At 68.9% G+C, this 115,343-nt stretch carries 94 protein-coding genes and 2 tRNA genes (1 of these 96 running past the window's edge); 50 read left to right on the forward strand and 46 right to left on the reverse strand.

Translation table 11 applies throughout. The features are described from left to right. The 3 genes from HOV77_RS21480 to HOV77_RS21490 all read right to left on the reverse strand — a co-directional run. The coding region (locus HOV77_RS21480) for an MFS transporter (protein ID WP_290864388.1) at window positions 1-558 on the reverse strand (558 nt) is incomplete at its 3' end. A 133-nt stretch (window positions 559-691) separates the two neighbouring features. Beyond that, on the reverse strand, window positions 692-1,081 hold the full coding sequence (locus HOV77_RS21485) for an SgcJ/EcaC family oxidoreductase (RefSeq protein WP_290864390.1): 390 nt from the start codon (window positions 1,079-1,081) through the stop codon (window positions 692-694). A gap of 22 nt (window positions 1,082-1,103) precedes the next feature. Next, the gene (locus tag HOV77_RS21490) at window positions 1,104-6,359 is read right to left on the reverse strand and encodes a type I polyketide synthase (protein ID WP_290864392.1); all 5,256 of its coding nucleotides are present in this window, start codon (window positions 6,357-6,359) and stop codon (window positions 1,104-1,106) included. Between the two features lie 263 nt (window positions 6,360-6,622). Between HOV77_RS21490 and HOV77_RS21495 the strand changes: the two genes are divergently transcribed. Further along, window positions 6,623-8,290 carry an AMP-binding protein gene (locus HOV77_RS21495; protein ID WP_290864394.1) on the forward strand — a complete coding sequence of 556 codons (1,668 nt, stop codon included), beginning with the start codon at window positions 6,623-6,625 and terminating at the stop codon, window positions 8,288-8,290. 219 nt (window positions 8,291-8,509) lie between these two features. Here HOV77_RS21495 and HOV77_RS21500 read toward each other — a convergent pair whose 3' ends face one another. Further along, window positions 8,510-9,532 (reverse strand): methyltransferase, encoded by a 1,023-nt coding sequence (locus tag HOV77_RS21500; RefSeq protein WP_290864396.1) that lies wholly within the window; start codon window positions 9,530-9,532, stop codon window positions 8,510-8,512. Window positions 9,533-9,711: 179 nt separating this feature from the next. Here HOV77_RS21500 and HOV77_RS21505 point away from each other — a divergent pair, with 179 nt between their 5' ends. Both HOV77_RS21505 and HOV77_RS21510 read left to right on the forward strand, forming a co-directional pair. Then, the gene (locus HOV77_RS21505) at window positions 9,712-10,062 is read left to right on the forward strand and encodes a YciI family protein (protein WP_290864538.1); all 351 of its coding nucleotides are present in this window, start codon (window positions 9,712-9,714) and stop codon (window positions 10,060-10,062) included. Between the two features lie 672 nt (window positions 10,063-10,734). Next, entirely contained in the window at window positions 10,735-11,538 is an 804-nt protein-coding gene (locus tag HOV77_RS21510) for an AraC family transcriptional regulator (RefSeq protein ID WP_290864398.1), read from the forward strand. Between the two features lie 65 nt (window positions 11,539-11,603). Here the strand turns inward: HOV77_RS21510 and HOV77_RS21515 are convergent, their stop codons facing one another. The 3 genes from HOV77_RS21515 to HOV77_RS21525 all read right to left on the reverse strand — a co-directional run bounded on the left by HOV77_RS21515 (window position 11,604) and on the right by HOV77_RS21525 (window position 13,479). After that, window positions 11,604-12,026 (reverse strand): ester cyclase, encoded by a 423-nt coding sequence (locus HOV77_RS21515; protein WP_290864400.1) that lies wholly within the window; start codon window positions 12,024-12,026, stop codon window positions 11,604-11,606. Window positions 12,027-12,141: 115 nt separating this feature from the next. Further along, window positions 12,142-12,975 (reverse strand): maleylpyruvate isomerase N-terminal domain-containing protein, encoded by an 834-nt coding sequence (locus HOV77_RS21520; protein WP_290864402.1) that lies wholly within the window; start codon window positions 12,973-12,975, stop codon window positions 12,142-12,144. Window positions 12,976-13,083: 108 nt separating this feature from the next. Next, the gene (locus HOV77_RS21525; protein ID WP_290864404.1) at window positions 13,084-13,479 is read right to left on the reverse strand and encodes a DUF4383 domain-containing protein; all 396 of its coding nucleotides are present in this window, start codon (window positions 13,477-13,479) and stop codon (window positions 13,084-13,086) included. 177 nt (window positions 13,480-13,656) lie between these two features. On the opposite strand from HOV77_RS21525, the gene HOV77_RS21530 reads away from it, so the two are divergent. The 9 genes from HOV77_RS21530 (at window position 13,657) to HOV77_RS21570 (ending at window position 21,199) form a co-directional block, all read left to right on the forward strand. Next, a complete protein-coding gene (locus HOV77_RS21530; RefSeq protein WP_290864406.1) occupies window positions 13,657-13,974 on the forward strand; it encodes a PadR family transcriptional regulator in 318 nt (105 codons plus the stop codon). Continuing rightward, the gene (locus HOV77_RS21535; protein ID WP_290864408.1) at window positions 13,971-14,630 is read left to right on the forward strand and encodes a hypothetical protein; all 660 of its coding nucleotides are present in this window, start codon (window positions 13,971-13,973) and stop codon (window positions 14,628-14,630) included. Before HOV77_RS21530 ends, HOV77_RS21535 begins: the two co-directional genes overlap by 4 nt. A 48-nt stretch (window positions 14,631-14,678) precedes the next feature. Next, window positions 14,679-14,753 (forward strand) — tRNA-Arg (locus tag HOV77_RS21540). Window positions 14,754-14,803: 50 nt separating this feature from the next. After that, window positions 14,804-16,312, forward strand: a complete 1,509-nt coding sequence (locus tag HOV77_RS21545) for an ankyrin repeat domain-containing protein (protein WP_290864410.1) — start codon at window positions 14,804-14,806, stop codon at window positions 16,310-16,312. A gap of 3 nt (window positions 16,313-16,315) precedes the next feature. Continuing rightward, window positions 16,316-17,557: an ankyrin repeat domain-containing protein gene (locus HOV77_RS21550; protein WP_290864412.1), complete on the forward strand. Its 1,242-nt coding sequence runs from the start codon at window positions 16,316-16,318 to the stop codon at window positions 17,555-17,557. Between the two features lie 35 nt (window positions 17,558-17,592). Then, window positions 17,593-17,664 (forward strand) — tRNA-OTHER (locus tag HOV77_RS21555). A 54-nt stretch (window positions 17,665-17,718) separates the two neighbouring features. Next, window positions 17,719-18,867 (forward strand): gala protein, encoded by a 1,149-nt coding sequence (locus HOV77_RS21560; protein ID WP_290864414.1) that lies wholly within the window; start codon window positions 17,719-17,721, stop codon window positions 18,865-18,867. After that, window positions 18,864-20,033 carry an AAA family ATPase gene (locus tag HOV77_RS21565; protein ID WP_290864416.1) on the forward strand — a complete coding sequence of 390 codons (1,170 nt, stop codon included), beginning with the start codon at window positions 18,864-18,866 and terminating at the stop codon, window positions 20,031-20,033. The genes HOV77_RS21560 and HOV77_RS21565 overlap by 4 nt, the downstream gene beginning before the upstream one ends. Then, the gene (locus tag HOV77_RS21570) at window positions 20,033-21,199 is read left to right on the forward strand and encodes a VWA-like domain-containing protein (RefSeq protein WP_290864418.1); all 1,167 of its coding nucleotides are present in this window, start codon (window positions 20,033-20,035) and stop codon (window positions 21,197-21,199) included. The genes HOV77_RS21565 and HOV77_RS21570 overlap by 1 nt, the downstream gene beginning before the upstream one ends. 475 nt (window positions 21,200-21,674) lie before the next feature. On the opposite strand, the gene HOV77_RS21575 is transcribed toward HOV77_RS21570, so the two are convergent. The 3 genes from HOV77_RS21575 to HOV77_RS21585 form a co-directional block, all read right to left on the reverse strand. Then, a complete protein-coding gene (locus HOV77_RS21575) occupies window positions 21,675-29,525 on the reverse strand; it encodes an FG-GAP-like repeat-containing protein (RefSeq protein WP_290864420.1) in 7,851 nt (2,616 codons plus the stop codon). Window positions 29,526-29,681: 156 nt separating this feature from the next. Next, a complete protein-coding gene (locus HOV77_RS21580; RefSeq protein ID WP_290864422.1) occupies window positions 29,682-30,230 on the reverse strand; it encodes a hypothetical protein in 549 nt (182 codons plus the stop codon). A 37-nt stretch (window positions 30,231-30,267) separates the two neighbouring features. Next, window positions 30,268-30,912, reverse strand: a complete 645-nt coding sequence (locus HOV77_RS21585) for a hypothetical protein (protein WP_290864424.1) — start codon at window positions 30,910-30,912, stop codon at window positions 30,268-30,270. A gap of 75 nt (window positions 30,913-30,987) precedes the next feature. Between HOV77_RS21585 and HOV77_RS21590 the strand changes: the two genes are divergently transcribed. Both HOV77_RS21590 and HOV77_RS21595 read left to right on the forward strand, forming a co-directional pair. Beyond that, window positions 30,988-31,569: a suppressor of fused domain protein gene (locus tag HOV77_RS21590; RefSeq protein ID WP_290864426.1), complete on the forward strand. Its 582-nt coding sequence runs from the start codon at window positions 30,988-30,990 to the stop codon at window positions 31,567-31,569. A gap of 31 nt (window positions 31,570-31,600) precedes the next feature. Continuing rightward, on the forward strand, window positions 31,601-32,152 hold the full coding sequence (locus HOV77_RS21595; RefSeq protein ID WP_290864428.1) for a DinB family protein: 552 nt from the start codon (window positions 31,601-31,603) through the stop codon (window positions 32,150-32,152). 42 nt (window positions 32,153-32,194) lie between these two features. Here the strand turns inward: HOV77_RS21595 and HOV77_RS21600 are convergent, their stop codons facing one another. The 7 genes from HOV77_RS21600 to HOV77_RS21630 form a co-directional block, all read right to left on the reverse strand. Beyond that, window positions 32,195-33,139 carry a hypothetical protein gene (locus HOV77_RS21600; protein ID WP_290864430.1) on the reverse strand — a complete coding sequence of 315 codons (945 nt, stop codon included), beginning with the start codon at window positions 33,137-33,139 and terminating at the stop codon, window positions 32,195-32,197. Next, complete coding sequence (locus tag HOV77_RS21605) at window positions 33,136-33,657, reverse strand: SigE family RNA polymerase sigma factor (RefSeq protein ID WP_290864432.1); 522 nt, start codon at window positions 33,655-33,657, stop codon at window positions 33,136-33,138. Before HOV77_RS21605 ends, HOV77_RS21600 begins: the two co-directional genes overlap by 4 nt. A 71-nt stretch (window positions 33,658-33,728) precedes the next feature. Then, on the reverse strand, window positions 33,729-35,246 hold the full coding sequence (locus tag HOV77_RS21610) for a molybdopterin-dependent oxidoreductase (protein WP_290864434.1): 1,518 nt from the start codon (window positions 35,244-35,246) through the stop codon (window positions 33,729-33,731). 56 nt (window positions 35,247-35,302) lie between these two features. Next, window positions 35,303-35,914, reverse strand: coding sequence for a fasciclin domain-containing protein (locus HOV77_RS21615; RefSeq protein WP_290864436.1), 612 nt, complete (start codon window positions 35,912-35,914; stop codon window positions 35,303-35,305). A gap of 113 nt (window positions 35,915-36,027) precedes the next feature. Next, window positions 36,028-36,753, reverse strand: coding sequence for an anti-sigma factor (locus HOV77_RS21620; RefSeq protein ID WP_290864437.1), 726 nt, complete (start codon window positions 36,751-36,753; stop codon window positions 36,028-36,030). Beyond that, window positions 36,750-37,355 carry an ECF RNA polymerase sigma factor SigK gene (gene sigK, locus HOV77_RS21625; protein WP_290864438.1) on the reverse strand — a complete coding sequence of 202 codons (606 nt, stop codon included), beginning with the start codon at window positions 37,353-37,355 and terminating at the stop codon, window positions 36,750-36,752. The genes HOV77_RS21620 and sigK overlap by 4 nt, the downstream gene beginning before the upstream one ends. A gap of 65 nt (window positions 37,356-37,420) precedes the next feature. Beyond that, entirely contained in the window at window positions 37,421-37,864 is a 444-nt protein-coding gene (locus HOV77_RS21630) for a DUF4383 domain-containing protein (protein ID WP_290864439.1), read from the reverse strand. A 179-nt stretch (window positions 37,865-38,043) separates the two neighbouring features. Here HOV77_RS21630 and HOV77_RS21635 point away from each other — a divergent pair, with 179 nt between their 5' ends. After that, a complete protein-coding gene (locus HOV77_RS21635) occupies window positions 38,044-38,391 on the forward strand; it encodes a YciI family protein (RefSeq protein ID WP_290864440.1) in 348 nt (115 codons plus the stop codon). Window positions 38,392-38,438: 47 nt separating this feature from the next. Beyond that, window positions 38,439-39,623: a sigma-70 family RNA polymerase sigma factor gene (locus HOV77_RS21640; protein ID WP_290864540.1), complete on the forward strand. Its 1,185-nt coding sequence runs from the start codon at window positions 38,439-38,441 to the stop codon at window positions 39,621-39,623. 206 nt (window positions 39,624-39,829) lie between these two features. Here the strand turns inward: HOV77_RS21640 and HOV77_RS21645 are convergent, their stop codons facing one another. Together HOV77_RS21645 and HOV77_RS21650 are read right to left on the reverse strand one after the other, a co-directional pair. Continuing rightward, window positions 39,830-41,047 (reverse strand): hypothetical protein, encoded by a 1,218-nt coding sequence (locus HOV77_RS21645; RefSeq protein WP_290864542.1) that lies wholly within the window; start codon window positions 41,045-41,047, stop codon window positions 39,830-39,832. Between the two features lie 144 nt (window positions 41,048-41,191). Beyond that, window positions 41,192-42,454 carry a vanadium-dependent haloperoxidase gene (locus HOV77_RS21650; protein ID WP_290864441.1) on the reverse strand — a complete coding sequence of 421 codons (1,263 nt, stop codon included), beginning with the start codon at window positions 42,452-42,454 and terminating at the stop codon, window positions 41,192-41,194. Window positions 42,455-42,547: 93 nt separating this feature from the next. Here HOV77_RS21650 and HOV77_RS21655 point away from each other — a divergent pair, with 93 nt between their 5' ends. After that, a complete protein-coding gene (locus HOV77_RS21655) occupies window positions 42,548-43,027 on the forward strand; it encodes a hypothetical protein (RefSeq protein WP_290864442.1) in 480 nt (159 codons plus the stop codon). Window positions 43,028-43,153: 126 nt separating this feature from the next. Continuing rightward, a complete protein-coding gene (locus tag HOV77_RS21660) occupies window positions 43,154-43,585 on the forward strand; it encodes a hypothetical protein (RefSeq protein ID WP_290864443.1) in 432 nt (143 codons plus the stop codon). 61 nt (window positions 43,586-43,646) lie between these two features. Here the strand turns inward: HOV77_RS21660 and HOV77_RS21665 are convergent, their stop codons facing one another. Then, complete coding sequence (locus HOV77_RS21665) at window positions 43,647-46,412, reverse strand: BTAD domain-containing putative transcriptional regulator (RefSeq protein ID WP_290864444.1); 2,766 nt, start codon at window positions 46,410-46,412, stop codon at window positions 43,647-43,649. A gap of 206 nt (window positions 46,413-46,618) precedes the next feature. On the opposite strand from HOV77_RS21665, the gene HOV77_RS21670 reads away from it, so the two are divergent. Then, window positions 46,619-49,678 carry a hypothetical protein gene (locus HOV77_RS21670; RefSeq protein WP_290864445.1) on the forward strand — a complete coding sequence of 1,020 codons (3,060 nt, stop codon included), beginning with the start codon at window positions 46,619-46,621 and terminating at the stop codon, window positions 49,676-49,678. A 239-nt stretch (window positions 49,679-49,917) separates the two neighbouring features. Here the strand turns inward: HOV77_RS21670 and HOV77_RS21675 are convergent, their stop codons facing one another. Together HOV77_RS21675 and HOV77_RS21680 are read right to left on the reverse strand one after the other, a co-directional pair. Further along, window positions 49,918-51,102, reverse strand: a complete 1,185-nt coding sequence (locus HOV77_RS21675; protein WP_290864446.1) for a HAMP domain-containing sensor histidine kinase — start codon at window positions 51,100-51,102, stop codon at window positions 49,918-49,920. After that, the gene (locus HOV77_RS21680; RefSeq protein ID WP_290864447.1) at window positions 51,099-51,743 is read right to left on the reverse strand and encodes a response regulator transcription factor; all 645 of its coding nucleotides are present in this window, start codon (window positions 51,741-51,743) and stop codon (window positions 51,099-51,101) included. Before HOV77_RS21680 ends, HOV77_RS21675 begins: the two co-directional genes overlap by 4 nt. A gap of 87 nt (window positions 51,744-51,830) precedes the next feature. Between HOV77_RS21680 and HOV77_RS21685 the strand changes: the two genes are divergently transcribed. The 9 genes from HOV77_RS21685 to HOV77_RS21725 all read left to right on the forward strand — a co-directional run bounded on the left by HOV77_RS21685 (window position 51,831) and on the right by HOV77_RS21725 (window position 59,600). Next, a complete protein-coding gene (locus HOV77_RS21685) occupies window positions 51,831-52,367 on the forward strand; it encodes a hypothetical protein (protein WP_290864448.1) in 537 nt (178 codons plus the stop codon). Then, entirely contained in the window at window positions 52,364-53,410 is a 1,047-nt protein-coding gene (locus HOV77_RS21690) for a peptidoglycan-binding domain-containing protein (RefSeq protein WP_290864449.1), read from the forward strand. Before HOV77_RS21685 ends, HOV77_RS21690 begins: the two co-directional genes overlap by 4 nt. Further along, the gene (locus tag HOV77_RS21695; protein WP_290864450.1) at window positions 53,407-54,060 is read left to right on the forward strand and encodes an ABC transporter ATP-binding protein; all 654 of its coding nucleotides are present in this window, start codon (window positions 53,407-53,409) and stop codon (window positions 54,058-54,060) included. The genes HOV77_RS21690 and HOV77_RS21695 overlap by 4 nt, the downstream gene beginning before the upstream one ends. Next, window positions 54,057-55,250 (forward strand): ABC transporter permease, encoded by a 1,194-nt coding sequence (locus tag HOV77_RS21700; protein WP_290864451.1) that lies wholly within the window; start codon window positions 54,057-54,059, stop codon window positions 55,248-55,250. The genes HOV77_RS21695 and HOV77_RS21700 overlap by 4 nt, the downstream gene beginning before the upstream one ends. 80 nt (window positions 55,251-55,330) lie before the next feature. Continuing rightward, entirely contained in the window at window positions 55,331-56,026 is a 696-nt protein-coding gene (locus tag HOV77_RS21705; RefSeq protein ID WP_290864452.1) for a phosphatase PAP2 family protein, read from the forward strand. 54 nt (window positions 56,027-56,080) lie between these two features. Continuing rightward, on the forward strand, window positions 56,081-57,643 hold the full coding sequence (locus HOV77_RS21710) for an amidohydrolase (RefSeq protein WP_290864453.1): 1,563 nt from the start codon (window positions 56,081-56,083) through the stop codon (window positions 57,641-57,643). Window positions 57,644-57,673: 30 nt separating this feature from the next. Then, a complete protein-coding gene (locus HOV77_RS21715; protein ID WP_290864454.1) occupies window positions 57,674-58,405 on the forward strand; it encodes a VOC family protein in 732 nt (243 codons plus the stop codon). A 48-nt stretch (window positions 58,406-58,453) separates the two neighbouring features. Further along, complete coding sequence (locus tag HOV77_RS21720) at window positions 58,454-59,128, forward strand: DUF6766 family protein (protein ID WP_290864455.1); 675 nt, start codon at window positions 58,454-58,456, stop codon at window positions 59,126-59,128. Between the two features lie 52 nt (window positions 59,129-59,180). Beyond that, window positions 59,181-59,600: a CBS domain-containing protein gene (locus tag HOV77_RS21725; protein ID WP_290864456.1), complete on the forward strand. Its 420-nt coding sequence runs from the start codon at window positions 59,181-59,183 to the stop codon at window positions 59,598-59,600. Between the two features lie 110 nt (window positions 59,601-59,710). Here the strand turns inward: HOV77_RS21725 and HOV77_RS21730 are convergent, their stop codons facing one another. After that, window positions 59,711-60,331 (reverse strand): pentapeptide repeat-containing protein, encoded by a 621-nt coding sequence (locus HOV77_RS21730; RefSeq protein WP_290864457.1) that lies wholly within the window; start codon window positions 60,329-60,331, stop codon window positions 59,711-59,713. Between the two features lie 23 nt (window positions 60,332-60,354). Between HOV77_RS21730 and HOV77_RS21735 the strand changes: the two genes are divergently transcribed. Next, window positions 60,355-60,795: a VOC family protein gene (locus tag HOV77_RS21735; protein WP_290864458.1), complete on the forward strand. Its 441-nt coding sequence runs from the start codon at window positions 60,355-60,357 to the stop codon at window positions 60,793-60,795. Here HOV77_RS21735 and HOV77_RS21740 read toward each other — a convergent pair. Then, on the reverse strand, window positions 60,788-61,138 hold the full coding sequence (locus HOV77_RS21740; protein WP_290864459.1) for a helix-turn-helix domain-containing protein: 351 nt from the start codon (window positions 61,136-61,138) through the stop codon (window positions 60,788-60,790). The genes HOV77_RS21735 and HOV77_RS21740 overlap by 8 nt on opposite strands. Before the next feature lie 7 nt (window positions 61,139-61,145). On the opposite strand from HOV77_RS21740, the gene HOV77_RS21745 reads away from it, so the two are divergent. The 3 genes from HOV77_RS21745 to HOV77_RS21755 all read left to right on the forward strand — a co-directional run bounded on the left by HOV77_RS21745 (window position 61,146) and on the right by HOV77_RS21755 (window position 62,871). Beyond that, entirely contained in the window at window positions 61,146-61,808 is a 663-nt protein-coding gene (locus HOV77_RS21745; RefSeq protein WP_290864544.1) for an NAD(P)-binding domain-containing protein, read from the forward strand. 90 nt (window positions 61,809-61,898) lie between these two features. Continuing rightward, the gene (locus tag HOV77_RS21750) at window positions 61,899-62,306 is read left to right on the forward strand and encodes a GNAT family N-acetyltransferase (protein WP_290864460.1); all 408 of its coding nucleotides are present in this window, start codon (window positions 61,899-61,901) and stop codon (window positions 62,304-62,306) included. Between the two features lie 49 nt (window positions 62,307-62,355). Next, entirely contained in the window at window positions 62,356-62,871 is a 516-nt protein-coding gene (locus HOV77_RS21755; RefSeq protein ID WP_290864461.1) for a GNAT family N-acetyltransferase, read from the forward strand. A 3-nt stretch (window positions 62,872-62,874) separates the two neighbouring features. On the opposite strand, the gene HOV77_RS21760 is transcribed toward HOV77_RS21755, so the two are convergent. Further along, window positions 62,875-63,543 carry a DNA alkylation repair protein gene (locus HOV77_RS21760; RefSeq protein WP_290864462.1) on the reverse strand — a complete coding sequence of 223 codons (669 nt, stop codon included), beginning with the start codon at window positions 63,541-63,543 and terminating at the stop codon, window positions 62,875-62,877. A gap of 123 nt (window positions 63,544-63,666) precedes the next feature. Between HOV77_RS21760 and HOV77_RS21765 the strand changes: the two genes are divergently transcribed. The 3 genes from HOV77_RS21765 to HOV77_RS21775 are packed head-to-tail and all read left to right on the forward strand — an operon-like array spanning window position 63,667 to window position 67,702. Then, a complete protein-coding gene (locus HOV77_RS21765) occupies window positions 63,667-65,868 on the forward strand; it encodes an MMPL family transporter (RefSeq protein ID WP_290864463.1) in 2,202 nt (733 codons plus the stop codon). Next, the gene (locus HOV77_RS21770; RefSeq protein ID WP_290864464.1) at window positions 65,865-67,037 is read left to right on the forward strand and encodes a sensor histidine kinase; all 1,173 of its coding nucleotides are present in this window, start codon (window positions 65,865-65,867) and stop codon (window positions 67,035-67,037) included. The genes HOV77_RS21765 and HOV77_RS21770 overlap by 4 nt, the downstream gene beginning before the upstream one ends. After that, window positions 67,034-67,702: a response regulator transcription factor gene (locus HOV77_RS21775; RefSeq protein ID WP_290864465.1), complete on the forward strand. Its 669-nt coding sequence runs from the start codon at window positions 67,034-67,036 to the stop codon at window positions 67,700-67,702. Before HOV77_RS21770 ends, HOV77_RS21775 begins: the two co-directional genes overlap by 4 nt. 13 nt (window positions 67,703-67,715) lie before the next feature. Here HOV77_RS21775 and HOV77_RS21780 read toward each other — a convergent pair whose 3' ends face one another. Beyond that, window positions 67,716-69,203 (reverse strand): FAD-dependent monooxygenase, encoded by a 1,488-nt coding sequence (locus HOV77_RS21780; RefSeq protein ID WP_290864466.1) that lies wholly within the window; start codon window positions 69,201-69,203, stop codon window positions 67,716-67,718. A 97-nt stretch (window positions 69,204-69,300) separates the two neighbouring features. Beyond that, entirely contained in the window at window positions 69,301-69,915 is a 615-nt protein-coding gene (locus HOV77_RS21785) for a TetR family transcriptional regulator (protein ID WP_290864467.1), read from the reverse strand. A 78-nt stretch (window positions 69,916-69,993) separates the two neighbouring features. Between HOV77_RS21785 and HOV77_RS21790 the strand changes: the two genes are divergently transcribed. Continuing rightward, window positions 69,994-70,437 carry a protein phosphatase gene (locus HOV77_RS21790; RefSeq protein ID WP_290864468.1) on the forward strand — a complete coding sequence of 148 codons (444 nt, stop codon included), beginning with the start codon at window positions 69,994-69,996 and terminating at the stop codon, window positions 70,435-70,437. A 282-nt stretch (window positions 70,438-70,719) separates the two neighbouring features. On the opposite strand, the gene HOV77_RS21795 is transcribed toward HOV77_RS21790, so the two are convergent. Beyond that, window positions 70,720-71,343 carry a TetR/AcrR family transcriptional regulator gene (locus HOV77_RS21795; protein WP_290864469.1) on the reverse strand — a complete coding sequence of 208 codons (624 nt, stop codon included), beginning with the start codon at window positions 71,341-71,343 and terminating at the stop codon, window positions 70,720-70,722. Window positions 71,344-71,427: 84 nt separating this feature from the next. On the opposite strand from HOV77_RS21795, the gene HOV77_RS21800 reads away from it, so the two are divergent. The 3 genes from HOV77_RS21800 to HOV77_RS21810 all read left to right on the forward strand — a co-directional run bounded on the left by HOV77_RS21800 (window position 71,428) and on the right by HOV77_RS21810 (window position 76,858). Then, window positions 71,428-72,555 carry a saccharopine dehydrogenase NADP-binding domain-containing protein gene (locus HOV77_RS21800; RefSeq protein ID WP_290864470.1) on the forward strand — a complete coding sequence of 376 codons (1,128 nt, stop codon included), beginning with the start codon at window positions 71,428-71,430 and terminating at the stop codon, window positions 72,553-72,555. A gap of 124 nt (window positions 72,556-72,679) precedes the next feature. Next, window positions 72,680-74,158, forward strand: a complete 1,479-nt coding sequence (locus HOV77_RS21805) for an oligosaccharide flippase family protein (RefSeq protein ID WP_290864471.1) — start codon at window positions 72,680-72,682, stop codon at window positions 74,156-74,158. A gap of 24 nt (window positions 74,159-74,182) precedes the next feature. Further along, on the forward strand, window positions 74,183-76,858 hold the full coding sequence (locus tag HOV77_RS21810; RefSeq protein ID WP_290864472.1) for a BTAD domain-containing putative transcriptional regulator: 2,676 nt from the start codon (window positions 74,183-74,185) through the stop codon (window positions 76,856-76,858). Between the two features lie 66 nt (window positions 76,859-76,924). Here HOV77_RS21810 and HOV77_RS21815 read toward each other — a convergent pair whose 3' ends face one another. Both HOV77_RS21815 and HOV77_RS21820 read right to left on the reverse strand, forming a co-directional pair. After that, window positions 76,925-77,137, reverse strand: coding sequence for a hypothetical protein (locus tag HOV77_RS21815; protein WP_290864473.1), 213 nt, complete (start codon window positions 77,135-77,137; stop codon window positions 76,925-76,927). A 9-nt stretch (window positions 77,138-77,146) separates the two neighbouring features. Continuing rightward, entirely contained in the window at window positions 77,147-84,205 is a 7,059-nt protein-coding gene (locus HOV77_RS21820) for a ricin-type beta-trefoil lectin domain protein (protein ID WP_290864474.1), read from the reverse strand. 270 nt (window positions 84,206-84,475) lie between these two features. On the opposite strand from HOV77_RS21820, the gene HOV77_RS21825 reads away from it, so the two are divergent. Beyond that, on the forward strand, window positions 84,476-87,109 hold the full coding sequence (locus HOV77_RS21825) for a BTAD domain-containing putative transcriptional regulator (protein ID WP_290864475.1): 2,634 nt from the start codon (window positions 84,476-84,478) through the stop codon (window positions 87,107-87,109). A 4-nt stretch (window positions 87,110-87,113) separates the two neighbouring features. After that, complete coding sequence (locus HOV77_RS21830) at window positions 87,114-87,635, forward strand: pyridoxamine 5'-phosphate oxidase family protein (protein WP_290864476.1); 522 nt, start codon at window positions 87,114-87,116, stop codon at window positions 87,633-87,635. Between the two features lie 52 nt (window positions 87,636-87,687). Here the strand turns inward: HOV77_RS21830 and HOV77_RS21835 are convergent, their stop codons facing one another. Beyond that, a complete protein-coding gene (locus HOV77_RS21835) occupies window positions 87,688-89,577 on the reverse strand; it encodes an MFS transporter (protein ID WP_290864478.1) in 1,890 nt (629 codons plus the stop codon). A 230-nt stretch (window positions 89,578-89,807) separates the two neighbouring features. On the opposite strand from HOV77_RS21835, the gene HOV77_RS21840 reads away from it, so the two are divergent. Both HOV77_RS21840 and HOV77_RS21845 read left to right on the forward strand, forming a co-directional pair. Continuing rightward, window positions 89,808-90,812 (forward strand): RNA polymerase subunit sigma-70, encoded by a 1,005-nt coding sequence (locus HOV77_RS21840; RefSeq protein ID WP_290864480.1) that lies wholly within the window; start codon window positions 89,808-89,810, stop codon window positions 90,810-90,812. Window positions 90,813-90,888: 76 nt separating this feature from the next. After that, on the forward strand, window positions 90,889-91,473 hold the full coding sequence (locus HOV77_RS21845) for a dihydrofolate reductase family protein (RefSeq protein WP_290864482.1): 585 nt from the start codon (window positions 90,889-90,891) through the stop codon (window positions 91,471-91,473). Between the two features lie 42 nt (window positions 91,474-91,515). On the opposite strand, the gene HOV77_RS21850 is transcribed toward HOV77_RS21845, so the two are convergent. The 3 genes from HOV77_RS21850 to HOV77_RS21860 are packed head-to-tail and all read right to left on the reverse strand — an operon-like array spanning window position 91,516 to window position 94,375. Further along, window positions 91,516-93,177, reverse strand: coding sequence for an FtsX-like permease family protein (locus tag HOV77_RS21850; protein ID WP_290864483.1), 1,662 nt, complete (start codon window positions 93,175-93,177; stop codon window positions 91,516-91,518). Continuing rightward, window positions 93,174-93,845, reverse strand: coding sequence for an ABC transporter ATP-binding protein (locus tag HOV77_RS21855; RefSeq protein WP_290864485.1), 672 nt, complete (start codon window positions 93,843-93,845; stop codon window positions 93,174-93,176). Before HOV77_RS21855 ends, HOV77_RS21850 begins: the two co-directional genes overlap by 4 nt. Further along, window positions 93,842-94,375: a PadR family transcriptional regulator gene (locus tag HOV77_RS21860; RefSeq protein ID WP_290864487.1), complete on the reverse strand. Its 534-nt coding sequence runs from the start codon at window positions 94,373-94,375 to the stop codon at window positions 93,842-93,844. Before HOV77_RS21860 ends, HOV77_RS21855 begins: the two co-directional genes overlap by 4 nt. Window positions 94,376-94,393: 18 nt before the next feature. Between HOV77_RS21860 and HOV77_RS21865 the strand changes: the two genes are divergently transcribed. Next, on the forward strand, window positions 94,394-95,203 hold the full coding sequence (locus HOV77_RS21865) for a tetratricopeptide repeat protein (protein ID WP_290864489.1): 810 nt from the start codon (window positions 94,394-94,396) through the stop codon (window positions 95,201-95,203). 11 nt (window positions 95,204-95,214) lie between these two features. Here the strand turns inward: HOV77_RS21865 and HOV77_RS21870 are convergent, their stop codons facing one another. Next, window positions 95,215-95,715 (reverse strand): GNAT family N-acetyltransferase, encoded by a 501-nt coding sequence (locus HOV77_RS21870; protein WP_290864491.1) that lies wholly within the window; start codon window positions 95,713-95,715, stop codon window positions 95,215-95,217. Between the two features lie 447 nt (window positions 95,716-96,162). Between HOV77_RS21870 and HOV77_RS21875 the strand changes: the two genes are divergently transcribed. Then, window positions 96,163-96,612: a group II truncated hemoglobin gene (locus tag HOV77_RS21875; protein WP_290864492.1), complete on the forward strand. Its 450-nt coding sequence runs from the start codon at window positions 96,163-96,165 to the stop codon at window positions 96,610-96,612. A 12-nt stretch (window positions 96,613-96,624) separates the two neighbouring features. On the opposite strand, the gene HOV77_RS21880 is transcribed toward HOV77_RS21875, so the two are convergent. From HOV77_RS21880 to HOV77_RS21895, 4 genes are read right to left on the reverse strand one after another with little or no spacing between them, the layout of a single operon-like run. Then, window positions 96,625-99,309, reverse strand: coding sequence for a LuxR family transcriptional regulator (locus tag HOV77_RS21880; RefSeq protein ID WP_290864494.1), 2,685 nt, complete (start codon window positions 99,307-99,309; stop codon window positions 96,625-96,627). Window positions 99,310-99,351: 42 nt separating this feature from the next. After that, complete coding sequence (locus HOV77_RS21885) at window positions 99,352-100,806, reverse strand: hypothetical protein (protein ID WP_290864496.1); 1,455 nt, start codon at window positions 100,804-100,806, stop codon at window positions 99,352-99,354. Continuing rightward, window positions 100,775-101,293, reverse strand: coding sequence for a hypothetical protein (locus HOV77_RS21890; protein ID WP_290864498.1), 519 nt, complete (start codon window positions 101,291-101,293; stop codon window positions 100,775-100,777). Before HOV77_RS21890 ends, HOV77_RS21885 begins: the two co-directional genes overlap by 32 nt. Then, complete coding sequence (locus tag HOV77_RS21895) at window positions 101,293-101,586, reverse strand: hypothetical protein (RefSeq protein WP_290864500.1); 294 nt, start codon at window positions 101,584-101,586, stop codon at window positions 101,293-101,295. The genes HOV77_RS21890 and HOV77_RS21895 overlap by 1 nt, the downstream gene beginning before the upstream one ends. A 295-nt stretch (window positions 101,587-101,881) precedes the next feature. Here HOV77_RS21895 and trpS point away from each other — a divergent pair, with 295 nt between their 5' ends. After that, window positions 101,882-102,865 (forward strand): tryptophan--tRNA ligase, encoded by a 984-nt coding sequence (gene trpS, locus HOV77_RS21900; protein ID WP_290864502.1) that lies wholly within the window; start codon window positions 101,882-101,884, stop codon window positions 102,863-102,865. Window positions 102,866-102,947: 82 nt separating this feature from the next. Here the strand turns inward: trpS and HOV77_RS21905 are convergent, their stop codons facing one another. Beyond that, window positions 102,948-106,619, reverse strand: a complete 3,672-nt coding sequence (locus HOV77_RS21905; RefSeq protein WP_290864504.1) for a S8 family serine peptidase — start codon at window positions 106,617-106,619, stop codon at window positions 102,948-102,950. Between the two features lie 110 nt (window positions 106,620-106,729). Here HOV77_RS21905 and HOV77_RS21910 point away from each other — a divergent pair, with 110 nt between their 5' ends. Both HOV77_RS21910 and HOV77_RS21915 read left to right on the forward strand, forming a co-directional pair. Then, window positions 106,730-107,248 (forward strand): SigE family RNA polymerase sigma factor, encoded by a 519-nt coding sequence (locus HOV77_RS21910; protein WP_290864506.1) that lies wholly within the window; start codon window positions 106,730-106,732, stop codon window positions 107,246-107,248. Next, on the forward strand, window positions 107,245-108,342 hold the full coding sequence (locus HOV77_RS21915; protein ID WP_290864508.1) for a hypothetical protein: 1,098 nt from the start codon (window positions 107,245-107,247) through the stop codon (window positions 108,340-108,342). The genes HOV77_RS21910 and HOV77_RS21915 overlap by 4 nt, the downstream gene beginning before the upstream one ends. 69 nt (window positions 108,343-108,411) lie before the next feature. On the opposite strand, the gene HOV77_RS21920 is transcribed toward HOV77_RS21915, so the two are convergent. Then, on the reverse strand, window positions 108,412-108,807 hold the full coding sequence (locus HOV77_RS21920) for a hypothetical protein (RefSeq protein WP_290864510.1): 396 nt from the start codon (window positions 108,805-108,807) through the stop codon (window positions 108,412-108,414). Continuing rightward, window positions 108,804-109,322, reverse strand: coding sequence for an SRPBCC family protein (locus HOV77_RS21925; protein ID WP_290864512.1), 519 nt, complete (start codon window positions 109,320-109,322; stop codon window positions 108,804-108,806). Before HOV77_RS21925 ends, HOV77_RS21920 begins: the two co-directional genes overlap by 4 nt. 107 nt (window positions 109,323-109,429) lie before the next feature. Between HOV77_RS21925 and HOV77_RS21930 the strand changes: the two genes are divergently transcribed. Continuing rightward, window positions 109,430-109,987 carry a TetR/AcrR family transcriptional regulator gene (locus HOV77_RS21930; protein WP_290864514.1) on the forward strand — a complete coding sequence of 186 codons (558 nt, stop codon included), beginning with the start codon at window positions 109,430-109,432 and terminating at the stop codon, window positions 109,985-109,987. A 34-nt stretch (window positions 109,988-110,021) separates the two neighbouring features. Here the strand turns inward: HOV77_RS21930 and HOV77_RS21935 are convergent, their stop codons facing one another. The 4 genes from HOV77_RS21935 to HOV77_RS21950 form a co-directional block, all read right to left on the reverse strand. Beyond that, window positions 110,022-111,236, reverse strand: coding sequence for an SGNH/GDSL hydrolase family protein (locus HOV77_RS21935; RefSeq protein ID WP_290864516.1), 1,215 nt, complete (start codon window positions 111,234-111,236; stop codon window positions 110,022-110,024). A gap of 36 nt (window positions 111,237-111,272) precedes the next feature. Next, window positions 111,273-112,724 carry a DHA2 family efflux MFS transporter permease subunit gene (locus HOV77_RS21940; protein WP_290864518.1) on the reverse strand — a complete coding sequence of 484 codons (1,452 nt, stop codon included), beginning with the start codon at window positions 112,722-112,724 and terminating at the stop codon, window positions 111,273-111,275. A 35-nt stretch (window positions 112,725-112,759) separates the two neighbouring features. Further along, window positions 112,760-113,533, reverse strand: a complete 774-nt coding sequence (locus tag HOV77_RS21945) for an NAD(P)H-binding protein (protein WP_290864519.1) — start codon at window positions 113,531-113,533, stop codon at window positions 112,760-112,762. A 148-nt stretch (window positions 113,534-113,681) separates the two neighbouring features. Then, window positions 113,682-113,972 carry a hypothetical protein gene (locus HOV77_RS21950; RefSeq protein WP_290864521.1) on the reverse strand — a complete coding sequence of 97 codons (291 nt, stop codon included), beginning with the start codon at window positions 113,970-113,972 and terminating at the stop codon, window positions 113,682-113,684. A gap of 114 nt (window positions 113,973-114,086) precedes the next feature. Between HOV77_RS21950 and HOV77_RS21955 the strand changes: the two genes are divergently transcribed. Next, window positions 114,087-115,343: the 5' portion of an AfsR/SARP family transcriptional regulator gene (locus HOV77_RS21955; protein ID WP_290864523.1), read on the forward strand. Its footprint extends 1,575 nt past the window's final position; the window shows 1,257 of its 2,832 coding nt (coding positions 1-1,257); it begins with the start codon at window positions 114,087-114,089; the stop codon falls past the right edge of the window.

A 115,343-nucleotide genomic window follows, 5' to 3' on the forward strand; every position in this document is an offset into this window, starting at 1 on the left:
GTTGATGTAGAAGATCCAGCGCCACTCCACCCAGGTGGTGAGCACGCCGGAGATGATGTAGCCGAGGATGCCGCCGATGCCGGTCAGGCCGCCCCAGATGCCGAGCGCCTTGGTGCGCTCGACCGGATCGGTGAACAGCAGGGCGATGAGGCCCAGCGCCGCGGGTGCGGCGAGCGCCTCGCCGAGGCCCTGGCCGAACCGGCCGGCGACCAGCACACCGGGCGCCATCGCGGTGCCGCAGACCGCCGAGGCCGTCGCGAACAGCACGACTCCGGCGATCAGCAGGCGACGGCGGCCGAACAGGTCGGCCAGCCGCCCGCCGAGCATGAGGAAACCGCCGGCCATCAGCACGTACGCGCTGACCACCCAGGCCAGGCCGGACTGGGTGAAGCCGAGGCGGTCCTCGATCTTCGGCAGGGCGACATTGACGATCGTAATGTCCAGCACCAGCATGAACTGCAGCAGACCGAGCAGGCTGAGGGCCTTCCAGCGCCGCGGATCAGCCTGCGGCTGGGCTGCGTCGTGCACCGAGCTCGCGCTCGAACTTGCCGTGGTCACGTCTACTCCTCGAAGTGGGCTGAGATCCTTCAGTGGGTAGTCGGAGCCGCGGCCCGGATTTCGACATGCCGGGGAGGGCTTGCCCGAGCCGCCGGGAGTGCGGTCAGTCGCGGCGCACTCCCGGCAGGCCCCGCTACGAGCGCGGACTGTTCTGGTACGCCGCCAGCCACCACTCGCCTTGATCGCGTACGGCGATCCAGCTGCCCCGGATGGCCAGGTCCCCGGTGACTTCGAGGTCGCCGGGGCGGACGATGCCGCCCTCGGTGAGCAATAGCGCCACGTCGCCGCAGAGGAACTTCAGCTGCAACGGCTGCCCGGTGACCTGGCTGCCGCGCAGCGGCCCGCCGAACGCCGCCGACATGTAGGCCCGGATCTCCTCCCGGCCCGAGCAGTAGACGCCCGGCAGGATCATCGTGCCGTCGGGGACGAACAGGTCGGCGAAGGCGTCGGCGTCGTGCCGGCACCAGGCGGCGATGGTCCGCTGGGCCAGCCCGGCGACGGCGGCCCGATCGGTGGTGGCCATGAATCTGCCTTCCTGTCCGGAATCAGGCGCTCTGCAGGCTTTCCAGGATGTGCTCCGACAACGCGGCGACGGTCGGCTTGGCCCACAGGATCGTCGGCGGCAGATCCAGCCCGTACCGGCGCTGGAGGCGTACGCGCAACGCGACGGTCATGACGGAGTCCACGCCGAGTTCGACGAGCGGTCGCTTGATCTCCACGTCGGCCGAATCCAGGTTCAGCTCGGCCGCCACCTGTTCGCGTACGTCGAGGAGGATCTTCTGCTGGGCCTCCTCGGCGCTCAGCGTGGCGAAGTCGATGCTGAAGCCCTGTCCGGCCGCCGCACCGGCGGCCTCCTCGCTGACGACCAGGTCGCGGAACATCGGCGGGCGGGCGGCGGCCGGAGTCGGCAGCACCCGCAGGATCGCCTGATAGCTCGCGGTGAACCGGTCACCGAACGACCACGCCTGGAACGCCTCAGCCGCGGTGACCGCCGCGAGCCCGCGCGAGTTGCCCTCCAGCATCGTGGTGCCGATGTCGGCCGACAACCCGATGCCCTCCCACGCGGTCCAGCCGAGGCTGCGCGTCTCGGTGTGCCCGGTGGAGTTCCGATACGCGGCCAGCGTGTCCATGAACGAGTTGGCCGCCGCGTAGCTCGTCTGGCCGGTGAGCCGGGCGAACTGGCCGCAGGAGGAGAACAGCACGAAGAAGTCGAGTACGCCGGGCGGGAAGAGATTGTGCAGGATCATCGCGCCCTTGGCCTTCGGCGCGAGGACTTCGCGCAGCCCGGCGACGTCCACCTTGTCCACTAGGGCGTCGTTGACGACTCCGGCAGCGTGGACGATGCCCCGGATCGGCGGCAGGCCCAGCTTCCCCGGAGTCAGCGTCTCCGCGACCGCCTCGGCGTCGGTAATGTCGAGGGCGGCCACGGCCACCGTGACGCCGAGCGCCTCCAGCCCGAGGACTCCGTCGATCTGACGGCGTACCGCCGGATCGGTCACGGTCCCCCACGCGGTCCGCGGCGGCAGACCCCGGCGGCTGGTGAGCAGCAGCCGCCGCGCGCCCTGGTCGACGAGCCACCGCGCGACTTCCAGTCCGAGTGCGCCGAGACCGCCCGTGATCAGCACCGTCCCCGACGGCGAACACTGAAGCGGTGTGGCGTCGGCGCTGCGCTCGATGCGGGTCAGCCGGGGCGCCTGTGCTCCGTCGCGGGTCAGCGAGACGACATCCTCCTTGCCGGCTGCCTCCCGGAGCAGGCCGAGCAGTCCGGTGATGGCCCGCGGGTCGAGATCGTCGACGTCGACGGTGCCGCCCCACAGCTCGGGATGCTCACCGGCGATGATGCGGGACACGCCCCACACCGAACCGTGCGCGACCGAACGCTCGGACGCGGCGGTGCGTACGCCTCTCGTCAGGGCCCAGAGTCGTTGTGGTGCAACGGTTCCCGCCGAGTCGTCCCGAATGGCGACCAGCCGTTGCACGGTGCGTACGAGGGTCCAGGCGGACCGTTCGGCTGCCTGCTCCAGTGGCTCGCCGGGCCGGGCGACGGGCGGCACTGCGACTATCGCTCCCCGCCGCGACAGCAGTTCGGCGGTCAGCTCGTCCGGATCGGAGCCGAGCCGCACGCACGGTACGCCCGACGCCTCGAACTGCTGGGCCAGCACCGACGCGACTTGGGCGTCGCCGAGCAGCACGGCCTGCTGCAGTTCTGCGCTCTGGAGCTCGGCGGACTCGGCACGCTCACCCGTCGGCACCGTACGCCACTCGATCTCGTGGACGAGTTCACGCGGCAGCACGGCGCTACCGAGGTGCTCGACCGCGGCGAACCGCAGCCCGACGCAGGTGGCGATGATCTCGCCGTCGAGCCCGGAGACCCAGACGTCCACGGTGTCCTGAGGTGAGCGCGGCGACCGCTTGCTGTGCACCACGATCTGCGCGGGCGGTTCGCCGCTGAAGGCGACTCGTTCGATGGACTTGGACATCCACAGCGTGGTCGCGTCGCCGGGGGCGACCACGACCGCGCTGATCGTCAGCGCGCCGTCGATGAGGTGGGCCCAGCTCGTGGCCTTCGTCGCGGGCGGCGGGACGATGTCGAGGATGGCCAGCTGCTCCTGGTCGTCGCGCTTGAGTTCGACGAGGTCCCAGGGGAAGGCGTACCCGCCGACGCCCATGCGCTCGAACATCTCGGCGACTCGCGACGGCGAACCCTCGCCGAGGCGCGCACGCAGTCCGTCGACGTCGATGAGTCCCGACGGCTGCGGTACGCCGACGTCGATGGTGGCGGTCGTGTGGGTGAGCCACTCGTCGTCGGAGTCGGCGGCCTCGGCCGCCACCCGGGTGGCCAGCGAGAGGTTGCGGCCCTCGCGCACGATCTGCACGACGCGCGGCGGTTCGACGGCCAGCGGCGTACGCAGCACGATGTCGCTGAGCGAGGCGCTGCTGGCGTCTCCGGCCGCCTCGGCGAACGTGTTGAGGATGGAGGCCGCCGGCGTCACCTCGACGCCGACCAGCCCGTGGAACAGCGGATACGGGCGGCTGGCGACGTCGAGATAGGTCTGCCAGACCTGCCGGGTCGGCGATCCGCTGACCGTCATCCGCCCGCCGAGCAGGCTGTGCCGGGCCGGATCGTGACCGCCGCCCAGCGCGCTCGCCGACGCGTCGGTGAAGATCCAGTAGGGCCGGTGCTGCCAGGCCGCGCCGGGGATGGGCAGCAGCTCACCGGCCGGGAAGTGCCGCGACCAGTCGACCTCCGCGCCCGCACAGTAAATCTTGGCGAGGTTGGCCAGCAGCGTGTCGGTCTCGTCGGCGTTGCGAGTGAGCGTGCCGACGACGAGGACGTCGTCGGAGTCCAGGTGCCGGGCCGTCTCCCCGATCGAATGAGCCACCACACGATGGGACGAGACCTCGACGAAGAGCCGATGCCCGTCGGTGATCGCGGCCTCGACCGCTTCGGCGAAGCGGACCGGGTTACGCAGGTTCGTCGCCCAGTAGTCGCTGTCGCGAGGGGCGGTCGAGCGGGGATCGGCCAACGCCGTCGAATACAGCGGCAGAGTGGCCGGGCGCGGGGTCAGGTCGGCCGCCGCCGCGGCGACATCAGCCACCACGTGGTCGACGTGCCGGCTGTGGAAGGCGATCTCGGTGTCGACCATCCACATGGCCACGCCGTCCTCGCGCCATTTGGCCACGAGCTCCTCGATGGCCGCCTTGTCACCGGAGACCACTGTGGACGACGGGCTCGCCGAGATGGCCGCCTCGACGTCCGTACGCCCGGCGAGCCGCCGGCTCGTCTCGGCGAACGGCAGACCGGCCATCGCCATGCGGCCCATGCCTTCCAGCCGTTGCAGCGCGGCGGCCCGACGGCAGGCGAACCGAGCGGCGTCGAGGAGGTCCAGCGACCCGGCGACGACGGCGGCCGCGATCTCGCCGACCGAGTGGCCGATGACGGCAGCCGGTTCGAGCCCCTTGTCCCGCCACACTTCGGCCAGCGCGACCTGCATCGCGAAGGTCAGCGCCTGGACGTGCGCCGCGGTCCACGGGCCACCGGCCTCGATCGCCTCCCGGGGCGTCCAGCCGAGCTCGGCTCCGAACACTCCGGCGAGCCGGTCGATCATCGCGGCGAACGCCGGTTCCTGCGCGAGCAGCTGCCGCCCCATGCCCGACCACTGTGCGCCGTGACCGCTGAAGACCCACACCACACCGGTGTCACCGGAGACGACTCGGCCCTTGACGGTGCCTGGCAGCGATACGCCGTCCGCCACCGCCCGCAGCCGCTCGCCGAGTTCGGCCGCGGACCGGGCCACCACGGCGACCCGCTGCGGCAGATGGGAGCGCCGAAGCGAAAGGGTATGCCCAGCCGACGCCGTCGCGGTCTGCGGATGCTCGGTGAGCCAGTCGGCCACCGAACCGGCCAGTGCCAAAGTACCGGCCTCGGACATCGCCGAAACGGGGAAGACTCCGGGTTGCCCGTTGTCGGCCGGAGGCTGCGCCGAAGCCGTCGCCGGACCCTCCTCCAGGATCAGGTGGGCGATCGTGCCGCCGACGCCATAGCTGGAGACTCCCGCGCGACGTGTACGCCCCTCGGCAGCCGGCCAGGCAGTGCCCGGCGACACCAGGCGCAACTTGGCGGCCGACCAGTCGACGGCCGGACTCGGTACGCCGTGCAGGCTCGGCGGCAGCTGCTCGTGCCGCAACGCCAGGACCGTCTTGATGACGCCGGCGATTCCGGAGCCGCCCTCGACGTGACCGATGTTCGGCTTCACCGAGCCGATCAGGCACTCCGCACCGGGGCGGCGGACCGAGCCGAAGACCTGGGCGAGCGCCTCGATCTCCTTGCCGTCACCGGTCGGCGTACCGGTGCCGTGTGCCTCCACATAGTCCACAGTGGCCGGATCGATGCCCGCCCGGTCATAGACGGTACGCAGCATGTGCGCCTGCGCCTCCGCGTTCGGCGCCATCATCCCGTCGGACCGGCCGTCCTGGAACACCCCCGTACCACGGATGACCGCCTGGATCGGGTCCTTGTCGCGTACCGCATCAGAAAGACGCTTGAGCACCACGACGCCGGCGCCTTCGCCGCGGCCGTAACCGTCGGCCTGCTCGTCGAAGGCCTTGCTCCGCCCGTCGGGCGCGAGCGCACCGGTGGCCTCGAGCGCGACGTTGAGAGCGGGCGTGGCCATGAGATTGAGGCCGCCGACGATCGCGATCGGCGTCTCGCCCTCGCGCAGGCTCTGCACCGCGAGATGAAGCGCGGTCAATGAGCCCGCGCAGGCCGTGTCGACCGCGAGGCTGGGCCCGTGCACGTCGAGGAAGTAGGAAACGCGATTGGCGATGCCGTAGTAGGTCGTGCCGTTCACCGCGTATGCGCCGGTAGTGGGCATGTCCTCCAGCAGTCGGCGGCCGTAGTCGTTGGAGTTGGCGGCGATGAAGACCCCCGCGTCGGTGCCGCGCAACGACGACGGCGCGATTCCGGCGTCGACCAGCGCCTCCCAGGACATCTCGAGCATGAACCGCTGTTGCGGGTCGAGATAGTCGGCCTCGCGCGGGGAGATCCCGAAGAAGTCGGCGTCGAATCCCTCGATGTCGTCGAGGAACGAGCCGAGCAGAGTCGTCTCCCGCATGATGGCGGTGGCCTGCGGACTGGCGGCGGCGTAAGGCTTCCACCGCTTCTCCGGCATCTCCCGGACCGAGCTGCGACCCGCCGCTAGGAATTCCCAGAACTTCTCCGGAGAATCCAAGTCCGGGGCGAACCGGCAACTCATTCCGACAATGGCTATGGCCTCGTTCGCTGCCGCATTCTCGTTCAAGTCCTCGCTCCTTCTCGCCAGATCCGCTTCAGCTCGGCGCGGGTGTGCCGCACTCCAGCAGGTTGGCGCGGACGCGCCGGTCAAGGCATCTCTCAACGTGTCGTATCGGCCCGGCGGCCGGGTGTGGGAGCGTCGCCGAATGGATAGCGGCGAGCGTGACTGACGTGCGCGGCAAAGGCATGTTCCGGGTGCCCGGCAGGAGCCGATCGGCATACCGCACATTGGAAGATGCCGCCTCATTTCCAGGGCGTCGACAATCACGTATGACCATCCCCACCAGTCACGAGATCGTGCCGTGGCCCGCCGACGCGGCCGCTCGATACGTCGCGAAGGGCCACTGGGCCGGCCGGACGCTCGGCGCTCAGCTGGCCGAGGTCGCTCGGCGTACGCCGGACGCGGTGTGCCTGATCGACGGCGAGGTCCGGCTCACCTTCCGGGAGCTGTTGTCCCGGGCCGACGGCGCTGCCGAGCGGCTCCGGGCGATCGGCGTACGCCCCGACGACCGCATCCTGATCCAGCTGCCGAACCGCTGGGAGTTCGTCGTCGTGACGGTCGCCTGTTTCCGGCTCGGCGCGATCCCGGTGTGGGCGCTGACCGAGCATCGGGAACACGAGATCTCGGGACTCCTGGCGCATACCGAGGCCAAGGGGCTGGTGGTCCCCGACTTCCACCGCGACTTCGACCACCAGGCGCTGGCGGCTTCGATCGCCGCATCCGCCCCGGCGCTCGGGCCGGCGGCTGCGCCGCACGTCATCGTGGCTGGAGACGAGGTCTGGCCGGGAAATCTGAGCCTGCGCGACCTGATCGCCGAGGCGGATGACGACGGTGTCACCGAGCGGCTCGACGCCGAGCAGCCGGCCGCCGACGCAGTCGTGACGCTGCTGCTGTCCGGTGGGACCACTGGAGTCCCGAAGCTCATTCCGCGTACGCACAACGACTTGTGCTATCTGATGAAGCAGGCCGCCGATATCTGCCGGTTCGGGCCGGACACGGTCTACCTGGCGGTGTTGCCGGTCGGCCACGGATTCGTCAACACCGGGCCGGGCATCCTGGGCGCGCTGCTCAGCGGCGGCCGCGTCGTGATCGGACGGTCACCGTCGCCGGAGACGGCGTTCGGCTTGATCGAGCGCGAACGCGTCACGGCCACCTCGGTCGTACCGACGATCGTCCACCGGTGGCTGGAGCATCGGGCCGCCCATCCAGAGGCCGACCTCAGCTCGCTGCGCCTGCTGCAGGTGGGCGCGGCGCGGCTCGCCCCCGAGGTGGCCCAGCGAATCGAACCGGAATTGGGCTGCACGCTCCAGCAGGTGTTCGGCATGGGCGAAGGGCTGTTGTGCCTGACCCGCCTCGACGATCCCGCCGAAGTCGTCCTCCATACCCAAGGACGCCCCGTCAGCCCGGACGACGAACTGCTCATCGTGGACTCCGACGGCGTACCGGTGGCCGACGGCGAACCCGGCATCCTGCTGACCCGCGGTCCCTACACGATCCGCAACTACTACCGTCTCCCCGAGGTCAACCTGCGCTCGTTCCGCGACGGCTGGTACAACACCGGCGACGTGGTGCGGCTACGCCCGGACGGCAACCTCGTCGTCGAGGGCCGGGAGAAGGACTTCATCAACCGGGGCGGCGAGAAGATCAGCGCGGAGGAGGTTGAGTCGTTCGCCCGGGAACACCCGGCGGTACGCGAAGCAGCCGCGGTGGCGCTGCCCGATCCGGAATACGGCGAGGTCGTCTGCCTTTACGCCGTCCCCGTCTCGGTGGAATCCGTGCAGCTGGCCGAGATCCACGCCGTGATGCTGGACGCCGGGGTCGCCAAGTTCAAGCTGCCACAGCACTTGGTCGTCGTGGACGCGCTGCCGTTGACCGGTGTCGGGAAGGTCGACAAGAAGGCTCTGCGGGCTGACGCCGCTCGCCGCTTCGCCCCCTGACCCCCTTTGGGGGCGTTGGGACCCGCCCGCTGCGCGGCGCGTTGTCCGACGCGCGGCGCGCGGCGGGGAGACCCGTCCGCTGCGCGGCGCGTTATCCGGGGATAACGTCGTTATTCGCTCGGCAGAGACCGCGTTATCCCGGGATACTGCGGGCGGGCGGGCTGGCGGGCTGGCTGGCGCAACGCGGCGCGGCGCGACGGACGCGACGCGAACGCGGCGTCAGCAAGCGCCAAGCTCCACAATCGACATGAACGAGCCGCGCCCGACCGGCCACACTCGGCGTACGACTAGCCCGGCGTTGCCGGCGAGCGAGCCGATCGTAGTTACGCCCCGTTCGGCCCCGCCGTAGAAGGTGAGCATCCGCAGATCCATCGCACTGTCCGGGGATTCGCCGTCCGCGCCCACCGCCTCGATGACCAGCACGACGCCGTCAGCACCGCCTGAGGTTGCGGCCTCGGCGCATCGCCGCAGGATCGCGGTGGCCGCGTCGTCGTCCCAGTCGTGGAGGATCGCCGACAGCACGTATCCGCCGGCTCCGGGCGGGAGCGGGTCGAAGAAGCTGCCGGGCCGTACCTCGGCGCGGTCGGCCAGGCCGCGGTCATGCAGCGTCTTGCGCGCGTGTTCGGCCGGCCCAGGCAGGTCGACCAGAGTGCCGCGCAAGTCGCGGTGCCGGGTCAGGACCGTGCTCAACAGCTTTCCGTTGCCGCCGCCGACATCGACCACATGACCCAGATCCATCCACGGGTACGCCTCGGCGATCCCGTCGTTGTCGAGGTCCATGTGGTGATCCATGAGTTCGTCGAAGCTCTTCGACAACGCCGGATCGGCGGCCAGATCGTCCCAGAACGAGGCGCCGTAGCGCAGCGGATACGCCGGGCGTCCCGTGCGGACGGCGTACGCGAGGTCGGCGAAGCTCAGGTCGCCGCGGCCCACCGCACCGGTGATGTCGAGCCACTTGCGCCGTCCGGCCGGGTGGTCGTCGCGCAATTGCTCACCGAGCTCGGTGGTGGCATACGCCCCTTCGCCATCATGGGTGAACACGCCGATGGTGACGAGGTGGCGCATCAGGCGGTCGAGCGCGCCGGGGTGAGCGTCGCACGCAGCCGCGATCTCGTGCGGCGTACGCCGTCCGGCGGCGACGTGGTCGGCGAGCCGGAGGGTGGCCGCGACCCGGAGTGCCATCGGGGTGGCCAGATCCGCCACCGCGCGCAGACCCCGGCGCGGTTGCGTGGGTTGAGTCATCGATGTCTCCCTCGTTCGCCGCCCAGCGTAGGCGGCGCACGCTCCAGGCGGCGTCTTCGTGATTGCGCAAGGGACCGCGAACGTTTCCGCCTGGGATGTCGAGATCGGCGGCCCGGCTCCGACTTATCTACGGAGGACCTCACGCGAGTGGGCGGACTGGAGGGAGCGCGTTGAAGTACGTGATCATGATCTACGGCAACCCGGACGCGCCCGCCCATCCCGCTCTCGGGCCGGGGACGGCGACGCCTGGGTTCGATCCGCTCTTGCGGGAGATCGCGGAGTCGGGCGAGCTGATCGACGCCCGTGCGCTCGCCGATCCGGTGACCGCGTCGACGCTGCGGCTGCACGACGGCGTACTGGCCTCGATGGCCGGTCCGTTCCCGGCCGGGCTGGAGCACCTGGTCGCCTTCGTGGTGGTCGACTGCGAGTCCCGGGACCGGGCCGCCGAGATCGCGGGGTGGTTCCCCAACGCGTACACCGCCGGCGTGGAGGTGCGCCCGGTGATGGGTTCGTCCGGTTTGGAGATGTGAACGACGGCTTATTCGACTGTCGGATAGCGCACAATTCGCGCCCGCGCGCAACCGCCGGAGCGCGCAGTCGAAGCGTGCGTACGCCACCGCCAAAGGATTCGTCCGCAGATGCAATTTGCATGCCTGAACGGCGTCACTCAGCGTGGCGAATGGAGCGCTCACTATTTGCGGAATGGCCGGATCGCCGCCGGAGTGTCGCCATTTCACCTCAGCACGGCGTGACGAAAACGGATAACTGCGATACCCGCTATCCCCTCTCCAAAATGTTGCTCACTTTCGGAAGCGGAGCGAACGACCAGGGATGAGTGAGCAGTTCAGGGCACCAGGACGAGAATTCATCCCAAGATTCAGGACACCCGTATCACTTTGTAGCACTGACTCGTTGCTTCGACGCGCCCGCGCTCCGTAACATCTGGTTCCATCACTGGACCGATGGCGAAGCGGCGATCGGGATCCGAAAGCTACTCGCGGGTTAACTGCGGTCACCTTTGCGAAATGCCGGGGGGACACACGGAACAGAGGTGGTAATAAGACCTCGCAAGAGCCTTCGAAGACGTTTTCGCGGCCGTGGTGGAAGCGGCCCGCCAAATGGTCCGTGAATGGCTCGGGACGCTCCGTATTCCGGTACACGGGTACCGCACGTCGGGATGCCGATTAGGCCAAGGAGGCGTCATGGATAAAGCGGCGGAGAAAGCCGTCGAACGGGTGATCGCGGTGATGCGCGACAATTTGGACGAACAGCTGACCATCGACGACATGGCCAAGGTCGCGATGTTCAGCAAGTTCCACTTCTCCCGCATCTTCCAGCGGGTGACCGGGCTGTCGCCGGGCCGGTTCCTGTCGGCGCTGCGGCTGCAGCGGGCCAAGCAGTTGCTGGTCTCCACCTCGTACAACATCGCCGACATAAGCCTGCGGGTGGGCTACACGAGCGTCGGGACGTTCAGCTCCCGCTTCACCCGCAGCGTCGGCCTGTCCCCCACCACTTACCGGCGTCAGCAGGGAGTCACGCCGTACATCGAGACGACCTGCCCCAACCACGCCGTCGGCGTGGCGACCGGCTCGATGCGGGGCGTCATCCGTTCGGCGTCACCGGAACGCGACGAGCTGATCTTCGCGGGCCTGTTCCGCGACCGCATCCCGGAGGGCAGGCCGGTCAGTTGCACCGTGCTGGCCGGGGCCGGGCCGTTCCTGCTGGAGAAGGTGCCACCGGGAATGTGGTACCTGCTGGTGCACTCGGTGCCGGCCGGAACCGAAACGGCCCGGCCGGGCACCGTGGGCGCGGATCAGCTCGCCGCCGCGACCATCGGCCCCGTCGCCGTACGCCAGGAGGCGTCCATCGAAGGCGTCGAGGTCCAGCTGCGCTCGATGGGCTCGATGGATCCACCCGTTCTCATGGCGTTGCTCGACGTGCGAACCGCCGCCCTCGAACGGATCGGCCAGCAGCGTACGCGGCGTCCCGACCGGCTGTTCCGGTGATCGTCAGCTGAGGGTCGCCCGGCCCTCAGCCCTGCCGGCGTCCGCGGCTCCGCCCGCGAAACGGCTCAGTGGCCGCCAGGCGCGGGCGCGAACCCGAGCTGCTGCAGCATCCCGAACTGGTCCACCACGCCCCAGTGCTCTTTGACCTGGCCGTCGTCCACCCGGACGATGTGCATCTCCTCCCAGGTGGCGTGCTTGTTGGCCGGCGGCATGCCGAAGAACTCGCCGGTCATCGTGCCGGCCAGGCGCACATGGCCGATCTGCTTGTCGCCGGAGTCGAACTTGTGCACGATGTCGCAGGTCAGGTCGGGGAACGCCTGGTGCAACTGGGTGCAGAAGAGCCGGAACCCGTCGCGTCCGGTAGGCATGCCGGGCGGCTGCGGCAGGTGCTCCTGGAAGTCGGGCGCGAACAGCTCGTCGATCAGGTCCAGCTTGCCGCCGCCGATGACGTCCGTGGCGACCGTGAGCCAGATGTCTTCGTTGGACATGGTGATCCTCCATCCGGGGTCGAAATGACAACACCGGCGGGACGCACCGCGTCCTCACTCCGGCATCCTGGTCAACGGGCCAGCCGGAGCGAGGCAACGGACAAAGCCGCTCCAATCAGGACGGCATGTGCACGTATCTCAGAAAGGGCAGCAACAACCAGGGACGGCGGCCACTGACTCGGATCTTGCCGGTGAGCGCGCCACGCACCTTGGTGACCCGGCCGAACATGATCTGGTTCAGCACGGGCGGATTGAAGCGCACCTTGACGTCCACGTCCGTCCCCGGATCCTCGATCGACACCACGCCGTCGGTGACCACCATCGTGACCGGCTGCGAATACCTCGACCGGAACTGCACCGCCACCCGGCCCTTCGGCGCAGGTATGCCGTTCTCCAGCAGAATCCCGTATCCCGTGCGCACTATGCCGATCATGAACAGGTCGAAGAAGAGCACCGCCTCTTCCGGCGGAACGACCAACGGCGTACGCGTCGCGCGGGCGACGTCGCGGCCGTGGATGTGGAACTCGTTCATCATGTGCGCGTGCACGGCGGCGATCGAGAGCCGGCTGCCGCCCAGCCAAGCGACTGTGTCGGTGGGCGTCGCATCGGCGGTGGCCTGCAACAACTCGTCCATGTCGGCGCGAATCTGCTTCAGCAGTCCGGGAACGTCGCGCTGCGGGAAGTCGCGCATCAGCGAGTCGTTGAGGGCGGCCACGGTGTCGACGGTCGTCGCCGCGATCAGACCGGACCGGCTCTGCTGCCGTCGAGCGACCTCCACCGCCATGCGGGACAGGGTCATCAGGTGGGCGACCGTGTCGGCGACCGACCAGTGTTCAGTGGCCATGACGTCGGGCGGCGACGCGGCGGCCAGGTCGAGGAACCGCTGGCCGGCGGCTTCATATGCGGCCCGGACCGCACTCCATTGGCGCGGCGAGACGATCGCAGTCATACCATCGAATGTAGACAGACGACGATGTCTCGCATCTTCGAAATTGCTCTCCCGCCCCGTCCGCTCGGCGGGCCGGCGAGGTGACTCCACCGGCCCGCGGCGTACGCGTCAACCCTGAACCGCGGCCGGCACGCGCGGCGCGTCCCGCAGCGCGAACGCCAGCGTGAACAGGAACAGCGCGAAGAAGGTGTGCAGGGCGTTGTCGGCGAGGTTGACGTCCAGCAGGCCGAACACGTGGTCACCTTGCGCCCAGCCGACGATCGCGGCGAGCCCGAAGATCGTGCCCGTGGCGACCAGGACGCCGCGCGTACTGCGGGCGAGCAGGCCGCCCAGGATCAGTGCGGCGGCCATGACGTAGTGCAGCACTTCGAGGCCGGGTCCGACCTGGAAGATGCCGAACAACAGTTTTGTCCCGTCGCGGACGACGGAGATGCCCGGCACGAAGTTCAGCGTCGTCACGATGGCCATGACGACGCCGAACAACAACGTCTGCTTCCTTTGCATGAGGGATCAGCCTTTCCGTCGGCGGCGTGGAAGTCCTCAACAATTGTCGATGAATCCCGACCTTGACGGCCGCTCACGGCCTGGCACGTTGGGAGTTGTCGGCACTTGTGCGGGCGGGCTCGGGCGTCCTACTATTACGCCGCGCGATATAACGTTGGACGTAATGAGGTGACTTCGGTGGAGGAACTGGGCGGTCTCGGCCGGTTCGCGGACCCGGCGGTGCTCATCTTGACCAGCCTGGCCGAGGGGCCGAAGCACGGCTACGCGCTCATCCAGGACGTCGGCGAGTTCGCCGGAATCAGCCTGGGTCCGGGCACGCTTTACGGCGCGTTGAGCCGCTTGGAGCAGCGCGGACTGATCCAGGCGCTGCCCGCCGAGGATCGCCGCCGCCCGTACCGGATCACGCCGGACGGTGCGGCCGCGTTGAAGTCCTATCTGGAGCATGCGCAGGCGGTCGCACGCCGCGGCCTTCGGCATCTGGGGGCGTACGCGTGATCCGGCTGCTACTACGTCTGTATCCACGCCGATGGCGGGCTCGCTACGGCGCGGAACTCGACGACCTCGTCGGGCGGTTGCTCGCCGACGGGCACTCACATCCCCGCGTCGCAGCCGACCTCGCCCGCGGCGCGGTCGACGCCCACCTTCGCAACGGAGCCGACATGCTGCGCTCATACCGCTTCGCAGCCGGCCTCGGCCTGATCTACGGACTGGCCGTCGGCGCGATCCTCGCCACCGTCTTCTACCTGGGCAACATCACCTTCGCCACGACGGAGGACACCGACGGGCTCAACGTCCTGATCGGCTGGCTCGCCGTGTTGGGCCTGCTCGGCCTGGCCGGTTGGCAAGCCGGACGCCGTCCCGGCGGCCGATACGCGCCGCTCGTGGCGGGTGCGATCGCCGGGCTGGTCGTCGCAGCAGCGATCGTCGCGACGTTCGCCTTCCTCGACAACGTCTACCTCGACGTCATCGGCCGTCAGGAGCAGAAGATCGCGGCGTTGGCCAATGCCGGGGGCGGCGACATGCGTACGTTCCTCAATCACGAGGTCATCCGTATGACGTACGTGCTCATCCCGGCTCTCACGGCGATCGGCGCAGGACTCGGCGCGGCCGGCGGCGTACTCGCCCGGAATGCCTTGCCTTCGCGCCGTTGACGCTTGCGCGGTGACGGCCGCGGCCGAGATTCGGTATGCTCCCGCGCGGCAGGCTGTAGCGCAGAGGTCGTCGCGCCACTTCGCGAAATTGGAGGACGCCGGTTCGAATCCGGCCGGTCTGCCGCCTCTCGTTCGCTCGCGCTCCGCGTCGGCTCAGGAAGGACGGGCTCGCCGTGCTCGCGTCCCTGCGTGACGATCTGCCGCAGTGGCGTCGCATCCGGGCCCTCACCGTGCCGCCCGCGATGATCGCCGCCGCGACGGCGGCTCGCGAGTCCGGTGACTGGCGCGCGGCCGCGGCGGCGGCCCGGGTGGATGTCCAGGTCGATATGGATGTGGTACGCCAGAAGTTCGGCGCTGAAGCGACCGCCGCTCTCGAAGCCGACCTGCATCACCTGGCGCCGGACCTGCTGTGGTGGCATCTCCCCCGCCATCGGGCGGGCATGATCACGTTGCTCGCGCGGCGGACACTGGTCCTCCCACCGGAACACGGCGGGACCACGGGTCCCCACCTCCGGTTTCAGACACCGATGGCGCCCTTCGGCCCGCAGCGGCTGCGGCTATCGGTGGATGCCTTCGAGGATCTGGAGTTCGAGCGCTGGATCGTCATGCCGCGGTACACCTGGGACGTCCGGCGCAGCGGTGAACTGGCCGAGGCGTGGGGCGTGGGCGACCCGGCCGCCGCGGAGATCCACCAGCTGCTCGCGGCCGGGGCGTACGTCGAGGCCTGGCGGCGGTGCGGCATCGAGGTCGAATCCGAGGAAGGCCTGCAGCCGCGTCCCGAACTGCCGACCTGCCCGATCGGGGTGGCCCGGGAGGTACGAGAGGTCGCAAGGATCTTCGGGGTCGACAAGGTGGGTGCGCTCCACGCCACACCGCTAATGTTCACCCTGTCCGGTGACACCATCTCGGCTGCCGCAGCCGAGTACTACGACCTTTACGAGGTGCCGAGCGTCGCCGTGGAGCCGGTTCCGGCCGACCTCGCGTTGCTGGACGCCGGCTTGCTGGGGCCGGAAGACCTGCATCCCCTGGTACGCGCAGCCCTGCCGGACGATCTCGGCACGTCCCGGCACACAGAGTCGGTGACGGTAAGCGCTGTGGCGGGGCCGGTCCGCGTACGCTGCCGGGGCACGTGGCACACCTTGTCTGTCGAGAGTGGAGCGTTGCGGCTGCACGATCACTCCGACGAGGAGCTCCAACGCGAATCGGTGCTGCGATCACTCGGCGGCGCGTCGGCCGGATGCTTCGCAGTACGCCACACGTGGCTCACCGGTGAGGGCCGGCTCCCGAAAGCACTGGCCCGCCACGTTCGCACAGTTTGCGAACACGCCCAGGTCGGCGACACCGACTGGCTCGTCGCCGGGCTGCGTACGGGGACGATCGATCCATTGATGCGTGGCCCGGGCGGGCGATCGCTGCTGCATGTGGCGATGATGGTCGACCACGATCGGCTCCTGCCGTTCCTCGACGCGGCCGGGCTGGGGGTCGACGTCCAGGACCGGACCGGGCGTACGCCGCTCTACCTGGCGATCATGGGCGGGGCACGCCGGGAGTACATTCAGGCGCTGCTAGACCGTGGAGCGGACCCGACGATCGAGACCGTGCACGGCGCCGACGCGTACACCGCGACGTGGCGTGGCAGCCGCTGGGTCCGCGACATGCTCCCGCAGCAGCGCCGAGGCTGAACCATGGCCCACCGTGATCGGCCGCCGTCTCCGCTGGCGGGCGTACGCCGAGTGCCGTGGTCGATGATCGCGGCGTGCACGGAGCGCCGCCGTTCCGGCGACTGGCGCAGCGCGTACGCCGCCGCCAAGCTGAGCGTGGACGTCGACCTCGACGTCGTCACCGAGGCGTTCGGGCCGCAAGCGGCGAGCCGGATCGCCGACGACCTCACCGCCGTGGCGCCGGACCTGCTGCGCCAGTACCTCTCGATCCCGTTCCGCGTCGGAACGCCGTCGTGCGGTCTCGTCGTGCTGACCCGCCACCCGAAGACGACGGGCATGAAGCTGGGTAAGTCCACACCGGACGAACCAGTGTTGGCGCTGTTCAGCCAATCGCCAGGCCCGTCCCTCCGCCTCATGGTCACCCGGCCCGCCCAGCTGCGCTGGCACTGGGAACTCCCCGTCTGGTGCTGGCACGCCGACGCCGTTGACGAGCGGCGCACCGCGTACGCGGAAGGGTTGGCCCAGGCCGAACCGGAGCTCACCGGCCTGGCCGAAGGCCGGCTGTCGGCCGGTGACCTGCATCCGCTGGTTCACGACGTGCTGTTCCCTGACCAGGCTCACACGCGTCCGGCGTACGCGTGGACCTGGGAACCGGTGCCGGTCCGGTGCGGATCGGTTTGGCACGAACTACGGATCGAGGGCGGCCGGCTCGTCTCCACCGGCCACTCCGAAGCCGAGCTCGAACGGGAGCTGGCGGTGGGCGGGCTCGGGGGTCCGATGATCCGCTGCGCAAGCGTGGTACGCGCCTGGCGTACCGGGGTCGGCTGGCTGCCCAAGCGATTGCGCTGGTATCGGGCCGACTTCTTCGACGTCGCCGCCCGAGGTCACGGCGAAGAAGTCGCCGCGGCGCTGGCGGCCGGCTTCGATCTGGCGGCGGCGGACGGAGAAGGCGCGGGACTGCTGCACTACGCCGCCTGGCTCGGCGAAGATGCGGTGGCAACCCTGCTTACCGCCGGACTCAGGTTGGACCGGCGCGACAAGAACGGCTGGACTCCCCTGCACTGGGCCTACCGCGCCGGCGAGTGGGAGGCGGTCGACGCGCTGCTCGCCGCCGGTGCCGACCCAGGCATACCAGATGCGGACGGCATCGTGCCGAAAGATCGCGCGCTCTCGGTGAACGAGGTTTACGCACCAGGTCTCCGTATCCAAGCCAAGCCTACGAAGCCGTCGATGTTCGGCCGTTTCACTGGACGCGCGTACCCGTGACTGTCTGACCCGTGATCTAGACTCTCGCGCGAGGTGGGGCTGTAGCGCAGAAGTCGTCGCGCATGGCAGCACCCATGAGGACGCCGGTGCGAATCCGGCCGGCCCTGCCTCCTGACCGTCTTACCTGGACGGTGCCGCCGCGTCGCGCGAAGGGGTGTGGGATGGACGCCGAACGCACACCGACGCCGGTGCGCTGCCCGGTCATCACGGACCCGACCCGGCAGCTGGCCGATCCGGATGACTTCGCTGCATTGCTCGACAGACTCGGTCAGGCGTCCGGCCCGGATGCCGAGCCCGAGATCTTCCCGCGCGGCACGATCCAGCCCGATGGCCGCCTCGACTTGTGCAAGCAAGGGATCGGCCCGGTGATGACGGCACGGCTCGCCCAGGCAGCGGCCGGTTCCGGTGTCGTACGCCATCTGCTGCTCGGCACGAACAACCTCGGTACGCAGGGCGCTCAAGCCGTCGCCGATGCGCTGGAACCTGGCCATCAGCTGCATACGTTGTATCTCGGCTGCAATCGGATCGACGCCGACGCCGTGGCTCCGCTCGCCGATCGGCTGGCGAGCGATGACACCGTGCGGGCGTTGTGGCTCAAACGCAATCCGATCGGCGACGAGGGGGTAGCGCGGATCTGCACCATGCTGGCGGCCAACACGACCCTGCGTACGCTGGATCTGGTCAACGTCGGCTTGAGCGTGGACGGGCTGCGGCTGCTGACAGCGACACTCGTTGCCCGTCCCGTCCGGCTCGACCGGTTGTTCCTCGGCGGCAACGGGCTCGGTGCCGATGCCGCGCCGCTGCTCGCCTCCCTCGTGCGCGATGCCGGGATCCACGAGCTCTACCTCGCCTGCAACCATCTCGGCGACGACGGGGCCCGCGTCCTCGCTGCGGAGGGCGACGGCTTGCCGATGTCGCTGGGCTTGGGCGCCAACGGGATCACCTCGGTCGGCGCAGCCGCGCTCGCCGCGCACATGGGCGCCTGGCGGGTGCTCGATCTCGGCCGCCCGCCTTCGGAACGTGCACTCCTGGCCACGCCGAACGAGGTCGGCGACGCCGGTGCGGCTGTTCTGGCCCAGGCGCTGCCGTCCGCTTCGCTGCGGCGGCTCGACCTTCGGCGTACCGGGGTGGGCGGTCGCGGAGCGCGCCTGCTGGTCGCCGCGGCGGCGAACCATCCGACCCTCGCGTACCTCGGCCTGCGCGGTGGGGTTCCACGTCGCATGCGGCGCAAAGCCGCGGCCGAGCTTCCGGGCCGCGAGACCATCGAGATTCCTGAGGATGTACGCGCAATCGTGAGTGTGTACCGATGACCGGCGTTCTCGGCGCGGCCGACGCCCTGCTCGACGATCTTCGCGCCTGGCGGACGGAGCCGGTACGCGATCCGAAGGTGGAGGCGCTCGCGCTCGCGGTGACGGCCAACCTGCCCGTGCTGCTGTGGGGCGAACCGGGCATCGGCAAGTCGGCGACGCTACGGCATCTCGCAGACAGCCTTGGTACGCCGCTGGAAACCGTCATCGCCAGCGTTCATGAACCCAGTGATTTCGCCGGGCTGCCGATCGTCGGCGACGATCCGGCGACCACCGGCGTGCCGATGGCCCCACCCGATTGGGCCGTACGCGTCGCGCAGCGCGGCGGCGGCCTCGTGTTCTTCGACGAACTGTCGTCTGCGCCGCCCGCCGTGCAGGCAGCGCTGCTCCGCGTGGTACTGGAGCGCCACGTCGGCAGCCTCGAACTGCCGGCCGCGACCCGCATCGTCGCCGCGGCGAATCCGCCGGCCAGCGCGGCTGACGGGTGGCATTTGAGCCCGCCGCTGGCCAACCGATTCGTCCATCTCCAGTGGACTCACGACGCCGCCGTCGTCGCCCGTGGACTGGCGGGAACCTGGCCTGCCGTCGAGGTTCCGACGGTGGACCCGGGTCGCACGAGCTCGGCGATCGCGAAGGCTCGCGGCTCGGTCGCCGGGTTCCTGACCGCCCGGCCCGGTCTGGCCCACCACCTTCCCGTCGACGCCGAAGGCCGAGGCGGCGCTTGGCCCTCCCCGCGTACGTGGGAAATGGTGCTGCGATTGCTCGCCGTTCACCACTGCGCCAACGCTTCTGCTGACGCCCTTTCGCTCGCCGTCTGCGGCGCGATCGGCGACGGACCCGGTTTGGAGTTCACCACCTATCTGTCCGAACTGGACCTTCCCGATCCCGAACGGGTTCTGGCCGACCCGGACGCCTTCGTCCTGCCCGACCGAGGCGACCGCCAACTGGCCTGCCTCACCGCCGTCGTCTCGGCCGTACAGGGCAGCACTACGCGTACCAGATGGGAATCTGCCTGGACAGTGCTGGCGCAAGCGGTCAAAGCCGGCGTGCCCGACGTGGCCGCCCGCGCGGCGATGGACCTGGCCGCGTTGCGCGACACCGACTGGCCGGTGCCCGCGACCGTGGACGCGTTCGTGGACGTGTTGCGCCTGTCGGGCCGCTTGGCCTGATGAACCGCACGAAGCTGCTCGCGGCCCGGTTCCGCGCGGCGACCGACCGGCCGTACCTGGCCAGCGCCCTGTACAGCTTGACGGTGGTCGAGTCGCGCACAGTGCCGACGATGGCCGTCGACCGGCATTGGCGCTGCTACGTCTCGGCGGAGTTCGTCGATCGCCTACCCGTCACACAACTCGCCGCGGTCTGGCTGCACGAGGTGGCCCACCTGCTGCGCGATCACCACGGCCGAGCGACGCTGCTGCCGCCCGAGCAGCGCCGCGACCACCTTCGCGTCAACGTCGCGCAGGACGCCGAGATCAACGACGACCTGCTTGCGGACGGCCAGCCGCTGCCCACCGACCGCGTCGATCCGGCCGGGCTGGGACTGCCGACCGGCCTGCTGTTCGAGCAGTACCTGCCGTTGCTGCCGGCGAGCATCCACTCTCACGACTGCGGTTCGGCCGCACACGGCGAGCCGCGCCCGTGGGATCTGCCCGGCGACGGCAGCGGCTCGGTCAGCGACGTGGAATCCCAAGCATTACGCCGTTCGACGGCCGCCTCGATCCGGCAGGCCGCCCGCGGCCGCGGCACCGTCCCGGAAGGCTGGCGACGCTGGGCCGACAGCGTCCTGGAACCGGTGGTCGACTGGCGGCGCGCGCTCTCCGGCGCAATCCGCGAAGCCGCTGCCTGGGCCGCCGGCGCCGTCGACTACACATACCAGCGACCCTCCCGGCGTTCGGCAGCCCTCCGCGGCGTCGTCCTCCCCCGCCTGCGCCAGCCGGTCCCCCGCGTCGCCATAGTCATCGACACCTCCGGCTCGATGGACGACGACGCGCTGGCGACCGCGCTCGCCGAGGTCGGCGGCGTCCTGCGAGCGGTCGGCATCGGCGGCAACCGCGTCACCGTGTTGTCGTGCGACGCAGCCGTCCACGTCGCCCGCCGAGTCAGCACGGTCGGCGAAGTAGTACTCGCCGGAGGCGGCGGCACCGACATGCGCGTCGGAGTCGAAGCCGCCGTCGCGGTGCCAGACCCGCCCGCGTTCGTCATCGTCCTGACCGACGGCTACACGCCTTGGCCCGACGAGCAGCTCGTACGCACTCGCGTGATCGCCGGCATCATCGGTGGGGCTGGCTTCGAACCGCCGCCGCCCTGGATCACGACGATCCACATCCCGTCGTGATCGCTCCGGGGTCTGCATTCCGGAGTCCGTCACGGTACGCGGGGCGAAGGGCGAGATTTCCGTTTCTAGACGCCTTCGAAGGCCGTCGGATGCTCATCGGATACTGCCACGTGTAGCACGACGGCCAGGCGGCCGAGGGGCTGTGCATCGGCTGCACCTACTCGCGGCCCCAGGTCCAGGGTCCATTGGCGCACCTGCATGCCCGCGTTTCCTTTGTATCGAGAATACGACCCGACAGCCGAAGTGAGCCCACACTCAACCGCCGCCTCAGTCGCGATCCGAACCCACTCACCAGCCACCTCAAAGCTCAGTCGCTCGATTGCGCCCTCCAGCGGCGCTAGACGAAGCCGCCCGACTACCGGACTTAGTCGTTCAGGATGATCTGAATGGCTAAGTCCGGTAGCGCGTACGAGCATCGGTGCGTCAGTTCGGGCAGCAATGCCGAAAGTCAGGGCCGGTTACCGTGGGAGATCAACTACCTCGGTTCGATGAGCGGGTCCTGCACGATCTTCGTGTACCGGATGGGCTGAAAGTCCTGGAGGGTATCCCAAGATTGGTAACCATTGTCGGGATGGAGATTGTCATAGGGATTGGTGACCAGCTCGCCAGGCTGGTTGAATGAGTAGAAGCGGGCGCCTTTCGTGTGATCGCTGTCGCTCACCCACCGCGCGAACAGTTCTATGTGCCCCTCGTTGACTACCGCATCACCAGGTTGGAGGTCGTCGAGGGCGGGGAGTCGGTACCAGTCTCTTGACCCGTCGAGCTCCATGAACTCGGAGGTGTAGTACGTCCTATCGAGATTCCATGCGTTCGCGACTAGACCAGTACAGTTGAGCAGATACGGTCCGCCTTGGCGACCGTCTGCGGAACCATTCATGTCATAGCGAAGGCGCAGCGTGAACCAGAAGCTCGCGTTGTCAAGAATCATCTGTCGGGTGACGAAGCCGAAGGCCCAGCGAGCATATCCCAGGTCTGGGTCGAGTTTCTCTCTCAGGCGGTCCGCAGGTCCTCGCGTATGCCGTGTTTCGTCGCGGGGCGTTCCACGCACCTCTGTAGCGGGTGCCCCTGTGGCGCGATATTGGTTGCAGCCCTCGTCGCCGCAGTCTTTAAGACCCTGTGGGTCGCTGGAGCTGACGGGGTTGGCGTGGCTGTAGCTGTATCCGTTCCATTGCTGCGGGTCGCCCATGTCGAAAATCGGATCGGCGCTGATGAAACGACCGGTGGCCGGGTCGTATTCGCGGGCACCCAGGTGGGTCAGGCCAGTCGCGTCGGCGGTGCCGCCAACGAAGCCCTTGTTGCCAAAGCCGCCCGGCTGCGTACCTCTCGCACTGCCGTAGGGCGTGGACCGTCGCCGCTGGGCCACCATCGTGGACGCGTCCACGACGACCTGGCCGGTGCCGTGATGGTCGGTCAGGGTCCAGGTCAGCTTGTTCCCGCCGGTGAGGTTGCCGCTCGTGTCGACGTTCGCGGTGCGTACCGCGGCACCGTTGTAGTAGCGGGTAGCGGCGATGGCGCCGGAACCGTTGCGTTTGAGTTCCGTGCCGTCGGGCAGAGTGAGCGTGACGTACGACCCGGGGTCGCGGCGCAGGAGCCGCGCACCGTCCGCGGTGTAGGTGAAGGTCGTGCTGGCACCGCCGTCGGTGACGGTCTTGAGGTGACCTTCCTCGTCCCAGGTGAGGGCCTGTTGGCCGACGCCCGGTCCGGGTCGGCTGGTGGTGTTGCCGGCCGCGTCGTAGTCATACGACGCCGTGCCCGCGCCGGTGCCGGTGGTGGTCACGCTCGCAAGCGAGTGTGGTCCGTGTCCTGTCGCCGGGTATGCAGACGCCACCGAGGAGACCACCGCACCGGTCGTGGAGTAGCTGGTCTCGGTGAGCCGGTTGCCGGTGAGGTCGAACGTCCACGTCTTCCAGTAGGCGTCGACCCCTCCGTTCGCGGGAGCTGCGCTCTTGCAGGTCGTGGTGCTGCCTTCGGTCCACCCGGTAGTGAGGCGGCGCAGCCCGTCGTAGTCGAAGCATTCGACCTGGTCCTGGGTGCCAGCGGACAGCGTCGCGATGTTCTGGATGTTGCCGGCCTGGTCGAAGGTGTAGGTGCTGGTCGCCTGGTTGTTCACCCAGGTGCCCGGCGTGGTTTCGACATCAACCTGGTCGGTGAGCATGCGGCGGGTGCTCGCCTCGTAGGCGGGCGTGTGCCGGACCTGCTTGGTCGCCGCGCCCAGGATCTGCTGTGCCAGGAGACCGTCGAAGGCATAGCCGGTGTCGGCGATGTAGGTCTGGGCCGGGCTGGCTAGGGTCTTGAGCTGCCCGACCAGGTTGTAGGTGCTGGTCAACGTCTCCGCTGGCAGACCGCCAACGGCGGGCAGCGTCACGGTGTTCGCGGTGCCGTTGACTTTGTAGGTGAAGTCCGCGCCGTAGGTTCCGGCGAGGGCTCCTTCGGCCGACGGGATGACGGTGTCGGTGTGCTTGGGCCGGTACCCGTCATCTAGCAGCGTGGTGCGCTGCAGGTAGGCCTGCGTACCAGGCTGGTTGACGCCACCGATGTAGCGTGCGGTCTCGTAGATCTGGCCTCGCGCGATCGTGTCGTAGGTCCACCCGGCGAGCTTGTCTACGTCGGCCGTGGAGTTGCCTTTGAACAGGCCGGTCTTCCTGCCGAGCAGGTCGTAGGTGTAGGTGAGGATCTGGTTGCGGCCGTCCTTGGTCTGGATGACCTGGCCGGCGTTGTCGTAGGTGGTGGTGGACGTTCCGGTGTCCGGGTCGACGGTGCTGGTCTTGCGGCCCAGCAGGTCGTACCCGTAGGTCCACTGGTTACCCGCCGAGTCGGTGACCGAGGTCGGGTTCCCGGCGTCGTCGTAGGTGTAGCTGGACGTGTCCCAGGCCTGTCCTTCGTCGAGGCCCAGGGCTCCGGCTGAGGCGAAGGTGCTGTTGTCGCCCGTGCGGCGCTTGAGCGACGGATCCGCCTGATCGATGGGCACGGCACCGTAGAGGTCGAGCTTGCCGTCACCGGTGAAGTCGGCCGCGGCCAGGTTCTGGCGCTTCCATCCGGTGAGCAGGTCGGTCGCGGCGGCGAACGTGCCGTTGCCGTTGCCCAGGGCCCGCCGCAGGACGTTGTCCGATCGGATGGCGAGCAGGTCGGCCTTGCCGTCCCCGTTGGCGTCGCCGCCCACGAGGTGGTCGTAGCCGGTCCAGCCTGTGCCCAGGTTCGTTGGGCCGGTGAACGACCCACCGCCGGATGAGGCTTGCCAGTACTGAAGCATGCCGTCGCCGGCACGGATGCCGACCAGGTCGGTGTATCCGTCGCCGTTGAAGTCACCGGAAGCGAGCTGCGACACTGCGGTGAACCCCGTGCCGACCTGGGTGGCCGTCGTCAGGTTCCCGGCTCCGTCACCGGCGTAGCGGACGATGGCGCCGTCGGACTTGCGGATGCCGAGCGCGTCGAGGTTGGTGTTGCTGTCGAAGCGGCCCGGTACCCATTCGCGCAGTGCGTCCCAGCCGGTGCTGGTCGCGCTGGTGGACGGGGTGAATGTGCCGTTGCCGTTGCCGGCGAAGAACACCCGCCCGGCACCCGGCCGGATGGCCTGCATGTCGGCCTTCCCGTCACCGGTGAAGTCACCGGCGATCAGATCGGTGTAGTCGGCGAAGCTCTGGTATTGCCGCAGCCGGCTGGTGCGGCCCAGGGCGTCGACGATCGTGGTGGTGTCGGTACCGCCGAGTGGGTTGTCTACGGTGGTGCGGTCACCGTCGTAGCTGGTGGAGGTCACGTTCCACTGCAGGACGTCAAGCGTCCACAGTTCGTCGGTGAGCTGGCGGCCGACACCGTCATAGCTGAAGCGGTGCTGGTTGGCGACCGCGCTGTCGCTCCAGCCAGTGAACAGGGCCGGTGTGGGAGCACTCGCGTTGTAGAACGACGAGGTCTTGGTGACGAGGCCGCGGCTGTTGTACTGCGTGTCGGTGATCGATCGCCCGCCGTCCGCGGTGGGTTGCTGGGTTTGGCGGGTACGCAGCCAGCCGTCGAGGATCTGGTGGGACGTGATCTGCTGCCCGTCCGGTCCCAGCGTCTTGGTCGTGACGTAGGGCGCAGCCGAGGTGCCGGTGAGGCTGTAGGCGTACTCGACATTCGGTGTCACCGATGTGGAGCGGTTCTCCCACCATACCTTGACCAATCGTCCGAGGCTGTCGTACTGGGCCGTTGTGACCTTGCCATTGGCGTCGGTCACTTTCAGTGGGACGCCGAACTCGGGAAGGAGGTCGGTGGTGACCGCGTACGTCGAGCCGGTCGGCGGCGTTACGGTCTTGGTCGTGGTGAGTCCGAGGGTCTCGATGTAGCTGGTGTGCGTGGGGCGGCCCAGGCCATCGGAGATGTCGGTCGGACGACCCCACTTGTCATAGACGGTGTCGGCGGTGGTGATCCAGTTAGCGGTCGAGCCGGTGTAGCTCTTGGCCTTCTCCGTCCGGGTCACGTCGCCCGCGTACGGGGTCTGCGTCAGGCTCGGCGACGAGATGCTGGGCTGGTCGTAGTAGTACCGCGTGTCCGCCACGGCATCGCCCGGAAGGGATGGCGTCATGGAGCAGTCGACACCCACCGTCTTCGTCGTCGACACCGCGCTTGCCTGGAACGGCGATCCCATCGCCAGCAGGTCCGGCTTGCCGTCGGCGTTGTCGTCGCCGACCGGAATGAACCAGTCGGTATCGGTGACGATCCGGCCTGACGTCACAAGAGTCCCCGGCACGAACGTTCCGGTACCTGTGCCCGCATACAGGTAGAGGCCGGTCGGCGTGGAGGCGAAGAAGTCGGCCTTGCCGTCGCCGGTGTAGTCGCCCCAGCCGAAGAGCTGGTCGACGTTGTCGGTGCCGAACCCGGACGTGAACCCGTAGCTCAGTGAGCTGATCCCACCGGTGCCGTCGCCGTACCAAACCACCATCTTGCCGTCGAAGAACCGGCGACCCATGAGATCGGCCTTGCCGTCGCTGTTGACGTCACCGGCGGAGAACATGTTGAACATCCGCCATGTGGTTTCGGTTCCGATCTGCACACCCGTGCTCACGCCACCAGCATTGTTACCCTTGAACAGGTACAACTGACCACCGGGAGCGATGCCGATGATGTCCGCCTTGCCGTCACCGTCGAAGTCACCCGGCGAGAAGATGTCCTGATAACCCGCCCAGCTACCAGCCCAGAACACGACCGCGGCCCCGTACGTCCCGTCGCCATTGCCCGGCAGGTAGCTCATGCCGTTCGTGGACGAATTGCGGCCGATCAGATCCTTCTTGCCGTCGCCGTTGAAGTCGGGGATCACAAACATCTTGTTGTAACCCGACCAGTCGGAGTTCACCAGCACCGGCGTAGCGCTGATCCCACCGGATCCGGTGCCGTTGTAGCGGCGCAGGTCCGGATCCGGGTTGGTGTTGTAGGTGTTCGTGACGCACGTGTCGTCCGCGGTGGTGGACGTGTCACCCTGCATGTTGTCGGTCAGCGTGTTGTTGTAGCTGTCGTAGGTGTGGTCGGTCTGCGTGGTCCGCCAGTTGTTGGTGGCCGCGATCCAGGTCGCGGTCCGGTCCCAGCCCGTGTTGTTGCGGTACGCGGTCAGCGGCACCACCCGAGCCCACGATGTCGACAACGCCCTGGCGCCCGACTGCACCGACAGAGGATCGTGGAAGATCTTCTTCAGGATCGTGGTGGTGTCCCCGTCGAAGGTGATCTCTTCTTTGAGGAACCCGGCCCGGTACCACAGGTCGGTCGCCGCGTTGTCAGTGTCGGTGATCGTGGAGACGCGTGAGTTGTCTCCGCCTGCCGAGGTCCGGTCACCGGACAGGCCCCGGAAATACAGCTTCAGCGTCTTCGACTTCGTCGCCCCTGAACCGACGGTCTCGGTGACGAGCGGGTAGCCGACCCAGTTGTTCCACGACCGGTAGTTCATGTCGAGCGTGGTCAACCCGGCCTGGTCGTGCTTCCACAGCACCGGCGACGACGAACCGATCGCCTTGCCCGCCAGGGACATCGACACCGCGTAGGTGTAGGCGTGCACCACATCCGGCGCGCCGCCGACCAGGTCCTGCTCGGTCACGGTGTCGACCCGGTACTTGTGCCACCACGTCCACACCGACGAGGAACCGTCGTCGTAGAGCTGCGGGAAGCACCGCTTGTTGTTGTTGTCCGACGCCGGCGGGGTGATCCCGCCGACACATGCGGAATCCATGCCCGAGTAGGTGACCGCGATCTTCTTGCCGGCCTCGGTCGTGATCGCCTGCAGCCGGTACTTCCACGACTCCGGCGCACCCGAACCGGCGGCGAACAACGCCCGGTTCTGCATCGACGCGCCATAGTCGAACTGCACCGGCGGCTGCCCGTCACGGGTGATCGTGTACAGCGTCAGCACACCCAGGTAGCCAGCGTGCCCGGTACCGTGGATCGGGTTCCACAGGTTGATCGTGCTCACCGTGTTGTACTGCGCCGCACCACCGGGCCCGTTCGGCTTCAACACCTGCACCTTGATGTTGAGCAGCCGCTTCGTGATCCAGTAAGTCGGCGCGTCACACGACGTCGAGCCCGAACCGCAGTAAAGGTCCCACGGCACGTCCGGCCAGTTCGTCGAATCATGTGTGCTACACGTCGACGTCCAGCACCGGTCCGCGACCTCGAAGACCACCTTCGCCGCCGGCTGCGTACCAGGTTGCGCATCAGCCCGCAAACCGTAGGCGATCTCCGTCAGATACCCGCCCTGGTCATACGACGTCGACGTGCCCGGCACCGCAGCGTGGTTGTACTCCTTCGCGTACGTGTAGACCATCGTGTTGCCGTGCGGGTCCACGACGTAGTCCAGGTTCCACCGGTACGCCATCGCACACCACGAGTTGCTGATCGACGACGACGCGAAACACGGCTCACCGGTGGAGTTGCTCAGCACCGGCTGGCCCCACACCGAGTTGGTCCGGGTGCCGCCAACCACCGACAGGCCGAAGTAGTATTGCGTTCCGTCCTTCGTCGTCAGCCGCCACCGCTCGTCGTTCCAGTTCAGCGTGCGCTCATCGGTGCCATCGGTGATGTACTCGACCTTCGTCGCATCGTCATCAGCCAGGTGCCACACATTCGGCGTCGCCTGGTTCGGCGAAGCGCTCGCGTCGTCCGGGATCAACTCGGTCGAGCGGCCCTCCCACACGATGTGCGCGTTCGGCACCCGCCAGCACATCATCGGCGTCGCCGGTGTCCACGTCGGCGTCACCGGCGTCGTGTCCACGCCACACGACATGTACGACCGCTCGATGTAACCGGGGTCGTAGTCCCAGCCCTCGCCGATCCAACTCGTCTGGTTGTTGGCGTGCGCTGTCCGGCCGTCGACCGACGCGCTCGAATAGCCCAGCGACACCTTCGGTGCCAGCCCACCCGGCACCGGCACCATCGGCACGTCATACGACCAGGAGAAACCGCCACCCGACTGACCGGCCTGCCAGGACGCGGACTGCGACAGCGGCGTCTGGCTGAAGTCGTCGGTCGCTGAGGTCGCCGTGGAGTCCAGCGCTACGACGGTCGTCTCGCCCGAGATGGACAGCTCACCCGCGACAGTCTTGGTCTGCGTGTTGATGCTGCTGGCCACAGCCGTCTCCTGGCCGCAACCATCCGCCGCCGGAGTGGTCAGCGAACAGGTCGGCAGCGTCACCAGCCTGAGCCGGTAGGCCCAGTTCGCACCGAACGCGTCGTGGAACGCGCCGTATCCGACCTCCACCTTCACCTTTGCGGTGCCGGTCTTGCCATCGGTCCGTAACAGGCGCATCGCCACCGCCGCGCCGGCCTTCCCCGACGCTGCGTGTCCGGCGACCTCGACACGCACCCGCGAGGGCTGATTCACCGCCGCAGCAGCATCGGCGACGCTGCTTCCCCGCTGCAGATCGGACGTCGAGTCGAGTGCGGTCACCGTCACCGGGAGCCCGCCGACGACGCCATGACCCACTCGCCGGCCGTCCACCTGAGCTTGCAGGTCCACATCACCGGAGGCGGCTGACGGCCACACCACCGGATCGGTCTTCACCGGCAGCGGCTTCGGCGCCGTCACCTTCTTCGGCTTCACCGACCAACCCGACACGGATTTGTTCTGCACAGACGCCGACACGCCGGGACCTGATGCGGCCAGGGCCGGCGGCATCTGCACCAGCGTCGCGATCACCAGCGACGTCGCTGTCGCGGCCACCCGATAGAGGGCCCGGCGTGATCCGCCGGGCCCTGAACGTGTTCTCACAAACAACTCCCACCGTATGGCCGCGTCACAGATGTGGAACACGCACAGGATCCCGGAACACGCACACCGCAGCCAGACCCTTAACCCAGGAGGAAACAACACAGGTCAGCGAAATTCACGACCGCGGCATAACGCCGTCCAAACGGGGCCCGCCCCAACGCCGTACGCGTATGCAGCACGCTCTGGCCGTACCTCACAATTGTCACCAGGCCCGCTTGCGCAGGACAGCCAGGTGCTTACCCCAACCTCCGCTGCCGATCAGCCATGCACCTGGGCGTCCGGTACGTAGACGCCGACGTCGAACCCGATCGGCACGCGGCGGAGCTTGCCGAAGCCGAAGACCTCGTAGGTGACGGTGATGTCGCTGAAGTACGTCGTCGATCCGGGCGACATCTCGACGGCAGGTTCCATCACGGTGAGGAACACGGCGATTTCTCCACCGGCCGGAAGCGTGACCGCCGCGAACGGGCGAGCGGCGTCGGGCCCGAAGGGCACCGTCATCGGTTCCGACCGGTCGATGATACTCACGTCGACCGCCGAGAAGACCTCGTTCGCAGCGATGTCCACGATCGTGACGGGCCATGGCCCGGGATTGCGGATCGACGTGCCGAAGGTGAATCGGGAACCTGGCGCGAACACGTACGCCACCTCGGTGGTGGACACGTCCTTGCGGACCCGAGCGTCGGTTCCGTACCAAGTCTCGCTGCCCGGTTGCACGCCTTGGGCGATCACGGTCACGAGAAATGCCGAGCCGAGAACCGCCACCGCCACACACGCGGCGAGGGCGATCTTCCGGCGGATCGTCATGGCACCGCAGTGTAGGAGGGGACTGCTCGCCAGGACGTCATCCTCTGCCGACGCAGAAAACCTCTGTGGTCTCGACGGACCGTAGCCAGACAGCGGTCATCGTTCCGCCCGGGCATTCACCCGGTTCGTCGGCGACAGCGGTGATCACCCCGTCATGCTTGGATGAGCACGGCTCCAGGTCAGCGGCGCTGCCGTAGACGGTGACGCACTTGCCGACCTGGCGTCCCGGCGACTCCAGCCAGCTCGTCAAGACGACTGCACCGAGCAGTAGAACGGGGACGAAGACGAAGTAGGCCAAGGGGCGGGCGAACAGCGATCGCCCGGGCTTCGCCGGGCCGACCGCCGCACCTGCGGGTGACACCGGCGCCGGCAGACGGTGGATGAGGCGGCGTTTGAGCACGTTGCGAAGCACCACGAAGGGGAACACGAAGAAGGACACCAGCCCCAGCCATCCGACCGCCAGCGTGTGCGCTGTGGTGGACCGGAATACGTTCAGTCCGCAGTCTCGGCAGAAGGGTCCCGGGAAGGTGGTTGTCTGGCGGAGCAGGAGCATTCCGGTGTGTTGCTCGAAGTCGAGCTCCAGGGCGGGACGACTGCCGCAGTACCGACAGCTGACGTCGGCGACGGGTACCTGCGGTGATGCCGCCGGCCGCGCGAGGTCGGGTGGGAAAAGATCAGTCACGGATGCAGGAGCGTAGCGGTACCGCGCAGGTGACGCTGTCCCAACCACAGGAAATGAGTGACTAGAGTGCCAGCCATGTCCCCACCCGTGATCTTGCGCGAAGTCTTCCACGCATACCGCACCGCCAGAGGCGTTGAGGACGACGGTTACGTGTTCGACGATGACGGAGCGGTGCTCGGAAGGCTCGACGTGCTGGTCTTTCGGCCTGCGGATGAGCGCGGCCTGACGTCGTTCGCGACTATTGGCATGGCCGCCCGGGAGTTGCCGGCCGAGCCTGGGCCAGGTGGCGGCGGGCGGGCGGAATTGCAGTTCTCTCGTCGGGGAAGGCTGGACCGGGAAGACGAGTACGCCGTCGCAGTCGCGCTGGCCAATCTCGCGGCGCATCCGTTCGTTACCGGACAGCAGCTGAATTGGGGACATCAAATCGGTCTGGGGACGGAGTTTCCCACGTTCCCCGGATGCGGCGCGGTTTTCCTGTCCGGCCCACTCACCAATGTGGAGGATGGCTACATCCGGACAACCGAGGGTGCGGTCCGGCTCGTCACGGTCGTGCCGATCACGGAGGCGGAGCGTTCGCTGGGTCGTACTCTCGGGCCGATTGCCTTCGCCCAGCGACTCCTGGACGAGGTCGACGTGTACGCCGAAAGACCCGCCTGAGCCCCGGTCGTCGGACGGCTATCGTCTCGGGATGGACGTCGACTGGAACGCCGAAGTGGTCGATCAGCTTGAGTCGCATTGGCGGCATCGACTCCGGCCTCGTCTGGCAGGTCTCACGGACGACGAGTATTTCTGGCAACCCGTCTCCGGTTGCTGGACCGTCAGCCGTCGCGGCGAGAGTTCGGCTCCGATGTCCCTCGGACCGGGCGAGTTCACGTGGGATTACGGCGAGCCGCCGCACGGTCCGGAGCCGGTGACCACCATCGCGTGGCGACTCGCGCACCTGATCGTCGTGTTCGCGTCCACCAACGGCACCCAGTTCGGGCGTACGGCGATCAGCCAGGAGACGTTTCGCTATGCGGGCACTGCCGAGGAAGCGCTACGGCAGCTCGATGACGAGTACGCGGCATGGCTCAGCGGCGTACGCAGTCTCGGCACAGCCGGGCTCGCCCAGCCGCAAGGACATCCGCCTGCGTTCGCTCATGCTCCCGTGGCGAAGAAGATGTTGTACGTGAACGTCGAAGTCATCCACCACGGAGCCGAGATCTGCCTGCTTCGCGACCTCTATCTCCGGCACAAATGACGTTCGGGCGGTCCGAGTCCGGACCGCCCGACAGCGATTGGGTTATCCCACAAGGTGCTGCGGGACCGCCACGTTAACGGGCGTGCCGTACGCCGAAAGCTCCGTCACCACGTGCAGCCGATAGGTGAAGGGCGGCTTGCCTTGCTCGTCGACTCGCTGGACTGCCCGGTCGTAGGTGACGGAGGCGATCCGGTGGTCCGCGTTGACCCTCACGTCGCCGACGAACTTGTCCGAGATGAGGCCGCGTCCGTCGCCGGGCACGGTCAGCTCGAAGTGGTAGACGCCGACGGCCTTCTCGGTGACGATCGCGCCGGCCTCTTGCATGGTGCGGAACAGCGCCTGGGGGTCGGTCGTCATCGTCAGGCCGCCACCGAGGGCGAGGTCGAAGTCGAGGTGGTCTTGCGTACCAGGTCGGCGGGACCAGAAGATCTTCTTGGCGTCGTCGGGATGGCGAGCGTCTCGGCCACCGATGTAGTGGACGCCGTTGATGAGCCGTTCGTGTTCGAAGCCGGCGGCGACGACTGGTCGCAGGCCGGTGGACGGCGAATCCAGGTAGCCGGTGAGGGTCACCGGGTCGAATGCGCCGGTCGTGGTCCAAGTGCGGCTGACCGGTTCGGGGAGCTCGCCCTTCGGCGGGAGTTCGTTCAGGTAGGTCGTCGTCACCTTCAGGTGGTAGCTGATGTTCTGGCTGGCTGCGGCGGCAGCGGCGAGCCGGAGCTGAGGAGAGGCGGGGGCCGTGGCGGTGGGGCCGCCGGCGATCGGGCCGGGTGGCGTACTGCCGGTGTTGCGGGAGCCGGAGCCGATGGTGAGCGTGGCGGCCAGGGCTCCGGCGACGCCGATCGCTCCGACGGCGTACGCGGTGCGATGGAGCACGACTCGCCGGTGGTGCCGCCGAGCGGCGTCCGCCAGGATGTCCCGGGTGAAGGTGAGGCCGGCGACTTCGTCCTGCATCATCGTGGTCAGCTGATCTTCGAGTTTCGCGGTCACGCGCCTGCTCCGTTCCATCCGGCGTCTTCGAGCACCCAGGTTGCGGTGAGTACGCGGAGCCGGGCGAGGCCCCGCGAGGCGGTCGACTTCACAGTGCCGACCGAGCAGCCGAGCAGTGCGGCCGCTTCGATTTCGCTGTACTGCTCCCAGTAGCGGAGTACCAGGACGGCCCGTTGCCGGGGCGGCAGCTGGGCCAGCGCGTCGAGGAGCGCGTGGCGCAGATGTAGCTCGTCGCTGCCGTCGGAATGGCCTGGTGGCTCGATCTCCGTGAGCACCTCGGGCCGGCGTTTGCGCAGCCGCCAGCGGTCGATCGCGAGGTGGTACAGCGTACGGCGAAGGTAGCCTTCCCGGTCGCTGTGCACCTTGTTCCAATTGCGCATCAGGCGTTCCAGCGCCACCTGGACCAGATCCTCCCCGGCGAACCGGCTGCCGGTCAGCAGCGCGGCGGTCGCGAGGAGGGCTCGGCCGCGTTCGGCGACGAGGAGGTCCAGCCCGTCGAAGCGTTCGGAGCGTCTCACCTGCTCTCCTTCCCTCGCTGACCAAGGACGACGGAGGCGGTGCGAAGGTTGACTCGATACTGCGGGGAACTTCAGGGCGACACTGTCACGGCGAGCGTGTGCCACCCGGTCGCGCCGTCGGGGAACGGGGTCGCACGCCGTTCGGGCTGCGTCCGGCCGGTGCCGTCGGTTGCGCGTACGCGCAGGGTGTGGCCGCCGATTGTGGCATGCCAGCGGTGTCGCCACTGGACCCAGGTGTCGCGACCCGGGCTGGTCAGCAGTTCGGCCGGCTCCCACGGTCCATTGTCGACCTGAAGTTCGACGGAGTCGATGCCGCGGCCCTGGGCCCACGCGACCCCCGCCACGGTGACGTCACCGGGGGCGATGTGGGCGAAGGCAGCCGGGCGGTCGATCCGCGAAGCCGTCTTGACCGGGGCTTCCCGCGCCCAGCCCCGGCGCACCCAGTACGCGTCGAAGTCGGCGAACCGGGCGAGTTCGACCTCTGTGATCCACTTACAGGATCCGGCGTACCCGTAGAGGCCAGGGGTGAGCATCCGGACGGGAAACCCGTGCTCGGGTGGCAGCGGCCGGCCGTCCATGCCGACGGCGAGCATGGCGTCCCGGCCGTCGAGCAGTGTCGCCGTCGGAGTGCCGAGCGTCATGCCGTCGGCCGAGCGTGCGACGACCTGATCGGCGTCAGCGTCCACGCCGGCTTCCCGCAACAAGGGCGCGAGCGGTACGCCGAGCCACCGGGTGGTGCCGATGTACGGACCGCCGACCTCGTTGGAGACGCAGTTGAGCGTGATGTCGCGCTCGATGAGGCCCCGGCTGAGCAGTTCGTCGAAGTCCAGCGTGATCGGCCGGTCGACCAGCCCGTGGATCCGCAACCGCCACCGATCCACGTCGACCCGCGGGACGGTCAGCGCTGTGTCCACTCGGTAGAACTCGTCGACCGGTGTGTAGAAGCCAGGCGTGGTGATCCGGGGACCCGTCGGCTGCACCGGCGCGGGCAGCCGGATCGCTTCGCGAGATCGGGCATCGGATGCGGCCGCGAGGCGTCGAGTGACGCCTGCTACCCCACCGGCGGCAACCGCAGTTCCAGCGACAGCGCCTGCGGCGATGAGGAATCGGCGACGGCCCGCCGCCGCCAGGCCACCTGACGACGACGGCACCCGCGGCAGACGATGCAGCAGGATGCCGAGGATCGGCGCGGCGACCAGCCCCGCTAGGAATGACGGCACCGCGTCGAACGGCTGCGCGGCTGGGCGGGTCCAGACAGTGGCTGCGGCGACGAGGCCGAGCACGCCGAAGCCGGCCTGCGCGAGACGTAGCCGCCGCTGTCCCAGCACGCCCAGGCTCGCCGCGACCAGAACGAGCACTGCGCCGATTCCGGCTAGTAGCAACGGTTTGTCATAAGTTCCGACGGTGCGGACTGCATACTCCTTGACCGGAGTCGGCGTGAGGTCGATGACCGTCGAGCCGATGCCGATCAACGGTGACGACTCCGGACGCAGCAGCGTCGCGCCCAGCTCGGCGACGGCCACTCCGGCCGCCGCCGCCAGGATTCCGCAACCCGCGCCCACGAGATCGCCTCGGCGAAAGATCCGCATGGTGGCCTCCCTAGGGGCGGGCTCGCCGGGTGGAGCCGGCGAGCCCGCAGGTGGGATCACTTGGGCATCAGCACGCTGTCGATGATGTAGACGGTGGCGTTCGCGGTCTGCACGTTGCCGCAGACGACCTTGGCCGTTCCGTCGACGGTGAAGTCGGTGCCGGAACCGCTCACCGTCAGTTCGCCGCCCTGCAGCGTCTTGTGCGTACCGGCGAGCTGGTCGGGCGCGAGCTTTCCGGCCACCACGTGATAGGTCAGGATCTTCGTCAGCGTCGCATTGTCGGCGAGGACCTTGTCCAGGTCCGCCTTCGGAATCTTGGCGAACGCGTCGTTCGTCGGCGCGAAGACGGTGATCGCCTGGGCGCTGTTGAGCGTGTCGCCGAGACTCGCCTTCTGCACGGCGGCGACCAATGTCGACAGCATCGGGTTGCCCGAGGCTGCCGTCGCGACGGGCACCTTGGCCATCGCGTCGAAGCTGCCCGGGTTCGCCGGGTCGGTCGGCACGGCCGCACAGCCCGGTCCGAACTCGCCTGCTGCCGATGTGGCCGGCGACGGCGCGGCGGACGCTCCGGCGGCGTTCGACGTCGTGGCCCCGCTACCGCATGCGGCCAGCGCCAGCGCGGTGACACCAGTGGCGAGCAGCGCGGCGAGCGTCTTCTTCGGCTTCATCGTGAACACCCCTTCTCCTGAGGACTCCGGCGGAATCCCCGTCCGTGGGGATTCGGCCGTCGTCGTGGATCGGATGGGTGTATTTCCGAAAAAACTGATTCGCGTACTGCGACTCAGGCCAGCCGGACCTGCGCGACGATCGGCAGCGTGGGCGTCGCCGACCCGCTCGCGGGCTCGATCGTCATGGCGATCAGGTCCGCTCCCCCGATCCCGCTCACGTAATGCGTCGACGTCCCTTGACCGGGCGCGAGCACCGCGGCCGGGTGCGCTGTCGTGCCCTGGACGGTCCACAGCTCGTACGCACGATCGGAGGGCGGCGCGTCTGCGCCCGCGACGACTACGACCGCCGCGTCCTGCGACGCCGCGGAGACGACGGTGATCCTTCCGCCGCCAGTCACCGGCGATGTGCGTACCACCGCGTCGGACGCAGTCAGCACGGCCTCGATGCGGGCCTGACGTTGCTCCGCCTCGGCGCGGGCCGCCTGCTCTTGGCGTACGCGCTGGTCTTGCACGAGATAGGTGACGCCACCCGCGACCGCCGCGATCAACCCGGCGGCCAACGCGAACGCCGCGCGGCGACGCCACCGAGATGCGCGACCGGTCGGCGTGGGAGCGAGCTGCCGCGTGCCGTGGACACGCTCCAGCACCTGTTCGCGCAGCCGGGGCGGAGGCGACGACCAGCTGTCGTCGGCGAGCCGGACGGCCGCCTCCCGCAAACCCACGACCTCCGCCACGCAGGTGGGGCACGTGCGCAGATGGCGTTCGAAGGCCTCCCGCTCGGCGTCGTCGAGAGCGTCGAGCGCGTAGGCGCCGGTCAGCAGGTGCAAATCGTCGGTCATCGGGATGCCTCCACTCCGAGGCAGTCACGCAGGCGGATCAGCGCGTCGCGCATGCGGGTCTTGACAGTGGGCAGCGCCGCGTCGAGCACCGCCGCCACCTCGCGATAGGTGTAGCCGCTGTAGTACGCGAGACTGATGGCCTCGCGCTGCAGCTCGGTCAGGGTACGCAGACAGCGGCGCACCTGCTGGCGTTCGATTCGAGCAGTCGCCTGGTCGGCCACCTCGTCGTGGCCCGTCTGCTCCGGATCGGGTGCCAGCCGCTGGATCCGGTCGGCTGCAGCCTGCTCGGAGCGGACCCGGTCGACGGCCCGGCGATGGGTGATGGTGAAGATCCACGCCGTCGCCGAGCCGCGAGCGGGGTCGAAGCGGGCCGCAGTTCGCCACACCTCGACCAGCGCCTCCTGAGCGACCTCCTCGGCCTGGGCCGGATCGCGGACGACCCGGCGGGCCAGCCCGTAGACCCGGGCGGCGACCTTGTCGTACAGTCCGGCGAACGCGGCCTCGTCTCCCCGGGCGACCTGCCGCAACAGGTCGCCGAGGTCCTCCGGGCGGGCCGTCGCCGATCCCGCCGGGGCCAGGGCCGGAAACTGGCCGTCGGTCATCCTCACCGCCTGGTTCGTTCTTCGAGTTCGGGTCGAATCGGGCACGGCCGTCGGCTCCGGAGTGCTCAGGCCCGCTCGGGACGCGACAACAACAGACCGAGCGCCGCCATGCCGACCCCCAACGCCAGGTGCAGCCAGTTGTCGGCCGAGTTGACGGGCACGAAGTTGGCCGCGCTGTCGGCGTCGACCACCAGCCCGTAAAGCCAGAGGACCAGGTAGATCGCGCCGCCGCCGACCAGGAAGACCCGCGCGCCGCTCATCGTCCGGGCCAGCAGCAGACCCGCCACCCCGAACAACAGGTGTACGGCATTGTGCAAGATCGACACCTGGAACACGCCGAGCAGCCGCGCATCGGAGTGGTGCGAGGCGAAGCTCAGCGACCCGTAGTCGGTCGTGATCCCGGGGACGAAACCCAGGACACCGACCAGCAGAAACACCGCACCGACCGCGTACGCGACGAGCTGAATGGGACTCCGTGCGGCAACAGCCGCCCGCGTGGTGGAAACCATGACGCTTCTCCCTCCGGTTGTGGTCCATCGGGATTCGTACGCCGGCGGCGGCCGGATGGGTCCGAGTTTCGGCGAACCGCCGAGATCTCGTATTTTCTTCTCTGACGGGCTGTCGATTTCGCGTACGCCGCTCGACGTATAGGCGTACCGACGATATTCGCGCAGGAAGGCGGCCTGATATGGCCCAGTACGCAGTGCTCATCTACGCCCCCGACTCGGCGCACGGACCGGATGCGACCGCGGAGGAAACCGCGCCGCACGATCGGCATGCCGCCGAGCTGGCGCGGTCGGGCGCCATGCTCGCGGCGTACGCGTTGACGTCGCGGGACTTGGCGACCTCGGTACGCGGCGACGCGGTGACCGACGGCCCGTTCGTCGAGGCGAAGGAGATCGTCGCCGGGTTCTACATTCTGGAGGCGCCCGATCTGGATGCCGCGCTGGCGATCGCGAAGCTGAATCCGGCCTGCCAGCTGGGTGGCGGCGTGGAGGTGCGGCCGGTCGCCGCGGGCGGGCCGGTCGAGCGCTGATGATCGAGGAGGCGGTCGCCGCTGCGCATCGGCGGGGGTGGGCGTTCGTGCTCGCTGCGACGATGCGGGTGGCCAACGACCTCGACCTGGCCGAGGAGTGCGTTCAAGAGGCGTACGCCGCTGCGCTGCAGAGCTGGGCGCGCGACGGAATCCCGGACAATCCCGAGGCCTGGCTCACCACGACGGCGCGGCGGCGGGCGCTGGACGCGATCCGGCGGGAGCGGACGCTGCGGTCGAAGTTGCCGTTGCTGGTGGAGCCCGAGGAGACCGTCGAGGACGCCGCCATGGATGAGGCGCAGGACGAAGAGCCGCCGGACGACGAGGTCGCCGACGAACGGCTGCGGCTGATCTTCACCTGCTGCCATCCGGCGTTGGCCCAGGAAGCGCAGGTCGCGTTGACGTTGCGGCTGGTGTGCGGGGTGCCGACGCCGGATGTGGCGAAGGCGTTCCTCGTCTCGGAATCGACGATGGCGGCCCGGATCACGCGCGCGAAGAAGAAGATCTCGGGCGCTCGCATTCCTTTCCGCGTACCACATGGTGCTGAATTGCCGGACCGGCTGCGGAGCGTGCTCGCGGTGATCCACCTGTTGTTCACGGTCGGGCACACCGCGCCGTCGGGCGCGGACCTGATGCGCGCGGACCTGGCCGATCGCGCGTTGCACCTGGCCCGGATGCTGCGCGAGCTGATGCCCGACGAGCCGGAGGTGGCCGGGCTGCTCGCGCTGCTGCTGGTCACGGACGCCCGGCGCAAGGCCCGCGTCGACGCTTCGGGACGGCTGGTACGCCTGCCGGACCAGGACCGCTCGCTGTGGGATAGTGCGGCGATCGCGGAGGCGGACGGGCTGATCGTGGCCGGTCTCCGCACGGGGCGTCTCGGGCGATATGTGGTTCAGGCCGCGATTTCAGCGTTGTATGCCGATGCGCCCACCTATGCGGAGACTGATTGGGGGCAGATCGTCGAGCTGTACGACCGACTGCTGGAGATCTGGCCGTCGCCGGTCGTGGCACTGAACCGGGCGGTGGCGCTCGCGATGGTGGCCGGTCCGGAGATTGCGCTGGCTGAGGTCGAACTGCTCGATTTGCCGGGTTACCACTATCTGCCTGCGGTCCGGGGGGATCTGCTGCGGCGGCTGGGCCGTGAAGAGGAGGCTCGGGCGGCGTACGCGGAAGCACTGAACCTGGCCGGTAACGAGGCCGAACGGGAGTTCCTCGCCGAGCAGCTCGCCGCGTGACGCCCAGCAGCGCGCCGCGAGAGCTGCGTTTGATCATCGCCGGATGCCGGATAACGTCCCCTTGGCGGGCGGAATAGCCGCGTTATCCCGGCATCTCGCGCCGGCCGGGCGATACCCGCCGGCCTCAACGGGACGGGCAGGCGGCCGAGGCGATTCTGACGTATCACCTCGACCGCCTGTTCCGGTCTCGGAATCGGTGACTGCTGTCAGGCGGCGGAGACGACGATCGTCCCCGTCGACTGGCGTACGCACTTCACCGAGTGGGCGGTCGCGGCGTACGCCCCGGCGAGGCACTGCCCGAGGACGGCGTGCCCGGCCACGTTGGGATGCCACGACTCCTGGCACGTCTGGAAATACGTGATGCACGTGTCGGCGTACCGCTTGATGTCGAGTTTGTCCTTGCCGGACAGGCTGGTGATCGGCACGCCGCTCGGCCCGTCCTGTACGCGTACCGGGGTGGCCAGCGCAGTGGCCGGGTTGGCGGAGACCTCACAGAGCCGGGCGCCGTCGAAGGCCTGCTGGACGTTGAGATACACGAGGTCGTCGGCGGGGAACTCGGTGCTCAGCGTCGTGTACGCGGTCTTCACGATGGTGCCGAGGTTGGCCGAGAACTGGTGACCCGGGGGGAGACTGGCGCGGTGGATCGGGCAGCCCGCGGCGTACCGGACGGCGCCCAGCTCCCGGAACTTGTCCCGGTCGTCCTCGCGGCCGTCGGCGCTGATCAGGCTGGGCATGACGTCGAACGGCAGCGGGTTGGTGTAGTCCTGGAGCACGATGCGGTGCTGGTGGTCGGCGTCGACCTGGTCGAGGACGGTCAGCAATTGCCGCAGCGCGACGATGGTCTCGGAGGTCGCGCTGCTCACCTGAGCCGCCGTGGCCAGATCGTCCGAAGTGCACGGGTCCTGCTCGATCGGCCCGTTGATGTACGCCCAGAACTCCCACCAGCCCGTCCACGCGTCGGCGATGAACCGGTTGGCGCACTTGCTCGCCACGTCGCCGAAGCTGAACGAGCTGTTGTTGGAGCCCAGTCCGATGAGGACGAGGTCGATATCGTTTGTCTGCGCGACCGCGCGTACCTGGTCGATCTGTGAGGCGACCGAGCGACCCTTGTCGCGGGTGGCCGACGCGCTGGTGATGTCGTAGGGCCGGCCGCCGGAGCAGGCCAGGTTGAACCGGTTCTGGATGCCCGGCAGCGCGGCCTGGAAGATCGACGCGTTGGGCGACCGGTGACAGAAGTACGCGTTCGAGTTGGCGGCCGACCACCCGGGGAATCCTTGGGACACACCGTTGACGTCGACGACGTTGGAGTAGTTGCCCGCGCCTTCGCCGCTGACGAAGCTGTCGCCCATCACGACAGCGGCGGTGGGCAGGGCGTCGAGTTCGAGGGTCGGTGCGGCCAGGGCACGGGCCGGCACCGTGGTCAGGAGGAGTGCGGCAACCAACGCCGCTCGGCGAAGAATCGACACAGGGACATCTCCAATGGGACGAGGGGTCCACATCGAATCATGAAGAATCTTCACCGTCAACAAATCTCACCGATCACGCGAGATCTGTTAATTCCAACCGTGCTACTTGCGAGGCTTGAAGGCGTTCCCCGCGATCATGTACGCGAAGACCGACAACCCGATCCGCACACCCTGGTTGTCTGCGGAGCGGAAGTGTATGCCGCCCCAGATGCGAGCCTCGACGACTTCGGCCAGCGCCTGCGAGAAGCTCCTGAAGTGCCGAGTAGCGTTCGCCGCCGGGCTGTACGCACTGAACGCGATGTCGTCGCGGTGGTAGAAGTAGGCGAGCGTCGCCATCGAGGCCGAGGTGAAGCAGGTGTGACCCGAGGTGTAGTCGGGGAACGGCGGCGTGACCAGCAACGGCATCCAGGTCGGATCGCCTGTGGTCGCCGGGTTGCCGTCGGCGTCGCCGAGCTGAACCGCGGTCACCGGCCGCCAGAAACTCCAGTACTCCTTCTCCGCGTAACAGGCGATGAGGGCGTCGGCCTCAGTCATGTCCACCATGGCGAACATGCGCGCCGCCTGCAACGTGTTCAGTCCCTGGCCGACGGCGACCTGACGCTTAATCTCCCACTCGGTCAGCCGCCGGTCGTGCCACCAGATCGCCGCCTCGGTCTGATCAGGGGTGCGTACCATGCTGGTGGCGCCGCCGATCTTCTTGACCTCATTGAAATCCTTGGCATACGCCCGGCTCGTGAGCGCGGGTGGGCCGGAGGTGCGGAACATGGCGGCGTCCGGCATGAGAAACGGTCTGACGTGACCGGTCCACGCCCCGGCCGAAGCGAAAGTCGGCGGCGTCGGCCGCCACTGCCCGGGCTGCGTGCCGGTCACCCAGGTCTGCGTACCGAACGCGCCGTCGTTCTCCCGCGCTGCGATCATCGCGGCTGCCGCCTGCTCCCCCACTGCGACGCCGCTCGGCTTCGACGGCCCATCGGCGATCGCGGCCAGGGCTGCGTCGTACTGCGCCAGCAAGCGCGTCTGCTGGCTTGGGAACAAGGACACGAGCATCTGGTACGCCGCCGCAGCGACCGCCGCGTCGGCCGACTCCGTTCCGTCGGCAACCGGCGCTACCAGGTAAGGCCGGTAGGGCGTACCGGCGATCGCGTTGACCGCATCGTAAACCGCCCCATGCACCATCGCGAAACTGCGCGCCTGTTCGTTGGGCTGCTGCTGGGCGACGTCCCAGATGGCCTGCTGTGCATATCCATCCCACGTGACGACCGAGTTCCCCGGAACTGCCTGAGCAGCCGCCGGCCGAAGGACCGCTGTGGATGTGAGCACGAGAACTGCGGAGACACCGACGCGCAGAAGCGTACGCCTGGCCATGATTCCTCCCCGTCCGGAATTCGCTGAGGCTTACCGAGTTCATAGAATCATCTGCACCTCTAAATTATCAACGAAACCCGGTAGATTGCCCGCATGACGAGTACGCCTCGCGAAGCGGAAGGCCGCATCGGCCCGGTCGGCGCGTTCCTGTGCCGAGTGCTCCTGCTGGGCGTCTGTTTGCCGGGACCGGTTCTGCTCGCCGTCGACGTCTCGTCGATGCGGCCGGACTCCCCCAAGGATTTCTGGGGATTGCTCGCCGGAGGCGTGTTCACCACGATCGTCGGCGTAGGGTTCGGAGTGTTCGGGCTGCGGGTGGTCAACCGCTCACGCCGTGACTCCCGTCAGCTCGCCGCGTCCGGGGTCGCCGCCACCGCGGAGATCCTGACGGTGGAGAACTACATCGGCGGTGAGGACCCGGGACTGCGTCTTTGCGTACGCATCAGCGGACCGGAGTTCACGTCGTTCGAGGCGGAGACGACTCGTCCCGTCGACGCGTCGCTCGTGCCCGGCGCGGTGCTGGGAGCGCGGGTCGATCCGTCCGACCGCCTCTTCACCTTCACCCACGCCGCCTGAGCGCAGGTGCCATGTCGGGCACCGCATCAAGGAGACGCGTCGCGTCACGCCGGTTCGCGTTCGGTGAGCGGCCGGTTAGATCCACCTGCCAGGCTTCCGAGCGACTGCTCACCTGGGAGGTATTGAATGAGGGTCAGACTCACTCGCGCACTCGGCAGGGCCCTGCTTGCTCTCGCCTCTTCCGCGACGATTCTGAGTGGGCCGCAGGCCGCGAGCGCCAGCCCCGAGACGTGCGTCACCCCGGCCGGTCCGCCGTTCGGAACATACATCTGTGATTACGAACCGACGATCATCGAATGGCCGGACGGGCATCGACAGTGGTTCGTCGTCGGGACGGACGTGAGTAATCAGGTCTGGACCAGTTGGGAGTATGCCTATGACCGGTGGACGAACTGGGAGCCCTTGGGCGGCACCGCACGCAGCGAGGTCATCTGCGTCACCTGCGTCGAGACCAACCCTTACGCGCCCCTGCACCAGCTGTACGACAACCATCTCGCGATTGAGGTGGTCGGCACCACGGGCAGGTTCTACGAGCTGGATTGGTGGCCGGGAGGCTAGGGCGTCTGGCACCTGACGTAGCCGGCGATGCCCCTGAGAAGGCTGCCTCGGGGGGCCTCCGTCAAACCCGCGCGCCAGCGGCGGCGATGAGCTCGCCGGCTTGCGTACGGCTCAGTTGCGCTCCTTGGGCGACGAGCTCCGCGAGGACGTCGGGTGGCAGCGCGTCGCGTACGGCGGCGGCTTCGCGCGGGCCGTCGATCGGGTTCATCAGCTCGGGCGAGAATCCGACTTGGCGGCCGAGCGTCTGGATCGCGCCGAGCAGCAGCGCGCCCGGTTCGGGGCGGCCGCTGTGGGCGAACGCGGCGGCTGTCGTGTGCGCCAGGACCAGCCACGCGGTGAGGTCCAGGTCCGCTTCGAGCGGGCCGACGATCTGCGCCGCCATCGCCAGCGCCGCTTCCGGCTCGCCTGCGTCGATCGCCGACTTCATCGCGGTCCAGGCCGCGGAACCGGTCGCCCACCGATGGCCACAGCGCTCGCCGATCCGGATCGCCGCGGCGAGATCGGCCCGGGCTCGCGCGGTGTCGCCGCGCAGTCGGCGCACGCCGCCGAGGACCATCAAGGTCTCAGTGTGCAGCCAGGGTACGCGTAAAGCCCGGGCTCGTCGTTCGGCGATCACGGCGTTGGCGTACGCGTTGTCGAGGTCGCCGAGCAGTGAGCGGAAGTGCCCGAGGTGCATCAACGCGTACGCCATGGTGAGGGTGTCGGCAGCTCGGACGGCGGCTTCGTGCGCCTGTTGGGCGGCGGTGAGGGCGGTCGCCGGGTCGCCCCGGAGGTAGCTGAGTCCGGCGACGGCGAGCAGCGCCCGCGCGCGCAGCGAGTCGGGCGCGTCCTGGGCCAGGTCGAGCGCCGACTGCAACCAGGTGAGACCTTCGGTGATGTGGCCGCGCCGGTACCAGAACCAATGCAGGGCGGCTGCGATGCGCAGTGCGGTCGCACCGTCGCCGTCGAGCAGGGCCGAGGTGAGCGCCGCTCGGGCTTCGGCTTGATCGGCTTCCAGCCGGCGGATTTCGGCGTACGCCTCGAAGCTTCGAAGACCGGACTCCGCGGCCTCGACCCAGCCGGTGACCCAGAGCCGATGCCGCGCCGCGAGATCGGCGGTGTCGCTTGTGGAGAGCCGGGCGGCGGCGAACGCGCGCAGCGCCGTGAGCATGCGATAGCGCCGCGGCCCCGAGCCGTATTCGACGCGCAGCAGCGACTTGCGCACGAGCGCGGCGATCGACGGCAGCGCGTCGGGCGTGTTCGTGACCTGGGCGGCGGCGTCGAGGTCGAACCGGCCGGCGAACGTGCTGAGCCGTTGGAACAGGGCTTGTTCGGCGGGCGGAAGCAGGTCGTAGCTCCACGCGATGGCGCGGCCGAGATCGCGGTGGCGGGGAACGCGATCCGGCTCGGTTGGCGACGGCCCCGGCAGCCCGGCGGCGATCTGACTGAGCGACAGCACCCGGCATTGAGCCGCGGCCAGTTCGATGGCCAGTGGGAGACCGTCGAGCTGGGCGCAGATGCGGTCGACGAGCGCGGACTCGCCGGCGTCGGGCGTCCAGCCGGGCAGGATGTCGGCGGCGCGGTCGAGGAACAGGCGGCGCGCGTCGGTGGTCATCGGTGGCACGTCGACGATGACCTCGCCGATGATGCCGAGCGCTTCGCGGCTCGTGGCGACGATCCGTACGCCGGGACAACGGGTGAGAATCTGGGCGCACCAGTCGCGGACGGCGTCGACGAGATGCTCGCAGTTGTCGAGCACAAGCAGCGTCTGCCGGGTCGTGAGCAGGTGGGTCAAGGCGTCGACCGGTACGCCCAAAGTCTGCGCGATCTGGGTGGGCACGAGGTCGGGCTGCTGAAGGTCGGCCAGTTCGACGAACCACGGACCGTCCGGGCCTTGAATGCGATGGGCCGCCTCGATCGCGAGACGGGTCTTGCCGATGCCGGCCGGGCCGGTGACGGTGACGAGCCGGGCGTCGGCGAGCGCCCGGCCGACGGCGGCCAGCTCGGCGTCGCGGCCGACGAAGGACGACACGGCATGCGGCAGGTTCGGAATCGTTTCCGGGCGGACGACGGAAGCGGGCGCAAGACGCGCGTCGTGCCGCAGGATCGCCGTACGCAGATCGCGCAGCACCGGGCTGGCGTCGAGCCCGAAGCTGTCGGCGAGCAGGTCCTCGGCGGTACGCAGCACGTCGAGCGCGTCGGTCTGCCGCCCGGCGCGGTATAGGGCGAGGGCGTAGAGCCGCCATCCTCGTTCGGCGAGCGGCTGCTCGGCGGCGTACGTATGCAGGTCGCCCAGCACTTCGTTGTGCCGCCCGAGTTCGATCATCGCCTCGAAGCGGTCGAGCGTCACCGTGTCGTGCGCCTGATTGAGGCGGCGGATCTCGGCGTCCAGGAATCCGAAGCCGGCCAGATCCCCGTACGCCGGACCGCGCCACAACGCGATCGCCTCGTCGAACGCGGCCAGGGCCGCACGGTGGTCGCCGTCGCGCAATAGGCGAGCGCCGTCGGCGGCCAGCCGGGCGAACTCGGCGCTGTCGACGGCGGCGGCGTCCACGCGCAAGGCGTACCCGTTGCCTTCGGTGGTCAGCACTCGCGCGGCGGTCCGGACTCGCCGATCCGGTTCGAGCACGCGCCGCAGCTCGGCGATGTACGCGTGCAGGGTGGTCATCGACGGGGCGGCCTCGCCGTCCCAGACGTCTTCGAGGATGCGTCCGGTCGAGACCGAGCGTGGCCGCGCGAGCAGCAGGCTGGCCAGCACGGCCCGCTGCTTGGGGCCGCCCAGGGCCACCTCGACGCCGTCGAGCCGGACGCTGAGGCTGCCGAGAACCCGAATCTCAACTGTGGACATGGGAACGGAACCTACGGCCTCGAACCCCTTTCGTTCCATCGCATTCCCTGCATCGTCGAGAAATCGACAACCCGAGCGTGGCGTGCGTCACGACGTCCAGGTAGCGGCATCGCCGTCGATGTCCGGCCCAAGTCGATCCCAAGTCGGGTCGGCTGTCCTGGCGAAGCGGGCACGACCGTGTCCCGCATCGTCAGAAAGGACGTAACGTGAGACTCACGGCCAACCTGCGAAGGGTCGCCATCGCGACCACTCTCGCGGTCGCCGCGGTGTTCGCGGTCAGCACCGCCGCGTACGCCGACCCGGTGGAGATCGAGGGACAACGATTGCGCGACGATCTGTTCGTCGCGTCGGTGCACTCGCGCACGCAAGGCGCTCAAGGTCTGAAGGATCTGGTGCTGAGCGCCGAGCTGCTCGGCTACCACCAGCGGTTCCCGACCAAGACCAGGGACGAGATGCTGGCGCACGCGGCGGTCGCGAGCCAGTGGTACGACAGCCACATGGACGGCACCGACTTCGCCCTCCAGACATATGAGGCGCTGCCGCACGCGCTCACCGTCATGTCGGCCTTCCCGCAGGGTGCGGTCGCCGCGCCGATCATGAAAGAACTGCTCGAGATGACGGTCGGGCCGGTCGGCAAGGCGTACAGCGAGCGGATCAACCAGGTCGCCACCTCGCAGTACTCCTACGAGCAGTTCGAGCGCTGGTATCCGGTGCAGGACATGGTGTGGCGGCGGATCACCACCCAGGCCCAGGGCGACCCGACCTTCGCCGCCGCGTGGGACGGCAATTTCGGCGCGCGCCTCGGTGTCCTGTCGACCGCGTCGGAGGAGCAGCTGGCCGCCGACCCCGCCATCGCCACCTGGATGAACGTCAACGCGTTGCTGGAGCACGCCAACAACACCGAGAACTACATCGCCGAGGCGCGGGCCCAGATCGTCACCGCGATCGGCCGGCTGCAGACGCAGAACGCCCAGCTCATCGGCCAGGTCGGTCAGCTGGGGCAGCAGTTCCCGGTGACGTCCACGACGACGCCGCCGAGCCCGGCGACCTTCAGCGAGCAGCGGCAGGCCGCCGTCGACCGGCAGAAGGACATCGACGCCGCCGGCATGGCGATCCAGGCGCTGGCCACCGCGCTCGGCTTCGCCGACCCCACCGCCGGGCGGATCGTCGGCGGCGTGGGCAAGTCGCTCGTCCAGGTCGCCACCGCGATCAACAAGTACATCCCCTCGATCGCCGGTCTGAGCCTCACCCAGGCGCTGACCTCGATGAGCACGGTGGCGCTGACGGGCAACATCCTCGGTGCGATCGGCGCGTTGCTGCCGGTCTTCGCCGACGGGCCGACTCCGGACCAGCTGCTCATGGACGAGATCCACCGGCTACGCGACCAGGTCGGTCAGCTGGCCACCACGATGACCTCCCGGTTCGACCGGGTGGATCACGCGCTGACCGTGATGTACGGAGCGATGCTCGACCGGTTCGACGAGGTCGTCGAGCTGCAGCACGCGACGCTGGCCGAGCTCGGCTACATCGAGAAGGAGCTCTACAACCTCAACGTCAAGATCGACAACTGGGGTTCGGCGATCATGCGGGCGCTGGCCGAGGACAAGATGGCCGAGGTCGTCGAGCGGATCAACTGGGGCGTCGGGCACCTGTACAAGTACAACGAGCCCATCCCGACGTACCTCGATTACCAGAGCGTCGAGAACAAGCTGCAGACCATGGCGACGCAGACGGCGCTCGACGAGGTCTTCAGCCCGAAGGCCAGCACCTATCCCACTCTCGACCCGGTGACGGCGACCCGCACCTACGGCGAGGACGGATACGGCCCCGCGACGGTCATGGACTACCTCGACTGGTACGCCGCCACGAACTACGGGACGACGCGTACGTCGGCGTCCAAGCCGGTGGCGATCGGACCGTGGACCGTGTCCGCTCGTGGGTACGCCCGGATGGTCGTGGAGAACCCGAACTACGCCAGTCAGGTCAACGAGGTGCGGACCACCGACATCCTGGCCATGGGTCAGGGCCTGGTGAACGCCGCCCGGCGGTTCAGCAAGCCGCTGTCCACTCCGGACAACCAAGGCAACCGCACCAACGGCTTGTACACGGCCGCGATGACCGAGTACCGCACCGCGCTCCAGTCGTTCTCGGCCGAGCTCGGCGCGATCCGGGGCGCGAACCCCGACAACAAGATCTACAACGTGTTCGGCAACGCCGACCAGCCGCTGGACACGGCGGCCCAGCTGACCGATCCGGCGAAGGTCGGCCCGTGCACCGGCGCGACCGCGTCGCTGACCCGGCCGTCGACGGTGTCGATCTCGCAGGCGCCGAGCGCGTTGCAGTTCGCCAAGTACGCCCATCCGCAGCAGCCGTCGGTGCGCCTGTGCTACAGCGCGAGCTTCGCCAACGTCGAGACCGTGGACGACTACAAGTTCACCCACACGTACGCCGATCTCGACATCACCTTCAAGATCAAGGTGAACTGGAACGGGCAGGAGTGGGACTACCGCACCTGGCACTCGTCGTGGTACCTCGGTGAGATCTGCCGGAAGTACGTCACGGGCGCGCCCGGCGGCTTCTGCAACAACCTCTCGTACTACCTCGGCAAGTGGGATGCGTCGTACCTCGGCGGGTTCACCGCGTCGGCGTCCGTCCAGACCGACGACACTCCGGCCACCTACGCCCGCAATCGGATGAACGAGTACCTGACCGGCCGGCAGAAGGCGTACTACAACGCCGTGGTGACCGCGCTGGGGGCGCCCGCCTCCCCGCTGTTCGCCGCCAACACCCGCCTCACCCGGGCGGTGGCGATGATTCAGGCGTACACGCAGGTCGGGTTCGCCAAGGCGATGAGCTTCGACGAGCTGCTCAGCCTGCTGACCGTTGGAGGCGAGCGGCTGCCGTCGGACTTGGACGGCGTCAACACCATGACCGAAGCCTTCGTACGCGCCCAGGTCAACTACGCCGGCTGCTCGCTCACCGGGCCGGGCGGCGCGTGCGCCGAAGGCGCACAGGTCGTCGACCCGATGGCGAACCAGAAGACGGTCTGGAACGGGTGCAACGCCAACGGCGCTCCCGGCGCCAGCGGCGACCCGATCGGCGACTGCCTGCTCGGCATCGGCCAGCACCGCACGAACGTGCTCGCCACCCGGTTCGAGGCGCACTCGCGGGAACTCGCCGCCGGTGCGTACGCCGAGGGCCTGCCCGACGTGGTCGCGGTGATGGAGGAGCTGAACCTGGCCAACGCCTTCATCCGGCACGCCTGATTTCCTTGAGATACGGGCCCGGTCGCGCAGTATGCGGCCGGGCCCTTCGCGCTGTTGGCGGGGCCTTCGCGCTGTCGGCGGGCCCGTGTGCGGCGCAGTGGGCGGCCGGACGGCTCGCGTTATGCCGGATAACGTCCCCTTGGCGCGCGGAATAACCGCGTTATCCCGGGATAACGCGAAGCGCCCGCACGAACCCGCCGCGGAACGCGCCCGCGGAACGCGCCCGCGGAACGCGATGCTCAAGCGGAGGGCAGCGTCACGCTGACGCGAAGCCCCCCGTCAGGACGAGCAACAGCCGCCACAGTTCCACCATGGACGGAAGCGATGGAGGCGACGATCGCCAGCCCGAGCCCCAGCCCGTCCCGGGTGGTCCCGTCGTGCAATCGCTGGAACGGCTTGAACAGGTCGTCGACCCGTTCAGCCAGCACGAACGGCCCGGTGTTGACCACCTCCAGCACAGCCTGGCCGTCCGTAAGACAGGTGGTGATCCACACCTGCCCACCCGGCAGGTTGTAGCGGATCGCGTTGTCGATGAGGTTGGCGGCGAGTCGTTCCAGCAGTACGGGGTCGCCGGTGGTGGCGGCCGGTTCGAGGTCGGCGTGCACGACGCGGTTGCCGTATTCGACGGTTTCCAGCGCGTCCTCCACCGCGGTGGCGAGGTCGACCGGCTCGCGTACGGTCAGGCCGTAGTCGTTGCGGGCCAAGGTGAGCAGCGCGCCCACGACCGCCTCTGCCTGATCCACCCCCGTACGCACGTCACGCCCCATGGCCAGCAGCTCCTCCGGAGTCGGCGCGGGTTTGGCGAGCACCACGTCGACGGTCGCGCCCATCACGGCCAGCGGCGTACGCAGTTCGTGCGAGGCGTTGGCGATGAACCGCCGCTGACTGGCGAACGAGGCCTCCAGCCGGGCCAGCATCGCGTCGAAGGTGTCGGCGAGTTCCCGCAGCTCGTCGTGGGGGCCGGCCAGCCCGACCCGGGCCGACAGATTGTGCTCCGACGCCGCTCGCGCCGCCGCCGTGATCTGGTGCACCGGCCGCAGCACCCGGCCCGCGACGAGCCACCCGGCCAGGGCCGCGAGCAGCGTCACCGCGATCAGCGCGATCGCCGAGTACTGCAACAGATGCGACAGCGTCGCCTCGCGCTGGGTCTGCGCGCCCGTCCGGACGCCTTCGGCGAACGCCGTCTCGCATTTGTGCCGCAAGTTCTCGTCCGTCGTGGTGTTGACGACCTGACGGCAGTAGTCGATGAACTGCTCGGGATTCTGCATGAAGAAGATGTCGCGTTCCTGCTGGCCCTCCTTGGGCGCAACCGAGGACAGGCTCGCCAGCAGGCCGTAGCTGATTGCCACGACTACTGCGCCGCACACGAAGAACACCGAGGTGTAGAGCAGGGTCAGGCGTACCCGGATCGACAGGCGGTTCACAGCCGGTACCCCCGTCCGACGACGGTCTCGATGAGCGGCGGATCGCCCAGTTTGCGGCGTAATCGGGTCATCGTGACCGAGACGATGTTGCTGAACGGGTCGGCGTGCGCGTCCCACACGTGTTCCAGCAGGTCCTCCGCGCTGACCACACCGCCGTCGGCCGCCGCGAGCATCTCCAGCACGCCGAACTCCTTGCGGGTCAACGACAACGCGCGCGTCCCCCGGCTCGCGCGGTGCCGCGCCCGGTCCACCACCAGGTCGCCGCGGCGCACGAGCGGCGGAGCCGACGGCGCGCGGCGGCCCAGCGCACGTACCCGGGCGACGAGCTCGTGGAACGCGAACGGCTTGCCCAGGTAGTCGTCCGCGCCCAGCTCCAGGCCGTCCACCCGGTCGTCGACCTCGGCCGCCGCGGTCAGCATCAAGATCCGCGCCGGGCCGCCCGCGAGCGTGCGGCACACCTGGTCGCCATGGATCGTGGGCAGGTCGCGGTCCAGAACGATCACGTCATACGCCGTGAGCCCCGCCTCGGCCAGTGCGCTCGCCCCGTCATGGACGAGGTCGACGGCCATCCCGGCGTCGCGCAGTCCCTCGGCGACCCGGACGGCCAGCGTGAGGTGATCTTCGACGACGAGTACGCGCATGCCGGCAATTGTGCGTCGGCCGGCATGACATCCGTACGACATCGCGGGTAGCGCCCGTGTCATCGGCGTACGCGTAGACACCGATGCATGAGACGACTACTCCTCCTCATGACGGCTGCCACGACCGCCGCCGTCGTGGCGCTCGCCTCGGGCGGGTGCAAGAACTCCGGGGACGACGACGGGCTGGCCACCGTCCAGGGCACCGCGTCGGCGAGCCCGACCGCGTCCTCCCACCCTGACCCGACCGCCTTCGTGGCGTGCATGCGGCAGCACAGCGTGAACATGCCGGAACCGGTCGCCAACCAGGAGTGGCGCCCGGACAAGCCCGAAGGGGTGAGCCGTGAGCAGTTCGAGACGGCCGTACGCGCCTGCCAGAGCTACCTCGGCGAGAACCTCCTGGGCCAGCCGCCGTCGGCCGAGGAGATGGAGAAGCTGCGTACCTTCGCGATCTGCATGCGCGAGCACGGCATCGAGATCACCGATCCGCTGCCCGACGGCAACATGAAGATCAACGGACGGCTGGGCTCGATGAACCGTACGCAGCTCGAAGCCGACCCGCAGTACCAGTCCGCGTACAACGCCTGCAAGGACAAGCTGCCCGTCGACGACGGGAAGAAGAAGTGAAGCGGCCGCTGCGTACCGGTCTGGTGACCGGATCGGCCGCGCTCGCGACCGCCGCCGTGGCCGCCGCCGCATTGGGCATCGGCGGCGGAACCGAGACGCCGCAACGGCAAGCGCCGCAGCAGGCGACCGCGCCCGTGACGCGTACGACGCTCGTGCAGTCCGAGGAGGTCAACGGCACCCTCGGCTACGGCGCTCCGACGCCGGTCAGCACCGCCACGGGGGCGGTGCTGACCTGGCTGCCCACCCCGGGCACGACGATCAGCCGGGGCAAGGCGGTCTATCGCGCGGACAACCTGCCGGTCGTGCTGTTCTACGGCGCGCTGCCGCTCTACCGGCCGCTGCATGTCGGCGACACCGGCGACGACGTGAAGGAGATCGAACGCAATCTCACCGCGCTCGGCTACTCCGGGATCACGGTGGACACCCGCTACACGGCGGCGACCGCAGCGGCGGTGAAGAAGTGGCAGCAGGCGCTTGGCCGGACCCAGACTGGAGTCCTCGACCCCGGAACGGTGGTCGTCGCACCCGGCGCGATCCGAGTCTCCGCCGTCCAGGCGCACGCCGGCGACCACGCCCAGGGGCCGATCCTGTCCTACAACGGCACCACCCGTGTGGTCACCGTGGCGCTCGACGTCGCCCTGCAGAACCTCGTCAAAGCGGGGAACCCGGCGAAGGTCACCTTGCCCGGCGGGCAGCAGGTGGACGGCGTACTGGCCACGGTGGGCACGGTCGCCACGCCGGGCAGCGACAACCAGCACCCCGCGACCATCCCGCTGACCGTCACCGTCGCCGACCAGGGCAAACTCGGCGGGCTCGACGAGGCCCCGGTGGTCGTCTCGATCACCTCGGCGAAGGCGGAGAACGTGCTGACCGTCCCGGTCGCCGCGCTGGTCGCGCTGGCCGAGGGCGGCTACGGCGTACAGGTCGTCGAGGGCGCGGGCAGTCATTATGTGGCGGTCCAGCTGGGCATGTTCGCCGACGGCCGGGTCGAGGTCACCGGCGACGGCCTGTCCGAGCAGACGAAGGTGGGGGTCCCTTCGTGATCGCGATGGACCAGGTCGGCAAGACCTATCCCGGCGGAGTGACCGCGTTGCGCGATGTGTCGCTGACCATCGAGGCGGGCGAGCTGGTCTCCGTCGTCGGCCCCTCCGGTTCCGGCAAGTCCACGTTGCTGCACCTGCTGGGCGCGTTGGACACGCCGACCACCGGAACGGTCAGCATCAACGGCAGCGACGTCTCCCGCCTGTCCGACGCCCGCCTCTCGGCATTGCGGGGGCGCGTCATCGGCTTCGTGTTCCAGCAGTTCCACCTGGCTCTCGGCGTACCAGCGGTGGAAAATGTGGCCGACGGTCTGCTGTATGCCGGGGTCCCACAGCGAGAACGACGGCGACGGGCCGCCGAGGCCCTGGAGCGAGTGGGCCTGGCGCATCGGCTGGACCACCGGCCGCATCAGCTGTCCGGCGGTGAGCGGCAACGGGTCGCGATCGCGCGAGCGGTGGTCGGCTTCCCCGAGGTGCTGCTGGCCGACGAGCCGACCGGCAACCTGGACTCGGCCTCGGGCGCGGAGGTGATGCGGCTGTTGCGCGAGCTGAACGCGGACGGGACCACCGTGGTCGTGATCACCCACGACCAGGACGTCGCCGCGGCGCTCGACCGGCAGATCAAGGTACGCGACGGGCAGGTGCTGTCATGACGGCAGCTTCTCGGCTGCTGCCTCGCGACGTGCTGCGCGTCGGGGCGGCCGGTCTGAACACGCGCCCGTTGCGGGTCTTCTTGTCCGCGTTGGGGATCGCGATCGGCATCGCCGCGATGGTGTGCGTGGTCGGCATCGCCAGTTCGAGCCGGGCCGGACTCGACCGTCAGCTCGCCGCGCTCGGCACCAACCTGTTGCGCGTCGAACCCGGTCAGACGATCCACGGCGAGGCTTCGCACCTGCCCGTCGAATCGGTGGACATGGTACGCCGCATCGGCCCGGTCGAATCGGCGAGCGCGACCGCCCGGCTGACCGACGTTCACGTGTATCGCAGCGACAAGATGGGATTCGGCGAGACGGGGAACCTGACCGTGTTCGCCGCCCGCACGGACCTGCTCGACACCGTCCGCGGGGAGCTGGCCAGCGGAACGTGGCTCAACGCGGCGACCGAGAAGTTCCCGGCGGTCGTCCTCGGCGCGGCCACCGCTCAACGGCTCAGCATTCCGCGGGCCACCCCGGATGTGAAGGTGTGGCTGGGTGGACAGTGGTTCACCGTAGTCGGCATCCTGCATCCGATCCCGCTCGCCCCTGAGCTCGATTACGGCGCGTTGGTCGGCTGGCAGGCGGCTTTGGCACAGCTGCGGTTCGACGGCTATCCGGTCACCATCTACACGCGTACGCGGGAGGAATCGGTCCTCGCGGTGAAGGGAGTGCTGGCCCGCACGGCGAATCCGGAGCACCCGAACGAGGTGCAGGTGTCGCGGCCCTCCGACGCGCTCACCGCCAAGCAGGCGGCCGACGCGACGCTGACCGCTTTGCTCCTCGGTCTCGGCGCGGTCGCGCTGCTGGTCGGCGGGGTCGGCGTGGCCAACACGATGGTCATCTCGGTCCTCGAACGGCGGGCCGAGATCGGGTTGCGGCGCTCCCTGGGCGCGACGCGGCGGCACATCCGGCTGCAGTTCCTCGCCGAATCGCTACTGCTCTCGGGGCTGGGCGGCACCGGCGGAGCGCTGCTCGGCATCGGCGTGACCACCGGGTACGCGTCCTATCAGGACTGGCCGGCGGTCGTGCCGCCCTGGGCGTCGATCGGCGGACTGGCCGCCACCCTCGTCATCGGGGTGTGCGCCGGGATCTACCCAGCTTGGCGCGCTGCTCGGCTCTCGCCCACCGAGGCCCTCGCCGCGACCTAGCCTTTTTAGGCGGCAGATCACGGATATCCATGTGATCATGGGCGTTGATGGCATGGTTATCCGTGATCTGGCGAGAACGCGTGACGCGCTGGCTGACCGCGGAGATCCTCGTGCTCGTCGCCGGGATCTTCGCGGTCCTGGCGCTGGCGGCGTTGTTCGTCGAGGTCCTCGACGCCGTCGGGGACGCCGACGACCTGACCGTCATCGATCGGCCGACCGTCGACTGGCTGGCCGCGCACCGTGCGCCCGCGTTGACGACGGTGCAGATCGCGATCACGACGCTGGGCGACGCCAAGGTGCTCGTCCCGCTGGTGGCGCTTGCCGCGATCGTGGTGGCCTGGCAACTGCGGTCGTGGGAGCCGGTCGTGCTGGCCCTCGTCGGGCTGGGCGGCATACATCTGCTCACGAGCCTGATCAAGGTGCTGGTGGCCCGGCCGCGGCCGAATCCGCCGAACCAGGCCGTCCCGGTCACGGGCTTCTCCTTTCCCTCTGGGCATACCACCGGATCGTTGGTGGGTTTCTGCCTGCTCGCCTGGTTGATCAGCATGCTGACGAGGAACGTCGCCGTCCGGTGGGCGGTCTGGTCGGCGGCGGTCGTCTTCGCGGTTCTCGTGGGACTGTCCCGCGTGTATCTCGGCGTGCACTATCCGAGCGATGTGATCGGCGGGTGGCTGCTGGCGCTGGCGTGGCTCGGCGCGGTCGCCATCGGCGCGAATCGGTGGAACCGGCGCGTCGAGGCTCGTCTCTGGCGGTCGCTGGAGCCTCCGGCTCGGTGATTCAGTCTCCGGCCGGGTGATCACAACGGCGTGAAAAGCGTACGGTGTGGTCGCATGAGCATCCGGGTCTTTCGTCATGCCGTCATCCACACCGGCGTCGGAGGCCGCCCGCCTGCGCAGGCCATCGCGGTCGCAGACGGGCGGATCACGGCGGTCGGCTCCGAAGCAGAGGTACGCGCGGCCACCGGTCCCGCGGCCGAACTGGTCGACCTTGACGGGGCGGCCGTCCTTCCCGGGTTCTACGACGCGCACATCCACACCGCCCAGTACGCACACGGCCTGACGACGGTCGACCTGGCCGGCACCCGTTCACTGGCCGAGGCGCAGGCGTTGGTGGCCGAACGCGCCGCTCGGCTGAGTCCCGGCGAATGGCTGCTGGGCGGACGCTGGAACAGCAACGTGTGGGACGTTCCGATGCAACCCGACCGGTACGCCTTGGACGCGGTGTGCCCGGCGAACCCGGTCGCGCTACCCACCGTCGACGGCCACACGACCTGGGTGAACTCGGCGGCGCTGCGGCTGGCCGGGATCGACGCGTCGACGCCGGATCCGGTGGGCGGGCACATCGTGCGAGACGCCTCGGGCGAGCCGACCGGCATACTCCGGGAGACGGCGGCGCATCCGTTGCGCCCGTTCACCTCCGCCCCCGACCTCGGCCGGCTGTTGCGCATCGGGCAGGAGAAGCTGCTCGCCCTCGGCATCACCAGCGTGCACGACATCGACGGCGAAAACTGCCATCGGGCGTACCTGGAGATGAAGGCGGCCGGCGATCTGAAGCTGCGCGTCCACAAGGCCATCCGGCTGGAGCATCTCGAGCAGGCGATCGCGGAGGGCCGCCGGACCGGGCAGGGCGACGACCGGTATCGCATCGGGCCGCTGAAGGTCTTCAGCGACGGCGCGCTCGGCTCCCACACGTGTCACACCAGCCGGCCGATGACCGGCGGCGACCGGGGCATCGCGGTGCAGCCCTATGAGGAGCTGGTACGCCTGTTCCGCACGGCGGCGCAGGCCGGGATCGCCGTCGCCACCCACGCGATCGGGGACCAGGCCAACCACCTTGTGCTGGACGCGTACGAGGAGATCGGGCCGACCGCCGGGCTACGGCATCGCATCGAGCACGCCCAGCATCTGCAGCCCGCCGACGTCGCCCGGATGGCGCGCCTCGGCATCGTCGCATCGATGCAACCGGTGCACTGCACGAGCGACCTCGACCTGGTGGACTCGCTGCTGGCCGGGCACGACCTCGCCTCGTACGCCTGGCGCAGCCTGCTCGACGCGGGCGTGCCGCTCGCCTTCGGCTCCGACGCTCCGGTCGAGGACCCGAACCCCTTCCCCGCCCTGTACGCGGCGGTCACCCGGACGCGGCCGAACGGCGAGCCGGCCGGCGGCTGGCAGCCGGAGCAGCGGATCACCATGGCCGAGGCGGTCCGCGCGCACACCTTCGGAGCCGCGTACGCCGCGAGCGAAGAACACGACAAGGGAGTGCTCGCCCCGGGCCGGCTGGCCGACTTCATCGCGGTCGACGTCGATCCCTTCGCCGACTCGCCGGCCGCCGTCCTGCGTACGCGGGTCCAGTCGACGATCGTGGGCGGCGAGGTGGAGTACCCGCCTCGATGAAGGCTGTGACCAGCGCCTAGAGTCGTCGGAATGGCAACGAGGCTGGTACAGATCAACATGAAGGCGCACGACGACGTCAAGCTGGGCGCCTTCTGGGCCGAGGCACTCGGCTGGGGCGTCGACCACGAGGAGCCCGGCGTGACCAACCTCCTGCCCGAAGGCGGTTACGTCTACCCGGATCCGGTCGCCGTCGTCGTCGACCTGGTCGTCTCCGCCGAGCCCAAGACCGTGAAGAACCGCGTACACCTGGATCTCGCCAGCACCTCGGCCGAGCACCAGGCCGAGACGGTCGCGCGCCTGACGGAGCTGGGCGCCCGGCCGATCGACATCGGCCAGGGCGACGTCTCGTGGGTCGTGATGGCCGACCCGGAGGGCAACGAGTTCTGCGTGCTGGACTCGCTGTACGCCGAGACCGGCCCGATCGCGTCGGTCGTGGTCGACTGCGCTGATCCCCAGGCGATGGCCCGTTTCTGGGGCGCGGCGACGGACTGGCCGGTTCACAAGGTGGACGACCAGAGCGCGGTGCTCCGCTCGTCGGCGGGCGTCGGCCCGTACTTGCAGTTCCTTCGCACTCCCGACGTCAAGACGGTGTGGAACCGGGTTCATCTCGACGTCCGCCCGTACCCCGGGGACGACCCCGAGGCGGAGGCGGACCGGCTGCGCAACCTCGGAGCCACCGAAGTCGATCTCGGCGGTGCCATCTCGTGGAAGGTGTTCACCGACCCGGAGGGCAACGAGTTCTGCCTGCTCTCCCCGGCCTGACCCCGGCTGACCCGTTTGCGAACTTCGTGCTCCGGGTAGCCCCACCCGGTGAAGGCAAGGCGCCGGTGGCTCTGGTCGAACAGCCTGTCCCTGGTGACGTTCGGCGCGTTCGTTGTGTTCGTGACCGGTCAGGCGCTGGCCGGCTGGCGGGTACGCAACGAGCAGCTGGCCCAGGCCGGGGCGGCAGCCGACAGCTTCTGGGCGTACCTCGGCTCGGGGCACTTCGGCGAGGCGCTGCTGGAGAACTGGGAGTCGGAGTTTCTGCAGCTGGGCGCTTATGTGCTGCTGACGGCGTACTTGGTGCAGCGGGGGTCGCCCGAGTCCAAGTCGCTGGACGGCAAGGACCGTCCCGGTGACGATCCGGACAACGCCACCGCCGACTCCCCCGGCTGGTCCCGAGGCGGCGGCTGGCGGCAGCTGCTCTACCGCAACAGTCTTGCCATCGTGCTGCTCGGATTCTTCGCGCTCAGCTTCCTCGGGCACTTGATCGCCGGCACCGCGGCGTACAACGAGGAACAGAAGCTGGAGACCGGCGCAGCGCCGGTGAGCCTCGGGCAGTTCGCCCGGACGGCCGAGTTCTGGTTTCAATCCATGCAGAACTGGCAGAGCGAATTCTTCTCCGTCGGCGCTCTGGTGCTGCTCTCGGTCGTGCTGCGCCAGCACGGTTCGCCGCAGTCCAAACCGGTCACCGCTCCGCATGACCAGACCGGATCTGAGGAGTAGCCCGGGGTGACGCGGGTACCCGGTCAGCATCCGAGAGGAGGAAGGACGGGACATGAACGGACAAAGTGTTCATGAGGTGATGACCCGGGAACCGGTGACCATCAGCTCGCGCGAGACACTGATCGGCGCGGCGACCATGATGCGGGACTACGACATCGGCGACGTCATCGTGACCGATGGCGAACGGCCGATCGGCATCCTGACCGACCGCGACATCATCGTCCGGGCCATCGCCGAGGGCCGCGGGCTGACCACCCCGGTCGGCGAGGTGTGCAGCACGGACCTGGTGACCGTGACGCCGGAGGACGGCACGCAGCGGGTCGTCGAATTGATGCGCGGCAAGAAGATCCGCCGTCTTCCAGTGACCGAGAACGGACGTCTCGTCGGCGTCGTCTCGCTCGGCGACATGGCGGTCGAACGGGACCCGCACTCGGCGCTGGCCGACATCAGCTCCGGGCGGCCCAACCACTGACGCTGTCCTATCAGGACGGTTTGTGATCCGGTTTGTGATCCACATCCCGGAACGTGTCAAATTCGGGCTCCCATTCGACACGTTCCGGGATGTGGATCACGCTCGGATGGTCAGTCGGCGCGGACGTCCAGGCCGAGCCGAGTGGCGACGACGCAGGCCTGATCGAAGTCGATGATCGCCCCGGCGAGCTCGACGGTCAGCGGATCGAGCGCGGTCAGGTCGCTGCCGCGCAGATCACAGGCCATCAGGCTGGACTTGGCCAGCCAGGCGCCGGACAGGTCCACGCGGCGGAAACTCGCACCGTCAAGGCGTGCGCCCGTGAGGTCGGCTTCCCGCATGCGTACGCCGTCGAACTTCGTCCGACGCAGATCCGCGCCCGGCAGGCCGACGAACGACCAGTCCCCACCGGTGACCGTCATCAGCTCGTACGCACAGCCGTCGAACATGCTGCCGACTAGCTTGCAGCCCGTGAAGTCGACGTCGAAGAAGCCGCACTGGGTGAACGTGCAATTGATGAAGGCCGAATCGGTATGCGCCGAGGCGTTGAACTTCACGCCCCGGAAGGTGCACTCGGTGAACGTCGCGCCCTGCCCGACCGCCTCGGTCAGGTCGACCTCGACGAAGGCGACCCGGGTATGCGTCTGACCGGTGAGGTCCTCGCCGTACCAGTCGAGTCCCCGGACGGTCGACTCGGTCGGTGGTGGCGCGTGCCCGTGCTTCCGATCAGCCATGCCGCGGATCTTATGCTCAGCCCATGACGATTAAGCGGATGGACAACGTCGGCATCGTGGTCGACGACCTCGACGCCGCCATCGCCTTCTTCACCGAGCTCGGCATGGTGCTCGAAGGGCGGATGACGATCGAGGCGGAGTGGGCCGCCAAGACCGTCGGCCTCGAAGACACGCGGTCCGAGATCGCGATGATGAGTACGCCGGACGGCGGCAGCCGGATCGAGTTCATGATGTACCACCGGCCGGAGATGATCAGGCCGGAGCCGGCCGCGCCTCCGGCGAACACGGTCGGCCTGCATCGGTTGATGTTCGCCGTCGACGACATCGAGGACACCGTCGCCCGGCTAAGTAAGCACGGCGGCGAGCTCATCGGCGAGATCACCCGGTTCGAGGACGTCTTCCTGCTCGTCTACTTCCGGGGCCCGGCCGGCATCGTCATCGGGCTGGCGCAGGGGCTCAGCTGACCAGTTCGTGGCCGTGGTCGATCGCCCATTGGCCGATGACGGCGAGCGGCCCGTGCACGAGGGACGCCCCCAACGCCGTCAGGTCGTACTCGACGTTGCGCGGCGTCGAGTCCGGCGTACGCATGACGAGCCCGCTCGCCGTCAGGCGGCGCAGCGACTCGGTGACCGCCTTGTCGCTAACATCACCGATCGCGGTGATCAGCGCATTGCGACGATGCGGGCCCTGGCGCAGCGCGACGAGAACCACCGGATCCCAGCTGTGCGATAGCAGGTCGGTGACCGCCCGAATCCGGCAATCGGCCACGAAGTCGTAGCAGTCGGCGCCGCGCGCGGATGTTCCCATGCACCAGATGGTGCCACCATCGTTCCCACCGATCGGTAGGAACCGGCTGCCTAACGTCGTCGGCATGAAGATCTCGATCCTCGGCACGGGGAACATGGCGTCGGCGTTGGCACAGGTCTGGATCGCGGCGGGACACACCGTCACCGTCGCCGGCCGCTCTGCCGACAAGACGGCGGAACTAGCTCGACAGGTGGGTGCGACGGCGGCCTCGCCCGGTCAGGCGGCTGCGGGCGCGGATGCGGTCGTGATGGCCGTCTCGTGGGACGGCGTACCGGACATGATCGAACTGGCGGGCGGATCGCAGGGTGCGCTCCGGGGCGTACCGGTCATCGACTGCACGAATCCGCTGGACTACGGCACCGGCGTACACCGGATGGCCACCGGATCGACGGCCGAGCTGATCGCCGAGAAGTCCGGAGCCGACGTCGTCAAAGCCCTGCACCTGTACGCCGGTCAGATGTGGCTGACCAAGCAGGAGAAGCCACGGGTCGTCACGATGTGCGGTGACGACGAGGCGGCGCTGGAGATCGCCGATCGCCTGGTCACTGACCTCGGCGGTACGCCGGCCACGATCGGCGGGCTGAGCCGCGCCCGGCAGCTGGAAGAGACCGCCGGTGTCGTGTTCAGCCTCTACAGCCAGGGAATCGCCCCCGCGACCGCGATGCCGTGAGCGTACGCGGTCCCGCCGACGCAACCGGCGGGACCGCCCAGCGCCGCAAACCGTTCGACCGTGCACTTCGCCGATCCGATAATGAGCCCCATGAAGATCCGCCTCGCGACCAGCCTGGCCGACATCAACGCCGCCGAACCCCTGTTCGACGGGCCCGTCCAACCCGCCGCCGCCCGCCGGTTCCTCGACGCCGACGGCCACCACCTGCTCGTCGCCTACACCGACGGCGAAGACGCTGTCGGCATGATCGTCGGGGTCGAGACCACCATGCCCGACAAAGGCACCGAGATGTTCCTGTCCGAACTCGGCGTCGACGAGGCCCACCGCAACCAGGGCATCGGCCGCGCCCTCGTCCAGGCCCTGCGCGACCTCGCCGCCACCCGCGGCTGCACCGGCATGTGGGTGCCCGTCGACCACGACAACGAACCCGCCCACCGCACCTACCTCGCGACCCAGCCCACTGGCGACGAGACGGTACGCGTCTTCAGCTGGGACTAGACCCATCGACGCGATGCCACCACCTGACCAGAACGGAAGGTCACGATGAATGACTAGCCCACGGGTGCCCGCGCCCACGTCGAGGCTGGCGTTCCGGCCGATGACTGCCGACGATCTTGATGACATGGCCGCGCTGCTCGGCGACCCGGCCGTGATGCGCCATTATCCGAGCCCGAAGACCCGGGCCGAGGCGCTCGACTGGATCCACTGGAACCAGCGGCTCTACCGGGAGCACGGCTACGGGCTGTGGGTGGTCACGATGCGCGACAGCGGCGAGTTCGTGGGCGACTGCGGGCTCACGCCGCAAGAAATCGAGGGTGTGGTCGAGCTAGAGGTCGGCTATCACGTCCGCGCGGATTTGCAGGGACACGGGTACGCCACGGAAGCGGCTGCGGCGTGCCGGGACTTCGCGCGGGACGTCGTCGGGGCCGAGCGCCTCATCGCGATCATCCGGCCGGACAACCGCCCGTCGCAGCGGGTCGCGGAGAAGATCGGGCTGCCGTTCGAGCGTACGGCGCTGTCCCGATCCGGCCTGCCCGTGACGGTGTACGCCACGGCGCTGTGACGATCATCCGCCGTTCCGGCGCACCATTTCGGTGATCCAAATCGGGGCGTACGGGGACGTGCAGTTCGGCGGGGTCGGATAGTCCTTCAGGACCTCCAGGCGCTCACCGATCTCGATGGCCCGCGTACGCAGTTCGGGGTGGTCGATGCCGATCTGCGCCAGACAGTGGTTCATCGCCCATTGCAGCCGGTCGGGGGCGTCTTTCAGGTCGGCTTCGATGACGTCGAGCAGGCCCGGCAGGTCGAGGCCCACCGGATTCTTCGCCACCCCTTCGGTAGTCAGCGCCCAGCCCGCGCTCGCCACCACTGGGTCGGGATCGGCCAGCCACGCCAGCCGGAGCTCTTCCGCGTACGGGCTCTTCTTCACTACGTAGTTCACGAGCCAGTCGTGGACTTTCGGCGTACGCGCCTCGCGCAGCATGGCGTCCAGTTCATCCCGGTTGTACGCCTTCGGGCGGCAGACGAGCAGCGCCAGCAGCCGGGCGGCGGTGTCCCCCGTGGCCCACAGCTCCAAGGCGAGCGCCTGCTGCGTCTTGAGGTCCTTTGCGAGCGCCCGTAGCCGGGACAGGTTCACGCCGTGGTCGTCGCCGTGCTTGACGTTCACCGCGCGCGCCTTCGGATCCTCGAGCGCGGCCAGGTCCGCCATCACCTCGGCGATCTTCGTCTCCGCCATGCCAGGCAGTTTAGCTGCGGCGCTACTGCGATTTCAGTACGCCGAATGTCAGCAGACGCACGACGACCGGAGGCTCAGCGGACGCGAGTCTGGGCGGGTAACCGTTTCGGACAGGAGTGGCAGATGCAGACGTTCGCGGCGTGGTCGGTGCGGCACCGGTGGTGGGTGATCGGTGGCTGGGTGCTGCTGGTGGTGGCGTTGGCGGTGGTGTCCCGGGCCGCCGGAGGCGCGGTGCAGACCAACAGCTTCAGCTTCTCCGGCTATGACTCCCAGGACGCACGAGCGGTGCTGGAGCGGGAGTTTCCGCGTACCGCTGGAGATGTCGATCGCATCGTCTTCCGCACCGACCCGGGGCAGGTCACCGACCCTGCGGTCCGGAGCCGGATGCAGGCGGTGTTCGCGGAGGTGGCCCGGCTCCCGCATGTCGCCGCGGTGACCGACCCGTACGCCCCGGGCGGCCAGAGCATCTCCGGCGACGGCCACACGGCGTACGCGTCGGTGACGTTCGACGCCGAGGCGAACGACCTGCCGGTGGAGGCGATCTCCGCGGTGATCGACGCGGCCGGAGCTGCCCGCGCGGACGGGCTGCAGGTGGAGCTGGGCGGGCAGGCGATCCAGCGGACCGAGTCGGCGGGACCGGGCCTGGCCACGGCGTTCGGCCTCGGAGCCGCGGTCCTGGTGTTGCTGGTGCTGTTCGGGTCGGTGACCGCGATGCTGATGCCGATCCTGACCGCATTGGTCGCGATCGCGGGCGGGATGAGCGTGAACGCGCTGGTCAGCCACGTCCTGGACGTGAACAGCGCGACCGAGGCGATCGCGCTCATGATCGCTCTGGGCGTCGGCGTGGACTATTCGCTCTTCATCGTGTCTCGATTCCGGGCTCTGCTCGCCGAAGGTCGAGATCCGAAACAGGCCGCCATCGGATCGGTGAACACCTCCGGACGGGCGGTGTTGTTCGCCGGGGGCCTCGTCGTGCTCGCGTTGCTCGGGATGCTGCTGCTCAACGTGAGCATCACCAGCGGGATCGCCGTGCTCGCCGCGATCGAGGTGGCGTTCACGATGGCTGCTGCGCTCACGGTGCTCCCTGCGGTGCTTTCATTGCTCGGCCGCCGGGTCGACAGCCTGCGGGTGCCCGGGCGTCGTCCGGCCGGATCCGCCGCGATCTCCCCTCGGCTCGACGCCTGGGCGCGGCTCGTACGGCGGGCTCGGTGGCCGCTCGCCGCCGGGGTGATCTTGGTTCTGGTCGTCCTGGCGTTGCCGATGCTGAACATGCGGCTGGGCAACGACGACGCCGGCGCCAACCCGCCGAGCAGCACTACGCGCAAGGCGTACGACCTGCTGGCCGAAGGCTTCGGCCCGGGCGTCAACGGCCCGCTGACCCTCGTCGTGGAGCTGCCGGGGTCGTCGAATGCGACGGCGTCGCAGCAGGTGATCGACGCGGTCGCGGCCGACGAAGGGGTCAGCTCGGTCAGCCCGGCTCGGACGAACCCGGCCGGTACTGCGGCGGTCTTCCAGGTCTACCCCACGGACTCGCCGCAGAGCGCGGCCACCGCCGATTTGGTCCACCGGCTGCGAGACAACGTCCTTCCCCGGGCCGTCGCAGACACCGGCGTCACGGTGCACGTCGGCGGGCCGACCGCGACCTTCATCGATCTCGCTTCTTTGCTGGGCAGCCGTTTGGTGCCATTTGTTGCGGTAGTCGTCGCCATCGGGTTCCTCGTCCTGCTCGTCCTGTACCGCTCGCTGGCCATCCCGCTCACCGCCGCCGTGATGAACCTGCTGTCCATCGGCGCCGCCCTGGGCGTGACCATCGCGGTGTTCCAATTCGGCTGGACCGGGTTGTCGACCGGGCCGATCAACTTCGCGCTGCCGGTCATGATGTTCGCCATCGTGTTCGGCTTGTCGACCGACTACCAGGTGTTCCTGCTCAGCCGCATTCAAGAGGAGTGGTACGCCCACCGCGACAACACCCGGGCGGTGCACGAGGGCATGGGACGGGTCAGCGGCATCATCACCGGTGCAGCAGTGATCATGATCGCGGTCTTCGGCTCGTTCGTGCTCAGCGGACAGCGTTTCCTCGGGGAGATCGGCGTCGGTCTCGCCGTCGCCGTCGCGCTGGACGCGTTCCTGATCCGGTTCACCGTCGTCCCGGCGATCATGTTCATCCTGGGCGATGCCAACTGGTGGCTGCCGCGCCGGCTCAGCCGGCGGTTACCCCGGGTTCATCTCGAACCCGCCGAAGCAGCCATCAGCGAGCCCGGCAGAGAGCCCGGCGGAGCGCCTGGCGGATCCACTCGGCAACCCGAGGGCATGCTAGAACGATGAACTGGCGGCAGTATGCGCAGGACAATCCCCGGATCGTCGACCTGGCCCTCGTCGTGCTGCTGCTGTGCGCGGCGGCGGGCCCGGCCGTCCTCAACAGCGCGCTGTCGAACACCGACAACCTGAACTCGTTCTCGGCTGTTCCGCTGGCCACGGCCGGCGCGCTGGCGCTGCTGTGGCGGCGGCGCCATCCCCGCGCCGTCGTCGTGATCACCGCGATCTGCGCGGGTGCCGCGGGCGGGTTCGGCTACTTGATCACGCCGGTTCTCCTCGCTCCGGTCATGGTCGCGCTCTACAACCTCGATCTGCGTATGCCGGGCCGGACCAGCCGCTGGTACTTGGCGGCGGCCGCGATCGTGATCATCGTGCCGGCCGAGTTGGGCGGCTACCCGTACGACTATCCGTGGCCGCTGACGATCCTGAGCACTGTCTTGTTCTTGCTGCTGCCCATCGCCATCGCCGAGTCCGTCCGCCACCGCCGCGACTACGTCGCAGCGGTCACGGCGCGAGCCGAGTACGCCGAGCGCAGCCGGGAAGAGGAGGCCCGCCATCGCGTCGCCGAGGAACGCGTACGCATCGCCCGGGATCTGCACGACGTCGTCGCCCATCACCTGGCCCTGGCCAACGCCCAGGCCGGAACGGCGGCCTTTCTGGCCCGCAGCCGCCCTGATCAGGCCCACCGGATTCTGCAGGAGCTGACCGGCACGACCGCCGCCGCGTTGCGCGAGCTGAAGGCCACCGTCAGCGTCCTGCGGGAACCCGGCGAGACCGGCTCGCCCCTCGAACCCGCCCCCGGGCTGCGGCGGCTGCCCGAGCTGACCGCCGCGTTCGCCTCCGCCGGGCTGACCGTCGAGGTCACCGTCGAAGGTCGAGAGCGGCAGCTCTCCCCCAGCGTCGATTTGACGGCGTACCGGATCGTGCAGGAGGCGCTCACCAACGTCAGCAAGCACACCACCGCCCCAACCGCGTGCGTCCGGCTCGCGTACGACGACGTCCGGCTGACCATCACGGTCACCAACGGCGCCGGGTATGCGATATCCACCGTGACGCCGGACGGCTTCGGCCTGATCGGGATGCGCGAACGCGCCCGGTCGGCCGGTGGCCGGGTCGAAGCCGGTCCCCAGCCCGACGGCGGGTTCGCCGTGGTCACGGAATTGCCGGTCCTGCCATGACGATCAGCATCGTTCTCGCCGACGACCAGGCGTTGCTGCGCGCAACCTTCCGTATGCTCATCGAAGCCAACCCCGACCTGGAGGTGGTCGGGGAAGCCGCCGACGGCGACGAGGCGGTCGCTGTGACCCGCGCGCTTCGCCCGGCCGTGGTCCTGATGGACATCCGCATGCCCGGCACCAGCGGGCTTGCGGCCACCGCCGCCATCTGCGCCGATCCCGACCTCGCCGCCACTCGCGTGCTCATCCTCACGACGTTCGAGACGGACGAGTACGTCGCGGAGGCCCTGCGCGCGGGGGCGAGCGGGTTCCTCGGCAAGGACGTCTCGGCTGATGCATTGCTCGACGGCATCCGCACGGTCGCAGCCGGCGAGGCGCTCCTCTCGCCGACGGCAACGAAGGCTCTGATCAGCCGGTTCCTGTCCGTAACCCCGACGATGGGCTCCACCCGGCAGCTGGCCGCCCTCACCGTGCGGGAGCGTGAGGTGATGGCGCTGGCTGCCGAGGGCCGGTCGAACGACGAGATCGCCGCCCGGCTGTTCGTCAGCCCGTTCACCGTGCGTACGCACATCCAGCGGGCGATGACCAAGCTGCACGCGCGGGACCGCACCCAGCTGGTCGTCATCGCGTACCAGACCGGGCTAGTCCGTCCGCCTGCCTTCGAATGATCCGCGGTAGGAGTCAGCGGGCGGGACCGAACCACCGCGTCAGCGCGGCGGTCAACGTCGTGACGTCCGGCTGGGCGTCCTGCGACTCCCAGGCCACATAGCAGTCCGGCCGCAACAGCATTCCGGTCGCCTTGGTGTCAGTGCTCGTGCCGGTGACGATCTCCACCCGGTCCCGCCACGGATCGGCCACTGCGGCGAGGCGAGCGTCGGCGGTCAGGTCGAGCAGCAACGGCCGCCCGGTGCGGGTCAGCTCGGCCAGCCGCCGGCCGTCCACGGTGAAGTCCGGCGCCCATGCGCCCATCTCGGCGTACCGGATGTCCGCTCCGGAGATGAGGTCGGCGATGCGTTGCAGTGCAACGGGTTCGCGCAAGAGCTCGCCGAAAAGCGTACGCAATGCGGTGATTTCCGGGCCGGGACCCACCAGGACGCCCTGCGCAGTCGTCTGCATGGTCACCTTCTCCGCGACCGGACGGCGTTCGAGCTCGTAGGTGTCGAGCAGGCCGGGCGGAGCCCAGCCGCGGAGGTCGGCCGCGAGCTTCCAGGCCAGGTTGACCGAGTCTTGCAGGCCGAGGTTGAGGCCGTTGCCGCCGATGGCCGAGTGCACGTGGGCGGCGTCGCCGACGAGGAACACACGTCCGGCCCGGTAGCGTTCGGCGAGCCGGGTGTTGCCGCCGACCACGCGGCGCAGGAGCCCGGGTGTCGGCGGCTCCTCGACCGGCGCGTCCGCGCCGACCACCCGGCGGAACGCGCCCGTCAGCTCGGCCAAGCTCATCGGTTGCGTCTCGTCGACGTCGGCATGCTCCGAGACGCTCAGGATCATCCGCCCGTCCGGGAACGCCGCGAAGGTGACCAGGCCGTGCTCGGTCCGGGTGTGCCGGAATGGCGGGATCACGCCGTAGCCCGGCACGATCAGGCCGCCGCTCGGGTCGCGAAATTCCGCTGGTACGCCGACGTTGGCGGTCCGGCTGACGGTCCGGTCGTTGGTGATCCCGGGGAAGCCGATGCCGGTGAGCTTGCGAGTAGGGCTGTGACCGCCGTCCGCGCCGACGAGATAGCGCGCGGTCAGCTCGACCGGACCGGAGGGCCCTTCGAGCGAGGCCGTCACGGATTCGTCCGATGCGGACAGTCCGACGAGTTCGTGACCCTGCCGGATCTCGACGCCGAGTTCGGCCGCGCGCTCGGCGAGCACCTGCTCGACCTTGGCCTGCGGCACGAGCTGGACGTAGACGGGGTTGTCCGGCAGCTCGCCGAAGGGCATGGGGTACGCCGCGAACATGAACTGTGGTGCGGGGCGCGGCGGGCCGGGCGTTCCGGCGAGGCGCTCGAACAGGCCGCGCCGATCCATCATCCGCACGATCTGGCCGACCATGCCGTTGGCACGCTGTTCGGTGCGCGGCGCGGTCAGCTTCTCCACCACGATCGGCCGTACGCCGGCCAGCGCGAGTTCGCAGGCGAGCATGAGCCCGTTGGGACCGCCACCCACGATAATGACGTCTTCCATGACAAATCTCCCGTTCACGGGTAGGAGGGATCGCCCGTCGTCGCAGCTCAGGCACAGGGGCCGGAGTGCGGGACGGTTCGTGCCGGTACGGAAAGGGTCAGGCGCTCGGGTCGGGCAGGCCCGCCTCGACGAGGTCGAGCGCCTCGGTCAACAGAACCGCCATGTCGGTCTGCGCGTCGTCGTGCAGATATTGCTGCTGGCACACGGTTACGGCGGCGCTGACGGCGGCGGCGACCAGGCTCGGGTAGAGGTCCCGGCCGACGGCGGTCTTCGTCCGCTCGGCGACAGCGGCCGCCACTTCGGCTTCGGCGATCGAGCTCGCGCGGAGGAACTCTGCCTGGAGGGCAGGAGCGGCCATCATCGACCGGACGCCCGTCGCCCAGCGCTCCCGATCGCCGACCGGGTGATCGAGCACCTCCGGACCAGGTTCAAGCTGCGCGAGCACGGCCTTGCGGATGGCCGTCCACAGTGGTTCATCGGCCGGGCGCTCCCGGAGGATCTCGGCCAGCTTCACCGCGCGGTCGAGGTGCCGGGCGGTGACCGCCTCCGCCTTGCTGGAGAAGTAGTTGTTGAACGTACGCGGAGAGACGCCGGCGGCGTTGGCGATGTCCTCCACCAAGACGTTGTCGAAGCCCCGCTCGACGACCAGTTGGATGGCCGCCCAGCTGAGTGCCGCCCTGGTCTCGATCTTCTTGCGTTCACGGAGCCCCATGGAGTCCAGCGTACACAAAAGTGCGCGTCCCGCAAAGATGCGTGTCCCGCAAATTTCCTATCCGGCTACGCTCGGCCGGTGGCGGACACCTGGAATCCCGGCGCTGAGGGCGTACTGCGGCTGCCGTCGGGCCGGCTGATCCGGGGCCGTGGGCTGCGCCGGCCGCTCCCACCGGGGCCGCTGCCCGACTTCGGGCTCTACTTGCTCGGTCGTCGGCCAGACGCAACCGCCTGGGAGAGCCGATGGCTTCGATGGCCGGACTTCTGGCTGCCCATCGATCGCGCCGACGCCGGTGAGGCGCTGCGGGACGCCTGGCTCCGAAGCGACGGCGTACGCGTCGAAGTCGCCTGCGGCGGCGGCATCGGTCGCACCGGCACCGCACTCGCGTGCTTGGCTGTGCTGGACGGCGTACCAGTTGGAGAAGCCGTCGCGTACGTGCGGGCGCACTACTCCCCTCGCGCCGTCGAGACGCCCTGGCAGCGCCGCTTCGTCACGGGCTTCTCGAGGACGGCGCAACGCTGACGCGAACCTGCCGTCGCGCTCGCCGGGTTTGGCGCGGGCCTTGGATCCAGCGGCGATCGAACCCGAACGTCGTCAATCTGGTTCGGTTGGCCGCCAGCCGTCGTCGGCACCGTCCGGATACTCGCTGTCCATGTCGATGACTCGCCGGGGTTTCGGGATGTACTTACGGAGTTCGAGCGGCTCGAACGTGGCGACAAGCGCCTCGGGATGGCGATCAGCGGCCAGCAGCAGTACCGCGACAGTCGGACCGGCAGCACTCCGTACAGCCGACTACTGGAGTTCTCACTCAAAGCGGCTGCTGTCGATGCCTTCGGTGAGCACGTTCCGGAGCGACACGGCGACAGTGTGGAGGCAGGTCGCGAAGTCCTTCTCGCCGTGCCCCTCAGACCAGCGGTCGAGGGCGTTCTGGGATGCGATGGTGGCGATCTGCGCCACCAGTTTCGCGTTGTCGTCGTCGACGCCCCGTTGCAGGAGTGCGTCCTGGATCGCGCTCGTGACCGCAGCGAGCTTGGTGCGCTCCCGCTCTTGAAGCTCTGGACTGGAGGCGATCACAGCACGGCGTTCGGCGGTGCGGTCGATGTGCTCGGCAAGGGTGGCGCCGATCTGGGCGAGGGCCTCCAGGGCTGCGGATAGCGGGGAGGCATCCGGGTGAGCAGCGAGGACCTTCTCAAGGATTACGGCGGGCAGCCGTTCCGAGCCGGCGAACAGGACCTCGCGCTTGTCGGGGAAGTAGCGGAAGTACGAGCGGCGGGTGATCCCGGCCCGCTCGGCGATCTGCGTCACGGTCACGTTGTCGTATCCATGCTCTTTGTAGAGCTCGAGCGCCGCTTGCGTGAGGCGCTCCTCGGTTCCCGGATCCCATCTACCCATAGTCGGACGATAGCAAGTGATGTCCCACTGTGTCATCGGGTGCTAGCATTGTGATGACACTGTGAGACATCACTGTTGGGCGGGCGACCGCTGCATCCACAGAACGACAGGAGCAAGCTCATGACCGACACCACGCACACCACACGATCCGGAGAGATCTGGATTCTGGGCGCCGCAGGGCGCATCGGAGGTGCCGTCACGGCGAACCTCGCCGCTCAGGGACTCAAGCCCGTTCTGGTCGGACGCGAGAGCGACGGAGACCGGCTGCGCAAGATCGCTGCGGATCTCGGCTCTCGTGTCGTCATTGTCGACGGCGTCGACAGCATCGCGGCCGAGATCACTCGGCAGCGACCTGCCGTGGTCTTCAATGGCATCGGCAATTACGCCGAGACGGCCTCCATCATCGCCCGGGCCTGCCTGCCCGGCGGCCACTACCTCGACCTGGCCGCGGACCTCACAGCCGTCCCCCGTCTGCTCGACCTGCACCAGGAAGCCGAACAGGCGGGCAGCACCCTGGTAACCGGCTCCGGCTTCGGTGTGCTGGCCACGGAGGCCGTCGTCATCCAGCTGTGCGAGGACCGCCCGGCCCCCGCCACCGTACGCGTCGACGCCGTGGCCTCGGCCTCCCTCAGCGCCGGCGTCGTCGGCGCCGCCTTCGCCACCTCGATGATCGACATGTTCACCACGGGTGGCCGCCGCTACACCGACGGGCGCCTGGTCCCGGCACGCCTCGGCGCCGACCTGCAGAACCTCACCCTGCCCGATGGCGAGCAGGCCAAGTCTGCAGGCGCACCCAGCGCCGAACTCATCGCCGCCCACCGGGCCAGCAACGCCCCGTCCGTCACCGTGACCACCGGGTTGGCCCCCACCTCGCTCGCCGTACGGGCCGTAGCCCCGCTCGCCGGGAAGCTGCTGTCCATCGCCCCGCTGCGCCGCTTCGCGCTCGGCCAGATCGCCAAGGCCAAGATGAAGGAGACCCCGGCTCCGCGCACCTACTCCTGGGGGCATGCGGTCGTCACCTGGGCTGACGGCACCCGCCGCGAGGGCTGGCTGCGCGCTGGCGAAGCCATGGCCTACACCGCGTCGGTAGCAGCCACCGTGGCCGCCAACCTCGCCCGCGGTGAGGGCCGGCCGGGCGCCTACACACCCGGTGCCCTGTTCGGTGCCGGCGTCGCCGAGCAGGCGGGCGGACAATTCCTCCTCCACGGCACGACCGCTCTCACCCGGAGCAAACCGGTCATGGACTGACGAGCCGACCGACGAGACGGCTGAAGTCGATGAAGCCTCTGTAAGAAAGCTGTCGGAACCCGATTCGTCCCCGGCCGCCTCCGTAGAGTCGGCAAGCACGCTCCGACCGGGAACGGGGGACGCTGTGACCGATACGACTGTCGAGAGCCCGCCCAACGACGCCGGGACGATCGGCCGCAAGGCAGCACACGGCCTGGGCTGGGGGCTGGCCGGCAACGTCGGCGTCAAACTGCTCTCGTTCGCCACCTCGCTCACCCTCGCCCGGCTGCTCGTGCCGGACGACTTCGGTGCGTACGCCGTCGCGCTGGCGGCGACCCAACTCGTGATCCACATCAACGACCTGGGGCTCATCCCCGCCGTCATCCAGTGGCGCGGCCGGTTGGAGGAGATCGCGCCGACCGCGTCCACCATCGCCGCCGGATTCAGCGCCGTCCTCTACGCCGGATTCTGGTTCTTCGCCCCGGTGTTCGCCGAGCTGTCCGGCGTACCGGCCGCGACGACGGCGATCCGGTTGTTCACGCTGACGATCCTGGTCGACGGCATCACCGCCGTCCGCAGCGCGTATCTGCTGCGGACGTTCCAGCAACGCCGGTACATCCAGGCCAACCTGGCGGGGACGCTGGCCAACGGGGTCGCCGGGATCGGCCTGGCGATCGGCGGGGCCGACGCGCTCGCCCTGGCCGGTGGTCAGGTCGCAGCGTCGGTCACGACCGGCGTACTGGTCTTCTGCTGGGCGAGGCTGCCCGTCAAGCTCGGCATCGATCGCGCGATCGCCAAGCGGCTCATGGCGTACGGGCTGCCCCTGGCGGCCGGCCTCGGCATCGAATCGGTGCTGGAACAGGCCGACAAGGTGGTGCTCGGCCGTTTCATGGGCGCCACCGTGCTGGGCTTCTATCTGCTCGCGTACAGCATCTCCAGCTGGGCGCCCGGCATGATCGGCTCGGCGATCCGCTACGTCGCCCTGCCCAGCTTCGCGCGACTGTCCGAAAAGGACTCCGACTCGCTTTCGCAAGGCGTACAGCGGGTCATTCCGCTCATGGTCCTCGGTCTGGTCCCGATCGCGGTGCTCGTCGCGGTCCTGGCCGCGCCGATGGTCACGCTTCTCTACGGCGCACGGTGGCTGCCCGCCACCGGTCCGCTGCGGTTCCTCATGATTCTCATGGTGGTACGCATGCTGACGGGCATCGCCATGGACGTCCTGATGAGCACGGGCGCGACGCGCTGGACGCTGCTGATCAACGTCGGCTGGACCGCCGCTCTCCTGCCCGCCCTCTGGCTCGGTACGCAGCTCGACGGCGGTCGCGGGGTGGCCGTCGCCGAAGCGGCGGTCGGCGTCGCCGTGGCGATCCCGTTGACGGTCATGGCCCTGCGCCGAGCCGGCGTACGCCTCGATCCGATCCCCCGCTCGCTCGTTCGGCCGCTGTTCGCCGGGCTGCTGTGCGCTGCGGTGACGCTCGCCATCGCAGCGGTCACGAGCGGCAACGCGTACGCACAACTCGCCGTGTCCGGAACAGCCGGAATGGCCGTCTACGTCGTGGCCGCGGTGCCCCGGTCGCAGATGCGTACCTGGCTCACGGCGATCCGGGGCGCTGCCGCCCGCTGAACCGAGACGAATACGATCCGGCGCATGTACTTCACCGTCCTCGGTCCCGTCGGCGTCGCCGTGGACGGCAAAGACCTCACGATCTCGCGGGCTCAGCGCCGGGCGGTCCTCGCTTACCTGCTACTCCACGCCGGTACGCCGGTCGGCGTCGAGCGGATCGTCCGGGCGCTGTGGGGCGAGCACCCGCCGTCGACGGCGAAGACGCAGGTCCAGGTCGCGGTGTCGAGCATCCGATCACTTCTACGCGCAGCGGGAGCCGACCCGATCACCAGCGGTCCCGCCGGTTACCTGCTGACGGTCGGCCCCGACGACCTGGATCTGGCCGCCTTCCGGGACGGCGTCAACCGGGCCGCCGCCAACCTGCCTCGTCATCGCCAAGCCGAGTTGCTGCGTACGGCGTTGGGGCTGTGGGGACCGCCGCCGCTGGGCGGCATCACGGGCGACTTCGTCACGGCCGCCCGCGAATCCCTGATCGACGAACGGCTCTCCGTCGCCGAGCGGCTGTTCGACCTCGAGCTGGAGCTCGGCCGGCACCACGAGATTGTCACCGAGCTCGGTGCGCTCTGTGACGAGCATCCGCTCCGCGAACGGCTGATCGGCCAGCTCATGATCGCCCTGAATCGCAGCGGGCAGCGCGCCGAGGCCCTCGCCCGCTACCGAGCCACCCGCGCCCGGCTGGTCGAAGAGGTGGGCATCGAACCGGGTGCCCACCTGCAGTCCGTCCACCGGGAGCTGCTCGGCGAAAGCGGCAGGCAGGTTCCGGCCACGCGCGTCGTGCCGAGCCAGCTGCCCCCGATCCCGGCGACTTTCGTGGGCCGGCAGGAGCAACTGGAGACGATCGCCGCGCAGCTCACCCAGCCTGCGGCTCTCGTCGTGATCCGCGGCCTGGGCGGCCTGGGCAAGACGTCGCTGGCCGTCACGGCAGCGGCTCAGGCCGCACCGGCGCATCCTGACGGCTGCCTGTTCATCGACCTGCGCGGCACCGACGCGGAGGCTGCTCAGCCGCACACGGTCCTCGGCGGATTCCTGCGGGCGATGGGCGTACCGGCGGCAGAGGTTCCGCACGATCCGGCCGAGCGCCTCGGGCTGTATCGCACGCTCACCTCCGGGCGGCATCTGCTGGTCGTCCTCGACAATGCACAGGGTGAGGCCCAAGTCCGGCCGCTGTTGCCGAGCGGTTCGGGCAATGCCACCATCGTCACCTCCCGGCGTACACTGCCTGCGCTCGATGGCGCGTACCACGTGGATCTTCCGCTGTTCGACGCCGACGACGGTCTGGCCCTGCTGCGGACGATCCTCGGCACGGACGTGGCCGCCTCCGACGAGTCCGTCCAGGAGCTGCTGGACGTGTGCGGCGGTCTGCCGCTGGCCGTACGCGTCCTCGCCGCCCGGCTCCTCGACGACCGGGCGCTGACTCCGGCCGCGCTGGTACGGGCGCTCCGCCAGACCGGTACGCCGCTGGCCGAGATGTCCGCCGGCGACCTCGCCGTGGCGGCCAGCCTGCAGGTCAGCGTCGACCGGCTGGACTCCGACGCCGCCCGCCTGCTCGCCCACTTCGGCCGGGCGCAACAGCCGTCGCATACACCGTGGAGCGCGTCGACCCTGTTGGGCGTACCGGCCGAACCGGCGCTCGCGGAGCTGGCCAAAGTCCACCTCATCAACGAGACTGCCGGCCGGGTCAGCCTGCACGACCTCGTCCAGGAGTACGCCGCGACGCTGCCCGGCGACGACGACGGCTTCCAGCGGCTGGTCGACGCGTACTTGGACATGGCGTACCAGTCCTCGATCCTGCTGTCGGCCGGCCGGTCGCTGACCCATTACGTTTCCGACGCCGAATCCCCGTACGCGCAGCGGTTCGCCACCCGGGCCGAGGCCGTCCAGTGGCTGAACCGCGAATCGGAGAACCTGGTTGCGACCGTGGTTCACCTGGCCCGGCTCGATCGGCATACCGAAACCTGGCAGCTGGCCTACCATCTGCGATTCTTCTTCCGCGCCACCCATCGCGTCGACGAGCAGGAAACCGTGTTGAAGCTTGCGCTCGAGGCGGCGATCACCCTCGCCGACGGCGTCTCCGAGGCCCGGGTCCGCGAAGCCCTCAGCTCCTATTTGGGCGCAGTCCAGCGCCACGACGAGCAACTGGCCGAACTGCGCCAAGTCTTGGCGTTGTGCGAACGGATCGGCGACCGCGTCGGGCTGGGCCGTTGTCACGTCTCGATCGGAGCCGCCCTCGGTTCGCAGGGACGCCCGGAGGAGGCGATCGCACATCACCGCAGCGCCCTGAGTATCCCCGAGTACGCCGACAATCCCCAGAACGGTGCGGTGGCCCACGTCAACATCGGCACCTGCCTCGGAGAACTCGGGCGACACGAGGAAGCGATCCGCGAACTCGAGTACGCCCGCCGCATCGCCGCCGACGCCGGAGACACCAACATCCTCTGCTTCATCCACCACAACCTTGCCGAGGTCCACCTCCGCCTCGGCGACTACGACAACGCCGCCGTCCACGCGCGATCCGAGGTCGTCACCGCCCAGCAAGGCCGCGACACCGATCGCGAAGCCCGCGGGTGGGAGATCCTCGGCGACGCTTTGGTGCATTCGGATCGCGCTGCGGCAGCCAAGGCTTGGGAGCAGGCGATCGGCCTTTACGAAGCGCAGGGAAAGGCGGGGTTCGCTGAGGCGCTTCGGGCGCGGATCGGCTAGCGGGCGCGACTCTCCATTGAGCCGCGCCCGCAATCCTTCGATGTCAGCTACGCCACCTCACCGACTTCATGATCCTTCGATGATCGCGGCAGTCAAACTTATGATCAATCCTGCGGCGAAAATCGTCACACCAGTGCGGAGAATCCAGCGCGATCCGAGTACCTGTCGCCAGCGTGCGCTCGGTTCATTGTCGAGCGTGCCTACCTGTGTGGCAACGTTGTACGCCAGGCAGATGGATCCGCCGACCATCACTGTCGCGTTGAGAAGGGGACTGCTCATTGCGGCTCCTCAACTAATTATGATAAGCGGCTTGCCATCGGGCCCGAGAATGGTCCCACCGCTGGGTGGACGATTCATCGGAAAGCCATTCTTGTCGAAAAGTTCAATACGAGTTTCTGGTCCAAGCGTAGTTGCAGTGGACGTAGCCTCGGTACTTGCCGCAGAAGCCGATCTGGTGGATGCCCCTCTCACAAGCTGGTTAGCGATGACTTTCCTGCCGATTCCGACGAGCTCGGCAATGCCACCGCCACCCTCGCCGGCGAGGGCACCGTTGAAGGCAGTGCCGATCACCTCGCCGCTGTCGGGCCAGTGGTCCTCGTAGATCACGTCTCCCGCAGCTTGCGTTACTACGGCTGCCGTTGCGCCAGCAAGCAGCACACACGCGGGGGTCGCGGTACCCAACGACGCGGCAACGCAGCCGACACCTGCCATCGTCGCCGCGATCAGCGCGCGGTTCTCGTATGCCCAATCACCGATCGAGCACAACCAGGACCACATTGGGCAGTCCGCATCCTTCGATTGCGGCTTGGCGTTGGGGTCGACCTGTACGTAGCAGGTACTTCCAGGTGCGACGCCGCTTGGGCAAGTAATCGGCGTCAGGATGACGGTCTTCTCAGTAGGCCCAGTAGAACCTTTGCCAGGATCGCCCGTTCCATCAGGACAGGAGGCACTTCTACCACTTGGCGACGATGTACTACAGCCCCTGTCCCCGGTAGACCCTCCGCCGCCTCCAGTGCCACCCGACCCGGAGGTCCCTCCGCCGCCTCGCGTGCCCCCCTCCTCGCAGTCGTCGCAGTACTGTGTCCCAGATGGATCTGCGCTGGTAGCGGGAGCGTTGTTGGCGTACGCGTAGCCGTTCCAGCTCTGCGGATCGTCTGCGGCGAACACCGGGTCGACGGTGATGAAGCGCCCGATCGTCGGGTCGTACTGGCGAGCGCCGACCTCGACCAGTCCGGTCGCGTCGTTGGTGCCGCCGACGAAGCCCTTGTTCCCGAAGCCGGCCGGTTGGCCGCCGCGAGCACCCCCGTAGGGCAGTGAGCGTCGCCGCTGACATGTCAGGGTCGACGAGTCGACGACGATGTTGCCGGTGCCGTGGTGGTCGCTGAACGTCCAGGTGAGCGTGTCACCGGAGGTCAGATTCCCCGAGGTGTCGACGTTCGCGGTGCGTACGCCGACCGTGCCGTAGTAGCGGGTCGCGGCGATCGCGCCGTCTGCGTTGACCCGTAGTTCGGTGCCGTCGAGCAGGAAGAGAGTGCGGTAGCCACCGGGATCGCGGCGCACGATCCGGTTGCCGTTGGCGTCGTACACCATGGTGGTGTCGGAGCTGTCGCTGACCTGGACGAGTTTGCCTTCCTCGTTCCACGTCAGGTTCTGCTGCGAGCCGCCCGGTCCCGGCCGGCGCGTGGTGTTGCCCGCAGCGTCATACTCGTAGCTCGCTGTGCCGGCCCCGGCGCCGGTGGTGGTCACGGAGGTCAGCGAGTGCGCTGGTTTCCCAGTGCCGCCGTACGCGTACGCCGACTGGTATTCGACTGTCCCGTCTGCGTTGTAGCTGGTTTCCGTCTTACGGTTGCCTGCGGCGTCGAAGGTCCACGACATCCGGTACGCCGGTGCTGGGCCGGTTTTCTGCTTGGCGGAGCTGTTACAGGTGACGCTGGACTCGGTCCACGCGTCCGTGAGCCGGCGGAGATAGTCGTAGTCGAAGCATTCGGCTCCGTCTCGCGTGCCGGCGTTCTTGGTGGCCGTCCACTGGACGTTTCCGGCGTTGTCGTATCCGTATTCGTCGGTGAGCTTGTCGACCCAGTTCCCCGGCGCGCTGGGGCTTTCCGTGTCGACTTGTGCTCCGGTCATGCGCCGCGTGGCGGCGTCGTAGGAGTAGGTGCGCCGGACCTGCTTGCCCGGTACGCCCAGGATCTGCTGGCCGACCTGGCCGTCGTAGGTGTAAGCGGTGTCGGCGATGTAGATCTGCGCGCCGGTCAGTGTGACCGGCTGACCGACGGAGTTGTATCCGTAGGTGAGGGTCTCCATGGGCAGCCCACCTATCGCGGCCCCGGCCAGATTGGCGGTGGTGCTGGTCGCGAGACTTCCGTTCGGCTTGTACGTGTAGGTGACGGTGAAGGTCTTCCCTCCGACGGCGGACCCTTCGGCGGCGGAGAAGAACTGGCTGACCGTCAACGGGCGGTAGTTGTCATCCACCGCGTAAGTGGTGGTGGAGTAGGTGGCGCCGCCGAGTCCGTTCGGCGTCCGTTGGGCAGAGTAGAGCTGGCCCTTGGCAAGGGTGTCGTACTGCCACTGGGCCCGTAGGTTGGCGTCCGACTGCGATCCGGCGTACTCGGCCGATTTGCGGCCGAGGACGTCGTAGGTGAAGACGCGGACCTGGCCGCGGTTGTCGGTGATCGAGGTGATCTGCCCGGCCGGGTCGTACTCGGTCGTGGTCGTGCCGGTGTCCGGGTCGACAGCTTGGGTCCGGCGGCTGAGCATGTCGTAGGTGTAGGACCACTGGACGTTGTCCGGACCGATCGTGTTGATCAGGCGCCCGAGTCGGTCGTACTGGTAGCGGGTGGTGTCGTGGCCGCCGGTCGGGCTGGCACCCTGGTATTGCCAGAGTTCGACGGCTCGCCCGAGGGCGTCGAAGATCTTGGTGGTGTCGGTGCCACCCGCCGCGTTGTCAACGATCGTGCGATCGCCGTCGTAGGACGCGCTGGAGACGGTCCACTTGAGGATGTTGGCGGACCACAGTTGGTCGGTCAGGTGGCGTTCGAGCGCGTCGTAGGTGTACCGATGCTGGCTGTCGACGGCGGTGTCGGCAAACGAGGCAAGGGCGGATGAGGGCGTACCGGTGCTGTAGAAGGTGGATGTCTTGGCCGTCAGGCCCCGATTGTCGTAGGCGGTATCGCTGATCGTCCGGCCGCCGTCAGCCGTCGGGGTCTGCGTCTGGCGAGCGCGGAGGTTGCCGTCGAGGATCTGGTAGGAGACGATCGGCTGCCCGGCCGGGCCGAGGGTTTTCGTCACCACATAGGACGACGCGGAGCCGCTGAGGACGTACTGGAACTCGTTGTCAGGCGTGCCGGACGTGGCACGCCCAGGCTGCCAGGTCTTCACCAGGCGGCCCAGCGGGTCATAGGCTCCGGTGGTGACTTTTCCATTGACGTCGGTCACGGTCAGCGCAGTGCCGTGCCCCGGCTCGATGACTGTGGTCGTCGTCCACCCCGCGCCCTTGGGGTTGGTCACGGCCACGGCAGTGATCGGTCCGCCCGTGGCTGGCGTGTACGCCGTGGAAGTCTTGCGGTCCAAGGCGTCATAGCTGGCAGTCGGCCGGCCGTAGGCGTCGTACTCGACGCGGCTCTGCTGCACCCAGGTCGCTGTGGCCCTGATCGGCGCAATATAGGTCAACGCCTTGGTTGTGGTGACCAGACCCTGGGTCGGTACGTCTCCGAAGATCGTCTGATTGTCGTAGAAGTACTCCGTTCCGCTCAGGTATTGCCTGTCCCGCAGGACCGCACAATCGTGCACGATCGACGACAAGACGTAGTCGATGAGATACTTGGTTACGTCGCGCGCGACGTAGGTGGTCTCGGTGCACTTGTCGTCGGCACTGGTAGTGGGGTCGCCGAGCGATTTGACTCCGGTCGGCAGGCCGTACTCGTCGTAGCTGTTCTGCGTGTCGGTCCACCGCCACTTCGAGGTTCCCGCTAGCCAAGTGCGAGTCTGTTCCTCGGCATCGCGGACCATGTACGCGGTGATGTCCTGGCCACCAGTGACCGCCGATGCTCGTTGCGCGGTCTGGCGGACCGTCGCGGTGTGGATGGTCGACGAGGTGACCTGACTGCCGTCGAGCCTTGCGGTTTCGCGGAGGAATCCCTGGGTGCCGTCGGCGTCTCTCAGCCAGCTGATCCAGGTCTGGCCAATGGCCCCGGTGCAATCGGCGATGACCAGCGGGGCGGCCAGCACGGGATTGACCCCGATGTCGAGGCATCGCCCGGAGACCGGGTTCTTCAGCGTGCCGTTGGCCTGAAGCGTCCAGATCTGGTTGGCGGACGCGGTGCAGTCCCACAGTTGCACCGGACTGTTGCTCGCCGTCGCGGAGTCCTTGACCTCGATGCACCGGCCGGAATATGGGTTCCTGATGGTTCCGTCCGACTGCAACTGCCACAGCTGATTGTCGACGCCGGTGCAAATCCAGGTCTGCACCCGAGTGCCGTTGGTCGTGCCGTAACCGGCCAGATCCACGCATCGGGTGGCCTGCACGCTGGCCATCGATCCGTTGGCCTGGGGCTGCCACATCTGGTTCCAGCCACCGGAGCAGTCGAAGAGCCGGACGTTCGTGCCGTTGGCGGTACGCGCGTTGTCGATGTCGAGGCATCGCCCGGAGACCGGATTCTTCCAGGCACCGTTGGCCTGGTGCTCCCACAACTGGTTGGCGGCGTTGGTGCAGTCCCACAGCTGGACGTTGGTGCCGTTGGTGGTGCCGTACTGGTTCAGGTCGAGGCATCGCCCGGACGCCGGGTTCTTCAGATAGTGGGCGCCGTTGCCGTCGGCGATCAGGTCCCACACCTGGCCAGGGCCGCCGGTGCAGTCACCCAATTGGACGTTGGTGCCGTTGGCGGTGCCGCCGTTCGCCAGGTCCAAGCATTTCGCACCGGCGCCGGTGAGGCCGCCGACGGTGTTCGGGACGTCGAGCGAGGAAGTGACCGCGGATCTGCGTTCACCCCAGGCGATCGCGGTGCTCGTGTGCTTGGCGTCGTTGTCCATGCCCCGGTAGTACGTCGACCGGGTCACGGTCTGCGGCCCGCTGCCTCGGGTGACAGTTACGGTGGCGTACCCACGCCACAGCGCCCACGACGTGGAAGCCGAGTCGGCGGTCTCGCCGTAGTCGTGGTGCCACAATGCGGCGTCGGTCGTGCCGACGGTCGAATAGGCGTACGAGGTCACCATGTCCGGCGAGCCGCCGACCAGGTCCTTGTCAGTCACCGAGCTGACGACGTACTTGTGGAACCAGCCCCAGCCGGCCTCCGCGATCTGCGGCTTGAAGTACTGCGGGAAGCAGCGCAGTGGGTTGGAGTCCGACAACGGCTTCGTCGCGCGTACGCACTGCGTCGGGGCGTACGCGACGACGGTCTGCCCGCCGGTGCCGTTGGTGACCGACGTGATCCGGTAATGGGTGTACGGGGCGACCCCGATGTCGTTGCCCCAGTCGACGCGGTTGAACATCGCCGTCCCACCGAAGGTGATCGACGGCTCGGCCATCGTCGTCGTACCGTCGGCGGCGTACCCGACGTGGGTCAGGCTCTGGAGCCACAGATTGGGCGACGTGTCGGCACCTGCCGGGCTGATGTTGTCGCCGGAGGTCGGCCAGGTATGAGTCAGGTTCCACTGGTCGACCCTGCGATAGGCGCTGCGGCTCGCGTCCCACACCTGGGTGTGCACATCCGACAGCCGATACTGCGTCCAGAACGCCGCGCTCGTCAGGTCGGGACAGGATGTGGACGACGAGCAGTACAGGTCCCACGGTGTGTCGGGATAGTCCGAGGTGTTCTGCGCGCATGCGTTGACGCACCGCTCAGAGCGGGTGAACCACACCTGCGCGGGCGCGTTCCCGGAAGACTCCGAACCGGCCCGGGTGCCGTAGTCGATGTGATCCAGCGTTCCGTTGATCACATACGGCTGCACCTTCGTGTTGTTGTTCGTCCCGACGTACCCGGTCTTCTTCGCATAGAAGTAAGTCATCGAGTTGCCGCGGGGGTCCACGACGTAGTCCAGGTTCCACCGGTACGCCTGCTGGCAGGACGACGCGGCGTACCCGGACGAGTTGTAGCAAGGCTCGCCGGAGTTGTTGCCGTAGACCGGTTCGGTCTGTACCGAGTTCGTCGCTGCGGTGTCGCCGCTGTAGCGCTTGTGCTTGCCGAAGTAGTGCTGCGTCCCGTCGAGGGTGGTGACCTTCCAGTACTCGCCATCGTTGTCGCCGTTGCCCAGGGACGTGTCCGCGAGCTTCTCAACCTTCAGCCCCGAGTCGTCGGACGCGTGCCACACACCGGTGGCACTGTCCCGGACCAGGATCGACGACCGGCCCTGGAAGACCAGCGTGGCGTTGTAGGGCGAGTACCAGCAGAGGTCCGTGGTGAGGGTTCCGTCCTGCGCACAGCTCCGGTACGAGCGCTCGATGAAGTTGACCGGCAGATCCCAGCCCTCGCCGACCCAGGACGCCTGCCCGTTCTGCGCCAGCGTCTTCGCGTCGACCGAACCGGAGTCGTAGGACAGGGCCAGGTCCGGCGTCGGCCCGCCCAGTCCTGCCGGGACCTTCAGCGGATAGTTCCAGGAGAAGTCGCCGCCCGAGGTGCCCGCCGTCCAGGAGTACGCCGGCGAAAGGGTCGTGGCCGAGAAGGTGGCCCCGTCCGACGCCGTGGAGGAGGCCAATGCCACCACCGACGCTGTGTCGGCCGACGTGTCGCCGCCGATCGCGACCTCGGCCGATACCGCACCGCCCGCGTTCGTCGACGCCAACGGCGTACGCGTCTGGCACTCGGCCAGCTCAGGAGTGGTCAGTGCGCAGGACGGCAACTGAACCAGCTGCAGCCGCTGTCCGTAGTCCGCGCCGTACAGGTTGGCGAACGGCGAATAGTCGAGTCGCACGTGTACCCGTGCTGAAGCGGCGACAGAGTCGGAGCGAGACAGCCCCACCGCGACGCCCCGAAGGTTCAGCTTCGTGCTCACGTTCTGATCGGCCACGTGTACGCGGACCGAGGCTGGTGTCCCTCCTGGACTGGTCCTGGCGGCACCATGGTCCTTGGGATCGCTTTGTGCCGGCGAGACCGCGATCGCGAGTCCTCCGGCTGTCACGGCTCGACCGTCGACGGCCACCACGTTCGCACCGCCGGCGGGCGGCGACGTCCGGTCCAAGGCGCGTACGCCGGAACCGTCGGTCTGCGAGGCCGACGGCTGCCGGGTCTTCGCAGTCGACACGGGAACGGCCGTGTCCACCGACACGGCGCCGGCCCGTTTCGGCTTGGCGGCGAACACTGGCGCATTGCCGAGCATCGACACGACGACCGCCACCGAGACGATGACGGTCAACGAAAAGCGGACGGAGTCAAATCCTGGTAGGCGACCTCTTCGTAGAGGTCGCGTCGGTCTCGGACCGCGCATTGCACGGGCGGGTACGCCGAACACGCGTTGTCGCATCCACGTTCCTTCCTGGGACCGGTGAGCCGGACGGCGACCGGAGGAAGGCAGTGTCGGGGAGATCGCTTATACGTCCGCTATACGCGGTCCGGCAGACCGGGTGGATGACGGTGGCCGCTGGTTGATAACTTCCGATCTAGTCGGCTGCCGGGGGGTTTCGCGATGTGGTTCACGGTGCTCGGTCCGGTCGAAGTGACGGCCGCCGGCCGGCCGGTCGAGCTGGGCCGGGCTCAGCGGCGCGCGGTGCTCGCGTACCTGCTGTTCAACTCCGGCCGGAGCGTCTCGGCGGATCAGTTGGTGGACGTACTCTGGGGCGACACGCCGCCGGCGACGGCGCGCACGCAGATCCAGGTCGCGATCTCGGCGGTACGCCGGGCGCTGCGCGAGGCCGGTCGTGACCCGATCCAATCCGGGCCGGGCGGCTATCAGGTGACGGTCACCCCCGACGAGTTCGACCTCGCGCAGTTCACCGCCCGGGTGCAGACGGCTCGGGGTTTGGGCGCCACGCAGTACGCCGCCGACGAAGTACGGGCCGCGTTGACGTTGTGGCGTGGTACGCCGCTGGCGGGCGTCACGGCGGCGTACGCCCCGGTCGTCCGGGCGCACCTGGAGGAGAAGCAGCGTGCGGCGTACGACATGTTGTTCGGCATCGAGCTGGATCGCGGCCGGCATCGCGAGGTGATCCCGGAGCTGACGGCGCTCGCGGAGGCTCATCCGTTGCACGAGGACATGGCCGGACGGCTGATGCTGGCCTTGTACCGGGCCGGACGGCCGGCCGACGCGCTGGCGGCGTATCAGAAGATCCGCCTTAGCCTGGTGGAGGACCTGGGCATCGAGCCGTCGGCCGCGTTGCGCGGCCTGCACCAGTCGGTGCTGGCCGGTGACGCGTCGCTGGACCTGCCGGCGACCGTGACGGTCGCGAGCCGCGGAACGAGCACGTTGCCCCACGATGTTCCCGACTTCACGGGCCGCGCCGCGGAACTTGCGCGACTGGACGCGGTTCCCGGCGTGGCGGTCACCGTGATCAGCGGCCCAGGCGGCGTCGGCAAGACCGCGCTCGCCGTACGCTGGGCGCACGGCAACGCGCACCGGTTCCCGGACGGGCGGTTCTACGTCGACCTGCACGGCTACGGTCCGCGTGAGCCGATGGCCCCGGCCGAGGCGCTGCGCCACGTGCTCCGTGCTCTGGGTTTCCCCGGCGGCGACGTGCCGGCCGACGTGGATGCGGCCGCCGCGCTGTACCGGGCCCGGCTGGCCGGGGCCAAGGCGTTGATCCTGCTGGACAACGCCGCCACCGCCGACCAGGTGCGTCCCCTGCTGCCGGGCGGTCCGGGCCCCATGGTGCTCGTGACCAGCCGCGACCGGCTCGGCGGCCTGATCGCGGGAGACGGCGCGGCCCGGATCGAGCTGGCCGAGCTGGGGGTGGCGGAATCGGCCGACCTGCTCACCCGGATCGTGGGCGGCGACCGGACCGCTCGCGACCCGCAAGCGGTGGCCGATCTGGCGACGGCGTGCGGGCGGCTGCCGCTGGCTTTGCGTATCGCGGCGGCGAATCTGGCCGACCGGCCCGAGGACACGATCCGGCAGTACGCGGACCGGCTGGCCGCGCCGAACCGACTCGGGCGATTCGTGGTGGCCGGCGATCCGCGGCGTACGCTGCGCGCGGTCATCGACCAGTCCGTCGAACGGCTCACGCCGGTGCAGCAGGCGGTACTGCGATACTTGCCGGCCCTGCCGGGCGCGGACTTCGGGATCCAGGTGCTGGCCGGAGTGCTGGAGCTGCCTCGGGACGAGGTCGGTGTGCTGCTCAAGCAGCTGGTGGACGCCTGGCTGGTGGTCGAGCCCACGCCAGGCCGGTTCACTCTGCACGACCTGGTACGCGACTACGCCGCGAGCCTGACCGGTGACAACGCCGACGTGCTGCGACGGGCGCTGGCTGCTTACGTGGCGATGACGACCGCGGCACACCAGCGCATCGCGGAGCGTACACCGGACGACGGTACCGCCGAGTCGATCTTCGAGTCCGCCGCCGACGCGATGGCCTGGTTCGACGTCGAAGCGGCGAATCTGCTCTCGGCCAAGAGCGCCGCCGCCGAACAGGGCCACGCGGAGTGGGGCGCGTCGCTGGGGCTGATGCTGCGGCCGTACTTGCGGATGCGATCGCAGCGTCCGGATTGGACAGCCGTCTGCGAGGTCGGATTGCGTTCCGCGATCGAGCTCGACGACACCTCCGTCGACGCGTACCTGCTGTCGGCCCGCGATGCGGTGAACCGCCGCCGACGGCAGTACGCCGCCGCCCGCCCGACCTTGCTGCGCGCGCTGGAGGTGGCCGTCGCACAGGACGAACCAGCGCTGACCGGGTATATCCAGGACATGATCGCGACCGGCGCCGACCCGGCCACCGAGTACGCCGACGCCCAGACCCGGCTGGATCATGCGCTCGCCTTGGCGGCTCGGGCCGGCGACGACTACCTCGCCATGACGGTGCACCTCGGCCGCGGCCTGCTGTCCGGGCTGCGCGAGGCGTACCCGGAGGCGATCGAGGACTTCCAGCTCGGGCTGGCGATCGCCGAGCGTCTCGGTCGTCCGCACCCGATCAGTGTCGCCCGGTACAACCTCGCGTACGCCTGGCACCAGCTCGGCGACCGGCCGAAGGCGGTCGAGCACGCGAGCCGTTCGACCGCGGTAGCGGACCAGGCCGGGCTCGTGGATCTCGCCGCCCGGGGCCGTGAACTGCGCGTACTGAGTGATCCCGGCGCGCTCGAAGCCGCAGAGACAATGCCGCGGATACAGTGAGACGGTGTTGGAGACCTCCCAAGAGCTCGGCGACCTGCAGGCGCTCCTCGACCGCTCACTCGCCGGATCGACAGCTCATCTGCGGTCGATCGTCGTCGGCCGCACGATCACGGCGGCGCAGCTCACCGAGATCCTGACGGGCATGTGCACGCTCGCCCTGTCCACGGTCACGGCCAAGGGCGAGCCACGGATCAGCGGAGCCGACGGGCATTTCCTGCACGGCAAATGGCACTTCGGCACCGCCCGCACCGCCGCCAAAGCCCGCCATCTCGCGGCCCGCCCGGCGGCCAGCGTCGCCCACATGCGCGGCGAGGACCTGGGTGTGTTCACCCATGGCACCGTCGAGATCCTCAATCCGCCATCGGGCGGGCCCGCCGAGGACTGGCCCGAGATATTGGCGTACTTCCAGGACTTCTATGGCGCGGACGCCTTCGACTGGGACGAGGAAGTCGTCTACTACCGCCTGCATCCGCAGTGGATGACCGTGTACGCGCCCGACGTCGGCAAGCTCCTGCCGTCGGCCTGACGGACCCGACGATCCCGCCCGTTGGCGCAAGCGGGACCGTCGGCACTCCCGATCAGGCGGCCGCCGGGGGCAGGCTCGCCCGCAACTGCCGTTCGAATTCGGTGTACGCGGTGTCCGCGTCGTTCGGCTGCCCTTCTCCGGTGACGATCAGGCCGCGCAGGCTTTCGCCGATGTAGTGGGCCCAGCCGTTGCTGCACGCGTCGTAGCACTCCAACTCCGGCACGAGCCCGTGGTGGGTGAAGACCAGTCGCGTACCGGCCGAGTCGGCGCTGATGTCGAACGTCGTGTCGGTGCCGACCCATTCGGTGTCGTCCTTGACGAAGTTGAAGCTGTTGTCGACTACATGCCAGGTCACGCGCTGCCCCGGAACGGCCTCGACGATCCGGATCCGGCACCGGTGGACATCGAGGTAACGGTAGTCGAACTCGTCGCCCGCCTGCGCAGCGGAGCCGTCGATGCCGCGCGACCACCATGCGCGGGGATCGATGACGGCCGCATACACCTCAGCCGGGGTCTGGGTGACCGTGAAGGTCACAGTGAAGCCGTTTGTGGACGTGTCCATCGCTTCGGTCGTGGTCACGAGATGGTTCTCCTCTCTGTCGTGCAAATGACGTGCCGGTCGGGGAAACAAGGTGCCGGCTGATACCGCGCCGGCGGCGGCGATGGCGAAGACGATCCAGAACGCGCGGTGAAACGCGTCCACGCCGGAGGCAGACACCAGGACGGTCGCCACTGCGGCGACGCCCACGGCTCCGCCGATCTCCCTCGCCGTTTCGACCAGCCCGGACGCCAGGCCGCTCAAGGTCGGCCGGACGCCGGACAATGCGCCGATCTGGGCCGCCGGGGCGGCGATGCCTCCGGCGATTCCGGCGAGCAGCAGCGCCGGCAGCAGATCGGTCAGGTAATGCGCGTCAGCGGGCACCCGGGTGAGCAGGAGGAGCGCCAGGGCGAGCAGCGCCTGGCCGACGATGAGCAGCGGCCGTACGCCGAACCGGGTGACGAGCTTGCCGCCCGTCACGGCGGCCGCCACGAAGGAGATCGCCGTCGTGGCGAGCCAGGCGACGCCGGTACGCACCGCCGAGTAGCCGAGGACCTGCTGCATCAGCAGCGAACCGAGGAAGATGAATGCGAAGAACGCCGCGAACGTGAAGAAGGCGGAGATGTTCGCGGCGACCAGGGTTCGGTTGCGTACCGCGACGCCGGGCACCAATGGCGCTTGCGAGCGTCGTTCGATCGCGACGAAAGCCACCAGTGATACCACCGCCGCGGCGAACAGTCCGAGCGTCAGCGCGGAGGACCATCCGAGGTCCGCGCCGCGATTGACGCCGTAGAGGAGAAGCAGCAGGCCCGCTGTCCCGGTCACCGCTCCGGCGACGTCGAAGCCATGGCCTTGGTGGGCTTGGCCGGAGGCGACGCCCCGCGGTTCCGCCGTGAGAAACGCGGCGGCCGCGATGACGAGTGCGATGCCGATGGGAACGTTGATGAAGAAGATCCAGCGCCAACCCGGTCCGTCGGCCAGCAACCCGCTGGAGACGACGCCGACCGATGCGGAGACGCCGGCCGTCGCGCCGTACAACCCGATGGCGCGCGCACGTTCGGCGTTCGCGGAGAAGGTCACCGCGAGGATGGACAGGGCGGCCGGCGGGATGAGCGCCGCACCGAACCCCTGCGCCGCCCGGGCGGCGATGAGCAGGCCGGCGGATCCGGAAACGCCCGCGACCAGTGACGCGAGCGTGAACAGAACCAGTCCGGTGATCAGTACCCGCCGCCGGCCGAGCAGGTCGGCCAGCCGACCCCCGAGGAGCAGGAATCCACCGAGCGTGAGCCCGTACGCGATGACGATCCACTGCAGCGCGCTCGGTCCGACCCCGATGTCACGCTCGATGGAGGGCAACGCGACGTTCACAATCGCGATGTCCAGCACCACCATGAACTGCGCCACGCACAATAGTGCGAGAACGGCGCCTTTGCGCCTGTTGTGCATAACACGGCTCCACTCTGTCGTCCGGCCGTCCCGATCGTCGGTACGGCGTCAGCAGTGGTGTCGACACCGGCGGTCGCGAAAACTAGGCGCAGGGCGCGACCGAATCGAACTAGCGCCGGGCGCGCTCAATCCGGAGCCTCGGCGGTGTCGATACGGCAATGGACTGCGAATCTCGAAGGGACCTTGTCGTGACCTCCGACCTGCTTTCGCGAGCCCGCGCCGGTGACGGCGACGCGTTCCGGGCGCTCACCGAACCCCATCGCCGGGAGCTGCGCGTGCACTGCTACCGGATGCTGGGCTCGATCCAGGACGCCGAAGACGTTCTGCAGGAGACCCTCCTGGCGGCGTGGCAGGGTCTGAACGGCTTCGGTGAACGCGCGTCCATCCGGACCTGGCTCTACCGGATCGCGACGAACCGGTGCTTGAACGCGCTGCGCGCCGCCCGCCGCCGACCGGCCAAAGCCTGGGACATCCCGGGCGTGGAGCCACCGGAACCGACCAGACTGGGCGAGGCCGTCTGGCTCGGTCCCCTACCGGACTCGCTCCTCGACGGGGTACTCGATCTGCCGCTCGGGCCGGAGGCCCGGTACGAGCAGACCGAGTCGATCTCGCTGGCCTTCGTCGCGGCGCTGCAATCGTTGCCGCCCCGGCAACTCGCCGTCTTGATCCTGCGCGACGTCATGGGCTTCCGCGCGAACGAGGTCGCCGAGATGCTGGACCTCTCGCTCCCGTCGGTGAACAGTGGCCTGACCAGAGCCCGCACGAATCTGGAGCGCCGCCGGACGGAGCTCGGGCCCTCGGGCACCACGCCGACCGGCTCTCCCGCCGAGGAGGCCATCGCGACCCGGTTCGTCCGGGCGTACGAGGCCGCCGACGTGCGGGCGCTTGTCGAGCTGTTCACCGACGACATCTTCTTGTCGATGCCGCCGATGCCGCTGGAGTACGAGGGTCGCGACGTCGCGGCGAGGTTCTTCGAGCTGCTTCTGATCCCCAGCCGGGTGTACAGCCTGGTGCCCACCCGGGCCAACGCGAACCCGGCGTTCGGGGCCTACGTCCGCGGACCCGACGGCGACCGGCACGCGACCGGATTGTTCGCGGTCACGCTGGCCGGTGACCGCATCGGCGCGATGACCCGGTTCGAGAACTCGGTGTTCCCATGGTTCGGCCTGCCCATGTCGCTGCCGGGACGGTGATCCGCCGATCCGCACAGTTTCCGCCCCGGGCGGTGTCTACCCGAAGGTCATCGGACATCAGCTGGAGGGAACGGCAATGGGCAAGATCGTGATCACCACAAATCTCTCGCTCGACGGGGTCGTCGAAGATCCCGACGGGCGCGAGGACTTCCGGCTGGGCGGCTGGTTCGAGCGGATCGGCGGCCGGGACCTCGAAGCCTGGGCCAAGCTCGAGACCGAGGAGGCGCTCGGGGCGACCGCGCTGCTGCTCGGCCGGCGTAGCGACGCGTGGTTCGCCGAGCGGTGGACCTCGCGGACCGGCCTGTGGGCGGACAAGTTGAACAGCATGCCGAAGTACGTCGTGTCGGCGACGCTCAACCAAGCGCAGTGGACCAACGCGACCGTGCTTCGGGGGGACACGGCCGAGGAAACGGTCGAACAAATCGCGAAGGTCAAGCGCCAGACGGATGGCGAGATCCTCGTCTACGCCAGTTACGAACTCGTGCGTACGCTCATCGAACACGACCTCGCCGACGAGCTGCGCCTCGTGGTCTTCCCCGTGCTGCTGGGAGCCGGCCGGCGCCTGTTCGGCGAGACGACGGAGGAGAAGCGCCTGCGGCTGATCAGCACGCAGGCGCTGGGCGACGGCCTGTCCTTCGTCACATACGAGGTGCTGCGGTAACAAGACGGGGGGACCACCGTCCACCTGCGATGGTGCTCCCCCTCAGGTGGTACGCAGGGCTGTTTCGGCCGGCGACCGGCGTCCCACGAGCAGGCTCAGGATCGTGACGAGCGCGATCGCCAGCAGGTCGACGCCACCGGCCAAGCCGAGCCGCGCCCACGGAATCGGCGCGTGGACGGCGTGCCACGGTCCCTTCGAGTGATACTCGACCCACGAGTAGGCCGGGTTGTTGCCGCCGTCGCGGTCGGCCTTCTTCTGCTGGGCGACCCCGGCCTCGGTGCAGGGCACGATGAGCTCGGAATTGCCGAGATCATGGCAGACGGTCTCGACGGCGGCCGGGGCGTGCTGGGGACCTGAAGCGAGGCTGGGCGAGGCGAATCCAGTGGCGAGTCCCAGGAGGACGCCCGGGACCGCCACGAGGAAGACGCCGATCATCCGGGCGTTCACCAGTACGCGAGTCGACGTGCCCGCCGCGAGCAGGGCCGCCTCGGTCCGGCGGCGGGTCATCGCCGCGTCGACCAGGGCGATGAGCAGCCCGACAGCGGCGAAGCCGATGAAGATCACCGACAGTGCGGACAGCATGTTCATGACGAGCTCGTAGAGTTCCCGGTCGCCGATGGTCTGCCCGTAAAGGGCCTGGACCTCGAGGTCGAAGTCCATCTGCGTACGGATGCCGATGAGCGCCCCGAACACGACGGCGCACACGAGCAACGCCGAGACCGCTCGGCTTCCGGCGTACGGGTCGGCGAGAACCCGGCGAGCGGCGATGAGCGGGGCCGGGCGGTGTGCGTACCGTAAAGTGATCTTTGCCCCGAGATAAGCGACCGTCGCCGCGCTGAGCGGGACCCCAACGCAGATCACGGCGATGCCCACCACGAGCAGGACGTAGGGCGCGATCAGCCGGTCACCGGATTGACCCGCGCGGTCGAGTGCGTCGATCCAGGCGCGGCAGGCCGACATGTCGGCGAGGCCGGCGGCGACCAGCCAGACCGGCCAGATCCGCGGACGTTCTCGGCGGGCGCGACGTGACGCCTCGACCGGCGACTTGATGAGCCGGCGCAGCCCGGCCATCGAGATCAGCCCGGCTACCAGCGGCAACACGACGATCACCACCACCCAGCTCCACCAGGCGGGCCAGGTGTCGGTCGGCAACGGCAGCAGCAGGCCGGTGTAGGGATGCGTCTCGGGACCGCCGTCGGCCTGCGCCGCGGTGATCCGGACGCCGTCCATCGTCGGGTGATGAAGCAGCCATTTGACGAGCGGGTAGGTCGCGGCGGCGAGCACCCCGCCGATCGCGACCGTGAACGCCTGCGACGCCGCGGCGATCGTCCGCGCTTGCCTCGGGGTGGCACCGGCCAGCCGCAACGTGGCCAGCCGATGGTCGCGAGCCGGACCGCCGAGCCGCGCCGCCTGGGCAAGCAGCACCAGCGCGGGGATGATCGTGGCCGCCACCATGGCGATGAGGCCGGGCCGCAGGCCGGACTCGTTGAGCAGTGTCGAGGTGTACCGCCAGCTGTACGGATCCAAGCTCCAGCCGCCGTCGGGCAGGGTGATGCGCCGTTCGGTCGGGGCCATGTTCAGCACGGTGCCGATCGCCAGCACGGACAGCCCGGCCAGTAACGCGCCCACGATCGTGATCGCGATCCGCACCCGGTCCGTCAACGATCCCGGGTACGCCAGCCGCACGAGCGTCGTGAACCTCACGCGGTCACCCCCGACAGCACGCGGCCGTCGCGGAGGTGAACCTCGCGGTCGGCGTACGCCGCGACGGTGGCGTCGTGCGTGATCAGCAGGACGGCGGTGGCGTTGTCCTTGGCCGCCGACACGAGCGCGGCCAGCACCGACTCCCCCGCGACCGAGTCGAGCGAACCGGTCGGCTCGTCGGCGAACAACAGCCGGGGCCCGGTGACCAGCGCCCGGGCCAGCGCCACCCGCTGCTGCTGACCGCCGGACAGCTCACCGGGCCGCTTGGCCGCCTCCCCCGCGACGCCGAACCGGTCGAGCCACTGCTCGGCGGATCGCGCGGCCGAGCCCCGGGTCGCCCCGCCGAGCAGCAACGGCAACGCGACGTTCTCGACGGCCGTCAGCTCCGGCACGAGCTGCCCGTGCTGGAGCAGCACCCCGATCTCCGTACGCCGCAGGACCGCCCGGGCCGCCTCACCCCGGTCGTCGAGCCGCGCACCGGCGAACCAGACCTCGCCGGAATCGGGGGTGACGATGCCGGACAGGCACAGCAACAGCGTCGACTTGCCCGAACCGGACGGCCCGGTCACCGCGAGGATCTCCCCCGCGGCCACCTCGACGTCGGCTTCGGCGAGCGCGGCGGTGCGCCCGTACTGTTTGGTGACGGCACGGCCGGTCAGCAAGGTCATGGCCGGATCTCCTTCTCGAGCGCGTCGACGCGGGCGGCGGTCTGCTGCATCCAGCGCAGGTCCGCGTCGAGGTGGGTGATCGTGTAGTCGGCCGCGGCGGCCTCGCTCACGCTGGTCGCCGTCTGGCGTACCTGGATGAGCTCGCGCATCCGGGCCATGTGCGCGGCCCGTTGCTGCACCAGGTAGCGCGTCGCGGTGTCCCGGTCCGCGGCCAGCAGCGCGACCACGACCTTCTCCAGCAACGCTCCCCCCAGGTGCGGGGCAGGCGTCTCGACCGCGTCGAGCCATTCCGCCAATGTGGTACGCCCAGAGTGGGTGAGCTGGTAGCTGACCCGTTCCGGTCCGGCTACCCGATCGGACCCGGCCGGTTCGATGAGCCCGTCCCGTTCGAGGCGCCCGATCGTCGCGTACACCTGCCCGAACGCGAGCGGCTTCGCCGACGGCAACGCGTCGTCGTGGGCTCGCTTCAGCTCGTAGCCGTGCTGAGGGCCCCGGGCGAGCAGCCCGAGCAGGAGGTGGCGGGTGGACACGCGCCCACTATTCACTCATTGAATAGGGCCGTCAAGAGGGCTTTTCCGGCGCGACCGCCGAACGCCCTGCCGCGCTGCAACCTCGCCATCTCCTACGAACGGCAGGGCCGCTACGACGAGGCGCTCGCCGAGCTGCACCGCGCGCTGGCGGAGGTACGCGCGCTGCCACATCCACGGTTCGAGGCGTTCCTGCTCAGCAGCGGGCTGGCCAACGTCTACTTCCGTTCGGGCCGCCCCCGGCTGGCCGTGGACTGCCTCGAGCAGGCGATGGTCATCTATGCCGAGTCCGACGATCCGTTGGACCAGGCTCGGCTCGCACTCGCCCTTTCCTGGGCGTACGACGAGCTGGCCGAGCCGGCTCCGGCGCTGCGCAATGCCCGCCGAGCGCTCGAACTGGCGGAGGAGATCGGCGAACGCCGAGTCGCCGCCCAGGCCACCGCCGCGATCGCGGCCGGGCTCCGGCTCACCGGCGATCTCGCGGGTTCCCTCGACGCCCGGCTGCACGCCGGAAACATGCTGCGGGCCCTCGGGATGGGTGCGGCCGACCTGGAGAACGACCTGGCCCTCGCGGCGCTGCACGAGCAAGCCGGGCGTCTCGGTGTCGCCACCGACCTGTACGCCGCGGCAGCGACCCGCGCAGCGACGATGGCCGCCCGCCACCAGCAGGCCAAGGCACTGGCCGGGGCCGGGCGCACGCGGCGTACCACTGATCCCGACACGGCCGAGCGCTTCCTGCTGGCTGCGGCCGACCTCCTGGACCAGGTCGCCCCGCACGAGGCCGCCGAAATCCGGTCGACGCTGCAACCGTTCGGCCACGCGGTCCCTTGACCTGACAGGCCCTAGGCCGCTAGATCGATCCGCCAGTCGTTGCTGCGCATGGGCCGCCCCGGCGGGAACTCGAAGTCGACCGGCCCGACCAGCTCGAACCCGGCCTTGCGGCAGATCGCATTGGACGGCGGGTTGTCCACGCCCGGGTACGCGTGCAGCCACCGATGCCGGCCGTCACGCCGAGCCTCGGCGATGATCGCCCGCGCCGCCGCCGTCGCGACGCCCCGACCCTGGAACTCCGGGAAGACGTGCCAGCCGGACTCGTAGACCGTCTCGCCGTCCCATTCTCGATCCCAATAGCCGATGCTGCCCGCGACTTCGCCGCCCGGCACCAGCTCGACCCGGAACATCTGACCGTTGTCCAGCTTCAGATAGCGCTGGTGGCGGGCGAGCACCTGCTCCTCGGTCTCCGGCCCACCGAGGTGTTCCTTCATCTCCGGGGTGTTGGCCCGCCGCAGGATCGCCAGATCCGCCTCCGACCAGGGCACCAGCCGCACTTCCACGTCACTCATGAAGATCACCCTGCCACCCTGATCCGACAGTTCCCCACCTTGTTCGCCATGATCAGCGGGAGATTCGCGGTGCCATAACCCCACATTTTCTCCGTTGATCTCCGCCAAGAACGGAAGCTGACGATCATCTGCGCGCGATCCGCCAAACTGTCGGGAACCGACGATCATGGCCTCTCGCGCTTTGCCAACAGGCTCTCAGCTCATGAACGAGTACCCGTGGACAGCGATCGGCGGGCCGTTTCGAAGATCGAGTTCCGGTGGTGTGCGCGATCGGACCCGCTGGCGCATATGACGGGAACTTGATCTGGGTTTCGGACCGAAAGTCGCAGATGCAGGGCACTCGATCGAGGCCTGCGGCGGAGTCTGTCGTGGAACGTCATTGATAGACACGTTATGATCAAGCCCACCGAGCCCTCTGCGCTACCCAGCCTGTCGAGGAAGCAAGCGATGACTTCGCTGTACGAGTTCGCCGGCGGCGATGAGGCCCTGCATCGCCTGGAAGAGTTGTTCTACGCCAAGGCGCTCGCCGATCCGGTCCTTCGAACCGTGTTTCATACCCGGCAGCCGACCCACGTGGAACACCTGACCTGGTTCACGGCGGAGTCGTTCGGCGGCCCCGACCGATTCACCGCCAGGCTGGGATTCTCGTACCTCATCGACGTCCACCGCCACCTGAAGATCACCGACGAGCAGCGGGACCGGTTCGTCGCCCTCTACCTGGAATCGTTGGATGAGGCCGACCTGCCGGATGACGAAGACTTCCGCGCAGCAGTGCGGGAGCACATCGAGTTCGGTGCTCGCGTCGCCCAGCAGAACTCGCGGGCCGAGACAGACGACCAGCTGCACCCGATCCGCGAGGTGCCCGCCTGGACGTGGCGGCGGCAGTCCGAAGAGTGACGACACCTTGGCTCAGGCGGATGGGATCGCTCGGGCCAGCTCGGCCCGGCGGCGGATGCCCAGTTTCCGGTACGCCCGGGCGAGGTTCGCCTCGACCGTCTTCGGGCTGATGAACAGCTCGTCGGCGATCTGCTGATTCGTCTGGCCCGACGCCGCCAGGCGAGCGACCCGCAGTTCGGTCGGGGTGAGCTCGTCCGCCGCAGCCGCTCGGCCACCCGTACGCGCCAGGTCGGCTTCGGCCTTCAGCGCGAAGGCGGCTGCGCCGAGGGCGGTGAACTCGGCGTACGCCGTCTGCAGCGCGCTGCGGGATTCCCGTTTGCGCCGGGCGCGACGATGCACGACACCCGCCACGAGCAGGCATCGGGCCCGGTCGAGCGGGACGACGTCGGGTGGGGTGGCGTCGCGTACGCCGATCAGATTCGCCAGCTCGACGTCGGCTGCTTCGCCGACGGCTGCGGCGAGGAGAACCCTGCTTCGAGCGAGTCCGAGTGTCGTCCATGGACGGCTGAGGCGGGCGTGCCGTTGCTCGAGTCGGGTCAATGCCTTGCGCGCGGCGTCGAGGTCGCCCGCCCCCACGCACGCCTCGATCCAGTCGGGTTCGAATCGCAGTGCGATCGGTTCGACGACTCCGGTCGCGTCGAGCAGATGCGCCAGCTCCGCGTACGCGTCCGCAGCGTCCCGCATCCGCCCGTCCGACAGCGCGACGAACCCCGCGAGCTGCAGATGGATTCGGCGAGCCCACACGTCGTCGTGCCGTAACCCGGCGGAGGCAACCTCGCCGGCCCGGTCCAGCCGACCCCGGTACGCGTCCAGCGTCGCGGCCAGCCAGGTCTCGCCGATGAGCCCCGTACCCAGTTGCCGGCCGAGGTCGAGGGCGGCGGTGATGCTCTCCTCCGCGTCGGTGAACCGGCCGGCGAGCAGCTCGGTCTCACCGAGATGGGTCAGAATCTCGTGCTGCGATGCCTCGTCGCCTGCTGCCGTGGCGTACCGGAGCATGTCCTGCAAGCGCGTGCGGGCTCGGCCGTGATCGTCGACCGCCTTCCACCAGATCGCCGGGACGGTGCCGCCGAGCCAGGTGGGCCGGCCGTCTTCGAGGTCGAGCGCGCGCTCCACCAGTTCCGTCCGCGCTGTCAGGCCGGCGCGTACCTCGTGGAAGAACAGGTTCAGGATTGTTCCGGCCAGCAGCGGACGGTCGTCGGCGCTGCCGTCGAGCAAGGCGATCGCGATCTCGGCGTGCTCACGGGCGGGCGCGGGCGAGTCCTGGAACAGGCAGATGTGCGCGTGGATCCGCCCGGCAAGGTGCGTGCCTGGTGCCGCGGTGGCCAGCGCCCGTTCGGCGTACGCCATCGCGGTGGCGAGGTCGTCCGCGGCCCACGCGACGCTCGCCCGCAGCAACAGCGCCTCCGCCAGCTGGTCGCCGGTGAGCCGCGCGATCGCAGCCTCCGCGGCAGTGGCGGCCGCCGCGTAGTCCCCGCTGTCGAACCGGCATCGGATCGCCGCCAGGACCCGCCGCCCGGCCACGTCCGCATCGGCCTCCGGAGTGAGGTCGGCCGCCCGGTCGTAGAGGTCGGCCGCCGTTGCCGGGGCACCCCGCGATCGCTGCCGGGCCGCCGCCGACTCCAGATCCGCGGCCACCGTCGCGTCCGGCACGACGGCGGACCGGGCCAGCTGACGCGCCCGCTCGTCGGGATCGGCTACGGTCGCGGCAAGCAAACCATGAGAACGCAGTCGTACGCCTTCAGGCGTGGCCGCTCGCACCGCCGAGGCGTACACCGGATGAGCGAAGTGGACGCCGCGGGTGTCCACAGTGAGCAGTCCGACCTCCTCCGCGGCGTCGAGCGCCGTCGCCGGTACGCCCGCCGCCGCCAAGTCCCGCAAGGTCGGCGCAGCGAGCAAAGCCGCGAGGCGTACCGCTTCTCGCGTCTCGGTGGGCAGGTCGCGCAACGTCGCCGCCACGAGATCGTGCATCGACGCCGCGACGGGCAGATCGTCGCCCGGCCGGGGCAACTCCGTCAATCGGAGGACGGCTCGCGCCAATTCGATCGCCAGCAACGGATTCCCGGCGGCGTCGCGGGCGATCCTGGCCAACAACGGGCGGCCGAACGAGCGCCTCAGGTGTGCGTACAAGATGTGGTGCAAGGGGCCGACGCCGAGCGGATCGAGCCCGATCAGGGTGACCGGCGACGGTCGTTCCTCGAGCCCGAGTGCGGTGGCCTCGGCGCGGGAGCTGATCAGCAGGCTGGGGCCGGGAGCCAGCCGGCGCACCGCGTAGCGCACGGCGCGCTCGCTGGGCGGATCGAGCCACGGCGCGTCGTCGATCGCGAGGAGCGCCGGCCGACCGGCGGAGGCGAGCAGTGAGCGAGTCGCGGCGCCGATCGCGCGTTCGTCCACCGGCTCGGCGGGAGCCGCGGACAGCAGCACCGCCTCGGCGGCGATCCGTTGCGGCGGCGGCAATGCGGCGACGTGCCCGGCGAGCGGTGTGAGCAGATCCGCGAGCGCCGCGAACGGCAAGCCAGCCTCGTTCTCCGTCGGCGCGCAGGCGAGGACGAGCCAGCCCTCCTCGCGTGCGCGGTCGACGAGCGCGCGCCACACCGCCGTCTTGCCGATCCCGGCCGGTCCGTGCAGCTGGACCGCGCCGCCCTCGGTCAGGGCGCGCCACGCTTGGCCCAGTACGCCGTCCCGACCGACCGGTTCCATGCGAGGGATCATGGCATGGCTGTGCCACCGGACACGACGGGCTCACTTGGGCGCGTGCCCGCAGACCTGGGCGTCCGGGATGACCTCCTCGTTCGTGTAGACGGTGTGCGGCCAGCGCAATCCGCCGGTCGCCTTGATCGGCGGGATCGGCTTGCCGGTGATCGGCGTCAGCAGACTGAGGAACTTGTTGATCACCTTCACGACGGGTTCGAGGATCGAGTAGCCGATGCCGAAGGCGGCTTGGACTCCGATCGCGACCCCCCGGCATTGCGCGTACGCCGCCCCGAGCGCCGAACCCAGCGTGGTGCCGTAGGAGGTGGTCAGTTCGGCGTAGACGCCGGCCTTGAACACGAGGGCGCTGACGCCGACGGTGAACCGTACGCCGTGCCGGACGACCAGCCCCATGACGCCGACCGGAACTCCGGACAAGGAGTTGAGCAGGCTGGCTTTGCGCTGGAACTGATCGGTGACCCGCGGGGCGAACGAGCCGTCGCGGTAGCCGAAGCCGATCGAGCCGGCCAGACCGAACTCGCCCGATCCCTTGATAGTGCCCAGTTTCGCCCCGAAGGCGGTCTCGACCGTCAGCGTCTGGCTGACCGTGAACGACAACGGGATGCCGGCGATCTGCCCGATCGGGAACGACAGGTCGGCGTCGATCGGGAACTGTTTGCGATGGTTGCGGCCGTCCTGAATCCCCGCCTCGAAGGCGACCTTGATCCCGAAGCCACCACTGACCTGCAGTTCCGCCCGCGTCACCTTGCCTGCGCCGATCGCCAGCTGGAAGCTCGCGTCCGGCTTGCGGAAGGTCAGCGTGACCGTCCCGGTCAGGCGTACGCCACCGTCGTCGTAGGTGAAGTGCGCCCCGACGCCGTCGGTGCAGCAACTGGTGTACACCGTGTACCCCAGCGCCTGCGTGGTCGCCTTGCCACCGCGCATCGGAGCGGGTTGCGCCGGGCGGTCGTCCTTGCGCCGCAACGGGACGCTCTTCCCCGTCCCGCCGGGTGGCGTTCCGGCGTCTTGCGCCCACAGCGGCTGTCCGGCGAGGTAGATGAGCGGATCGCCCAGGGTGACGTCCTTCTTGTCGAAGGTCCCGTCGCGGATGACCTCGGTGAGGTCGACCGGCCCGACGGTGACGAGCAGATCGCCGCCGTCTTGCGCCAGGTCCAGCACCCGGCCCACCGCCCGGTCGGTCACGAACATGACCTTGCCGGGTGCGAGATCGCGCGCGTGCGGAGCGCCGCCGTCGATCCGCCAGGTGAGCCCATCGGCGGTCACCGACCGGATCACGTCGCCGCCCCCGCCGACCACCACCACGTCCGGCTGCAGTCGCGCCGCCGGATGACCGGCGACCGCCTGCCCGAACCGAAGCCGCGTGTCGTCCGGCGGTGCTTCGTCCGATGTGGATCCACAAGCGGTCATCGCGAGCGCGAGGACCGCCGTCCACGCGGTCAGCGTCCGGCGCATGTCAGAGCCGTCCGGCCACGGTCCGCGCAGCATTCTCCAGCGGTATGCGATTGGCGGCGGGGTCGTTGAGCAACACCAGCCGGATCGCCACCCAGGTTTCGCCCTTGCGCACGAAGACCACGCCGTCTTCGAGGTACGCCTCGTCACCGGCGCCGGTCACCGGGGTGAAGGCGTGCTGCAGATCCCGGTCGACGTCGAGCATCTTCTTCGCCCCGTCGCCGACGTAGATCTCCACCTGGGCGGTCGGTCCGGTCACCGGGCCGGTGTAGGTGCAGGTCTCCAGGACGGCCACCGCGTCGTCCAGCGGCGTACGCGTCAGCTTTTCGGCGTCGGCCTTCGTCAGCAGCTTGCACGGGTCCGGCTGGGTCGCCGGTTGACTGAACTCCGGAGTGGCCACCGAGACGACGGGGGCCGGAGCGGCCGAGCCGTCGGCCGAAACGTCGGCCGGATCGCCGCTGCAGGCCGACACAGCCAGCACCGCGGCGAGCAGCACCGGCGTCAGAACACATCCGATCCTCATCAGATTCCTTCCGGGGGAGGCCCGGACTCCGGGCCGGGCTGGAGACGAGCCGACGGGGCCTGCACCCAGACGGCCGGGCAGAACCGATCCACCCGCCACCCGGCCGCGACGGCGACTCCGGCCACGGTGTCCGCGTCCGGCCCCTCAACCAGGGCGAGCAGGACGTCGTCAGCCGGCAGGTGCACCGCCGCGACCAGCCTGACCTCCGTGCCGTCCGGCAGCTCCGGCAACACCGGCAAGGCGAGGCCGCCGGAGGTGTCGTAGCGTTCGATCGCGAACAGGAGGCGGGTCACGCCTTCGACGCTAGGTTCGCCGGGGCTCGCAGGAATCGGGGCTTTCCCTACGCTGAACGGCGAGCACCCGCTGTGAGCGGCCACCTACCGGTACCGCCCGCCGGTGGTCAGTGGTACCGTGCCTGTATGCGGATGACTCAGCTGAACCTCAGCTGGTGGCGCCCTTAACGGGCGGCACCGTTCATTCGCGTATCTCTTCGCGGCCGCCCGGGTTGGGCGGCCGTTTCGCGTGGGGCGTCGGCCGGTCGGCCCGGGTGGCTCGGATCACAGACCCGACCACGGAAAGGCACTTGCGATGACCACGCGTCTCACTGGCTTCACCCCCTCCGGCGACCTGCACCTCGGTAACTACCTGGGCGCCATCCGGCCCATCGTGGCCCGGCAGCAGCACGCCGACACCATCGCCTTCATCTCCGATCTTCATGCGCTCACGCTGGACCACGACCCGGACGCGGTACGACGACGGACTCTCGAATTCGCCGCGTTGCTGATGGCGGCCGGCGCCGATCCCGAGCGCCTGCTGCTCATGGTTCAGTCACACGTGCCCGAGCACACGGAGCTGCACTATCTGCTCGAGTGCACCACCGGGTACGGCGAGGCGCAGCGCATGATCCAGTTCAAGGAGAAGTCCCGCCAGCAGCAGCATCAGGTACGCCTGTCGCTGCTGACTTATCCGGTGCTCATGGCGGCCGACATCCTGCTGTACGACACGGACGAGGTGCCGGTCGGCAACGACCAGAGTCAGCACGTGGAGTTGGCCCGGGACGTGGCGACCCGATTCAACTCCCGCTATGGGCAGACGTTCGCGATCCCGCAGGCGGTGAACCCGGCGTTCGCCGCGCGGATCATGGACTTGGCCGCGCCCGACGCCAAGATGAGCAAGTCGGCGTCCTCGGCGGCCGGGTCGTTGCGGCTGCTGGACGAGCCGGACACGTTGCGCCGCAAGGTGATGCGTGCCGTCACCGACCCGGGTGACGAGGTGGTCTACGACCCGGCCGGCAAGCCGGGCGTCGCGAACCTGCTGGCAGTGCTGGCCGCTTGCACCGACGGCGATCCGGTGACGTTGGCCTCCCAGTTCGATCGGTACTCCGATCTGAAGCGGGCGGTGGCGGACGCGGTGGTGGCGACCGTGGGCCCGGTTCGCGAACGGTACCTGGCCCTGGCGGCGGACCCGGAATACCTGCGCTCGGTGCTGCGTGACGGCGCGAAGCGCGCCCGCGAGCGCGCCGGCGACAAGGTACGCGCCGCGAAGGAGGCGATCGGCCTTCTCCCGGCCTGAGAAGCTGCCGCAGCCTGCCGCACATTTGAGCCATGAGCCGTGGCGGAGCCCGAGTGCTCTGACAGCACTCGGGCTGCCACCGCTATTTGAGCCGGTAGGCGCGGATGACGGTCTGGTCCACGGCGTTGCCTTGGCTGTCCGTCGCGGCTACCCGCAGCGACACGAACGCACCGGCCCTGCCACCGGTGGGCGGGGTGACCCGCCAGCCGTCGGCGGTGTTCTGCACGGTCAAGGCCTGCCAGGTCGCGCCGTCGTCGAACGACGACCAGACCTGCACCCGGTCTACCGTCGCAGCTTCGGCGAGTTCTTGGCGCGCCACCGAGATCGTGAACGGCACCGGGTGGCGCGCATCCATCGCGTTGGCGTCGTCGAGCGGCACCTGATAGTAGACGCCGAGCAGCGGCAACGCGGAGTCCTCGGGCTTGGACCTGAAGGTCCACACCGTCGACAGCTTCGTGGAAAGCTGCCATGCGGCCGATACCCGGCTGCTCTGGAGCCGGAGCTGGTAGGTGCCCTCGTCTGCGGGGACCTGCCACTGGGCGCCGTCCGGGCTCCCGGGATCGCCGACGGGTCGGCCGTCGCGGCTGAGCCGAAGATCGCCGGCGTCGTACGCGGAGCCGACGGGCGCATACGTGCCGGGTGTGGCGTCGGAGTACGCCGCGACAGTAGCGGTGATCGTGTTTCCGATTCGGGAAACCGCCGCCTGCTTCCCACCGGTCCAGCTCGGGACTGGCACCAGTTTCGGCCCGATGACCGCGACGTTCCATCGCGACGTGTAGCCACGGCCCGCCTCGTAGACGACCCGGCCGCCGTACTGCTGAGCGTCGGCGGCCGCTATGTACACGTTCGTGGACCAGCCGCCAGGCGTGTAGAAGTCCACCCGCCGCATGGGCAGGTCCACGGGCAATCCGGAAACCCACAGCGACAAGCCGTCTGGCACGGCCGACGCCTTGGCAGGGCCCGGTTTGCCGACCGATCGATACTGGCCTACCACGGCGGCCAGACAATTCTGGTCGGCCTGCCAGATCCGGCCGGCGGGCAGGCCACCGTGCTCGCTGAACACGAGATTGTATGAGTACGGGCTGGCACCTGAATAGCCATGCATCAATGTCGATACCGCGCCCTGAGCAGCCAGGGATGCCAGGTGGTCGAAGGCCGTACGGCTCGTGGTGAACACTGGCACCGTGGTCGGCTCGGTGATGGGCAACGGAAAGAAGCCAAGCCGGGGGAAGATGGCCATGGCGGCGCCCGCTTGGACCACGGCGGCGAGTTGAGCGGGCACATCCAGGTCGTCGGAGCGCCGGAGCAAGACGAGTTTCCCACGAGCGTCGACCTTCGCCAGATCCTCGGGTCGTCCGAGGCCGCCGTCGACCACGGCGATGGCCCGGTCGCCGACGAACCGGGCGCTGGTGTCCGCGTACTCGACGAGGACCTCGAACGATTCCGGCGCGGAGACGGTCATCGTGGCCTCGGGCCGCATCCAGTTGGCGTAGGTGTGGTAGTCCAGCCCGTCCACGCCGTCCACGCCTACCGCATAGAAGGGCAGGTCGCCGTAGCCGGACACGGCCATGTTGATGGCGACGCCGCCCACGCGGTAGATGATGTCGTCGGAACGGCGAACTTGCCGGGCGGTCGGTTCCCCCGGCACGCGTACGCCGATCGGCTTGCCGGCGCGGGCGTCGAAGGTGATGTGGGTGTCTTCGCCGAGGTCGAGATTCGGCTGGGCGGACGCGGTGGCGGAGCCCGCCGAGCCGTCGCCGGCCCTCGTGCCGACGAAGCCGGCCACGGCGTATCGGCCCTTCGGCAGGCGCAGCATCATCTGACCGGTGGAATCCGACACCGGGAACTGCGTGCCGGTCGGATCGTCGAGCGGAATGACGCCCAGGTTGGTGAGATCGGTCGGCTGACCGTCCCGGCCGATGGTCGTCACGGTCAGGTTGTAGCTCTCGGCTTCGAAACTCGCCCCCAGCAGGACGCGCACGGTGCTGCCGTCGCCGGTCGTCGCAGTGAGGGCACCGCCGAACAGACCGGCCGAGGCTCCCGCCGGGTCTACGGTCACGGTCACGGTTCCGTCGCCATGGGCGGGCACGCTGAGCGACTCCGGAGTGACCACGACCGGTGCCTGCTTGCCGCTGCCGTCGGTCACCGAATGTGTCAACGTGAGGGTTACCGGTGTGCCGGCCGGATTATGGAAGACCACCTTCTTCGACACCGCTGGAGCGGTGGAGTAGGGCCAGGCGAATCGGCCCAGGTTGAGACTGCCCACGTCGGCGGACACGCTTTGGCGGGCTGCTGCGGCGACGTCGATCCGGCCTGCGCCTTGTGCGTACACGGACTGATCCGGCAGCGGCCGAGCGGTAGTCATCAATGCGGCCTTGAGCTGTGCGGCCGTCCACTCCGGATGCTTCTGGGCGAGCAAGGCCGCGGCCCCGGCCACATGGGGCGCGGCCATCGACGTGCCGGACAACCGGGTGTAATGATCGTCCACCGGATCTTCGTCACCGGCAGGAGTACCCACGGCGCGGGCTGCCACGATGTCGCTGCCGGGCGCTGTCAGATCTGGTTTGATCGCCGCGTCGCCGATGCGCGGCCCGCGCGAGGAGAACGGACTCAACGAGTCCTGTTTGGTCACACTGCCCACAGTCAGCGCCTCGGTCGCCGCGCCGGGCGATGCCACGCTCTGATCTGCACCGAAGTTTCCGGCCGCCACCACGAACAGCGTGCCGGAGTCGCGGGTGAGCTGGTTGATCGCCTCGCTCAGCGGATCCGTGCCGTCGGTCGGGCCGCCGCCGAGGCTCATGTTCACCACCCGGGCATGCTGGTCGACCGCCCATTGCATGCCCGCGAGGATCCAGTCGTCGTAGCCATAGCCGGCGTCGTCGAGCACCTTGCCCACGATCAGGGTTGCCCCGGGCGCTACGCCGGTGTACTTCCCGGCCGACTCGACGCCGCGACCGGCCACGATCGACGCGACGTGCGTACCGTGCCCGACGCCGTCAGCGGTGTCGTCGGTGCCCGCGTCGGTGAATCCACGCGCTTGTGTCACGGCCGACGCCAGGTCCCGGTGGGTCTTGTCGTAGCCACTGTCGAGCACGGCCACGGTCACCCCATCGCCCCGAAGCCCCGAATGCCACAGCTCAGGCGCGCCGATCTGCGGCACACTCTGGTCCAGCGACGCTTTCACCCGCTGGTTCAGCCAGACCTTGGCCACGCCGTTGGCCAGTGTCGACCCGCTTGCTCGAGATCCGCGAAGGTTGCGCCAGAATTCTCCGGTCGTACGCTTCGGCGCGACCATGGCCGACAGTCGCAGCTTCGGCAGATCCCTCGTGACGGCGGCTCCGGACTTCGCCAGCGGCACGGTCGCCGCACGGCCCGTCGCGTAGGAGACGAGCAGCCGTATCTTCGCGTCGTGCACGTCGTCGTAGCCCTGTTCGACGAGGGCCGTGACATCGAACAGCCGTCGATCCAGCCGGCCCGCCGCCAATGGCGCCCGCGCATCTTCCGGGATGACGACCACGTGCCCGGCACCGTCTCGATACTGCTGGAAGAGCAGCTTGTCCCGGCCGGGACCGGGATCGACCGCGGCCGTTCCGGAGCCCGCCAGGGTGACGCGGTCCCCGGTGAGGAGTGTGACGGACCTGGAGCCGGGCTGGGTCACAGCGGCTGGTACGCCGTGTTCGGCGGTCGATGTTGTGGGAACACTCAGCGCTCCGACGGTCGCGAGGACCGCGAGCACCGCATGTTTGAGTCTCATGCTCCCTACAGACGAGGGCTCGAGCGAAACTGCTGCACGGAAACTTTCGGTTCGGACACGCAGCAGGCGAGCGACGTGATGCGTCTGTTCCGGTATGCCAAGGAGATCAATTGGACGCTGACACGGAACGGGATTTCGTGGCCTTCGTGGAGACTCGGTCGCACAGCCTGTTCCGCAGTGCGTTAGCTCTCACCGGCCACCGCCAGCAAGCCGAGGACCTCTTGCAGACCGTGCTGGCGAAGGCGGTGCGGCACTGGAAGAACATCGAGAGCTCGCCGGAGGCGTACCTGCGCCGTGCCATGTATCGCCAGCAGGTCAGTTCGTGGCGCCGGCCGGGGTGGTCTCGCGAGTTCAGCACCGATCAGGTTCCCGATCACGGGACCGGGCCAGACGTCACCGCGCAGGTCGACCTCAATCTCGCCCTCCACGACGCGCTACGCCGGCTCGCGCCGAAGTATCGCGCGGTGCTCGTGTTGCGCTACTTCGAGGACCTGCCGGATGAGGAGATCGGTCAGATTCTCGGCTGCAAACCGGCGACGGTACGCAGTCAGGTCGTCCGAGCGCTCGACCGGCTGCGAACCCTCTGCCCGGACCTGGACAGCCTTGCCCTACAGGAGATCCGCAGATGAACACTGCTACCGATCGCGTTCTGCGGGACGCGTTCGCCCAGATCGCCGACGAACCGGCACCGGTTGGACTCGGCCCGGCGGCGCTACGCCTGGCGCGGCGGCAACGGCGGCGGCGTACGCTGCTCGCCGTCGGAGCGGCCGTGGTGCTCGCCGCAGTTGCGACACCGATCGCGTTGCACGGTGCCGACAAGAAGCCGACGCTGCCGACCGGGTTCCAGAACAGCCCGCTCGTCGTCACCGCCTACAGTGGAACGTCGACGGGGACGCCGAAGTCGTTGCTGTTGAACAAAGTCACCGGGGCGTACGCAGAACTGCCGTACCTGAGCGCGGTGCCGTCGCCCGACGGCCAACGGGTGCTCGTCCGCACTGGCGAGGACACACCGCAGAGTCCCCTACGCAGTGGCATTCTCGATCCGGTCACCGGCGAGGTGCGCTGGATAGCGACCTACACCGGACCGGGCGCCTGGTCGCCCGACGGATCGGCGATCCTGTTCACCGAGCGTACGCGGGTGGACCAGCGGGGGTTCGCGATCGTCAGCGCCACCACGCTGAAGGCCACGTTCGTCCCCGTGAATTTCGCCGTCGGCAACAGCACCGGGCTCGACTTCGTGTGGGGGCGAGACAGCGGCGAGGTCGCACAGACCCTCAGCGACGCGAACGGCGAAACGCAGGCGGACATGGTCACCGGGATACGCTTCTACACCATCGCAGGCGAGCTCGCCCGCACCCTCCCGGCGACCGCCGAATTGCGCTCGGCCGATGCATTCTCACCGGACCGTAGCCGGATCGCGCTGCACGACCTTGGCGGTGGCGCGATGCAGATCGTGTCGGCCGATACCGGCGCGGTCGAGCGGACGATCGCCGTCCAAGGCCACACCGAACTCGTGGGCTGGGCCGACGACGACCACCTCCTGACCCGGCACTGGGCTGCCGACCGTACCGAGTCCGAGATCCGCGTCATCGATCTCACCGGCCGCACCACCGCAGTCGCTCCCCTGATCGCGGCGGGAAGTACCGCCGACGGTATATCCATCGGCTCCGCCGCGGGCCTCAGCGAAACCGCAGCCGGCCTTTCCTTCAGCGTGGCGGGCTGACGCACGAAACGGCGGTGGGGCGGTACTCGCCCGCACCGCCGTCGCGGTCATGGCCCGGCTGATCACGCGTCAGCGGGTGAGCATCCAGTGCCAGCGCCGGAGCTGGAGTACGCAGGCCGCGACAGACGCCACCGCCACCACCCACGCGATGGCGGTCGGCCAGGCCGCGAACGCCGCCACGCAAGCGGCGAGCGGCTGGAGCAATTCGAGGGCGATCGCCGGCACGGCTGGGATGGAGACGGGGTTTTTCTGTTTCTTGGCTCCCGGCATGCCGAACACCGTCGGGAGGCCGATCAGCAGGACGTCGGCCAGGATGGCAAGCCAAATGGAATGGGCCGCGAGCGCCCAGGGAGCGGCGACCCAGGCGATGATCTCGACCAGGAACCGTGGCGCGGAGGCGCTCAGCGAGTCCGGGGCTGTCGTTGCGTGCGCCGGCGGGACTGCTCGGCCGCTGTCGACCCTCACGTCCGCTGGCCTCGATCCGCTCCCGCCGCCGCGATCAAACCGTCGACAGCGGCCTGGAACAGGCCGTTCCACCGCTTCGCGACGAGGGACTTGACCAGTCCGATCGTGGTTCCGACGAAGATCTCGACGTTGTGCACATGAGTTCCACCGCCGGGAGTCGGCTCGAACCGCCAGACATGACAGCTGCGTACGCCGTTCTTGTCGCCCGACCACGATGCGCGGGCCTGCGGCTCGAACTCGTCGAACCTCGCGCGCTCATGCTGGACGCCAACCGGAAAGCCGAGTTCCAGCTCCTGGTCGAACGAGCTGCCGACCGACAATGGCCTCGCGTCGACGAGCTTCACTGATCGATGAATCGGCGACCAGGACGGCCAGCTCTCCAGATCGATCCACGTCGCCCACAACTGTTCGACCGGCACGGCAGAACTCCGTGATCCCTCGACCACGAGGGTTTTCCAGTCCGGTTCCGCCTGGCCGATCTTGGCCAGGCAGTACGCGACGTCCGTCTTCGTCAACCCATGCTCCGCTTCTGATTCAACCCGGGTGACAGCCCGGACGGTGCCTAACGGTGTTCGGCGCGTACCCTAACACCGTTAGGGTACGCAAGGAAGAGGTGATCCAGATGCAGGCGACCCGAGTGCTTGACGGACTCACGCCTCGCGCGCGGGAGATCGTGCAAGTCGCGCGGGAGCTTTTGGAGCGCGAAGGCCCGGCGGCGCTCTCGATGCGTCGCCTCGGTGACCAGATCGGGATACGCGCCTCGTCGATCTACGAACACCTGCGCGACAAGGACGCGCTGGAGGCCGCGTTGATCTCGGTGGGCTTCGAGGAGCAGGCCGAGCTGTTCGCCCGGGCCGTCCAGGGAGCGGCCAACCCGATCCTCGCGCTGACCTCTGCGTACCGCGATTTCGCACGTCGTCAACCCAACCTGTATCGATTGATGACCGAACGGGCGCTGCGCCACGATCTGCTGGCTCCGGGTGTCGAGGAGGCCGCCGCGCTGCCGCTGCTCCACGCGACCGGAGGCGACCACGAACAGGCGAGGGCCATTTGGGCCTTCGCGCACGGGATGGTGATCCTCGAGTTGAATCACCGTTTCCCGGGCAGCGCCGACCTCGACACCACGTGGCGCAAGGGGATCGACCTTTTCGCCGGGCAGCCCGACGCCGACCAGCCCTGACCGTCGGGCTGGTCGGCACGTCGGACGCCGCCGGTTACAGCGTGGCCGGGTCGATCGCGTCGGCCATCGCCTGGTACCCGGCGGGGTTGGGATGCAGGTGGTCCCCACTGTCGAAGGCGGGCCGGATCCGCTGGGGGTCGGTGGGATCGGCGACGGCGTGTTCGAAGTCGACGACCGCGTCGAACTCGTGGCTCGTGCGGATCCATTCGTTGACCGTCTGGCGGATCTGCTCGATCTCGTCGGACGTGCCTTGGTAGCCCCCGATCGGCAAGAGGGTGCCGCCGATGATCCTGATGTGCCGGCAGTGGGCAGCGCGGATGAGCAGTTGGTATCCAGCGATCAAGTCGGCGGCGCTGACCAGGACTGCGGGTTGCGTACAGGGACTGGGCTCTTGCCGACCGAGGAGGATGTCGTTGATGCCCTCCAGCACGATCACCGTCGTGACATGAGGTTGGTCGAACACCTCCCGGCGGATGCGGGTCAGTCCTCGTTCGCCGAGACATGCGGAGTCGTTGAGCAGCCGGTTGCCCGCGATGCCGAGGTTGAGCACCGGCCTCCGCCCGTTCAGTCGCCGGGCCAGCGCGTCGGGGTAGCGGTCGTCGGCGTCCTGGGCGGCGCCGTATCCGTCGGTGATGGAGTCGCCGAACGCGGCTACCGCGGCACCGCCGCCGTGGACGTCCACACCGGAGAGGTAGAACCAGGAGCTGTTGGTCTCGGTGAATGCGGCGGCGTCGGCGTCGCGGGTGTGGTCGCCAGCGGCACGGTAGGAGGTGGCCTGGGCGAGATTGTGGTAGGTGGCGGGACCGGTGGCGTCCTGGAAATACAGGGTCACCGTCAGCTGCTCTGCCGCCCTGACGGTAAGCCGGACGGGATCGCTGACGGCCTGTCCCCCGGCGGGAAGTGTCGCGCCGGCCGAGTGGGCGAAGGTCAGCGAGCGCATCGTGTAAGGCTGCACGGCAGCGCCCGAGCTGGTCTTGCCCACGCTCGCGCCGCTCAACCGCAGCGAGCTGGTGCCGTAGGTGTTGGCCAGCCGGATCCGGATCTCGGAACCGCCGACCGTCAGGCGTACCACTTGGCGGACGGTGTGGTTCGCGAAGCCGTGCTCCGCCCAGGTCGGGTACCAGACGTCGGCCGACGGCTGCTGGACCGCGGTCGCCCACGCGGGTGTCCAGTTGCCCGGCTCCGCGCGGGCACTCGACGGCACCACGATCAGTGCCGCGGCCAGCAAGACGACGCTTGCGAGTTTCATGACGTACAGCCTTTCTTCGCTGTAGGGGTCGCCGAATCAGATCGTGACCGGTGAGGTGGCCGGTTCCGGGTCGGCGCGATCGATGCGCGCCGCCGCCCGGCTCGGCATGACGACGGCGGCGATGAGGCCGGCCAGCAGTGCGATCGCGGCGGCGGTGAGCATCCCGGCCTGGTAGCCATGGGTGAGCGCCATCGCCATGACGCGTTCGCCTCCGTCGAGGGCGACTGCGGTGCCTGCGGTGGCGACGGCCACGACCACCGCGAGGCCGAGGGAACCACCGACTTGCTGAGACGTGGTGAACAGGCCGGAGGCCAGCCCCGCCTGCTCGGCCGAGATGCCGGAGGTCGCACCGACCGTGGTCGTGACGAACGCGAGGCCGCTGCCCACGCCGATGACGAGCGTCGGGCCGAGGACGTCGGTCAGGAAGCCGCCGTCGGCGGACATCCGGGAGAACCAGCCGAGGCCGGCGGCGGTGATCAGCAGACCCGCCACCATCGGCGTACGCACCCCGAAGCGGGCGATCACCGACGACGCCGTGCCTGCCGTCACCGCGATGGACAAAGCGAGCGGCAACTGTGCCAGTCCGGCACCGATCGGACCGTAATGGAGCACCTGTTGCATGTAGAAGGTCAGGTAGAAGAACAGCGGGAACATCGCCATCGTGGTCAGCAACGCGGCGACGTTTGCGCCGCGTAGCGACGGTGATCGGAATATCCTCAGCGGCACCAGCGGGTGCGCGGAGCGCGCTTCGGCGAACACGAACAGCGCGAACATGCCCAGCGCGAGCGCGCCGAGTACCAGCGTCTGCACCGACGCCCAGCCGGCGTTGTTGGCGTCCACCAAGGCGTAGACCAAAAGGGCCAGGCCACTGGTCGCGCTCACTGCTCCGGCGACGTCGATGCCGCGAGCCGTGGAGTCGGACGCCTCGGGCAGCAGCCTAGGAGCCAGGGCGATGACCAGGGCACCGATCGGCACGTTGACATACAACGTCGCTTCCCAGCCCAGCCACTCGGTCAGCACACCGCCCAGGATCGAACCGACGGCGCCGCCCGCCCCGGCCACCGCGCCGAAGACTCCCATCGCCATGTTGCGCCCGGAATCGGGTGTGAAGATCGTCATGACCAGGGAAAGCGCGGCGGGTGCGACGATCGCCGCGCCGACGCCCTGCACGGCTCGTGCGCCGATCAGAACGGCTGCGTTCGTCGACAGCGAGCCGGCCAGCGACGCCAACGCGAACAAGGCCATCCCGGTGATGAACGTTCGCCGTCGGCCCAAGAGGTCCGCGGCCCGCCCGCCCAACAGGAGCAGCCCGCCGAACGTCAAGGTGTAGGCGTTGGCGACCCAGGAGAGATTCTCGGGGGCGACCGTCAGGTCCGTCCCGATCGACGGCAGTGCCACGCCCACGATCGAGGCGTCGAGCACGAGGACGAATTGTGTTGCGGCGAGAAGCGCCAGTGCGAGTCCGCGCCGCTGGACGGCATACGTCATCAGTCAGGTCCCTTTGCAAGATGTGGGTGCATCGCTCATCGGGCGGTCTGGTCGAGCCACTCCGCGTATGCCGGGCCGGCGAGGGTGGCGTGTGGTCCGGGGAGCAGGCCGCCGCTCTCGAACAGCTCACGGTCCGGATTGGCGGCGTCGCTGGCTTCCTCCACCAGCGAGGGAAAGCCACGCCGGGCGGCGAGCAGGCGGGCCGCCTCCGCCAGGGTTTCGGCGCGCGGGCCCGCGATCTCCGGGTGCGGCAGCGTGACGACGAAGGGATCCCTCGCCGTGGCGACGTCGACCAGCTTCTCGGCGACCGCCCGAGCGGCGACGAGCTGCGTTTGCATCTTCGGCACGTACGCGACGTCGCCTTGCGTACCCCAGGCGACGAGTTCTTCGACGAACTCGTGGAACTGCGCCGCCCGGAGGATCCGCGTCGGGATCGGACCGGCCAGGGCCGCCCGTTCGTGGGCGAGCTTCGCCGCGTTGTACCCGGCGACGGAGCCGTCGATGCCGATGATCGACACCACCACCATCCGGCGTACACCGGCCTTCTGACCGGCCTCGTGCAGGTGGTGGGCGGCGGCGGTGAAGAACTCGGTCGCGGTCTGTTGGTCGGGCGACGGCGTGCTGGACACGTCGATGACGACGTCGACGCCTTCCAGCGCCTCCCTGAGGCCGTCTCCGGTGACCACGTCCACGCCCGCCGAACGAGACATGGGCACGACGCGGTGACCGCGTTCCTGGAGCACCTGCACGACGTGCCGGCCGACCCGGCCGGTCGCCCCGGCCACCGCGATCGTCGTCGGCTTCTGCATGGTGGTTACCGTCCTTCCAGAATTCTGCGTTCGGGTAGCTGATGGCATGACGTAGCGCGGCGCATGAAATGTGACCGGCATGGTGGGAGTGAGGCGTACGACGCCCGCATCGCGCCTGTCAGGTAGCGACGCGAGCGTCGTCGGGGCGCTATCGCTCGTCGATGATGTCGCCGTTCTGGACCGTGGCGTCGTGCGTGAGGGCGAGGGTCTGGGCGACCGGCGGGAAGGCCGCGGACGCGGCGATGGCGGCATCGCGCAGCTCGGCGGTCTCCCACCGCCACACGTCCTGGTAGGTTCCGTCGTCGAGGCGAGTGAGGCGGGTCTCCTGCAAGCCGGGGAAGCCGGACCGGATGCCGGCGATCAGCTCGGTCCGGCGGGCCAGCAACTGCTCGAGTCCGGCCGGGTCGACGGCATAATGGTGTACGCGAACTGCGGTCATGACCTTCTCCTTAACGGGGATCTGCGGTACGCCTAGATCCTGCGACCGTCGGCCGATACGCCCGCGATGCGTTTGCGATGCAGACTCCACACTGGTCAGAGGAGGTTCGACGGGGTGACGACGCGGTTCTCGGTGCTCGGACCGGTGGACGTCACCGTGAGCGGTCGCCCCGTGGCCGGATTGGCACCACGGCATCGGGCCGTCCTGGCGTACCTGCTGCTGCACGCCGGGAAAGTGATCAGCCCTGAGCGGCTGACGGCCGCATTGTGGGCGGATTCGCCGCCGGACACTTCGCGTTCGCAGATACACGCGGCGATGACGACGATCCGGCGGGTGTTGCGCTCGGCTGACCTGGACGGCGTGCTGGAAACGCGGACGGCCGGGTATGTGCTCTCGCCTCCGCCGGGCGCGTTCGACCTGGCCGAGTTCGGCGATCTGCTCGATGCCGCACAGCAGTCGGCTGACCACGAGACGGCCGCCGACCGGCTGCGGGAGGCGCTCGCGTTGTGGCCGGGCGACGCCCTGATCGGGGTGAGCGCCGAGTACGCCCCGGGCGCGCGGGCCCGGCTGGAGGAACGTCGGCTGGCCGCGGTCGAACGGCTGGCCGAGGTGGAGCTCGCGTTGGGCCGCCATGAGGCGCTGACTGCGGAGCTGGCCGCCTGGGTGTCGGCGTACCCGCTCCGGGAACGGCTGGCCGGGCAGCTCATGCGGGCGTTGCACGCGTCCGGTCGGCAGGCCGACGCGCTGGCCGCCGGACGCCGATATCGCGAGAGTCTGGCCGAGCAGCAGGGACTGGATCCGGGGCGGTCCTTCCTCCAGCTCGAGCAGGAGATCCTGCGCGATCAGCCGGTCCCGCCCGCGAAAGCGCCGGTACGCGGTGCGAACTTCCTGCCGTACGACGTACCGGACTTCACCGGGCGTGCGGTGGAGTTGGACCGGATCCTGCGTGGACCGGGGAGCCGGGTATGCGTCGTCGACGGCATGGCCGGCGTCGGGAAGACCACCCTCGTAGTGCACGCCGCGCACCGCTTCGCCGACCGGTACGCCGAAGGCCAGCTGTTCGTCGATCTGCGCGCGCACACTGCCGGGCAGGCGATGATGACGGCGTCCGACGCCTTGCACGTCTTGCTCCGTCAACTTGGCCTACCGGCGGACCACATTCCGTTGGGCGAAACCGAGCGAGCCGCGTTATGGCGTACCGAGCTCGCTAACAGATCAGTCTTGGTCGTGCTGGACAACGCCGCCGATGCCGAGCACGTTCGGCCGCTGCTTCCGGGGGCAACCCGGAGCCTTCTGCTGATCACCAGCCGTCGCAGGTTGACCGACCTCGACGGCGCGTACGCACTCTCGCTCGACGTGCTGCCCGCGTCC

The organism is Hamadaea sp. (assembly GCF_013362815.1).
GTDB lineage: Bacteria > Actinomycetota > Actinomycetes > Mycobacteriales > Micromonosporaceae > Hamadaea.

Bases quoted from the DNA above. Each gene is read 5' to 3' on its own strand.
- HOV77_RS21485 (WP_290864390.1), bottom strand. From the start codon at position 1,081: ATGGCCACCACCGATCGGGCCGCCGTCGCCGGGCTGGCCCAGCGGACC.
- HOV77_RS21495 (WP_290864394.1), top strand. From the start codon at position 6,623: ATGACCATCCCCACCAGTCACGAGATCGTGCCGTGGCCCGCCGACGCG.
- HOV77_RS21500 (WP_290864396.1), bottom strand. From the start codon at position 9,532: ATGACTCAACCCACGCAACCGCGCCGGGGTCTGCGCGCGGTGGCGGAT.
- HOV77_RS21510 (WP_290864398.1), top strand. From the start codon at position 10,735: ATGGATAAAGCGGCGGAGAAAGCCGTCGAACGGGTGATCGCGGTGATG.
- HOV77_RS21515 (WP_290864400.1), bottom strand. From the start codon at position 12,026: ATGTCCAACGAAGACATCTGGCTCACGGTCGCCACGGACGTCATCGGC.
- HOV77_RS21520 (WP_290864402.1), bottom strand. From the start codon at position 12,975: ATGACTGCGATCGTCTCGCCGCGCCAATGGAGTGCGGTCCGGGCCGCA.
- HOV77_RS21525 (WP_290864404.1), bottom strand. From the start codon at position 13,479: ATGCAAAGGAAGCAGACGTTGTTGTTCGGCGTCGTCATGGCCATCGTG.
- HOV77_RS21550 (WP_290864412.1), top strand. From the start codon at position 16,316: ATGGCCCACCGTGATCGGCCGCCGTCTCCGCTGGCGGGCGTACGCCGA.
- HOV77_RS21560 (WP_290864414.1), top strand. From the start codon at position 17,719: ATGGACGCCGAACGCACACCGACGCCGGTGCGCTGCCCGGTCATCACG.
- HOV77_RS21565 (WP_290864416.1), top strand. From the start codon at position 18,864: ATGACCGGCGTTCTCGGCGCGGCCGACGCCCTGCTCGACGATCTTCGC.
- HOV77_RS21570 (WP_290864418.1), top strand. From the start codon at position 20,033: ATGAACCGCACGAAGCTGCTCGCGGCCCGGTTCCGCGCGGCGACCGAC.
- HOV77_RS21580 (WP_290864422.1), bottom strand. From the start codon at position 30,230: ATGACGATCCGCCGGAAGATCGCCCTCGCCGCGTGTGTGGCGGTGGCG.
- HOV77_RS21590 (WP_290864426.1), top strand. From the start codon at position 30,988: ATGTCCCCACCCGTGATCTTGCGCGAAGTCTTCCACGCATACCGCACC.
- HOV77_RS21595 (WP_290864428.1), top strand. From the start codon at position 31,601: ATGGACGTCGACTGGAACGCCGAAGTGGTCGATCAGCTTGAGTCGCAT.
- HOV77_RS21610 (WP_290864434.1), bottom strand. From the start codon at position 35,246: ATGCGGATCTTTCGCCGAGGCGATCTCGTGGGCGCGGGTTGCGGAATC.
- HOV77_RS21615 (WP_290864436.1), bottom strand. From the start codon at position 35,914: ATGAAGCCGAAGAAGACGCTCGCCGCGCTGCTCGCCACTGGTGTCACC.
- HOV77_RS21620 (WP_290864437.1), bottom strand. From the start codon at position 36,753: ATGACCGACGATTTGCACCTGCTGACCGGCGCCTACGCGCTCGACGCT.
- sigK (WP_290864438.1), bottom strand. From the start codon at position 37,355: ATGACCGACGGCCAGTTTCCGGCCCTGGCCCCGGCGGGATCGGCGACG.
- HOV77_RS21630 (WP_290864439.1), bottom strand. From the start codon at position 37,864: ATGGTTTCCACCACGCGGGCGGCTGTTGCCGCACGGAGTCCCATTCAG.
- HOV77_RS21635 (WP_290864440.1), top strand. From the start codon at position 38,044: ATGGCCCAGTACGCAGTGCTCATCTACGCCCCCGACTCGGCGCACGGA.
- HOV77_RS21650 (WP_290864441.1), bottom strand. From the start codon at position 42,454: ATGGCCAGGCGTACGCTTCTGCGCGTCGGTGTCTCCGCAGTTCTCGTG.
- HOV77_RS21655 (WP_290864442.1), top strand. From the start codon at position 42,548: ATGACGAGTACGCCTCGCGAAGCGGAAGGCCGCATCGGCCCGGTCGGC.
- HOV77_RS21660 (WP_290864443.1), top strand. From the start codon at position 43,154: ATGAGGGTCAGACTCACTCGCGCACTCGGCAGGGCCCTGCTTGCTCTC.
- HOV77_RS21665 (WP_290864444.1), bottom strand. From the start codon at position 46,412: ATGTCCACAGTTGAGATTCGGGTTCTCGGCAGCCTCAGCGTCCGGCTC.
- HOV77_RS21680 (WP_290864447.1), bottom strand. From the start codon at position 51,743: ATGCGCGTACTCGTCGTCGAAGATCACCTCACGCTGGCCGTCCGGGTC.
- HOV77_RS21685 (WP_290864448.1), top strand. From the start codon at position 51,831: ATGAGACGACTACTCCTCCTCATGACGGCTGCCACGACCGCCGCCGTC.
- HOV77_RS21700 (WP_290864451.1), top strand. From the start codon at position 54,057: ATGACGGCAGCTTCTCGGCTGCTGCCTCGCGACGTGCTGCGCGTCGGG.
- HOV77_RS21710 (WP_290864453.1), top strand. From the start codon at position 56,081: ATGAGCATCCGGGTCTTTCGTCATGCCGTCATCCACACCGGCGTCGGA.
- HOV77_RS21715 (WP_290864454.1), top strand. From the start codon at position 57,674: ATGGCAACGAGGCTGGTACAGATCAACATGAAGGCGCACGACGACGTC.
- HOV77_RS21725 (WP_290864456.1), top strand. From the start codon at position 59,181: ATGAACGGACAAAGTGTTCATGAGGTGATGACCCGGGAACCGGTGACC.
- HOV77_RS21730 (WP_290864457.1), bottom strand. From the start codon at position 60,331: ATGGCTGATCGGAAGCACGGGCACGCGCCACCACCGACCGAGTCGACC.
- HOV77_RS21735 (WP_290864458.1), top strand. From the start codon at position 60,355: ATGACGATTAAGCGGATGGACAACGTCGGCATCGTGGTCGACGACCTC.
- HOV77_RS21740 (WP_290864459.1), bottom strand. From the start codon at position 61,138: ATGGGAACATCCGCGCGCGGCGCCGACTGCTACGACTTCGTGGCCGAT.
- HOV77_RS21745 (WP_290864544.1), top strand. From the start codon at position 61,146: ATGGTGCCACCATCGTTCCCACCGATCGGTAGGAACCGGCTGCCTAAC.
- HOV77_RS21750 (WP_290864460.1), top strand. From the start codon at position 61,899: ATGAAGATCCGCCTCGCGACCAGCCTGGCCGACATCAACGCCGCCGAA.
- HOV77_RS21755 (WP_290864461.1), top strand. From the start codon at position 62,356: ATGACTAGCCCACGGGTGCCCGCGCCCACGTCGAGGCTGGCGTTCCGG.
- HOV77_RS21760 (WP_290864462.1), bottom strand. From the start codon at position 63,543: ATGGCGGAGACGAAGATCGCCGAGGTGATGGCGGACCTGGCCGCGCTC.
- HOV77_RS21765 (WP_290864463.1), top strand. From the start codon at position 63,667: ATGCAGACGTTCGCGGCGTGGTCGGTGCGGCACCGGTGGTGGGTGATC.
- HOV77_RS21770 (WP_290864464.1), top strand. From the start codon at position 65,865: ATGAACTGGCGGCAGTATGCGCAGGACAATCCCCGGATCGTCGACCTG.
- HOV77_RS21775 (WP_290864465.1), top strand. From the start codon at position 67,034: ATGACGATCAGCATCGTTCTCGCCGACGACCAGGCGTTGCTGCGCGCA.
- HOV77_RS21780 (WP_290864466.1), bottom strand. From the start codon at position 69,203: ATGGAAGACGTCATTATCGTGGGTGGCGGTCCCAACGGGCTCATGCTC.
- HOV77_RS21785 (WP_290864467.1), bottom strand. From the start codon at position 69,915: ATGGGGCTCCGTGAACGCAAGAAGATCGAGACCAGGGCGGCACTCAGC.
- HOV77_RS21795 (WP_290864469.1), bottom strand. From the start codon at position 71,343: ATGACACAGTGGGACATCACTTGCTATCGTCCGACTATGGGTAGATGG.
- HOV77_RS21800 (WP_290864470.1), top strand. From the start codon at position 71,428: ATGACCGACACCACGCACACCACACGATCCGGAGAGATCTGGATTCTG.
- HOV77_RS21810 (WP_290864472.1), top strand. From the start codon at position 74,183: ATGTACTTCACCGTCCTCGGTCCCGTCGGCGTCGCCGTGGACGGCAAA.
- HOV77_RS21815 (WP_290864473.1), bottom strand. From the start codon at position 77,137: ATGAGCAGTCCCCTTCTCAACGCGACAGTGATGGTCGGCGGATCCATC.
- HOV77_RS21825 (WP_290864475.1), top strand. From the start codon at position 84,476: ATGTGGTTCACGGTGCTCGGTCCGGTCGAAGTGACGGCCGCCGGCCGG.
- HOV77_RS21845 (WP_290864482.1), top strand. From the start codon at position 90,889: ATGGGCAAGATCGTGATCACCACAAATCTCTCGCTCGACGGGGTCGTC.
- HOV77_RS21855 (WP_290864485.1), bottom strand. From the start codon at position 93,845: ATGACCTTGCTGACCGGCCGTGCCGTCACCAAACAGTACGGGCGCACC.
- HOV77_RS21870 (WP_290864491.1), bottom strand. From the start codon at position 95,715: ATGAGTGACGTGGAAGTGCGGCTGGTGCCCTGGTCGGAGGCGGATCTG.
- HOV77_RS21875 (WP_290864492.1), top strand. From the start codon at position 96,163: ATGACTTCGCTGTACGAGTTCGCCGGCGGCGATGAGGCCCTGCATCGC.
- HOV77_RS21880 (WP_290864494.1), bottom strand. From the start codon at position 99,309: ATGGAACCGGTCGGTCGGGACGGCGTACTGGGCCAAGCGTGGCGCGCC.
- HOV77_RS21885 (WP_290864496.1), bottom strand. From the start codon at position 100,806: ATGCTGCGCGGACCGTGGCCGGACGGCTCTGACATGCGCCGGACGCTG.
- HOV77_RS21890 (WP_290864498.1), bottom strand. From the start codon at position 101,293: ATGAGGATCGGATGTGTTCTGACGCCGGTGCTGCTCGCCGCGGTGCTG.
- trpS (WP_290864502.1), top strand. From the start codon at position 101,882: ATGACCACGCGTCTCACTGGCTTCACCCCCTCCGGCGACCTGCACCTC.
- HOV77_RS21905 (WP_290864504.1), bottom strand. From the start codon at position 106,619: ATGAGACTCAAACATGCGGTGCTCGCGGTCCTCGCGACCGTCGGAGCG.
- HOV77_RS21915 (WP_290864508.1), top strand. From the start codon at position 107,245: ATGAACACTGCTACCGATCGCGTTCTGCGGGACGCGTTCGCCCAGATC.
- HOV77_RS21930 (WP_290864514.1), top strand. From the start codon at position 109,430: ATGCAGGCGACCCGAGTGCTTGACGGACTCACGCCTCGCGCGCGGGAG.
- HOV77_RS21935 (WP_290864516.1), bottom strand. From the start codon at position 111,236: ATGAAACTCGCAAGCGTCGTCTTGCTGGCCGCGGCACTGATCGTGGTG.
- HOV77_RS21940 (WP_290864518.1), bottom strand. From the start codon at position 112,724: ATGACGTATGCCGTCCAGCGGCGCGGACTCGCACTGGCGCTTCTCGCC.
- HOV77_RS21945 (WP_290864519.1), bottom strand. From the start codon at position 113,533: ATGCAGAAGCCGACGACGATCGCGGTGGCCGGGGCGACCGGCCGGGTC.
- HOV77_RS21950 (WP_290864521.1), bottom strand. From the start codon at position 113,972: ATGACCGCAGTTCGCGTACACCATTATGCCGTCGACCCGGCCGGACTC.